Here is a 115,343-nt window from a genome sequence, read left to right as displayed (position 1 = left end):
ATGGAGCCATTGCGTTACCGTAGCTAGTTTCTTCTGAAATGTCGCTGATATTAGTTTTAATTGGGTTAGACATCATGTCCACATTTTTATCTCCAGATTTAGCTGCAGAAAGTTTATCTGCTCCACTAGAAAGTTTATCTGCTAATAATCCAGAACCATCTTTAGCTTTATCTAATCCTGCAATCAACTCAGGAGCTTTATTTTGCATGATTGTAAGAGCGCTGTAAAGTTTATCAGATCCAGCTCTAGCAGTATTAAGTCCGTTAAGTAGTTCCGGAGCTTTAGCCTGTATAGTAGAAAGTCCTCCATGAAGTTTGTTGGCTCCATCTTTTGCAGTGTTAACTCCATTAATTAATTCTGGAGCTTTAGCTTTCATAGCAGCTAGTCCATTAGAAAGTTTTTCAGATCCATCTTTTGCAGTGTTAACCCCACCTATTAACTCCGGAGCTTTAGCTTGCATGATTGTAAGAGCGCCAGAAAGTTTTTCAGATCCGACTTTAGCAGTGTAAAGTCCATTAAGTAGTTCCGGAGCTTTAGCTTGCATAGCAGAAAGCCCATTAGAAAGTTTTTCAGACCCTTCTTTCGCAGCGTTAACTCCGTTGATTAATTCTGGAGCTTTAGCTTGCATAACAGAAAGCCCATTAGAAAGTTTTTCAGACCCTTCTTTCGCGGCGTTAACTCCATTGATTAATTCCGGAGCTTTAGCTTTCATAGTAGCTAATCCGTTAGAAAGTTTTTCAGACCCTTCTTTCGCGGCGTTAACTCCATTGATTAACTCCGGAGCTTTAGCTTTCATAGCAGCTAGTCCATTAGAAAGTTTTTCAGATCCTTCTTTCGCGCTGTAAAGTCCGTTAAGTAGTTCCGGAGCTTTAGCTTTCATATTAGTTAGTCCTTGATATAATTTTTTACCGCCGTTATCAAGTTCTCTAATACCGATACTTAATTCTGGAAGTTTACCTTGAAGTTTGTTAAGTCCTTCATTAATTTTTGCATTTCCATTAACTAAAGCATCGATTCCACCAGCTAATTCAGGAAGTTTATCGTGCATTATGCTGATTCCGCCTCCTAGTTTATCAAATCCAGCTTGTAGTTCTGCTCCTTTATCTGCAAGAGTACCTACACCTTGTGCTAGTTCGCCTGTAGTCATTGATGTAGTAAGAGTATTTACACCATTAGTGTAGTTTGTTACTCCGTCTTTAAGTTTTGGAGTGGCATTAGCAAGTTGGTTAAGACCATTTGCTAAGTCTCCTGTTGTTAGAGAAGATACAGTTGCATCAACTCCACCTTTATATTGGTTAAATCCTGCCATAAGGGTAGGAGTTTTTTCATTCATTATTGTTAGTCCAGCTTTTAATTGACCACTACCAGCAGAAAGTTTACCGACAACATCTTTAATGCTAGAAAAACCATTAATTGTTTTTTCAAGTTCAGCAGAAAGTGTATTTACATCAAATTTATCAAGTTGAGTTTGGATATAATTTAATCTTCCTACACGATATTTCATACTTGAATATTTTGAATTTGCGCTAGATATTGCTGAAGAAAGTTCAGCTTTAACCTGGCTATTGTTGTTACTGCTACTATTTTGAACAGTAGTAGTTGGTTGAGCAGCAGGAGCTGGTGTAGCAGCAACATCGTTACGAGCAGCAGCAAGGATACTTGCTTTTTGCTCAGGTGTTAATTGCATTGTAGATAATGTTTGCTCCAACCCTGAAAAATTAGTAGCTGTAGGAGCTGCTGCAGTAGGTGCTGTAGTTGTAGTAGTTGTAGTAGATTGAGTTTCTATACGATCTACAAGAGCTTTTATAGATTCTAGTTGAGAACCTAATTCTGCAAAAGCACTGTTAAGTGGATTAAAATGAGTTCTATAAGTAAGTTTTAATCCTTTAAGTTTATCTAATGTTGAATTTAGATTAGATTTCTTAGCGGCTAAATCACTATCGCTAGGTAAGTTAGCGTTCAATGCGTTTAAACCTGTATTTAGCTTATCGGCCCCATCTACAAGTTTCGGAGTACTTTCAGAAAGTTTAGCGACTCCATCTCCTAACGCAGCTCCACCTGCAGTAAGTCTATTAAGATCATCTTTTTTAGCTGCAAGTCCAGAATTAATTTGTGAAATACCGTCTGATAATCTATCGATTCCATTATTTAATGCAGCACTTCCCGCGTTAAGTTTTTCTAAATCATCTTTTTTAGCTAATAATTTTTCGTTAAGTGTAAGAACACCGTTAGTGTATTTTAGAAGTCCAGCTTGGAATTCTTTGCTTCCGTTGTATAAAGAATTGAAACCAGAAGTAAGCATAATACTTTTAGTTTTGAAAGTATCAAAACCTATAGTAAGTTTATTAGATCCTTCAGTTAGTTCGTTTACACCAGAAATTAACGCATCTTTTTTATCATTTAATGAGCTTAGTCCATCTGATAATCTTCCAGCTCCACTTTGTAATTGAGATACTCCATCACCAAGTTTAGCGCCACCTTCACTAAGACGAGTTAGTCCATCAGTTAGACGTTTAGAACCGTTAGAAAGTTCGTTAACTCCATTATTAAGTCTTTGTCCACCTTCACTAAGACGAGTTAGTCCATCAGTTAGACGTTTAGAACCATCAGAAAGTTCGCTAACTCCATTATTAAGTCTTTGTCCACCTTCACTAAGACGAGTTAGTCCATCAGTTAGACGTTTAGAACCATTAGAAAGTTCATTAATTCCATTACCAAGTTTAGAACCGCCATTACTAAGACGAGAAAGCCCATCAGTTAGACGTTTAGAACCATTAGAAAGTTCATTAATTCCATTACCAAGTTTAGAACCACCATCATTAAGGCGAGTTAGTCCATCAGTTAGACGTTTAGAACCATTAGAAAGTTCATTAATTCCATTACCAAGTTTAGAACCACCATCGCTAAGGCGATAAAGTCCGGCAGTCAGACGCCATGATCCTTCAGATAGTTGATTGATACCATCGCTCAGTTTAGAACCACCATCGCTAAGGCGACCAAGTCCGGCAGAAAGGCGACCAGAACCATCGGTAAGTTGATTGATACCGCCGCTTAGTTTAGAACCACCTTCACTAAGACGACCAAGTCCGGCAGAAAGGCGACCAGAACCGTCAGTAAGTTGATTAATACCACTTCCAAGTTTTTGTCCACCTTCACTAAGACGACCAAGCCCGTTGTTCAGTTGGTTTGAAGCATCAGCTGCTTTGTGAAGAGATTCGCCAATCTCAGAAAACTTACTGTATAGAGTAGCTGTATAAGTTTTTACAACTTGATCTTTAACGGTATTTGTTAAGTTGCTCGCTACAGTTTCCATGATTTTCTCACCGTTTTTACTCTTAGTAAAGTTAGTAGTAAAGTCGATGTTCATTTTTTCTGGACTATCATTTGATAAAGACGTAGCATTCTTAGAGAAGTTCTGTGGTATTGTAACTACCATGTAGTAGTCTCCTTCTCGTAATTCTTTATCGGCTGTATCTTTATCGACGAATTGCCAATTTACTTTTTTGTTATCTTTTAGTTTTTCGACCATCGAATTCCCGACTTCTAGAGTTTTTCCATTAAAATCTACTTTTTGGTCTAGGTTAACAACTCCGACTTTCATGTTTCCAGTGTTGTCGTATGGATTCCAAACGGATTTTAGGAAGGTTCCTGAATATAGGACAGGAACTAGAAGAACGGTAGCCATGGTAGCTTTTAACCCTTTGCTCTTTAAAAGGCTACTAAATTCTTTTTTTATCATAATTCCTCCAAAGAAATTTCGTCGGCGAAATTCCATTATGTTAATTTAGTGTGATATAATAATATATCACTTAAGATATTCTACAACTTTATATACTAAAAGTCAAAATATTTTTTAGCAATAGTGAATTTTTAACATTTAATATTAAAGTATATTATATATAATGGAGATAAAAACTATAACTTTTAAAATTTATTGCTGGTGATTAATATATGGTAATAGTGGTGTTTTGATAAAAAGTGGATTATTGTTTAAACTTATAAAAAGATATATATTACTTAAAATAATTTCATTAAGTATTTATATAATTTATCCTAATTAAGGAAAAAATTAGTTTACTATTTATTTGTTAGATGGCAATTGATAAAAAAATTTAAAAATAGTATATTATATTTATTATGTAAAAAAGGTAGAAATCCTTAAAAATGGATAACTACCTTTGTTTGAAATTTGTAATTATAATGAAGTGTGAGCTATTTTATGTTCTAGTAGATTGCTAAAACATTTTTGAGCATCTTTTAAATCTTTTGGATCTGGGTGTTTTTTTGATTCTTTAACCATGTCGGCAAGATCTGGTGTAACTTTGTGGATAAAGTTAGGGTCACGCCAAGTAAGGATTTTGAAAACTATTATAACCTTTGGATCAACCTTGCCTTGGCAGACGAAAGTTTCGTGAATTCTATTGTTTCTTTCTTCCATAAAGGTGATATAATTATTAATTGAATCATCTGCGTGATAATGTTCACGAGGAACACCACAAGTTAGAAATAGAGCAACGTCTTTACTATGTATTTCTTGTTGATCGATAAAACGTTGCATGTTTTTGTTGGCGTTTGTCTTATCGGTCCAAGCACCTAGAATATAGAAATCATACTCTTTTTCTAGTTTTTTTCGTTGTTTTTTTATATCAAGTAGATCTACTTCTCCTTGATCTTTTATCTGTTCGTAAATAGCTTCGGCTACTTTTTTAGTATTTTTTGTTTTGCTAGAGTAAGCAAGTAAAATTTTCATAAATAAGCCTCCTACTTAGGATGTTGGAATAATATTTCTAAAAATTAACCCTATAATAATCAAATTCATATAACTATTATAACAAAAAAAAACTAGTTTTAAACTAATAACTGAAAATAATAATCAATTATAAAATTCGAGGAGAATAAAAATTAAAAAAATTGAAAAATTAACCTATTAGAATCTGATTTTAACTAAAAAATAGGAAATAATTCATGGTTTATGATAAAATACTAATTGATAATAAAGAAAACCAAGTAGTATAGTGATAGGAGAAGAGAATGGGAAGGTTGTTTGAGATAACGAGTCATGCATCGTCTATAGTATATCATGTAGAAGCGATGGATAAGATAAAGATTCCAAAAGCCATGATAAGAGAATATATTAACCTACAAAAAACAGTAGGGAGTTTCCCGGGAGAACTGAACTACGTGACTAGTTTTTATGATGCAAAAACAGGTAGTAGTGGGACGTTGTTTGAAAATACTAATGAAGGGAATTATATTTTATCTTATACGGGAACGAATTTTTATTTTGATAGACAGAAGGATATGTATGCTGATGTAGTGGGTATTTGCTTGGGACAAGCGGAACATATGACATCGTGTTATAGATTTTATACACGTATGAAGAAAAAATATGGTAATGATATTATTTTAACAGGTCATTCACTGGGAGGGAGTATTGCACAACGTGTTGCGATTGAGTATGATGTACAGCAAAGTGTCGTCTTTAATGCAGCTCCGATATATTTAATCGGTGGTATAGATATTTTTATGGATAAGGAAAAAGACGGTGAATTGTACGCTGCTCGCATGAAAAAATATCTTAGAAATGTAAAGAAAACGGCTATTAAAAAAGCAACTTTTACAGGGGATGTGAAAAGAGTCGTTTCTGAGTATGATATATTTACAAGGATTTCCGAATTGTTGTCGATTGGCTACTATGTAGGTGATGAAATTATTGTAAAAGAAGCAGGAATGCATGGCATAAAAAGTTTCTTAGACATATACCAAAAATCTTTTGGTAGTTCTTTTGAGAAAAAAGAAAATGATGATCTTTTATCGTTAGAATATAAAGATTTTAGCCTGGCCGAGGTAGGTATTCTTAGTAATTTTTCAGAAGAGCGTATAGAAGAATTAGAGAATCAGCTGAATACACTTTTAGTAAGTCGTACCGTGATAGATAACTTGAATAAAAATCCGTATAATGTTAATTTTGAGTTTTTTATCAAGGCTATATTGGATAATATTGCGAAGAAAAAAGAAGAACTGTAATAGCTTCCTTGTCTGACGTTTTTGTCAGATGAGGAGTCTTTTTTTATATTGCTTTATATAACATATACAATATATTTATTTGATTTTTTGAAACAAAAAATCAAAAGGCAACTAATCTAACGTAAGATATTTGCGTGAATCTTGCGGCTTACTCAATATCTCACTTCAATTGTTGCCTAAATCTATATTTTTTATTTTTTCATCATAACTATTGAAAAAAGTATTGCCAACCAAATATACTTTAAATTTGTATTATTATAATAATATAATATACCATAAACATATATACATAGATTAAATGCAATCACTAATTTTAAATTTCTTTTAGAAAAGAATTTAAATAAATAAAAAACTAATATCCAAATTAATAAACTAATAATTATTTTTAAAAATTCAAACATAAATTACTGTACCTTTTCAACTTTTTTGCTATCAATAATATCACCAGCTTTTACTGTAGAAAATTTATTATAATTATCCATAGCTTTAGCTATACTATTGCTTTTTTCTAAAATACTCCCCATAGGAGTCAAAGTTAAACTAGTTACTATCTTCATCTTTGTATTCATTGTCTTTTCCTCCTATATTTGTCATATATAATACATTTATCCAACAATAGCCAACTGGACTGCCCCAAAAGTCCTAAAATGTAATAAAGTTCACATGAAAACTCATAGACGCAGTAGTTTATTGATATCTAAATTCACTTTATAAAAGCTTTTTAGATATCTAATAAACCACTGCGGAAAGTGACTCGACAAAATCGATTTCTTTGAAATCACGATTTTTGAATCACTCCCACTTTAAAATATCACGAAAACCATATGTAATCAATATTTAAGTCTAAATAATTCATTTTCTAAAAATTAATCATTATATATGATATAATAAAAGGGTTAGATACTTTAGTTTCATCATATTTTTTATTTCAACGTATTAAAAATGCTTTAGAAACTTTGTAACGTCTATAGATAAAGTTAATAGAGTTTTTATTTCTATATGTTTTTACCGTGGCTAATCTTGTTTCTAAAATATGAGGTATATATCGTTGTGTTTTTTTGTAAGTTTTCAGTTATAATAGTTTTCATAAGAGTAAATTCCTATTTTTGATTTGTCATAATTTCATTATACAGGATTTACTCTTCTTTTTTATATTTTGTCTCACATCAATTGTAACACTACACTGATAGAGAGTTAATCGTTTGCTTAAAGTTGTAACTTCATAGAAAAAAATGATATAATATTGATAACTATGTATATACTCACGGTGATGAGAAGATACAGGTTAAAAAATAAAAAGTATACTCCAAAAAATGTTTTATAAAAAATATAATTAGGAATATATTAGTTAATACTTAGTATAAATCTAAGGAGGAAGAAAATGGCAGAATATAAAATACTAGTAGTCGATGATGAAGAACCGATTGCTAATATACTAGAATTTAATCTTAAAAAAGAAGGTTACGATGTAATCGTCGCTAATGATGGAGAAAAAGCGGTAGAACTTGCTTTTAATGATAATCCGGATTTAATCTTGTTAGATTTAATGTTACCTAAAAAAGATGGAATGGAAGTGTGTAGAGAAGTACGTGCTAAGAAAAATATTCCAATTATTATGTTAACAGCGAAAAATAGTGAGATTGATAAAGTTCTTGGACTTGAGTTTGGGGCGGATGACTATGTAACTAAACCTTTCTCAACGCGTGAACTTATGGCTAGGGTTAAGGTAAACTTACGTCGTGTTACTAAGCAACAAGAAGAAGTTGCTGAAGAGAAAAATGGTGGAGATCTTGTGATTAAGGATATCGTTATTTATCCTGAAGCTTATGTTATTAAGAAAAATGGTGAAGAAATCGACTTAACACGTAGAGAATTTGATCTTTTCTATTACCTTGCACAACACCGTGGACAAGTTTTAACACGTGAAAACTTACTGCAAACAGTGTGGGGTTATGACTACTTTGGAGATGTAAGGACTGTGGACGTTACTGTAAGAAGATTACGTGAAAAAGTAGAAGATGATTCATCGCAACCTGAATATATAATGACACGTCGTGGTGTTGGTTACTTTATAGGTGAAGAGTAATGAGTTTTTTCGAGAAGAGATTTAAGAAAAGATTCTTTTCATCAATTCGAACTAAGTTCGTAATAGTTTATGTTTTAGTTAACATAATATCATTGCAACTTATTGGATTGTTCTTTACAACGCAATTAAGAAACAGTAATATAAATACATTTGAACAAAATATTATTGAACAAGAAAAAATATTAAACTACCATGTTCGTGAGGAATTAGAAAAAGCTAGTGGTAGTGGAGGAGATACTTCGAAAGCTCTTGATGATACTGGTACTCAAGAGGAGTCTACAAAGAATAATAAAGATTCAAAAAGTGGGATAGCTAAACTAGTTAGTGAATTTAATATTCAAAAGTTATTATTAGTAAATGTCATAGATAATGATTCGAAAATCATAGCGACTTCTTCAAAAAATGGAAATGATGAATATCTTGCGAAAAGGTCGTTTGATCCGCTTGTAAGTCAGGTTATTAAGACTGGTGAGAGTACTAAACAGATTCAAAATAATACTGATAGTAATAAGCGTGTGTGGATCTATGTGAGTCCTGTTAAAAAGGATAATGAAGTTGTCGGTGTAATCTCGCTAATGGCTGATATAGAAAGTGTTTATCAAGAGGTAAATAGTATTTCTAAAATATTCATAGTGGGAACTATTCTATCGATATTAATTACCACAGTAATAGGATTCGTAGCTTCGAAAACGGTGACGAGCTCTATTGAGAAGATGAGTTCACAAGTTAAGAAGATGGCTCTGGGGAATTACGGTACAGTAGTTGGTATAGATACGGATGACGAAATCGGAGATTTGGCAAAAGTATTTAACCAAATTTCTAAAAGAATCGAAGAAGAGCAGGCTGTTACTGAGACTGAACGTAGGAAACTTGCGACGATTATCGAAAGTATGATGGATGGGATTATTACAACAGATAATAACGGTAGAATAATCCTTATAAATACAAGTGCTGAGGATATGCTAGGTGGTCGTAATGATGAAATTTTCATCGGAAAAGATGTGCTGAAAATTCTTAATATTACTGAGTATGAGAGTATAGAGGAAATATTAGAAGCGGAAGACAGTCTTCTGGTAAATGCTTCAAAAAGTGATGAAGAATTACTTTTACGTGCGGAAATTTCTAAGATAGAAAAAGAAGATAAAGAAGATTTAACTCAGATGTCAACTGAGCTAGAGGGATATATTATTGTTCTTTATGACGTAACAGATCAAGAACGTCAAGAAAAAGAACGTCGAGAATTCGTATCGACTGTATCTCATGAACTTCGTACACCTCTAACGACGATGAACAGTTATATCGAAGCGCTAGAAGAAGGTGTGCTTGAAGATAAGGAACTTGCTCCGCAGTTTATCGATACTATCCATAAAGAGACTACTCGTATGATAAGAATGGTAAATGAGTTGATGCAACTTGGTAAGATGGATATCAAAGAAGAGCATTATGAAAAAGAGTTTATTGATATAAATAAAATGCTTGAGCAGATTACCGATAGATTTGCTCTAACACATCCGGAGAAAAACTTTATAAAACATATTCCTAAGAGCCCGATATTCGTAGAAGGTGACCAGGATAAACTTACACAGGTATTTGATAATATTGTTAATAACGCTATAAAATATTCTCCGAATGGTAAGAATATTACAGTAAGGGTTAGACAAAATTATCACCATAATAGGGTGAGTATTTCTATTAAAGATGAAGGTGTAGGAATTCCATTAGTCCATATAGATAAGATCTTTAATAGATTCTATAGGGTTGATAAGAGTAGGCAGAGAAGTATGGGAGGAACAGGTTTAGGATTAGCATTAGCTAAGACTATTGTAGAGGCCCATAAAGGTCGTATTTGGGCGCAAAGTAGAGAAGGATACGGAAGTATAATATTTGTAACACTACCTTGTGAACAAATTGATGATGAATGGTTATAGAGGTAAATAATATGAGAAGTAAAAGGAAAGAAACTGTTAAATCAGTCGTATTAGGAATACTTGTTCTAATGAGTTTAACACTATCTTATCTTATTATTACTTATCAACCAGATTATGAGATTTTCACTAAGAGAACTACTCAAAAATCAGTAGAGTCAAATAAAAATAGTCTTTTGAATTTCTTGATTCCAGATAGTGTTGTGAAAAACTATGAAGGATCAAGAGAGGAAGCGATAGTTCAGAACTCTATAACAAAGGTAGCTAGTGTTGATGCTATTAAAAACAAAAAAGTGTTGAAAGACTTGCTATTGGTAATCTCAGATAGTGAGAGTACAGAATCTAGAGTTAGGAATAGAAATATCGAGGATATTACATCGAATAATGTTGAAAAAATACTGATAAATTATCAGGTGACCCTTGATTCAGCTTTAGTAAAACCGTTGTTCTTCTCTGAAGAAAATTCTAATATAAGTTTAGAATTTGATACGATAGTTTTACTAAAAGATAGACCTAATATGATTTATCTGTATAAAAAAGATGATAAAAACTATCTACAGATTACTTTAAAAGAAGAAATCTATGGTAAAGTAAACACTATGTTTAACGAGAAGAAACAGAGTTATGCTAAATATAGTTTGAATAATAGGTTTATCTATTTAAAAGAATCTGATGAAGACAATGTTATAGATGAATATAGTACTGAAGATGTTAACTTAAATAAACTGGCTAAGGATATATTTGAGAAAAAAGATAATCTTAGAATAAGTAATGAAGATGAAGTGACCGATGGTTATGGAATTTTAAGATCTATAAATAATAGTTTATTATATACAAATCCATCCAATGAAGGTGGAAAAGAAGTTGGAGCTACTGTAGCTATAAACAATACTATGAGCTTTTTAGAGTTAGGTTATGTAGGGGATACGAATTATCAACTTACTACTGCTTTAGAAGGGATTACTATTTTCCAGGAAGCTCATAAGGAGTCTATAGCCTTTAGTAAAGATGGTTTTGCTGATATTATTTCTGAGGACAATAGTAGTGGGATATATAAGCTAACATCACCGAAAAAACTTACAAAAACTTATCTTTCATCAAAAGAAGCGGAACTGTATTCTGTTGAAAAGACTGAATATGTGATTAATTATCTTTATGAAAGAGTCAATCTTAAAGAGATAGGTGATATAGTTTTAGGATATGATAAAGTTTATAATAAAGATAGAAACAGTTTTAGTTATGTACCAGCGTGGTATGTAAAATATAATGATAGATATGTGAGTTTTAAAAAGTTAAAAGAAATGATAGACAAGGGAGAGAGACTATGAACTGGGGTAAGATGAAGACGTTATTTATTTACCTATTCGTTGCGCTTAATGCTGTCTTGTTAACATTTTATGTATACACTGTTCAGAAAAATAAAACAGAAATAGTTCAAGAAAAAGAAATAATCGAGCGTGCTATGAAAAATGACAATATAACTGTAGAGGATAACGCCACAAAACGTGATAATCTTGGTTATGTGAATGTGACAATCTCGGATTTGAAAGAAGTTCGAAAAGAAGAGAATGGTCTAAAGTATGAAGTTGAAAATGTAGATAAAACATCTATGTTAAAAGTCAGTTCTGAAAATGTTATTACAAATGTAAATAAAGGTAGCTATAAAGCAGAATTAGAATCATTCTTGCTAGAAAAGATGAAGCTTAGTGCAAATTATATTTTTTCTAGTTATAATTCTTCAAAAAATGAAGTTATTTTTGAACAACAAATAGATAGTTTTAGGGTGTTTTCGAATAAAAATGCGAGAATAGTCTTTAGTGTTGAGAGTAATGGAGACATCAAGAACTTTACTCTAACGAGTGTTTCAAATATAAGAAAAGATAAAAATGAAGCGTTAGTACCATCTAATCAAGCGATAAATAGACTGTATCACGAAGACTTAATTCCTAAAAACTGTCGTGTTCGCACTACTTTAGGGTATTATACCTATATTTCACAAACGGAAAATCAAGTGTTGATACCGACTTGGAATGTAGAAATAAGTGATAAAGATGGTCAAATCAGCAACTACTATGTTGATGCAATAAATCTAAATGTACTGAACAGAAAAGGGCATAGCTCATAGATAGGTATTTAAAAATAAAGAAAAACTATTCGTTGTGATAAGTGCAACGAATAGTTTTTTTGTATTAATCAGCTAAGTAAGCTTTTAGCATCCAAACATTTTTTTCTAATTGAGTTTTTAATCCTAATGCTAAGTCAGAAGTGCCTTGATCTCCTTCGTCTTCAGCTACACCCATAAGGTGAGTTAAATCATTGATTAGTAATTCGAAGTCATGGAATATAGCTGCAACCATTTCAGAAGTTGTTTCTTGTTCAGTTGCTTCTTTAATAGTTGCGATTTCTAAAGCACCTTTAAGTGTAGAAACTGGACGACCTCCAATTGCTAATAATCTTTCAGCAACCTCATCTAAAGATTCAGTTGTGTAGTTATAGTAGTTTTCAAATACTTCGTGTAGTGTGTAAAAGCTACGTCCTTTTACATACCAGTGGAAGCTGTGTAATTTTGTGTATAATACTGTTAAGTTAGCAACAAGTTTGTTTAATTCTGTTGTACGTGTCATATTAATGTCTCTCCTTTATTTTTGAATTTATGCTTAAATTATAGCACCATGAATATCTTATGTAAAGTTAATAAGCTCATAAAAGTTATTGAGAATTATTCTCTAAAAAGAATGTTGATTTAGCAATGTTTCCTGAGGAGAAGAAATATAAATGATAATCGATATCATACATAGTGGGTATATTTTTTGATTTAAAAATTTGAAATAAACTTCATTAGTTGATAAAATAAAGAGCGAAAGGGGTAGAATCTATGGCAAGATTGTGCATATTTTTAATAAACTTGTATAGGAAATATATATCGCGTTATACAAGACCGACGTGTAGATTTTCTCCTACATGTTCAAGCTATGCTCTGGAAAGTTATAAGAGATTTGGTTTTTTCTTAGGTACATATTTAACTGTTAAGAGGTTATTAAAGTGTCATCCGCTATATAAAGGTGAGTACTTTGATAATGTGCCTTTATTTAAGAAAGATATATTCAAATTTGGAAGAAAAAAATAAAGAGGCCGCTAAGTTTAGCTGCCTCTTTATTTTGGGCGAAATTGTTATTTGGATAAAAATCAGGAATGTTTGATCATGTTTGCAGAACTAGAAGAAGTTCTCTTACAAAATAACTTTTCTAAAAATTTATCTAATTAAGGTATTTGTACGGTAAATCCTCATAACTACCTACAAATGTTAAATTATATTGCAAGTGCGCGGTAAATCCTCATAATTATCCACGAGTGCAAGTTTTTAATGTTATTTATCGATGCTATTTCCTGCATCTAACCATGCGGCAATTCCGCCCGGAAATCTATAGACATTTTTATAGCCAGCTTCTTTTGCTAAGACCGCTCCAACGTGGCTTCTTTCACAAGCTACAAAACCACAGTATATAACTATTTTTTTGTCTTTATTATCCCCTAGAGTTTTTAAAAATGCTTCTTTTTCTTCTGGTTTTAAATCCTTCATTTCTTTTGGAAGACCAGCGTTAACAGCACCTTTAATTTTTGTTTTTTCAAATCGATCCGCAGGAATTGTATCAACTAGAATCATATCCTCTTTATTATCTATAGATTTTTTCAATTCATCTGCGCTGATTAGATTGTAATCCCCTGTTTTTGTTGCTTTAACTAGTTTTATAGCTGCCTTTTCTACTTCATTTTCTTTTCCGTCTTTTGCAGAACGATTAAGCCCGTCTCCGCTACTACAACCTACTAAGGAAACTGAAAGTAATATGCTAGATAAAGCTAGTGTAATTTTATTTTTTTTCATAAAGTCAGCCCTCCTTTAACTTTCACTTTTATTATAACATAAAAAATTATATATACAAACAAAATATATAATAAAATTTATTAATCTTAAAAACTATAATAATGCCAATTAACACTGATTTTAATATGTAAACTAAAAATTATATGATGTATTATATTATTTATGATAAAAAATTAATAAGTTTATTAATTATAATCTCATTTAAATATCAAAGTAATTTTTTATATTTTTTGTGTAAAAAAATAAGACTCTAATGATTAATGCATTAGAGTCGGTTACTTATTGATATTTATTTTTTGTTAAGGATTGTTGAGATTGATTTAAGTACTTTTAAAACAATTTTATCTTTTTTGTTAGCTAATGATTTTATAATTGAATTAGACGATTTAGTATTTTCTTCATTTTCTTTGTTAGCTAACATTTTCTTAACGAAGTCCGGCATCTCCGGCTTTTCTCCATCCTTTTTATTAGCTAACATTTTCTTAACAAAGTCCGGCATTTCAGGTTTTTCACCATCTTTTTTATTGGCTAACATTGCTTTAACGAAGTCTGGCATTTCTCCTTTTGGTTTATCCATTTCATTAAATGTTGTTTTCTCTGGATTATGCGAAATAAAAGGATTGTTTTTGTTAGCTTCAATCGTTGACACAAGAGCATCGATTAAACGAGAATCGTAGTTTGGCATAGGTGGTCTATGATAAGCTACTCCAAACTCCTCACAAAGTTCTCGACATTCAACATCGTTATCGAAAAGAACTTCGATATGCTCACTTATAAAGCTAAGTGGAACAAATATATAATGCTTAGGATGTTCTTTTTGCTCTCTTAAGTACTCAAGAACATCAGGCTTAATCCATGGCATCCCAATATCACTTTCACTTTGCCAAGTATTCGTATAGTTTCCTTTTTCAAGACCTATTTTTTCGGCTATAAGTTTTGTCATATCAAAGATTTGATTTACGTATGGATCATTATATTTTAATGCTATTTCAGGTACGCTGTGCGCAGAGAAAACTACTTTGTAGCTGTCTTCTTTTATTTCTTCAGTAATAATTTTTTTAATTTCATCTGCCCAGAATTCAATTAACTTTTCTTCTTTGTACCAAGATTTTATTATATTGAACTTAATTGTATCACTCTTAATAAATCTTTCGTAACCCATAATAGAATAGAATGAATAATGTGGTTCAAGAATTAAACAAATACATTCCTCTATACCATCATCTTCCATTTTTGAAATTATATCAGGGATATAAGGTGAAGAAAATTTATTGGCAAAGTATACTTTATATTCATCTTTTACAGATTCCCTTAAAAGTTCAACTTCTTTAAGTGTTATCTCTTGAAGGGGAGAGCCATCAATGCGAAGATAATTTTTTAAAAGTAGATTGATCTCTTCGTCATTAGGACGCACTCCTCTTCTAATATTTGTGAAAAATTTTGCTATACCTTCGAATGTATATTCTTCAGGTGTTCCATATGTCATTACTAAAATAGCTTTACTCATTTTATAACCTCTCAAAATAGTGTAGTCAAATATATTATAACACTTTTTGTACTAAAACACACTAGTAATTATTCTATTACAGAAAAATATTGTAGATTACGAATACATTCCTTATAAATTAAGGTTTAAATCGATGTTTTATTTTATTATAACTGTGTCAAAAATATGATATTACTATAATATTAAACTAGAATTGAAAAAAACTATTGAAAAAATAGCTAAAAAGTTATAATATAAAAGTTAACTAAAAAGTTTACTAATAAGGGAGTTTAAGAATCTCCAATTGGTTGAAAAAAAGGAGGAAGAGTTAAATGAGAAAGAAAATATTCGGAGCGATAACTTTTATTGCGGCGATTGGTGGCGTTATTTATATGAAAAATAATCCTAAATATAAGGAGATTGTTAGAGTCGTGAAAACTGCAGATGCACGTGGTTTTTACGAAAAAATAATTTTAGAAAAAGATAAGCTTGCATTCACAGCAAAAGCGAAAATTAGAGATTATAAGATTGATTATGAGAGTATTAGAAATGTCGGAGAGAAAATTTACGCACGTCTAATAGTGAATAATGACGAGAAGTTAAATATCGATACAGTTCTTAATGAAAAAAATACTAATGTAGAAGAAGTATCACATTCAGAAAAATTGGATGAGTTGTTGAATAAATAGCGGTTAAGAGGGGAGAAAATGATTTTTTAAAATTTTCCGCTCCCTTAACTTGGATTTTTTTGATAAGTTTGCTAGATATTTCCTAGGAAATCTATAAAAAAGGAATCCTCCATTACAGTAAGGTGATGTAATGGAGGATTTTTCATGGTCAAATTAATTAGTATCTAATATTATTATGCGAAACGGCTACGAATACTAGTTGGTATTGATTTGTAAACACTCTTAGTAACGAAGAATAAGAATGTTACTAAAGCACCTTTAAGTAGGTTGAATGGTATAATACCAGCCGTTACGATTGTTTTTACGTTAGTCACGATGTCTGCTAGATTCATAATATATCCGTATGCTGGAAGTAATACGAAGTAGTTAAGTAGTGTCATGAATACTGTTATTGCTAGTGTTCCTAAGATTCCACCGATAATAGTCTTAGCAGTACCTTTTTTATAGAAAAAAATTATGACACTGATAAAAGTGAATTCTACTACTATATTAGCAATTGATCCGATTGGTTCATGTGATAACAAAGCGAAGTGTAGGAAGTTTTTTAAGAATGACACTAAAAGTGCATCTTTATATCCTAATAATAACAACGCCATGAATAGCGGGATGAACGTAAAATCAAATTTTAGAAATGGTGGCAAGAATGGCACAGCAAAACTAAAAAAAGATAGAAGTAGAGCAATAACTGCAAGCATACCACTCAAAACTAGTGAGTGAACATTTTTTTTATACATTTAAAACCTCTTTCCTATCTTCATAGGCAATAAAATAACCGCAATACTATTCTTAAAAAGGTGTATTCTAAATCTACGTTAGATATAAAAAACACCACTTTAAAAATTTTAAAGCGGGACTGAAAGGTATGAAAAATAAGCGTTACACTTAAATGAAGTACAGCAAATATACATACGTACTATACTGTATGTGTAAGTTTATTTATTCTATATCTTCTATCATCCAGACTGTACTGTCGGTTTTGGAGTTTCACCAAATCTGCTTGCGCTCGCGGACTTTGACCGCCGGTCGGGAATTTCACCCTGCCCCGAAGATAATTAAATTTATTATTTATACGATTATTATAAACCGAACTAGCTAAGTTGTAAAGAGAAAAGGTTTAACTTTTAAAAAAAGATGAGAGTAACTCTGTTAAATTGAGCTACTCCCATTATTTATAATATTTAATTATTATTCTACTGTTACTGATTTAGCTAAGTTACGTGGTTTGTCCACATCTAATCCTTTAGTGTAAGCTGCGTAGTATGCGAATAATTGTGTAACTACGATACTTGCGATTGGAGCAAGATCTTCGTTTACGTTAGGAATTGCATAGTCACCTTTACGAGCTAATTTTTCTAATGTAATGATTAGAGTATTAGCACCACGGCTAGCTACTTCACTTACGTTACTACGTGTATTTAAGTCTAGTTTAGCGCTTGTAATAAGAGCTACAACAGGTGTTCTTTCTTCGATAAGAGCGATTGTACCGTGTTTTAGTTCTCCTCCGGCAAATCCTTCTGTTTGAATGTAAGAAACTTCTTTAAGTTTTAGAGCTGCTTCACATGCACTATAGTAGTCGATTCCACGTCCGATATAGAATGCATTGCGTTCTGTGAATAAGTTTTTAGCTAAATCTTTGATAGTTTTTGTATCATCTAAAATTGATTCGATTGCAGAAGTAATTACTGATAACTCTTGCTCGATATCAAATTTAGGTTGTTTAGAAAGTTGCTTAGCTACTTCATAAGCAAGTATGCTTAGTGTTGCGATTTGAGCAGTATATGCCTTAGTAGATGCAACCGCGATTTCAACACCTGCGTGAAGTAATAATGTATAGTCACATTCACGAGATAGAGTTGAAGCATCAACGTTAGTAAGTACTAAGAACTTATAATCTGCGTTTACGCTACGTAATTTTGTAAGTACGGCACGAAGGTCAGCTGTTTCTCCTGATTGAGAAAGGAAGATGAACATTGGTTTTTTAGATAATAATGGTACGTTGTAAGCAAATTCTGATGCTAAGTGTACCTCTGTAGGAATACCAGCCCATTTTTCAAAGTAGTTTCTTCCTACTAAACCAGCGTTGTAACTTGTACCACATCCGATAATGTATAATCTATCTGCATCTTTTACATTGTTAATAATTTCGCTGTTAATATTAACATCATGTCCATCGAAGTAGTGAGAGATGATGTTACGCATAGCTCCTACTTGCTCATGAATTTCTTTAATCATGTAATGTTCGTGGATACCTTTATCGATTTCTCCAGCGTTTAAGTTAGTTGAGAAACTTTCACGCTCTACAACATTACCTTCTTTATCTTCGATAGTTACGCTATCTTTTTTCACAATAACAAATTCACCATCGTTGATTTCTAAGAAGTTGTTAGTGTACTTAATCATTGCTAAAGCATCACTACCAACATAGTTTTTATTTTCTTCTCCTAGTCCAATAAGAAGTGGACTTTTATTTTTTGCTACATATAATGTGTCTTTATCTTCTGTATCGATTAAACAAAGTGCATAAGAACCTTGAAGTTTTGATACAGCTTTTTTGAAAGCTTCTTTAGTATCAAGACCACGATCGCTATAAACTTGTACTAATTGAACGATAACTTCAGTATCAGTTTCAGAAACAAGTTCTACACCTTTGAAAAATCTTTCTTTAAGTTCTTGGAAGTTTTCGATAACTCCATTGTGAACTAAAATAAAACGTTTGTTGAAGCTTTGGTGAGGGTGAGAGTTAGTTGTGTTAACTCCACCGTGAGTAGCCCAACGTGTATGACCAATACCTAATTCTAGGTGAAGTCCTTCAGGGATTAGGGATTCTAGATTTTTAATGCGACCTACAGACTTAGTAACGCTAGCTTCTCCGTTAACAACACCAGCGATACCAGCTGAGTCGTACCCACGGTACTCAAGGCTGCTAAGCCCATCAATTAAAAATTTAACTCCATTTGCTTCTCCAACAAATCCTACAATTCCACACATATTAAAAATTCCTCGCTTTTTCTTTTATTTATTTTTTATAGAAAGTACTATAAAGTTTTATATCTATGCTCAAATATATTGTACTTCATCAAGTTTATGTAAACCTTAAAAGAAGACATAATGAGCCTATAGAGAGGCGATAATGATTTTGAAGGGTGGGTATGTCACTATTGTTCCCAAAGATATCAAGTTGCTGTTGCATACGCTGTACCTAAGTATCTTGTCGTCACTACGTTCCTAAAGATACAAAGGTACACCCCAGCAGTGGCAACTAAAGTTTTTTACGTCATTCTTCCTTAAAAACCAAGTTGCTGTTGCATACGCTGCACCTAACTATTTCTTCGTCACTTTGTTCCTAGAAATAGTAAAGTGCACCCCATTGTACATTATCTAACGAAACTCTCTGGTTCCGAAAAAGCATCCGCCGAATTTTCGATAACTTTTTTCCTCGTCAACTAAATTCAATTTAACCTTTAGAACTTAGTTCGGGCGCTATAATTATAAATTGAAATTACCTCCTGATATTTTAATCGTACATATTATTATACTAGATGAAAAGCGCATTGTAAACTGAAAGGATATATTTACATAAACTCAGATATTCCAATAAAGCATTTGAAAATTTAACCTTAATTTTTAAATTGTAGAAATATAAAATTGATTAATAAAAAACCTACTTACTATTTGTGTAAGTAGGCAATATTATTATTCTGATTTTTGAGTATCAGCAGCTACCTCTTTAGCTTTTTTCACTTCATCAGGTAGATTGATTTCTTTAACATTGTTTACGTTAGAGTATTGAATGTTTTGTTTGATTTTCATTGTTGTTGGAGTTGGTGTGTTTTTAGTAGCAAGCTCCATGTTTACTTCGTTAGTTACAGGTGTGTAATCTTTAGTAACAACAAGTTTGATTGAAACATTTTTGAAATCAACGCCGGTAAATGCACTTGCAGTCACTTCGTTTCCAGAAGATGCGTTAGCAATAGCAACCATAAGTTCTTTAAATTGATCTCCATTACCAGTGTATGTTAGAACATAGTTTCCATTTTCTTCAGTTTTCTTGAAGTCTTTAGCAATTTTTTTGTAGAATTCTAAGATTTGCTCAGAGTTTGCGATTTTCTTAAGGTTTTCGAATTGGGCAGTAATGCTGTTACTTGAACTTTTAACCCACTCATTTTGTCCTGTTGATTTTGCATAAGCAGTTCCATCTTTAATGTATAATTCTAGTGTTTGGCTTTGACCTTGAGCTTTCACATCAGTAGTAGCTTTAATTGTTAGTGGATCGATAATTAATGATCCTGATACAGTATTTTCAACTGTTTGAGTTTGCTCACCAACTAAAATTTCAGAACTGTTAGTCGCTACGAAATCTGTACTTTTTATGTTTTTAGATGATTCTACTGATTTATTAACGATTTGTTCTGTAGAAGCCCCCATGCTACAAGCAGCAAGAGTAACTGAAAGAATAACCGTTGCAATAAGCAATAGATATTTTTTAAGTGATTTTGTCATGTGTTTCTCCTTAATGTTAATGAAAATAGATTATTTGAGTAAAAAAAATCTATTTTTATAAATTTATTTTTATAGCATTATTCTACCATATTATAGAGGATATTACTATATTATAAGTTTATTTTTAAAATATCTGTAATAAATAATATAGGTTACAAATAAGAATGATAACTTTATCTAATTTTTTTCTTAAAAACAATAAAAAATCTATTGACTTATATCAATGATGGATATATAATTATATCGAAGATAGATATATCAATAATGGATATAGATGAAGAATATCTCTAATTGGTTAGGAGGGATAAAATGGCAAAGTTAAGCCCTTATGAAACGGGCGAATTAACGGATAGTATATTTTTTACACTTCTAGTTTTAACAGAACCTATTCATGGATACTTGATAATGCAAAAGGTGGCAGAAATTACTGATAATAATATTATTATCGGACCTGCGACAATGTATACGACTTTAGGTAAGATGGTTTCTGTTGGCTGGATTGAAGATAAAGAAATCGATAATTCGAAAAAAGAATATCATATTACTCCAAAAGGTATGGAAGTTTTGGAGAAAAATTTAAAACTTCGACAGTTTTTACTAGATGTAGCTAAGAAGTTTATAGGTGGTGGAAGTGATGAGTAAATATAAGGTGATACACACATTCGCTTTAACAAATAAAAGACTCATGAGAAAGTTAGAAAGATATAGTGCAAAGGGTTGGCACTTTAAAAAATTTCTGGGGTTCTTAATTTTATTAGAAAAAGGAGAAAGAACCGATTATAAATACGAACTGGTATATGATAAAAAGTTCGATGCAGAACGTCAAGATTTCTATAAGTTTAACGGTTGGGAAGTAGTTAGAAATGGTATTTTTTGGCAGATATTACGTGGTGAACCTACGGCAACTACACTATATACAGATAATTTGAGTGAAGAGTACATGTGGCTATATAGAATAAGATTTAATGCGAAAATCATGTTAGGATGCTTTCTTATAGCTTTGATTACACATTTAATAAATAAATTTTTAATGGAATCTGAAGTAATTGATTTTATTACAGGAATGTCTTTTGGCTTTGGTTTAGGACTAGGTGCTGTAAATATAGCATTCTTTATAAAATATTTATTTTTAAAGAGAAGAAAGGATTGACTTTATGAAGTATAAATATGTTCCGGTATTTATAAGCTATGATAAAGTAGCGGATAAAATGAATCATCTTGCTGCTCAGGGATATGAATACGATAAAGAGGCTATAGTGGCGATTAGAATGAAGAAAGTCTCAGAGACTGGCGATAAGCAATATAAGTTTATCTTTGATAAAAACTTTACACCAGAGATAGAAGAGTATTATAAAGTAAGTGGCTGGAAGCTTTATAAGTTTCAAGTTTATAATTTGTTTAGACTTGCTGAAGGGACTTCGAGTTCTTATCCGATATATACTGATACCGAGACGGAATTAGAAATCGTTAAATATAGATTGTTAAGATTTATAGTTTTATTTATTTTAATAAATATAATAGGGGTATTGTATTTTACTAATATTAAATGGGTAATTAATAGTGGAATACCTGATGTGTTAGCCATGTTAATAGGTGGATTAATAGGTGGTATATTTGGTTACTGTATAAGTGGACTTGGAATGTTTTTACCGAAATATTTCAAGTTAACAAAAGAAATAAAAAATAATGACGAATAAAAAAGGGATTTAACTTTTAATAAGTTAGGAAATGAGGTAAGGGCTATGATTTTAGAATTTAAAAATGTAGAGAAAAGTTTTGGTAATAAAAAGGTTCTTAAAGGGGTTAGTTTCACAGCGAAAAGTGGTGTGGCTAATGGATATTTAGGACGAAATGGTAGTGGTAAAACTACAAGTTTTAGGATTCTGTTGGATATATTCAAGCCGGATAAAGGGGAGATTCTACTAGATGGAAAACCTTTAGATCACAGTAAGGTGAAGATTGGATACCTTCCAGAAGAACGAGGAATGTACGATGGTGTTGGACTTGTAGATCAGCTTACGTACTTCGGAATGTTAAAAGGTATGAAGAAGAAAGCAGCACAAACAGAAGCGAAAAAATGGTTAGAGTACTTCGAACTAGAGGATAATAAACAAGCATTAAAAACATTATCTAAAGGTAATGCCCAAAAAATTCAAATTATCCAAAGTGTTATGAATGATCCAGATATTCTTGTTTTCGATGAACCGTTTAGTGGGCTTGACCCGGTGAACGTATCAAAATTAAAAGAAATAATTACAGATTTTATTAAAAAAGATAAACTTGTTATTTTCTCATCTCACCAAATGCCAGTTGTAGAAACATTCTGTGAGGATATTAATATATTAGAAAAAGGGAAAATTACTCTAAGTGGTAATCTAGATTATATTAAAAAACAATTAGGACATGGAAAAATGATCTTGAGTGTTAGTGGTTTTGAGAAAGATGAACTACTTGCTAATCTTAAATCTATACCATTAGGTATTGAGTATTCATTAGTTCCAGAGGGAGTGCTTCTTGATTTCAAAGAAGAGGGTGCTAAAAAAGAATTATTGGCAAAACTTGCGGGAAGCAGTTTTAATATAGAAGAATTCAAACTTTATAAACCTTCGTTAGAAGATATTTTCAAAGAACAGGTAGGTAAGTAATTATGAAAAATTTTAGTACAGTATTTAATTTTGAGTTTAAACAATTTTTTGCGAAAAAAGCGACAAAAGTTATTATGGCATTGTATTTCATTATAGCTATAGGTATAACATTTGTACCATCAATCGCTAATAGTAACATTTTTAAAGGTGAGAGCAATGATAATTTCAATCGTAGTGCATATGTTGTAAAAGATGTAAATATTAAGTTAGATGATCTAAAAGAAGCTAAAAAATACGATAGTAAAGATGCTTTGGAAAATGATATTAAAGCTAAAAAATTAGATGAAGGTATCGTCTTAACTAAAGATAGTTATGAATATTTATCTAGACAATCTATCTTTAGTAAAGGTAGCAGTGAATTTAAAGAAGCTTTTGGAAAAAATGTAGAAAAATTAGTCTATAAACAAAATGGTTTAGATTATGATAAAGTAACTAATGTGAAATCACATCTACCTCAACCTGTACCAGTGAACGTAAGTGGAGATTCTGATGCTCAAACTCAAGTAGTAAATGTTGTAGTAGTTTATGCTCTTACATTTATTGTTTATATGACGGTAATTCAATTCGGTAGTGTAGTTGCAACAAATGTTGTTAAAGAAAAAAGTAATAGAGCTATGGAACTATTAGTAGTCACTGTAAATCCTAGAACGTTAATTTTAGGGAAAGTATTAGCTTTATCTGTTGCAGTACTTGTTCAAATGGGCTTAATTATCGGTGGTTTATTTGCAGGTCTAAAAATCAATGGTTCTAGATATAGCGATAATATTAAGCATATTATAGAAAATGTAGACTTAAAAGTTCTTGGTGTAGGATTAGCATTTGCGTTAACTGGATTCGTAATGTTTATGTTTATGTACGCGGCATTCGCTTCATTAGTTAGTAAGATTGAGGATGTCAACGGAGCGATAACTTTACCGATGTTAACATTTATGGGTGCATTCTTCGTAAACTACTACATTATGGGTTCAACTGGAGATACTAAACTTGCAGAGATTTTATCATATGTTCCATTTACATCATATTTTGTAATGTTTACACGTTATGCAATAAGTCACGTTTCTATTCAAGAATTAGGATTATCTTATGGTATATTAGTTGTAACTACATTACTTGTGGCATTTGCGAGTGTTAGAGTATATAGATTAGCGACATTAAGATACGGTCAAAAATTAAACTTCTTCAAGTTGTTATTTGGAAAATAGGAGAATATACTAGAGAAAAGACTTAAAAAAAATTCAAATTTTGAGTCTTTTCTTTTTTATTTTTAGTGTATAAAAGGTTATAATTAGGTATAAAAAAATCTGTAAAATAAGGAGATTATTTAATGAGTGAACTAAAAAGGACGATAGGCTTTATGCCGGCTTTTATGACGGTTATAGGCTCAGTAATAGGAGCAGGTGTATTTTTTAAAGCAGCTGTAATTTATAAGACTACAGGAACGATGAGTTTAGGGTTATTTGCTTGGGTGCTTGCCGGTGTTATTACTATTTGTGCCGGTCTTACCGTTGCAGAACTTGCGGCATCTATTCCTGAAGTTGGAGGAATGGTCGTTTGGATAGAGAGGACTTATGGAAAAACTGCAGCATTCTTATTAGGATGGGCACAGTCGGTGATTTATTTCCCTGCGATGATAGCGGCTCTTGCGGTTATCTTCTCGACACAAGTTTTAAATTTATTAAATTTAGATAAGACTTGGCATCTTCCTATAGCTTTTGCAGCTGCAGCTTTATTAATGTTTTTAAACTTTTTAGGTGGAAAGATTGGAGGAATGATTCAGACGGTAGCTACTATTTGTAAATTGATACCATTAATAGTAATTATTGTATTTGGATTATTTCAAACTGACTCTCAGCCGTTGCAATTATTCCCTATAGAAGCGGGGAAAGATATTTCATTCGCTAGTGGACTAGGTGGAGCTTTACTTGCTGCGATGTTTGCCTATGAAGGGTGGACGAACGTAGGAAGTATGGCAGGTGAGATGAAAAATCCTAAAAAAGACTTACCAAGAGCAATTTTCCTAGGACTTGCAGTTGTTATGGTTGTATATGTACTTATAAATGTTGCTTACCTTATGACTTTACCATTAGATCATGTTGCAGGTAATCAAACTGTAGCCAGTGAAGTAGCTGCTAAGTTGTTTGGTGGTATTGGTGGTAAAATTATCACAATTGGTATACTGATTAGTGTATATGGAGCGATTAACGGATTCTCAATGGCAGGAATTCGAGTACCTTATGCAATGGCTAAAAGTGAACAAATTCCATTTAAAAATGTATGGACGAAATTAAATAAAGGAGCAGTTCCTGTTAATGCAGGATTATTACTTCTAGTAATAGCATTCTTAATGATGTTAACTGGTAGTTTTGATATGTTAACAGACCTATTAGTATTCGTAATGTGGTTCTTCTACACAGCAACATTCCTTGCGGTAATTATACTACGTAAAAAAGAACCAAAATTAGAAAGACCATATAGAGTTCCGTTATATCCGATTGTTCCTATAATAGCTATTCTTGGTGGAGTTTATACTTTAGTAAGTACTTTAATCTCACAAACATCATTAGCTATGGGAGGAATAGCCTTAACGTTAATAGGATTATTATTCTATACAGAATTACATAAGAAATTTAAAAAATAATAAAAGAAACATCGCATATTAGAAAAGCTAGTATGCGATGTTTTTATATTATTTATTGTGTTTCATATATATTTATGTTAAAATAAAGTTATAAAAGAGAGAGCCGTTTTAAAGACGGCAGCTCAATTAGTTAGTTATAAAAATAACCATCTAACCCGCTAAAGTTAAAGATGGTTATTTTTTATTGTCATTTTTGAACGCTGTTAAGCACACTCCAACTATTGTTACAATCAATAGATTTATACCGATAATAGTTTGTACCACTTCGTAAGGTGACAACTTGCTACTCCTTTCTTCCAGATTTTAGTGTATGCGGACATAGCACCATCCCCTTTCAAATTAAAGTAGCCACCATCTTTATCAGAAGTTATTATACTCCCTAACTTCTCTCTCCGACTTTGATTATATCAAATTAAATATAGACAATCAACTATTTACAGGGCTGATATATCAGTGTTTTTAACTTGTTAATTATAGTAATTTTTACTCATAAATTTAATGATATAAAGGTGTAATTTTTGAAAAAAACATCGCATATTAGAAAACCTAGTATGCGATGTTTTTATATTATTTATTTCTATTTTCTAAGTAGTCTGCAATTGCGGCTACATCCTTGTCTCCACGTCCAGATACGTTAACGATAATTACTTTATCTTTATCTAGTTTTGGAGCACGTTTAATCACTTCTGCAAGGGCGTGTGAACTTTCGATTGCTGGGATAATTCCTTCTGTTCTAGTTAATAGAAGTAAAGCATCAACAGCTTCATCATCAGTTGCACTTACGTATTCAGCACGTTTTGCATCTTTTAGGAATGAGTGCTCAGGCCCGATTCCTGGATAGTCTAATCCTGGAGAGATTGAGTAAACAGGTTTTACTGAACCATCTTCGTTGAATAATGCGTAAGTTTTCATACCATCAACAACCCCCACAGTACCAAGTGTTAGTGTTGCTGCGTGACGATCTGTATCTAGACCACGACCAGCAGCTTCAACACCTAGTAATGCTACTTCTTCATGAGGGATGAACTCAGCAAAAGCACCGATTGCATTAGATCCTCCTCCTACACAGGCTACTACTAAGTCAGGTAGACGTCCTTCTTTTTCTAGGATTTGACGTTTTGCTTCTTGACTGATAACTTTTTGGAAGTCTTTTACAATAGTTGGGTATGGGTGAGGTCCTACTGCTGATCCTAGTACGTAGAAAGTATCGTCGATGTTTTCAATCCATGCTTTGAATGCAGCGTCAACAGCTTCTTTAAGAGTTTTTTCTCCTTCTTGAGCTGCGTGAACTTTTGCTCCAAGCATTTCCATTCTAAATACATTTAATCTTTGTCTTTCTACATCAAGAGCCCCCATGTAGATTTCACATTCCATACCAAATTTTGCAGCGGCAGCAGCCGTAGCTACACCGTGCTGACCTGCTCCAGTTTCAGCGATAACTTTCTTTTTACCCATACGTTTTGCAAGTAAAATCTGTCCAATAACGTTGTTAAGTTTGTGCGCCCCAAGGTGATTTAAATCTTCACGTTTAAGGTAGATTTTTGCTCCTCCAAGGTGGTTTGTTAAAGTTTCAGCGTAGTATAGTGGAGTTTCACGTCCCGAGTAATCTTTTAAGTAATGAGCATACTCTGCTAAAAATTCTTCATCATCTTTATATTTATCATAAGCTGCTTCCAGTTCGTCAAGAGCTTTTTGAACAACTTCAGGTACGAAGCTTCCCCCAAATTCTCCAAAGTATCCTTTTAAGTTGTTTAAGTTATTTTCTAAGTTTGTCATAATTGTTTATTTCCTTTCGAATTGTTTATAAGATTTGTATAATTTTTTTATTTTACCCTAAAAAGAAAAGACCGTATAGAATTCTATACGGCCCTTTTGCGAAATTTAAAACGATCTTTCTACAGCCGACATAGACACTTTTTAGAGTACACTAAAGTTGCGTCTACGTCATAAAAACATACACACAACATTATCTACGCCAGTTTTGCCAAGAGTTTAAAGTTGTTGTTTGTTTCATTTGTAGTTCCTCCTTCTCGTTTTGTTGTTTTTATTATACACATTATTATCAGGAAAATCAATAGTTATTTTTTTAAAAAGATAAAAAATTATCAGAAAATTCTTTTAAAATAATGATAATTCTATAATAGGGTGTAGTTTCTTGAATGAAATCTATATTATTGCAACAGATGTTTCAGCAAGTTTGATACAATATATATTTTCAAAAAAATTTGTCTAGAGAATAGCATTTTCATTATTTTTTCTTATTAAAACAGTGATATTGTGAATTTTAAAACAGATTGAATTAGTTAAATTTATTACTTTTTTAATGATATATTTATTGATATTTCTTATTATTTATTATAAAATATTGATAGTGATAATTATTGTCATAAAATAAAGAAAAGAGGTATGAACAAATGAGTAAAATTGTAGTAGTTGGAGCAAACCATGCAGGAACAGCATGTGTTAATAAAATTTTAGCAACATATGGTGATAAAAATGAAGTGGTAGTTTTTGACCAAAACTCAAATATTTCATTTTTAGGATGCGGAATGGCTTTATGGATTGGAAAGCAAATTTCAGGTCCAGAAGGATTATTTTATGCTAGTAAAGAGTCTTTAGAAGAAGCAGGAGCCAAAGTATATATGAATTCTCCTGTTGAGTCTGTTGACTATGATAAAAAAGAAGTACACGTACTATTGGACGGAAAAACAAAACACGTTGAAAGTTATGATAAACTAATATTTGCGACTGGATCGACACCTATCTTACCTCCAATTAAAGGAGCAGAAATTGTGCCAGGGAACAGAGAGTTTAAAGCTACACTAGAGAATTTACAATTTGTTAAGTTATACCAAAACTCTGAAGAGGTAATTAATAAACTTAATGCTAATCCAGATATCAAACGTGTAGCAGTGGTAGGTGCAGGATATATTGGTGTAGAACTTGCAGAAGCATTTGAACGTTTAGGAAAAGAAGTAACTTTAGTAGATATAGTAGATACATGTCTTGCTGGATATTATGACACTGAATTTTCTAATTTAATGAAGAAAAATCTAGAAGATCATGGTATTAAATTAGCGTTTGGACAAAAAGTAGAAGCCATTGAAGGTAATGAAAAAGTTGAAAGATTAATTACTGATAAGGAAACATTTGATGTAGATATGGTTGTATTAGCTGTAGGTTTCCGTCCAAATACTGCATTAGGTGATGGCAAAATTGAATTATTCCGTAATGGAGCATTCTTAGTTAATAAAAAACAAGAAACAAGCATAAAAGATGTATATGCTATTGGAGATTGTGCAACTGTATATGACAATGCAGTTGGTGATACAAACTATATTGCCTTAGCATCTAATGCAGTTCGTACTGGATTAGTTGCAGCTTTAAATGCTGGAGGTGATGGAGATGTAGTCGAATCAGCTGGTGTTCAAGGTTCGAATGGTATTTGTATCTATGACCTGAAAATGGTATCTACTGGTTTAACGTTAGAAAAAGCAAAACGATTTGGTTATAATGCAGCTGTGACAGAATATACAGACTTGCAAAAACCAGAATTTATAGAACATGATAACCATGAAGTAAAAATTAAAATAGTATACGATAAAGATAGTCGTGTAATTTTAGGGGCTCAGATTGCATCTAAAGAAGATATTTCAATGGGAATTCATTTATTCTCATTAGCCATCCAGGAGAAAGTAACTATTGAAAAACTTGCTCTTACAGATATTTTCTTCTTACCGCATTTTAACAAGCCGTATAACTATATAACTATGGCTGCTTTATCAGCAAAAGAATAGTAGATAAAAATTTTTTAAAAATAGAACCGGCTTAGAATCCTAAATTATAAAAAATTTATATAGGAATTCACAGATGTAGTGGTTTGTTGATATTTAAATTTGTTTTATAAAAACTTTATAGATATCTAATAAACTTTGAAGGGAGTGACTCGATAAAATCGATTTCTTTGAAATTGTAATTTTCGAGTTACTCCCATTTTTTTAGATAGTAGGAATGATTTTTTCCATGAACTAGAGTCTTTATAGAAAAATATATATAGTAACTATAGAAAACAAACTTTATACATGCTAAAGTATTTTTATCTTAAAAATTTTTTAAAAAAGTGATATAATGTAGCAGTACATAGTTAGATATGGAGGTGCAATTTGAAATTATCGGTATTAGCCAGCAGTAGTAGTGGGAATAGTATCTATATCGAGCATAATAATTTTAGATGTTTGGTAGATGCTGGACTGACTGGGAAAAAAGTAGTAGAGAACTTAGCGCAAATTGAGCGAGATATTAAAGATATAAATGCGATTTTTGTAACGCATGAGCATATTGACCATATTAAAGGAGTAGGGGTACTGGCAAGAAAGTACAATATTCCTGTATATGCCAACGCTCTTACTTGGCAAAATATGACGAAATGTGGTGAAATCAGTTCGGATCTTAAGTTTAATTTTGAAAAAGAGGAAAGCAAAATTTTTGGTGATGTAGTTGTTAATAGTTTTGGAGTTAGTCATGATGCGATTAATCCACAGTTTTATACTTTTGAGTGTGAAGGGAAAAGGGTTAGTATTCTTACAGATACGGGCTATGTATCTGATAAGATGATTGATTATGTGAAGGACTCTCATACGATTGTTTATGAAAGTAATCATGAGGAGAATGTTCTGCTTAGTGGACCTTATCCGTGGTCAACTAAACAACGTATACTATCAGATATGGGTCACCTATCTAATACAGACTCTGCAAATTATTTAACGAAAATAGTAGGAGACAATACGAAAAATGTCTTTTTAGCCCACCTAAGTGAGCAAAATAATACGAAGGAGCTAGCCCGTATGGCAGCGGACATGACTCTTAAACACAAGGATATAGATTGTGTTTTAGAAGTTGATAAAACTATTGATTGTAATGATAAAATAGTTATAATGGATACTGATCCAGTAATTCCGACTAAGATAATAGAAATATAATAAAAACTGAGGATAACTTGTAAAAAATTTATCTACGTGATAGATTTTTAAGTTGACCTTAGTTTTTTCTTCTATAAAAATAGTGGAAAAATAAAACGAGTTTTACATGTGAAAACGAAAGCCTTTTCTGTAAATATTCAGAAAATTCTAGTTTTTTTACGCTAAATTTTTGTTTTTTTATTGCTTTTTTTCTAAAAATTTTATAATATAGTATTATGTAGTTTTTTAAAAAGTTATGACTTATGAAAAAAATTATTATTCACAAAATAAGTTGTAATGTTTAATAAAACAAGATAAAAATGAAAATAAATGAAATAAAGTTTAAAATTGTATTAATTTATTGACGAATGTTATTGGAAGGAGATAGGCGAATGGAAAAACTATTAGAGATTAAAAATCTAGAGACAGCATTTAGAATCAAAGATGATTACTTTAACGCTGTTGATAAAGTTAGTTTGGACCTATATAAAAACGAAGTATTAGCTATCGTAGGAGAGAGTGGTTGTGGTAAGTCTACATTAGCGACAACTATTATGCGTCTTCATAATGAAAATCTAACGAAGTCTACTGGAGAAATTATTTTTAACGGAAAAAATATACTAGATTTAACAGAAGATGAAATGAATAAAATTAGAACAAAAGATATTGGGATGATCTTCCAAGATCCGCTTTCTTCATTAAACCCGCTACACAGAATTGGGAAACAAATCGAAGAGGCACTAATTTATCATACAGAACTAAGTGCAGAAGAAAGACAAAAACGTGTTATTGAATTATTAACACAAGTTGGTATTCCAAATCCTGAGCGTTGTGCAAAACAATATCCACACGAATTATCTGGTGGTATGCGTCAACGTGTAATGATAGCTATGGCGATGAGTTGTAAACCAAGTGTACTTATCGCAGATGAACCAACAACAGCTCTAGATGTGACGATCCAAGCGCAAATCTTAGACCTTATTAAAGGGCTTCAAGCAGAGATGCAAGCTGGTATTATCCTAATTACGCACGACCTTGGGGTAGTTGCTGAGATGGCTGATAGAGTAGCTGTATTGTATGCCGGTGAAGTAGTAGAAATCGGAACTTCAGAGCAAATCTTTAAAAACCCTCAACACCCTTACACTCGTAGTTTATTACGTAGTATTCCTCAACTTGATGATGAAGATGCTAGTGATGATCTTTACGTTATTCAAGGGATGGTTCCATCTTTAAAAACTCTAGACAGACAAGGATGTCGTTTTGCAAATCGTATTCCTTGGGTTAAAGATGAACATCATGAACATAATCCGACTCTACATGAAGTAGAAGAAGGACACCATGTACGTTGTACATGTCATAGAAACTTTGAATTTGAAGGGGAGGAGAACAATGCTTAAAGTTGAAAATCTAAAAGTGCATTATCCTATTCGTGGTGGATTTTTCAATACAATTAAAGATCATGTTTACGCAGTAGATGGTGTTGATATTGAGATAGAATCTGGGAAAACGTATGGGCTAATCGGAGAAAGTGGTAGTGGAAAAACTACTGTAGGTAAGGTTGTTCTAGGTTTAGAAAAAGCAACTGATGGACAAATTATCTATAAAGAAGAAGATGTTACTAAAAAAGCAGCTCGTAAAAAATTAAAATATAATCGCGATGTTCAAATGATTTTCCAAGATGCAATGTCTAGTCTAAATCCTAAGAAACGTATTATAGATATTATCGCAGAGCCTATTAGTAACTTTGAAAACCTATCTGAAGAAGATACAAGAAAACGAGTTTTAGAACTTTTAAACATCGTTGGTATGGGTGAAGAAGCTATGTACAAATATCCATTTGAATTCTCAGGTGGACAACGTCAACGTATCGGGGTTGCGCGTGCGATTGCATGTAATCCTCGTTTAATCGTAGCTGACGAACCAGTATCAGCTCTTGACCTTTCGGTTCAAGCACAGGTTCTAAACTTCATGAAGAAAATTCAAAAAGACTTTAATATAAGTTATCTATTCATTTCTCATGACCTTGGTGTTGTTAAGCACATGTGTGATTATATTTATATCATGTACCGTGGTCGTATCGTAGAACGTGGAACACGTGAAGATATTTACAATAATCCACAACACATTTATACAAAACGTCTTATTGCGGCTATTCCAAGTACTAACTTAGATAAAGCTAAAGAAGTAAAAGAAATAAGACAAGCTGTAGAAGAAGAATATCAAAAACATTATAATGATTATTTTGATAAAGATGGAAGAGTGTATCCACTTAAGAAATTAACAGAAACACACTATGTAGCAATGAAAGGAGGAGAAGTGTAATGTGGAAAGTAGTTTTAAAACGATTTTTAGTAATGATACCACAGTTATTCATCCTTAGTGTACTAGTGTTTGGTCTAGCTAAACTTATGCCTGGGGATCCATTCAGTGGTTTGGCAGAAAATCCAAAAATTTCTCAAGAGCAAATTGAAGCGATTCGTCAAGCGAGTGGATTCTATGAGCCTTGGTATCAACAATACCTATATTGGTTGAATAACTTTATCCATGGGGATTTCGGATTAAGTTATACTACTGGTAAATCAGTAGGAACTCTTCTTGGAGAAAGAATTTTCAATACATTCAACCTGTCATTATTTACAGCGGTAATCATGTATGCGATCGCTATTCCTATGGGGATGTATGCAGGACGTTATAACGGTTCTAAATTCGACAAATTCGTAAACTTTTATAATTTCTTCTTCCTAGCGATTCCATCATTTGTACTATACTTATTCATGATCGCATTATTTGGTTTTGGTTTAGGATGGTTCCCAACAAGTGGATCTGTAGATGTTAACCTTGATCCAGGAACATTCACGTACTATATTGACAAACTACAACACTTAGTGTTACCAGGTATCTGTTTAGCGTTATTATCAACAGTATCAACTGTTCAATATTTACGTAATGAAGTTATCGATGCGAAACAAAGTGATTATGTAAAAACAGCTCGTTCTAAAGGTGTACCAGTTAAAAAAGTTTACTCAGGACACATCTTCAGAAACTCTATTTTACCAATCGCAGCATTCTTCGGATTCTCTATTACTGGATTATTCAGTGGTGGTATCTTCGTAGAAACAATCTTCGGTTACCCAGGAATGGGACAACTATTCTACCAAAGTATTCAAGATAGAGACTATAGTGTTGTTACAACATTAATGTTATTCTCTGGATTCTTAACACTGCTTGGTAGTACATTAAGTGATATTATCATGGCGATTGTAGACCCACGTATTAAATTGGACTAGGAGGAAGTTGAACAATGACAAAAGCAAAAGAAGAAAAAGTTATAACTAAAACTCCTTCTGGGTTTTCAGTTGTAGCTCGTGAATTTAAAAAAGATAAAGGTGCACTTGCAGCTTTAATTACATTAAGTGCTATCCTAATTTTCGTAGTACTTTTCAATATTTACATTCGTGTAAGTGGCGTATATAGTACTTACTTCGATGTAGATTTATTAAATATTTTCTTAAAACCTGGTGAGGATGGATTCTTATTAGGTACAGACGTAGGTGGTCACTCAGTTTTTGGATGGCTAATGATGGGAATGCTTAACTCTATTCTTATCGCAGTAGCAGTAACAGCGATTACTATTGGTTTTGGTACTGCAGTAGGATTAGTTATTGCTTATTACGGTGGACGTGTTGATAATATTGTGATGCGTTTTGTAGACTTTATGGTAATCATCCCAACGCTGATGGTAATCATCGTATTTGTAAGTATTAAACGTGATTACGGTCTAGTATTGTTCATCTTGATCTTATCAGCATTCGCATGGATGGGATCAACTCGTTTAGTGCGTAGTAAAGCTTTATCAGAATCACGTCGTGATTATGTACTTGCTTCAAAAACTATGGGAACACCTGATTGGAAAATTATGTTACAGGGAATCTTACCTAACATTAGTTCTATCATCATTGTAGAAGCTACGTTATCATTAGCTGCTAATATGGGTATCGAGGTAGGTTTAACATACCTTGGATTCGGTCTTCCAGCAGGAACACCAAGTATTGGTACTATGTTATCTTATGCAAAAGATGCAGACGTACTTATCAATAAAATGTACATTTGGCTGCCAGCAGCCCTTGCAATCTTAATTATCGTACTATGTATCAACTCTATCGGTGGAGCATTAAGACGTAGTTTAGATGCTAGACAAAGACTATAATTTTAAAAGTCATGTAGAGATTTTCTACATGGCTTTTTTATTTGTAAATTATGTGTGAATAATGTATAAATTATGATTTACAAATAATATCCAATTCTACTGTTATAGAAGTATAATTTAATAGATACTAAATAAATAATTTTAAAATAGTAAAATCTTAATTATCAGTGTAAAATCAACTTAAATTTTATGTTTTATTACAGAAATTCTAAGTGTTTGATTTATATTGATAAAAAATATAAAATCTTATTTCAGTGAAAATTTAAAAAACATTGTAAAATTTTCTGACAATTACTTGACTACTATAAGATTTTTTGTTATAATTGCTAAAAATAAATATTTAAGAAAGGCTGTATACAATACAGCATGGAGGATAAGATAATGGAAAAGAAAAAAATGTTAAAGGTAGTTAGTTCAGCTATGGCTCTCACAATGTTACTTGCAGGATGCTCAAGCGCAAGTAACAATTCTAAAGGAAGCAAAGCTGCTGTCGAGTTCAAGACAGCTGTAGACAATGGTGGAAATGCACTTAGTGGTCAACAATTAAAAATCGGTATCACTTCTGCAGATCCACTAACAGGGATGTTTAACCCAGTATTCTTCTTACAAACAACTGATAATGATGTAATGAAGTACACAATGACAGGAGCGTTCCCGACTGATGATGCAAATCGTCTAAAACAAGATGACAAAGACGCACCAGTTATGCTCCATGTAGATCGTGAGAAAAAAGAAGTTACATTAACTATTCACAAAGATCTTAAATGGAGCAATGGTGAAGATGTTAAGGCAGATGATATCGTTGCAACTTACGAACTTATGGGGAATCCTAAGTATACAGAAAACGTTCGTTACAGTGATGAATATGAAGTAATCGAAGGTATGAAAGATTACCACGATGGAAAAGCAAAAAACATCTCTGGTGTAGTTAAAAAAGATGATAAAACTGTAGTGCTTAAGTATACAGAAATCAAACCAGCATTATTATGGGGTAATGGATTTATTGGAGAATTCTTAAACAAAGCCCAAGTAGAAGCAGCATCAAAAGACTTCACTAAATTTGCTGAAGCAGACTTAAATAAAAAACCATTATCTTATGGACCATATTACTTAGATAAAGTAGTAAATGGGGAAAGTGTATTAGCGAAAGCTAACCCTTATTTCTACAAAAAAGACGAAGTAAAAATTCCAGAAATTCAATTCAAAACTGTATCACCAGCTCAAGCGAGTGCAGTTCTTAAAAATGGTGATGTAGACTTAATGGATAGTTTAACTACTGGTATCTGGGATGGTACTAAAGACGCTAAAAACGGAACAATCTTAGGAGAATCTGATTACTATGTATCATATGTAGGATTTAAACTAGGTAAGTTCAACAAAGAAAAAGGTGAAGTTGAAGTAGATCCAAATGCTAAAGCAGCTGATAAACGTGTTCGTCAAGCATTCGGTTATGCAGTAGACTGGGATCAAATCAATGAAAAAGTTTATAAAGGATTACGTTTCACACCAACAGGATCTGGATTCTATCCACCAATCGTTAAAATGTTCTACAGTCAAGAAGGTGAAAAATATACTAAGAATGTAGAAAAAGCGAAGAAACTTCTTGATGAAGCAGGACTTAAAGATACAGATGGAGATGGATTAAGAGAAGATAAAAACGGTAAAAAACTTACATTCAACTTCGCTATCCGTAACACAGGTCAAGACTTCGATCAAACATTAGCAGATACATTTGTTAAATCTTGGAAAGACGTAGGATTAGATGTTAAACTTACAGATGGAAAACTTATGTCACCTAAAGACTGGTCACAACGTACTCAAGCAGATGATCCAGGAATCGATATCTTCCAAGGAGCTTGGGGCTTAGGAAGTGATCCAAACCCAGGTGGATTAGTAAGTAAAACTTCACCGCTTAACTTACAACGTTACACAACAGAAGAATTAGAAAAATCATTAACTGCAATGGGAAGTAGTGACATGTTCGATGATGCTAAACTTAAAGAAGCATATCAAAAATTTGATAAACAGTTCAGAGAAGAAGCTGCATGGTTACCATTCAGCTGGCAACAATCAATGACATGGGTTAACAAACGTGTTAAAACATTTGATTTAGCGAAACTTAAAACTGGTGAACAAAGAATCTACAAATTAGAATTAACTGCAGATGCACCAGCTAAAAATTAATTTAGTTTAGGAATGAGATTCAGCTAAGGAGACTTAGTTGAATTTCCCCCTAATAAACTTATATTTCATTTTATTTTCAATTAATTTTAGGGGCGCAAGTCGCCCCTGCATTTGAAATATGAAATCTAAGAAATATTAGATATAATAAAGTTAGAAACAATAATAAGGGAAAAAGTCAGAGGGCAATGTAGTTCTCAACATAGGGAATTTACAAAATCACAATATATAAATTTTAGTAACTTGAACAGAGTATAATGCTATTTAAATAGTAATTATTCTCTGTTTTTTTACTGGTTAGCATATAGGAGTAATATAGAGTTTTTGAGAGGGAGAGACTGGAAAATCGTGATTTTAGAGAAAGTGTAATCTTCGAGGCTCTCCCAACTGATAATATTAATCGATTAAATCAAAATTGTATATAAAAAATATATTTATTAGATAACTTAAATAGTTGAAATATATTAGTGTTTAATAATGGTGTTAATTAGGTGGAAAATGAATTAATTATTAATAAATAAGGGATAACATAAGAAATGTTAATAGATAATTATATTAAAAAATTACTATAATGTTAATATCTTAAAAATAAGGAACTGAAATTTAATTATAGAATTTTGTAATTTTTATATTATTTTCTGAAAATTTAATTGACTTATCGTAGAAATAATGATAAAATAATTTCATACAATAAATGAAAAATAAGTTTTTATATATTATGGAGGAAATAAAATGAAAAAGAATAAGTTTCTAAAAGTATTTAGTTCAGCGATGGCTCTTTCAGTAATTTTAGCTGGATGTTCAACTTCAAGCAATTCTGGAAGCAAAAACGCTCCTAAAGCAAAAGTAGAATTTAAAACAAGTTTTGATAACGGTGGATCAGCTGTAGATGGTGCTACATTAAAATATGGTATCTTATCAGCTCAACCATTAACAGGTCTTTGGAACCCAGTATTCTCTGATAAAGCAGAAGATCAATACGTAAACCAAGCTGTAATGGGTGGAACATTCTCTGCTGACGAAGAAGGACGTGTTATTCAAGATAATGCAAATGATGCAGTTAAATTCCACTTAGATCGTGACAAAAAAGAGGTTACATTAACTATCCACGACGGTGCTAAATGGAGCAACGGTGAAGCATTTACAACAAAAGATATCGTAGCAACATACGAACTTATGGGTAACCCTAAATTCACTACAAACACTCGTTACAATGAGTCATACGAATTTATTGAAGGTATGAAAGAATACCACGCAGGAAAAGCGAAAAACATCTCAGGAATACAAGTTAAAGATGACAAAACAGTAGTACTTAAATATACTGAAGTACGTCCAGCATTACTATGGGGTGAAGGTTTAGTTACTGACTTCTTAAACGCTAAACAAGTAGAAGAAGCTTCTAAGGACTTCGCTAAATTTGCTGAAGCAGACTTAAACAAAAAACCATTATCATATGGTCCTTACTACATCACTAAAGTAGTAAACGGAGAAAGTGTTCTTGCAGAACAAAACCCTCACTACTTCAATAAAGATAAAATGAAACTTAAAAAAATCGAGTTCAAAACAGTAGCTCCAGCTCAAGCTAGCCAAGTAATCAAAAATGGAGAAGTTGACTATATCGATAGCGTTACTCCAAGTGTTTACGAAGGAGCAAAAGACATCAAAAACGGAACATTCTTAGGTGATACTTCTCGTTACATGTCATATGTAGGATTCAAATTAGGTAAATTTGACAAAGAAAAAGGTGAAAACGTAGTTGATCCGAACTCTAAACTAGCTGACAAAAACTTACGTCAAGCATTCTTATATGCAGTTGACCGTGACCAAATCAATGAAAAAATCTTCAAAGGATTACGTTTCACTCCAACTGGATCTGGTATGTACCCAGCAGCTGTAGGTAAATTAGTAAACGAAAATGCAACTGCAGCTAAAAAAGATGTAGAAAAAGCTAAAAAATTATTAGACGATGCAGGATACAAAGATAAAGATGGAGACGGACTACGTGAAGACAAAAACGGAAACAAACTTTCATTTAACTTCGCAATCCGTAACACAGGTGCTGAATATGACCAAGCATTAGCAGACGTATTCGTTAAATCTTGGAAAGAAGTAGGATTAGATGTTAAATTAGTAGATGGAAAACTTATGTCTCCAAAAGACTTCTCTCAACGTGTACAAGCAGATGATCCATCAATCGACATCTTCCAAGCTGCATGGCAATATGGAACAAACCCTAACCGTCAAGAGTTACTAGGTAAAAAAGCTCCATTAAACTTATATCGTTACACTACTGAAGCATTCGAAAACAGCTTCAAAGCTCAAGGATCAGCAGATATGTTCGATGAAGCTAAATTAAAAGCAGCTTACAACAAATTTGACACAGAAGTAGCTGAAGAATTACCATTCTACCCATTAAGCTGGGATACAAGTATCACATTCTTCAACAAACGTGTTAAAGCTTATGACTTAAATAAAGTTAAGAAAAATCAATTCAAACTTTATGAACTTGAGTTAACAGCTAACGAAGGTGCTAAATAATAAAAATTAAAATGCGACATAGATAACTTCGGTTGTCTATGTCGTTTTTTAGGATATTAGTATTTCCTTGGAAATATTCAAAATTGGAAATTGATAGATATCGTGCGCGGTAGCTAACAGTTGAATTTTTTGTTAATAACGTATAAAATTATAAAAGTATAATGTATTTATTGCTATGATAGTGAATACTTTTAGAATTTTAAAATTCATAGAAAATTTATAGGAAAGGTGTATTAATGAGAAAATTTATTTCAGAGTTATTGTTAATAATTGTTACGATTATTTGGGGATTAGCTTTTATCTGGCAAAATATTGCGAGTAAGGTTCTAGGGCCTCTTACAGTTGTAGGTATAAGATCAGTAATCGCAGTAGTATTTCTTGGTGCTGTAGCACTTCTGATTCCAAGTTTGTATAGAAGTCAAGATCCTAAGATTTTGGCGGAGCCAATAACAAAAAATAAAAGTTGGATACTTGGTGGTATCTGTGGAATAGTATTATTTTTTGCAATGTATATTTCGCAAATAGGTATTGGGATGACAACAGCAGGTAAAGCTGGATTTATTACAGTGTTATATATTTGTATAGTACCATTTATCGGGGTATTCTTAGGTAATAAGCTTAATAAATTCTTTATTATAGGATTAATTTTATCGGTAATTGGTTTCTATTTCTTATCGGTAAAAGAAGAATTTGCTTTAGAGTTGGGAGATATTATCGTCTTAATCAGTGCAGTTCTATTCGGGATTCATATAATAGTTATTGATTATTCAGCAGCTAGAGTTAATTCAATGTTCTTATCTATCGTTCAATTAGTCGTAGTATCTATATTAAGCTTAGTATTAGCTGTTTTCAAGGAAACAATCGTCTTTGCGGACATAATGAGTGTTATTTGGCCGTTACTTGCTATAGGGGTACTTTCTAGTGGAGTAGGTTATACTTTACAGATTGTAGGACAAAAAGATGTTCCACCGCACACAGCGTCATTAATATTAAGTTTAGAGTCTGTTGTAGCTGCAATAGGTGGAGTTCTTATTCTTGGTGAACATATAGGCCTAAGAGAAGGAATAGGTATGCTTATCGTCTTCGTAGGTATTATAGTTTCACAACTACGAGATAAAAAGAGTAATTAAATAATTTACAATGAAATTTAATGGAGGGCAGCTTGAAAATCATGATTTATAAATAGATTTCCTTGCTCCTTCTATTTTTTATGAGGTTAAAGATGAAAAAAATATTAAAGATAGTATTAGGGTTATTACTTATCGGGATTTTAGGGTTTGCAGGATTAGTTGGATATTTATGGGCTACAGAATATAGTCCAAACGGAGTTGAGAGTTTGAAGGTAACTAAACAAGGTACGTCAGAAAGTGCTAAGGTAGGAACAGAGTACACAGCTCTTAACTGGAACATAGGTTATGCTGGTCTTGATAAAGATGAAGACTTCTTTATGGATGGTGGAAAGATGGTTCTACCACTTGATAAGGCTCATGTCGAAGAAAATCTAAAAAACATTACAGAGATTGTTAAAAACGAAAAAGCTAATGTTAATTTTATTCAAGAAATAGATGAAGATTCAAAACGTAGTTACAATATAAACCAGGTTACTAAATTTGATGAAATACTTGGTTTAAATAGTATTTTAGCATATAATTTCAAGGTTAGATATGTACCTTATCCAGTGCCACCGTTAGGGAAGGTTAAGAGTGGTATCTATACTGCAACTAGTTTTAACGTGGAGAATGCAAGAAGATTCCAAATGGCGATTCCATTCACATTCCCAGAGAGACTTGCTAATTTAAAACGAGGATTTTCTGTTATTTATACAAAAGTAGAAAATAGTGATAAACATTTAGTATTGATTAATGCTCACTTGGATGCTTACGATAAAGGTAATTCTGGTAAAAAAGCTCAGATGAAACAACTTCTTGAATTTATTGATTATGAGTATAAAAAAGGTAATTATGTCCTTGTTGGAGCGGATTTTAATCAGTCGTTAAAAACTTTAACACAAGATGAAATTAACGTTGTTCCAAAAGAATTATGGCGTGCTGAGAATTTAGATAAGAGTATGTTACCTGCAGGATTTAACCTATTGTATGATGAGAGTAAAAATTCTGCAAGACTTAATAATAAACCTTATGTGAAGGATAGTGAAGGTACTTATGGCTTTATTATAGATGGATATATTGCTAGTGATAATATTGAAGTGTTAGAAGTAGAGACACTAAATCAAGAGTATAGATATAGTGATCATAACCCAGTAAAACTAAGATATAAATTGAAATAAAATAAAAGAAGCGGCTCTGAGATTAAGTTCAAAGAGTCGCTCTTTTCAAAGAATTAGCTATTATAGATACTTGTTCTTTGATTGTGATAAGAGGCGTTTTTAATTATTTATACATGAAAAATCCCACAAACATATGTTTGTGGGATAGTTTATTATGCGTTTTGTTCTACATCTTTTTTGAAGAATAGTTTGTTTAGTTTATCAACGATTGCTGATAAAGCTCCGTCTCCAGAAATGTTACATGCAGTTCCAAAGCTATCTTGAGTGATGTATAATGCAATCATTAGAGATAACATGATTTCGTTGAAACCAAGAACTGATTGTAATAATCCAAGAGCTGCCATAACTCCTCCACCAGGGACACCAGGAGCAGCTACCATTGTTACTCCAAGTAATAAGATGAATTTAATCATTACTGCAGCTGATGGGAATGCAGCACCGTTTTGTAACCAGAATACTGCAGATGCACATGTAGTTAATGTGATTGTACTTCCTGATAAGTGGATAGTCGCAAATAGTGGAATAGTGAAGTTTGCTATATTTTTATCAACACCCATTTTTTTAGTACTTCTTAGTGTTACTGGGATAGTAGCAGCCGAAGATTGAGTACCAATTGCAGTCATGTATGCTGGTAAGATATTTACAAGCATCTTGAATGGGTTTCTAGCGTTAAGCGTTCCAGCTACGAAGTATTGGATAATAATGATAATTACGTGCATAATAATGATAATTACGAATACCATAGCGAAGATTTTTAAAATCTTGAATACTTCACCAGAAGCTGTGATGTTCATGAATACACCTAGGATGTAGAATGGAAGAAGTGGAATAATTACTGTAGCAAGTAATTTTTCAATAATTTCTCCGAAATCTGCGAATCCTTGTTTAAGTCCTTCTGATTGAGTTGCTGAAATCCCGATTCCTAAGATGAATGAGATAATAAGCGCTGTAGTAACATCAAAAATCGGAGCCATTTTAAACTCGATGAAAGGTTTTAATAATAAATCCTCTGGATTTTTGAATGATTGTAGTGTAGCGTTAGCTAGTATACTTGGTAATACTGCTTGAGCTGATAGGAATGCGAATGTTCCTGCGATAATTGTAGAAATATAAGCAACCCCTGTTGATAATCCAAGTAATTTTCCAGCGTTGTTTGATACTTGGCTGATACCTGGTACGATAAATCCTACGATAATAAGTGGAATTGTGAATCCTAAGAACGCGCTGAAAATAGATGAGAATGTTACGAAAACTCTAATGATTGATGTTGGTAGAGTACTTCCTAAAACTATCCCTAATGTTACAGCGATAATAAGTTTTGCTATTAATGGAATTCTTTTATATAAACTCATTGTTCGATCTCCTTTTTTATTTTATTGTATTTTTTAAAAAGACATGTGTACATTATACAAGAAAAGCCATAATTTGTAAAGGGGAATAGACATATTTTTTAATTATTTGAAAATTTCATAAATTTATTATAGTAGAAATATAGTAGAAATTCGGTTAAATTAAACAAAAAAAGCTTAAAACCTCAAATTATTATTGAGATTTTAAGCTTTTAGCAGTTATTAGATTAATTTGAATACATCATTTAAGTTTTCAGCCATTGTTGGGTGAGTGAAGATTTGATCTCTGATGTAAGTGTAAGGAATTTTGTTATCAATTGCCATTTTAATTAGGTTGATAATTTCTTCTGAGTTTTTACCGAATAGAGTAGCTCCAAGAATTAAGTTAGTGTCTTTGTCTACAGTTACACGGAATAATCCACGTGGATCTTGGTTAACAGCTCCTCTTGGCATGTTAGCTACTGGTAATGATGCTACTGCAACGTTAGGGTAAGCAGCTTCAGCTTCTTCTTTGTGTAATCCAACGTGAGATAATGCTGGAGAGATGAATGTTGAGTAAGGTACGTTTTTGCGGTCAGCAGTTGTGTACTCTTTGTTACCGTGTAAGTATCCGTTAACTACTCTGAAGTCATCTAATGATACATAAGTGAATTGTAATCCACCGTTAACATCACCAACTGCGAATACATTTTCTACAGCTGTTTGACAGAATTCGTCAACTACGATTGTTCCGTTTGGACGTAATTCGATATCAGTGTTTTCTAATCCTAACCCTTCAGTGTTAGCGCGACGTCCAGTTGCGTGTAATACTGCTTCGAATTCTAACTCACCGTATTTTTCTGTATCAACAACTACAAGTTCTCCGTTGTTGCGGATTTCTTTTGTTGCAGTTCCTAGTTTAAACTCGATTCCTGCTTCTTCTAAGTATCCTTGAGCAAGTTCAGCGATATCTTTATCTTCTCTTCCTAAAATTCCAGGAGCGAAGTCGATTACTGTAACTTTAACTCCAAGACGAGCGTATAGGTTAGCGAATTCTAATCCGATGTTACCTCCACCGATAATTCCTAGAGTTTTAGGAGCTTTTTCTAATTTTTGGAACTCAGTGCTATCGTATACATTTTTAGATGTTGTTAATCCTGGAATTGGTAATACATTGTTTTTAGCTCCAGTGTTAATTACTACGATTTCACCTTCAAGTTGTTTAGTTTCTCCGTTAGCAGAAATTTCTACTACTTTGTTTGAAACGAATTTAGCGTGAGCTGTGTAAACATCAATGTTTGGACTACTGTCTAACATAGCGAAGTTTTTAGCGTTAAGTTTAGATACAACAGCATCTCTTGTAGCTTTAGCTTCTGTGAAGTCTTTTTTGTTGTCAGCAGCTACGATTAAAGTTTTAGTTGGGATACATCCGATATTGATACAAGTACCACCGTACATTGCACTGCTTTCTTCAACTACTGCTACTTTTTTTCCTTCTTTAGCAAATGTTGCTGCTAAAGTTTTTCCGGCTTTACCGAATCCTACTACTAATAAATCATATTTAACCATAATTTGATTCCTCTTTTGTTATAAATTTTATTGTTTATATTTTATATTTTAATAATAAATATAAGATGAAAACTATTTAATTCATATTTTACTCCTACTCTTTTAAAATTTCAAGTATTTTGCCTACAAAAGTAGACGATTTTTTTGATTTTTTTTGATATAAGATTATTTTATTGGTGGAATCGTTATAATATCAACGTTTCAAAGAAAAAATTTACGGATATTATTTTGATATTGCTTTTCATTATGGTATAATATCCTTTGTACAAATTTGAAAATTTATGGAGGAAAACAATGACATTACCTAATTGTCCAGAATGTAAAAGTGAATATACTTATGAAGATGGAAATATGCTAGTATGTCCAATGTGTGCTTATGAATGGTCACCAGAAGATGCTAGTGGAGCAGAAGAGGAAAAAGTTTACCGCGATGCTAACGGAAATGTACTTCAAGATGGAGATACAGTTTCTGTAATTAAAGATTTAAAAGTTAAAGGTAGTTCATCTACATTAAAACAAGGAACTCGCGTTAAAAATATCAGATTAGTTGATGGAGATCATAACATCGATTGTAAAATTGATGGTTTCGGGGCTATGAAACTAAAATCTGAATTCGTTAAAAAAATATAATACAAAAGAGCTGACTCAATAGTTATGATTTCATTGAAATCACAAAGGAGTTCAGCTCTTTTAATTTTTATATAGGGATTTACAGATTTGTTTTTTTATCTTTTTATTAGTTTTAATATTTTTCTTCTTAGTGGTAATCCGTAGTTGTACATTAAATTGAATACATGAGAGATTACTAAATCGAACTCCCCGTAGTATTCTACGATATTTGGAGCGAATTTTGATTTAAAACCAAGTAGACTGTCGTTTAAATCTCCTTCGATTCCACCCATAGAAACTTCTTTAACACCCATTTCCTGAGCTTTTTTCATCGTATCAGAAAAGACTTTATACTGTGCAGGAAGTTTTGCGAAATCCTCATTCATACCAGCATAAATAATTTCTGCGTGGTTACCATAAGCGATAGTAATCGCAGCACTTATAACTTGATCTTTGCTCTTATCTTCGATCTCTAAGCTATCGAATAAAACGATTAGCTTTTCAATTCCGGCTACTTGCTCAAGAAGAGTGCGTTTTTTCTTCGGTGATTTTTCTCCAAGAGCTTCAATTTCATCTTCAATAGCTTCTTTTCTAGAATGACATTCTTTTACAGCTTTTTCTACATTTATATATGAAATATATAATAAAGCATTGTCTCCAAAAGTATCTAGTAAGTTTTCGAAATACTCACGCCCACGAAGAGAGATATTTTTTCTTTTTTCAGTACAAGCTAGGGCGAAAAGAAAGTCATCAAGATTCTGTTTACCACAACGTCTAACTTCAACGAATTTTTTCTCTGCATCACGAATTAAGCGACGTGTATCTTTTGGGAAAAGATCAGGAACTTCTTGTTCAAGCTTCGTAACTGTGTTAAAACGTGGTTGGATAGTGCTGCTCATATCAAGGCTGAAACCTTTGTGTTTATAACCGTTATCCTTGAATGCTTTAATAAGACTATTGTTCTCTCTATCTACCTCGATATCTTTAAACACTGCTAACTTCTCATCTTTTACCGCAGTAGGGATATCTAATTTAACCATTTTAGCACCTTTTTCTTTGGCGAATTTCTTTAGGTTAGTTAAAAAGAAATTAAGTAGCTCAGTATTATCATAATCAAGAATTGGTCCACGTGGAGCATACCATAATCCTTGGCGAGTTAGAATCTGTACAGCAGCTAAAATATTGTCATTTTCATCTGCAACAGCTACTCTTACAGCACCCCAAGTATTTTTTATGTGAGACCACTCGATAGCTTGCATCATATTACCATGCTTGTGATTCTTTATAAATTCAGTATATTTTTCATCGTTAATATTTGTTAAAAATTTCATTATTCAATAATCCTTTAACTAAAGTACACTTAATCATAACAAATTATAGTAGAAAAATCAATTTTTAGAAGGAATGAGCGATAAATAAGTTAATTAAAATGTTTACAAGCGCCTACAAAACTTATATAATATTTATAAAGAATAAAAAAAGGAAGTAATTGCGATGAACATGAATATATTGTACATTATGCTAGGATTTGTATTTGTCTATGCGATGATTTCTAACGCAAGAGATAAGATAAAAAAGCGTGATGAAAAGAGTAAAGAAGCATTTGAAAGACTACAAAGTCCAGCATATAAAAAAGAATTAGAAAAGGTTATAAACTTAAGTCAAGATGATGCATTTAACATTGCAGCACTAAGAAAAGCATACTTTTTAAATGGAAAAGATGCGAAAAAATTAATAGAAATTGTAAAAAGAAGTAAAGGAATTTAATTATGAAGATAGCATTAATTATTATTTTAGCAATAGCAATTTTTATGTTCTTTTCAACTAGAAACGGTAAGTCAAAAGAAGAATGGGCAGAAAAACAAAAAGTGAGTAAAGAAAAATTTAATGAACTTGTGAAAGATAGTAATAGAGAAGAAGTACTTTCAGTAGTTGATGCTACTAAAGGAGATATTCACAATGTCAAAATGATAAGAGATAGATATACAGATCTAGTACTTTATGATGCAAAAGCACTATGGGAAGCTGTAAAAGAAGAAGCTTCAAACAGACGTGCATTAGAAGTTAAAGAATTAATTTCTAGTAAATATTCTGATATAAAAGCAGTTGTTAATCCAGATGTTGGTGATATTGCAAATATTAAAATTATCAGAGAGCGCTTTGATTTAGATATAGTACAAGCAAAAGAATTATGGGAAAGCATCAAAGATGAGGTTAAACAATAATATTCGAAGATGTGAATAAAATTCAACCCCAAGAGTTAGAATATACTAACTTTTGGGGTATTTTTTATATTTTATTTTCCTTCAATAGTAATCATCCAAACTTCACTACGGGCTGAAGTTTTGAAAGGTGGTCCCCAGAAACCATAACCCGCAGAAGTGAAGAAATGTTTACCATTAATCTTCGCGTAGCCATGATCTAGGGTATAAACTACATCTGTGATAAAGTTTAGTGGCCATAGTTGTCCGCGGTGAGTATGCCCAGAGAGTTGAACATCTATAAGTAAGGTAGAGTGATAATCAACAGCATCAGGCTGATGATCCACAAGAACGATAGTCTTACTTAAATCAACACTCTTAAGCAGTTCAGCTGTATCAAGTCTATCGCGACTGACACTTTTATCTTTACGCCCAACCAAGGTAACATCATTATTAATAGCAATACTTTCATCAAATAGTGGGATTATTCCTGTTTTTTTAACTTCGTTTACTATTTCTAGTGCGTCACGGTCGTGATTTCCCATAGTCGTATAAACTCCTAGAGGAGCTTTTAACTTGCTAAGATTTTCTTGCATATTACGCTTTTTGTACATAACCATATCATCGTCCATAAGGTCTCCTGCGATAACTACAGCATCTGGCTTCTCTTCATTAACAATCTTGTTAAGTTTTTCAAGTTGTGGATTTGAGAAAAATGTTCCAAGATGAAGATCAGAGACCATAGCAATTTTAACAGGAATATTAAGATGTTTATCTACTTTGATAGTTTTATTAATCACAGTAGGTGAGTATGCCCAAAATAGTCCCAAAGCAGTCATACCTAATAAATATAGAGCTGTTATACTTAAACTAGTTCCTTGAGAAAGATTTAATTTAAAGATTTTCAGTAATAACTTAGCGACCAATAAAATAACACCTATGACAGCACCATTTAGGAAGTAGAAGTACCAAACGTTTCCGTAGTTTACCCAAGGTGCATCTAATCTTAGCATATAAGCTACGATAGAAAAGTTAGCAACGATAAATAGCGCTATACAAATAGCTAATTTAACCTTAGGTGGAACAAAAGGTGAGATCATCCATTTTAAACCTAGCCACATCAGAAATACGAGTATTTCATATACTGCGAATACTCCGATAAAACCAGCGATAAATTTCCAATTATTCAATATTAATTCTCCTCCAAACTATTTAATAACAAATGTAGGAATATGTTATATATTCAAACAGAGTGCTTTTCATTATACAATATGTAGTTTAAATTGTCATTAAATTAGGTTGGATAGGGTGATTCTTTTAAGTGTTGTAACTTCTTAATCTTAAAAGTTATTGGTGTCATTGCTGCTGGAATGATGTTGAGCGTAACCTTATCTATCTGTGGTATCTTTGTTCTTAGAATAAGGAAACTGGAATTTTGTCAGTTTTCTATCTTTGAAAGGATATAAAAATATTTTAAACTGATGGGTTTCCTTAGTGAAAGACTGTGAAATTTTTGATATAATATAAAGAATCAATTGATAGATGTTTTTTTTATTTATCTAGGAAAAAGAGATATTTTTTTAAAAGACTTACAGATGAGAACTAAGGAAATTAAAATACATATGTAATATTTGATAGAAAATCACTCTATCCTCATCAATAGATAAATAGAAATAAATTAAATAAAAGGAGAAACAGATGTCTGGAAATTATTCAACACGTGAATACCGTGAAAAATTATACGATGATCTTCATGTTAGATCGAGAGATACAGTGATTTTGATGTGTGCAATTTTTATTGCCTCTATCGGACTAAATATGAATTCAACAGCTGTTATTATAGGAGCCATGTTAATTTCACCTCTCATGACGCCGATTGTTGGACTAGGGTTAGGTTTAGCCATTTTTGACACTCGTTTAGTCAAGCAAGCTCTATGGGTTTTACTTACTCAAGTATTGGTCAGTTTACTTGTATCGACTCTATATTTCCGGATTACTCCCTTATCTTATGCAAGTAGCGAGTTGATTGCACGAACTTCTCCAACGATTTGGGATGTCCTAATTGCTATTGCCGGTGGGATTGCTGGTGTGATCGGTTCAAGGGAAAAAGAAGCAAACAATATTGTGCCAGGAGTAGCCATTGCTACAGCTCTAATGCCGCCTATTTGCACTGCCGGCTATGGTTTAGCTAATGGAAATGTACGATTTTTATTTGGAGCTCTCTATCTTTTCTTGATTAACTGTGTCTTTATAATGCTAGCCAACATTATTGGGGCAAAAATTTTAATGAGAAAATCTCCCTTAACTTCATTCAAAGAGCTAAACATTAAAATGAAAATTGGTTTGATATCTTTGATTGTATTATTGGTTGTTCCAGCCAGCTATTCGGCAGTTACTCTAACGATAGAACAAGCGCGAAAAGAAGGTGTCAAACAGTTTGTAGGAAAAGAGTTTGCCAATCATACGATTATCAATCAAGTCTACAAGTCAAGGGACAATGAATTGATCTTGACAATTGTTGGTGACCCGATTTCAGAAGAAGAATTAGAAAAAATTCACCAAAAACAAGCCTCTTACGGTATTCAATCTGTTCAATTGAAAGTTAATCAAGTTCAGAATTCGACAAAATTAGATAGTCAAGCGACCAAGGAGTTTTATGAAACTATTAATAAATATATCGATCAAAAACTATCTGAAAAAGATTCACAAAAAGATATTGTAAAAGAAAATGAAGCAGACAAGGATTGAGGATATTCTATATCCTCAATCCTTGTCTTTTTAATTTGATTTTTTTAGAAACAGTAGTTAGGTCTTTTAGTATAGCTCGCCCAATAACTTTGAAGGTTTCATCGAGTTTTAAGCCTAATTGGATATTATTACGATATAAAAGAGTGAGATATTTATACTTTATCATAGTTGGTCTTATTTCTAATTTAAACGTTTCATACTTAAATTACAACGTAAAAAATCATTTCAGGGTAGTTTTCACTTTGATTAAGTAGGTGGAAGTTACTTTGAGAAGTTACTTAGATAATAAGCTGTTTATAATGAGTTTCCAAAGAATATAAAGAAAACAAGAAAATCTGTAGATAATACAGACCTTATGATTAGAATAAATAAAGTTATAAGTGATTATGTTGAAATTGAATATTTGCTTTAGAAACTGCTGAATAAAAGCATCTAGGAAATTAGATTTCCTAGATGCTATTTTATCTATGTAATTATTTACCTAATTTTTCTAAGTGTTTAGCTAGGCGTTCGTTAACGAAATCCCAGTTTACAACACGGAAGAATTCTTTAATGTAGTCTGGACGACGGTTTTGGTAGTTTAGGTAGTAAGCGTGCTCCCAAACGTCTAATCCAAGAATTGGAGTAAGACCTGTTAAGTATGGAGAGTCTTGGTTAGCTGTAGAAGTAACAACTAATTTACCTTCTTTATCTAAAGCAAGCCATGCCCAACCACTACCGAATCTAGTAGCAGCTGCAGCTGAGAAGCTCTTAACGAATTCTTCGTATCCACCAAGTTCAGCTTCAACTTTTTCTTTAACTAATCCAGCGAATTCAGAAGAATCTGCTTTAGTTAGTGATTGCCAGAATAGGCTGTGGTTGTGGTGTCCACCACCGTTGTTGATAACAGCTTGACGGATGTCAGCAGGTACGCTATCAATGTTTTTTAATAGACCACAGATGCAGTTAGCTTCGAATTCTGGGTGTTTTTCTAAAGCTGCGTTTAAGTTGTTAACGTAAGCAGCGTGGTGTTTGTCGTGGTGAATTTCCATAGTTTTAGCGTCGATAACTGGTTCTAAGAAATCGAATCCATAAGGTAATTCAGGTAATTTAAATGTCATAGTAATTGTCCTCCCGGAGTTTTTTGTAAATATATTATTATTATATGAAAAATATTAAAAATAAACAACAAAAATGCTTACAAAAAATTTTTTAATTCAAAAGAGAATATTTTTTAATGGAGAGAAAGAAAATATTTTAGAGAGAAAAAAGTGGTATTTTCTTAGTGATTTACTTAAAAAATTATTATATGTAAAATTTAGAATATTTATAACTAAAATATGGACTTTGATATACTTGTAATTTCAATTTTATTTTATAATAGATTTCTTTAAGTTTTATAGTTTTTTAATGGCTATCTATGGACTAATTTGGAAAAATTTTATACAATAGTATTGCATGAAAATTTTAATCATGAAAGTAAGTTTATGGCTATTAGACTTTAATTTTTAAGTGTTTAATAGTATAATAAAATTGGAAAATTTGTATAGATAAATAATTCGAAATTAATCGAAAGGAATTAGATAATGAAAATAGGAATTGATAAGATTGGTTTTGCAATGCCGAATTACTATTTAGATATTCGTGATTTAGCAACGGCTCGAGGAATTGAACCTGATAAATTCACAAAAGGTTTATTACAACTAGAAATGAGTATTCCTCCTGTGTCTCAAGATATAGTAACTCTTGGAGCACAAGCTGCATATGATATACTAGACAAAGATGATTTAGAAAGAATTGATATGATTATCGTAGGAACTGAGTCTGGAGTTGACCAAAGTAAGGCTTCTTCAGTATTTATTCACGGGCTATTAGATATTCAACCATTTGTACGTGCTATCGAAGTTAAAGAAGCATGTTACGGAGCAACTGCGGCATTAGATTTTGCTAAAAATCATGTTATGAATAACCCAGAGTCGAAAGTACTGGTTATCGCTAGTGATATTGCGAAATACGGTGTTAAATCTTCTGGAGAATCTACACAAGGCGCAGGAAGTTGTGCTATGTTAGTAAGTAGTAATCCAAGAATTTTAGAATTCAACAATGATAATGTTTGTTTAACTCGTGATGTTATGGACTTCTGGCGTCCGAACTATTCACAATATGCTTTTGTAGAAGGAAGATTTTCTACTGAACAATACCTTGATTGTTTAACAACTACTTGGAATAGATATATTGAAAAAACTAAACAAAGCCTTAATGACTTCTCAGCGGTATGTCTACACCTTCCATATCCTAAATTAGGATTAAAAGGTTTAACTCTATTATTAGAACAAGCTGAAGAAGAGAAGAAAGAAGAATTACTTACTCGTTTTAATGAGTCTATATTATATAGCCAGCGTGTAGGTAATATATACACAGGATCTCTATTCTTAGGTTTATTATCATTACTTGAGAATAATAACACATTAGAAGCAGGGAACAAGATTGGTTTATACAGTTATGGAAGTGGAGCTGTTGCGGAAGTATTCAGTTTAACTCTAGTAGAAGGTTATAAGAATCAATTAAGAAATAATCGTTTTGACGATTTCGGTAAGAGAACACGTATTTCAATAGATGAATACGAAAAAATGTTCTTCAGAGATACTGCAGTGGACGAAGAAGGAAACTTAGATATTTCGGATATTAAAGATGAAAGCAGATTTGTCTTAGAAAAAATAGAAAATCACAAGCGAGTATATAAAAAACAATTTTAACAGGGGAAATCATGGGAAAAATTTGGAGTGGATTTTATAAAAAAAATATTAATGAACGCTTAGAGGTTATTGAACAAGCTGATATTTTAAGTGAAGAATATCTTTCTGTTTTAAAAAATAATGAAGTTTTAGACTTTGATATGGCTAATAACATGGTTGAGAATGTAATAGGAACTTTCTCGCTACCTTTTAGCGTTGTGCCAAATTTTGTCGTTGATGATAAAGAGTATGTGGTGCCATTCGTTACGGAAGAACCATCGGTAGTTGCAGCTTGTAGTAATGCTGGGAAAATCGTAGCGAAGTCTGGCGGTTTCAAAACAGAAGTACTAGATAGGAAGATGGTAGGGCATGTAGCTTTATATAATATAGCTGACACCGATGAAGCGGTAGAACGTATTTTACAAAGTAAAGATTTGCTTTTAAAAACGGCGGATGAAGCTTATCCGTCTATCGTGGCTCGTGGTGGAGGTGCTCGTGATATTGAAGTTAAAGTTCTATCAGAAGATGGAACGGATTTTGTAGTTGTTTACCTTATCGTTGACACTTTAGAGGCGATGGGAGCAAATATGTTAAATACTATGCTAGAGGCACTTAAAGTTTCCTTAGAATCACTAACTGAGGGTGTAGTTTTAATGGCGATTTTATCGAATTATGCGACACGTTCACTAGTTACAGCGAAATGTGCTATTCCGTTTGAAAATTTAGGAGAAAATGGAGAGTATCTTGCGCAAAGAATCGAGCTAGCTAGTAAATTTGCTAAAGCTGATGTTTATCGAGCAGCAACTCACAACAAGGGTATCTTCAATGGTATTGATAGTGTTGTAATAGCGAGTGGAAATGATTGGCGAGCTATAGAAGCGGCATGTCAAAGCTACGCAGCTAAAGATGGTAAGTACCAAGGACTTTCTACTTGGCGTTGTGATGAAGAGGCTAAGATGCTTATAGGGGAAATCACGTCACCTATGCCGGTTGCTAGTGTAGGTGGATCTATTGGAATCAATCCCACTGTAAAAGTTTCCAGAGGATTATTGAACAATCCAGATGCGAAAACATTAGCGAGTATACTTGTTTCTGTTGGATTAGCTCAGAATCTAGCGGCGCTAAAAGCGTTGGTAGGAGATGGAATTCAAAAAGGTCATATGAAATTACACGCGAAATCTTTAGCGATTTTAGCTGGTGCTACTAATGATAATATTGAATTAATCGTAGAAGAACTTAGAAAAGAAAAACACATGAACTTAGCTAGTGCTAAGAAAATAGTAGAGAGATGCAATAAATAAAATTAAAGAGAGATTAGTATTCCTAGTCTCTCTTATTTGATAAATTGAGTAAAATCTATGTTCTTTATGAATAAATCTAAAAAAGATTAATAAATTTAATTCCGAAAAACTGTTTAACAAGAATAGAAGCATCTGTTTAAGATAGAAATATTCAAAGAATAAATCGAAATTACTATTAAAACAAGATCTTTTATCGTCGTAAAAATGTGCTTAAAATACTATTCTTGTTATCTTTTTGTACTGTTTTATGATAAATAATAAAACTTTTGTGAGCAGTTTCATTGATTAATAGTTTTAAATGATATATTATATAAAGTATAGAAATTAACAAATTAATATCTATAAAAAATATTTAAAGAAAAAGTATATTTAATTTCAATTAATAGAAAATTGATGTGTAGTATACAGGAGGCAAAATTATGTCATTAGAAAACAAATTCGACGAAATCAAAGGATCGGTTAAAGAAGGTTTAGGAAAATTAACTGGAGATAAATCATTAGAAGGTGAAGGATTAGCAGAACAAGTTGTTTCTAAAGTAAAAGAAGCAGCAGAAGATGCTAAAGAAGCAGTAGAAGGCGTTATCGATAACGTTAAAGATAAATTAAAATAAGACGAATATTTATTGAATTCTTTTGTTAGGACATCGGTGAATTGAAGTTAACGAAGGAAGAGATTCAATATTTTTGTACTATAGGTGATTGGCGGAAGTAAAGAAAACTTGGCCAATCACCTATTTTTTTATAACAAATTTTAAAGAGTAATAAATAATTACTTTAATTACGATTGTTTCTAAAAAATACTTATAAATTAAAATCAGTAAAACTGTTATACAAAGAGTTTTATAATTTGTTTCTAATTAAAATATTAAAAATAATAATTTAAAATTTATGTAAACCTTATTTTTATAGTAACTTTCGATTTATTTTTTAAAATATATATTTATGATAGAAGCTGTTTTAATCATCAGTTAATTAATGTTTCAACATAAATTATAAAACTTTTTTAAATTCTGTGAGCAGTAATTTTGATTTAAGATTAAAAGTGATGTATTATATCTATATAAATATTTGTTATTAGTACGTAAATATTTATAGGAAATAAGTAAGGAAAGGGGAAATAAATATGATTTGGTCAATTATAGTAGGTGGTTTCATAGGGTTTGTAGCTGGCGGAATCACAAAAAAAGGCGGAGCCATGGGTATCATTTCTAATGTTATCGCAGGTTTAGTAGGTTCATCAGTAGGACAATCATTATTTGGAGCTTGGGGTCCAAGCCTAGGTGGGATGGCGTTAATTCCTTCTATCTTAGGTGCGGTAATTGTAGTAACTATAGTATCAATATTCTTTGGGAAAAAATCTTAAAACATTTTTTCTATAAATGAATAGTCAATTTTTGAAAGGAGGTTTAAAATGACTAAAGCAAAAAAAATAATTTCTATTATTGTTTGTCTATTAGCTTTAACAGTTATGGTTCCCATTATGATAGAGTATCATAATGTTAGCGGATTAGATCCACAATTTTTAGATTTACAATTATTTGATTGGAAACAAATTTCTTTCTTAGAATTTTATCTTTCTAGATATATTTTCTGGGGAGCATTAGTATTATCAACATTGATAATTCTTTCAATATTAGTAATAGCATTTTATCCTAAACAACATTTAGAAGTAAAACTATCTGATAAAGGTGGTAAATTATCACTAACAAATTCAGCTATTGAAGGATTTGTTAAAAATTTAGTGATTGAACAAGGATTAATTAATAATCCATCGGTAAAAATAAATAGTAGAAGAAATAAATGCCTTATTAATGTAAAAGGGGAATCAGCTTCTTCAGAGAATATTATTCAGAAGAGTGATCAGATTCGAGATGGAATAAAAAATGGATTGGTTGAGTTTTTTGGTATAGATAAAGCTGTAAAACTTAAGATTTCTGTTTCAGATATTCAGAAAAAAGTAACTAAAAAGAGTACAAGTCGTGTAAAGTGAGGACATAAATTATGGAATGGCTAAAAAAACATCAATACACTGTTGTATCAGGATTATTGGGAGCATTTCTAGCTTGTTTAATTCTGTTCTTAGGATTTTTCAAAACTATTTTTGTTTTGATTTTCGCTGCACTAGGAATTGTAACAGGATATTATATAAAAAACAAAATATAAAAATTTGTAATTAGGAGAAAAGATATATGTCTAATCCAAATGAAAATAATGTAGAAACAAAAGAATTAACTACAAGTAATAGTGAAGCAAGAGGAGAATTGACATTTGATAATGATGTAATTAAAAAAATTATCGGTCAAGCTTTAGAAAATATTTCAGGATTACTAGCAGTTGATGGAGGTTTTTTCTCAAATTTAACAGATAAATTAATTAATACTGATAATGTTACATCAGGTGTTAATATTGAAGTCGGTAAGGAACAAGTAGCTGTTGATTTAAATATCATAGTTGAGTATAAAAAAAGTGTTCCTGAAATTTTTGAGGAAATTAAACGAGTGATTACAACTGATATAAACAAAATGACTGGATTAGAAGTTGTAGAAGTTAATGTCAATGTAATCGATATTAAAACTAAGGAACAACATGAAGCAGATTCAGTAAGTTTACAAGATCGTGTGTCTAATGTTGTTGAATCAACAGGAGAATTTGCATCTGATACCTTTACATCAGCTAAAGCAGGTATAAGTGATGGATTTTCAACAGTTAAAGAGAAAGTCGGAGATGCAACTGAAGTAGTTGTAGATAAGGCTGTAGATGTAAAAGATGCAGTGGTAAACAAAGCTGTAGATGTAAAAGACGCAGTAGTAGAAAAAGCATCAGATGTAAAAGAAGCAACTGCAGAAAAAGTAGAAGAAGCGAAAGAAGTAGCATCGGAAGCTAAGGAAGCAGTAGTAGAAAAAGCATCAGATATAAAAGAAGCAACAGCAGACAAAGTGGAAGAAGCGAAAGAAGTAGCATCGGAAGCTAAGGAAGCAGTAGTAGAAAAAGCAGAAGAAGCAAAAGACGCAGCAGCAGACAAAGTAGAAGAAGCGAAAGAAGTAGCATCGGAAGCTAAGGAAGCGGTAGTAGAAAAAGCAGAAGATGTAAAAGAAGCAACTGCAGACAAAGTAAAAGAAGCAAAAGAAGTAGCATCGGACAAAGCAGATGAAGGATTCGCGGGGAAACTATTTTCAAAAGTGAAAGAGGCTGCAGAGGATGCTAAAGATGCCGTAGAAGATGCTTATGACGGCGTAAAAAACATGGTAAAAAAAGATAAATAAAGATATAAAGAATAATATTTAGGAGGCACTATTATGTCATTAGAAAACAAATTTAATCAATTAAAAGGTTCAGTAAAAGAAGGATTAGGAAAATTAACAGGTAATGAGAAATTACAAGCTGAAGGATTCACAGAAAAAGTAGTTTCAAAAGTAAAAGAAGCAGCAGAAGATGCATTTGACGGTGTAAAAAATGTAGCTAGTGTAGTAGCGGATAAAGCAGCAGACGTTAAGATGCAGTAGTAGAAAAAGCAGTAGAATTAAAAGATACGGCAGCAGATAAAGCGGAGGACGTGAAAGACGTAGCAGCAGACAAAGCAGAAGATGTAAAAGATGCTATAGAAGATAAAGTAGAAGATGACAAAAGAAGTAGCGGAAGACGTAAAAGACGTAGCAGCAGACAAAGCAGAAGATGTAAAAGATGCTGTAGAAGATAAAGTAGAAGATGCAAAAGAAGTAGCGGAAGACGTAAAAGACGCAGCAGCAGACAAAGCAGAAGATGTAAAAGATGCTGTAGAAGATAAAGTAGAAGATGCAAAAGAAGTAGCGGAAGACGTGAAAGATGAAGCAGCAGACAAAGCAGAAGATGTAAAAGATGCGGCAGAAGATAAAGTAGAAGACGCAAAAGAAGTAGCGGAAGACGTGAAAGACGCAGCAGCAGACAAAGTGGAAGATGCAAAAGAAGTAGCGGAAGACGTGAAAGATGAAGCAGCAGATAAAGTAGAAGATGCTAAAGAAGCTGTTGAAGAAGAAGGGTTCGCTGGAAAACTATTTTCTAAAGTAAAAGAAGTGGCAGAAGATGTAAAAGAAGCTGCTGAAGATGCTATTGAAGATGTAAAGAAAATGGTTAAATAATAAGACTATTATTTATCAAATTCTTTTATTAGAAAACTAGTAAATCTCAGTAATATTAAATAGGAATCTATATAGGTAACTGGCAAAAGTAGAACTTAAGTCGGTTACCTATTTTTATATTATTTCAGTAAAGATGTTCCCAGGATATCGATTTTAACTTAACGTAAAAAAACATCGCCATGTAAAATGACGATGCCCTTTATTTTTTTTAATATAATTCGAATTTTTCTACGTAATACATTGTTCTATTTGCTCCGCTTTCGTAGTTTTTATTGTTTAAGCGAAGTGTCATCATACCTACAGGTTTTCTAGTAGCGATATTTTCGTATGGAATAAGAACTCTGTCTCCTTTAACTTCCCATTTTTCCACCGGCATGAAGATTGCGTCAGTGGCCCCACCGTAACCAATATCACTTTTAACTAAGAAGACTTGATCTTTTGCGAAGTATACAACTTTATTTTTATGATTCATCAATTTTTCTAAGTTTTGTTTGCTAAAATCAGTAACTCTATTATTTAATTGAACAAATTCAATTTTTTTATCATTTTGTAATCTTTGTAGTACGTCTTGTTTATGGAATGTTTGTGCATTGTATGTGTTTAGTAAGTCCAATACTTTAGTCAAGTTTATTAGTTTTACCACATTATCGCTACCATCATTACTAGCGATAAATCGAACTACATTAGCAGTACTGCTACCTTTTAAGTTTAACATTCCGTATGCCATAGGTTGTAAAATCTCTCCGGCTTTAGTTAAGTCATGTTTTCCAGTCTGAGTAGTTTGTTGTATTGTAGTGTTTTTTCTAGCAGGAGTTGCTACCTGAGTTGTAGGTTTGTTATTAATAATATTTGAACTAACGTTACTATCTGTTTGTTTAATATGTTCAACTTCTTTTTGTAGGTTAGCTAAAGAAGTTGTTGTTTCTTCAGTAGTTGCTACTTCGCTAGCTATATTATTATTGTTACTATCAATTTTTTGTGCTACCTTATCTGTACAACTAGTTATAAGCCCTATTCCTAAAATAAATATACCTGTTGTTTTTAGAAGTTTGTTCATATTATCCACCTTCTTTTATATAACTTCTTTATATTTATATTATACATCCTTAAATTACAAAAAACAATGTTTTATTACAAATATATTACATTTATGTTACGAAAATATTTAACGAATGTTACATTAGTGTGATTTTTAGGATTAACATAGTTTTGTTACATTATTTGATGAAGTGTGATTTTTATAGTAAAATATACTAGTAAACTAAATTTAGGAGAAAAAAAACATGAATAGAGTTGCTATTGTAAGTGCGAAAAGAACTGCTATAGGAAGTTTTGGAGGAAGTTTAAAAGATATCTCTGCAGCGAAAATCGGTGGGGATCTTGTAAAACAAGCATTAGAAAGTGTAAATCTTGATCCAAATCTTGTTGATGAAATTATATTCGGTAATGTATTGCAGACTGGTCTTGGGCAGAATGTAGCAAGACAAATTGCTGTTAATGCAGGTATTCCAAAAGAGAAAAGCGCCTTTGTTGTCAATAAAGTTTGTGGATCAGGACTAAAGAGCGTTGTTCTTGGGGTTCAATCTATTATGGTAGGAGACAATGATATCGTAGTTTGTGGTGGAGTAGAGAATATGAGTGCGGCGCCACATTATACGAAAAATGCTCGTTTTGGTCAAAAACTTGGTAGCTTTGAATTAGAAGATACTATAATTAATGACGGTTTGACAGATGCTTTTGAGAATTATCACATGGGTATTACTGCCGAAAATATCGCAGAGCAATACGGTATTACAAGAGAAGAACAAGATGAATTTGCTCTAGCGAGTCAAAAAAAGGCGGCTTCAGCGATTGAGAATAATCTATTTATTGATGAAATTGTACCTATAACTATTAAAACTAGACGTGAGGAGATTATATTTAATACAGATGAATACGTTCGTGCTAATAGTAGCTTAGAAAGTCTAGCTAAACTGAGACCATCTTTCAAAAAAGATGGAACTGTGACAGCGGGGAATGCCTCGGGAATTAATGATGGAGCTGCTTGTGTTATTCTAATGAGTGAAAAACGTGCCAAAGAACTAGGTTTAGATGTTATTTGTTACATTGAAGGTTATGCTTCAACAGGTTTAGATAATAAGGTAATGGGACTAGGGCCAGTACCTGCAACACAAAAAGTACTAGAAAAATTAAGTTTAAATATAGAAGATATTGATTTATTTGAAATGAACGAAGCTTTTGCGGCACAATCTATAGCTGTAACACGTCTATTAAACCTAGATTCGACTAAGGTTAATACGCGTGGTGGTGCAATAGCGTTAGGACATCCAATAGGAGCGAGTGGTTGTCGTGTCTTAGTTACACTAGTACATGCACTAATTAAAGACAACAAAGAAAAAGGACTATGCTCACTTTGCATAGGTGGAGGTCAAGGTATCTCTATGGTTGTTTCTAGAAAATAATTACAGTAAGTGATTCAAAAATCATGATATCGGATCAATCAATTTTGTTGACTCACCCTCTACTAAGATTATTATATATCTAAAAACTTTTTAAAGTGAATTTAGATATTGATAAATCACTGTTAAGACTATGAATTCATATATAAACTTTTTTAAAAGAATAGAATATAAGGGATAATTTCATTTGAAAAGGTTTAAATTTCATGAAAGTTAAAGTTATTTATAAAAATAATTGTCTATTAGCTAAGAAAGTGTTAAAATAGATAAGTGATTATTTTTAAGGAGAAATATTGTGAATAAATTCATGAAAGAACATGGACAAGTTATTTTGTGGTTTATCTTTTTAGTATTTATGATAATATCACTTAGCATGGTGTTTACTCATGGTATTAGATACGCTATTGTCGTATTTGTATTAAGTTTTATACTATTATGTCCACCTATTGTGAAACTTATTCAACGAAAAACGCGTTTGAAAAAAGTTGTCTTAGGTGCTGTAAGTGCACTTGTTATGATGTTAACAATGCTAATGACAAATCATTTTAGTGAAGCTAGAAAAGAAGAACAAAGAAAAACTTTCCAAGAGAAAAAAGAAGAGCGTGATAAAAAAGTAGAAGAACAATCTTCTGAAGAGAAAAAAGAAGAAAATTCAACAGAACATAAAGAACAACAAATAGCTCCGCCATCCCCATCTAAAAAAAGAATAGATGAAAGTGATAGTGAGAAAAAAGAAGTTGTTCAAGTAGCTCAAAATGAACAACCACAACAACAGGGGCAACAACCTAGAAAGGTTATTGTTAGAGCTAGTAAAAAGAGTGGTTATTACTATACACCAACACATCCTTCTTACAATAATATTGCAGCTAAAAACCTATTAGTCTTCAATTCAGAAGAGGCAGCCCAAAAATCAGGGTATAGAAGAGCTGCATAATAAATGATGAAAAACCTCAGACATATGTCTGAGGTTTTTTTGTTTTAAAATATAATAAAAAAACGTGTTTGGGGAACACGTTTTTCGGGTGAACTAAATTAAGTTCTAAGCAATTTCTTGCTTGTTTATATCTAATCTTATATACAAATAACAAAAGAGTCTTTCAACTCTTTAAAAGGGAGAATGGCTTGCCTAGGGAGCGACAAGCCACATTATGAAAAAAATTAAAAAGTTTTATTATCTGTTAATATCATAAAGAATTAACCGAAATATTGGTTTAAACAAAAATAATTTCAAACTTAAAAGGGAGAAACGACAAGTGTCGTTAAGAATGAAATTTCATTACTTTTGTTTAGGTACTCATTATATATCTCTTACTTAAAATATACTTAAAATTTTTTAAAAATATTTTAAAAAATGAAATTTGCTCATTTGTTTTCATTTTCAATTCAAAGTCTATATTTCCTCTGCCGTGAGAGTCTAAATAATCATTAATTTGAGAGAAAACTTTGCTTCCGAAAAAGCCACGGTATGCGGATAATGGACTTGGATGTGCCGATTCAATAATCAAATGTTTTGAAGGATCAATTAGTTTATTTTTACTTCTTGCGTAAGCTCCCCATAAAACAAAGACTACATTTTCATTTTTTTCAGAAATAGTTTCAATTATATAATCTGTAAAATTTTCCCATCCCATCTTGCTGTGACTCGCAGGAGAATTCTTTTCAACAGTAAGAACCGCATTAAGAAGAAATACCCCCTGATTAAACCAAGATTCAAGATTTCCTGTTTTTGCCGGATTTATCCCTAAATCATCATGAAGCTCTTTATAAATATTTATAAGACTTTTAGGAAGAGGTACGCCATCATTTACAGAGAAGCTTAATCCGCATGCCTGTTCAGGATTATGATAAGGATCTTGCCCTAATATTACGACTTTAATATCTTCTAATGCTAAGTCAAAAACTCTAAAAACTTGCTCTTTTGGAGGGTAGATTGTTGTAGTAAGACGTTTTTCATCTATTTTTTTTATCAATTCATTAAGTTCATCTATTTTTGGATAATTTTTTATTACTTCATTCCAACTGTTATGCATATAAAACTCCTTCAAATTACTACTTTGTTAAAGTATATCATAGTTATATATAATAGAATAGGAGTGATTCGACGAAATTAATTTTTTACAATCAATATTATCGAGTCACTCCTCATAGACGCAGTGGTTTATTGATATCTAAATTTGCTTTATAGAATCTTTTTAGATATCTAATAAACTGTGCAAGGGTGACTCGACAAAATCGATTTCTACGAAATAACGATTTTTGAGTCACTCCTTATTTATTTAATTCATCTGTTAAGTTGTAAAGTTCATCTACTAGGTGACCAACATAAGCAATTGCTTCTTTAAGTGGTTCATCAGTACTTACATCACAACCTGCAAGTTTAGAAAGATCTAGTGCTGACATGCTACTTCCTTTAGAAAGAACATTTAACCAAGTGTCAGCATAAGAACTGTCATTATCGATTTTATTAGCGATAGCTGTACCAATTGTTAATCCTGCAGAGTAAGTGTATGGATATAATCCCATGTAGTAGTGAGGTTGTCTCATCCAAGTAAGCTCTGCACCTTCATTAACTACTAAACTATCTCCAAAGAACTCTTCCATAACGTTGCGTTTTACTTCAGAAAGAACATCAGCAGTTAACATTTCATTGTTATCTACCATTTTGTAGATTCTATCTTGATAAACAGCTTCTAAGTAGTGTGTTACCATATTGTGAAAGTATGTTCTACTAATCATGTTGCTGATAACCCAACGTTTGAAACGAGCATCAGTATTAGTTTTTAGTAGATAGTTAGATACGATAACCTCATTACAAGTTGATGGAGCTTCAACGAAGTAAAGTGGACAATCGTTGTTTAACATTGTTTGGTGTTTTCCTGTACTCATGAAGTGATATGCATGTCCAAGCTCGTGAGCAAGAACGAAAACTTCATTCATTTTTCCAGTCCAAGAAAGTAGGATAAATCCAGCTACATTAGGAACTGTTGCACAGAATCCACCAGTACTTTTCCCGATGTTTTGAGGGAAGTCAGTCCAACGTTTGTCATAGCTTTCATCAATCATTTTAACATAGTCCTCACCAAGAACACCAAGTGCTTTTTTAAGGTAAGAACGAGATTCGTCGATAGTCATATCAACTTCGAAATCTGGATCAAGGTTAATTTTACAGTCTGCAAACTGCATATCTTCAATTTTGTGTTCACGAGCTAGAAGTTTAATGTAACGTCGAATATGAGGTGCTAAATCTGTCATAAGAGTACGGATTTGACGATCATATAGTTCGCGGTTACCATCTTGAGCGGCTAATAGGTAGTCGATAACACTATCATAACCACGCATTGTAGCAAGCATTTTTTCTTTTTTGATTTGTGAAATATACTCATTTGCTGAAGTATTCTTATAAGCATTTAATGTTTTATAAAAACTTTTCGCAGCATTACGGCGCACTTCAGTATCATTATCCATTTCGTGTAAGTTTTCGTATAGTACGAAGCTATTTTCGAAAGTTTTTCCATTTGCTTCGAAGCTGTCGAATTGCATATCTTCGTGTTTAGTTACCTCGTATAGATTGAAATAACCAGGAAGGCTCTCGTAGTTTGCGATTACTTGTTCAGCTTCTTTTGATAATGTATGTTTTTTCTCCTGAACGATTTTTTCGAAGTAGTATTCTAAATCAGGGCGATAGTTTTTCACGAAATCTTTAATGAATTGTTCATCTAGTTCTACAAGTTCAGTATCGAAGAAACTTAAATTTCCTGCCCATAAAGTAGAAACATCTTCAAATAGTGTTACATTTTGCACTACATTGTCATTAAATCTATCTACCGCCATTGGTAACTCAGCGTAGTGAGATAGTTTATAGTATTCTTCATAAAGTTCTTCGTATTTTTTAATGGCAGTATCTAAAGTAGCGTGATCTGTTAATTTTCCTTCGTAAGTAGCCTTGAAATCTAAGATTTCTTTTTTAATATTCTCAAGGCTCGCTTTAAAATCTTCATCAGTTTTGTATAGAAGAGTCATATCCCAAGTATATTTCTCTTCAACTTCTTTTCTTGGTATTAATTTCATTTCAGTCATAGTTTACCTCCTGCGTAAATAAGTCGAATTATATCGATTGATAGTTGCCTATAAGCAACTTAATAATAATTATAATACATAATAGTAGATAGGTAAAGCTAATTATTTATTTTAGGGTAGAATGAAAGAAGTGTTGAAAAATAGTGCAGGAGAAGTAGACATAAGAGGAATAGGAGTATCGTAAAGTAGAACATCAATTTCAATTAATAAGTGAGATTTGGTGTTCTATTTTTTATGGTGAGAAATATGATATAATAGAAAAAGAATAATATATAGAAATACAAAACATATTTCCATGCAATAATAATAAAGGGCGACTATGGTTAGAAAAGTTAGTAGAAAAGGAAGGATAGGAAAATGAAGAAAGTATTGATAAGTATAGTATTGGTAATAGCAATAATAGCGTATTAATAACAGGTAAAAAATATTGGAATGAATATCAAGAGAAAAAAGATGCAGACCAAGTAGAAAAGATGGTACATGGAGAAGAGGCGAAAACAGGGCTAGAACATATACTAAAATTATTGGATAGAAAAGCTCTGACACCAGAAGGGAAAATAAAAAGTTATAAAATAGATGGTAGTTATACTATGAAAGGTATAACGGAAGGTAACAGGATAAAGAAAATAAGAGTAAATAGAAAAAATATTCCTCAATAGATGAGGGTAGAGAGGGTAATATCTGTATTTACTCTATAAATTTTTTGAGTTATAATTTTAATTAGTAGATTTATTAAAAAAAGCGAGGTATCTTATGAAAATAGCAGTAGTAGGTGGGGGAATAGTAGGAGCTACATGTGCTTATTATTTGTCAAAAGAACAAAAAAATGAAATAGTAGTTTTTGATCATGGTTTGGGTCAAGCGACTAAAGCATCTGCTGGGATTATAAGTCCGTGGTTTTCTAAGAGACGTAATAAACCTTGGTATAAGATGGCGAGACTTGGTGCGGATTTTTATTTGAAATTAGTTAAAGATTTAGAGATTGATGGCTATAATACTGACTTTTATTCACAATGTGGAGTATATTTATTGAAAAAAAATGAAGATAAACTACCTGAGTTAAAAGAACTTGCTGAAAGTCGTAAAGAATTATCACCGATGATAGGGAATTTAGAGATAATCTCAAAAGAAGAGGTTCAAAAAATCATTCCTAGCTTTGATAATAATGGAGATGTATTGTACGCGAGTGGTGGTGGACGTGTAGAAGGAGAGAGATTCGTTAATACTTTACTTACTGCCTCGAAAGCTAATGTCGTTAGGGAAAAAGTTAGTCTAAAGGTTGTGGAGGATAAATACGAGATTAATGGACAGGTTTTTGATACTGTTGTTCTTGCGACTGGTGCGTGGTTAAAAGATATGCTAGCGCCTCTTGGTTTTGATGTTGATGTTCGTCCGCAAAAAGGTCAACTAAGAGATTATAAAGTTTCTGATGAAAATACAGGATCTTATCCTGTTATTATGCCTGAGGGTGAATTGGATATTATTCCATTTGAAAAAGGTGTTGTTAGTGTTGGAGCGACACACGAAAATGATATGGGCTTTGATTTAACTGTTGATAAACAGCAACTTGATGCTTTTGGTGAAGAAGCGGAGAACTTCTTAGGTGAATTGAGAACTGCACAGATAATAAATGAACGTGTTGGAATTAGGGCTTATACTAGTGATTATTCTCCGTTCTTTGGTGAGGTTCCGACATTAGAAAATGTTTATGCGATTAGTGGTCTTGGTTCTTCTGGTTTAACTACAGGTCCGATAATTGGCTATAGTGTAGCGAATATAATTTTAGGAAATGATATAGAATTAGATCCACGAGATTACAATATCGAAAACTATATAACACGAAAGTAAGAGGGAGTGACTCAAAAATCGTGATTTCGGAGAAACAAGGTTTTGTCGAGTCACCTCCGCACAGTTTATTAGATATCTAAAAAGCTTTTATAAAGCGAATTTAGATGTCAATAAACCACTGCGCCTATGAGTTCTTATATACACTTTGTTAAAATTTAGGACTTTTGGGTCAGCCCCTAATAATAAGAAAGCACTGAACGATTTTGTTCAGTGCTTTTTGATGTTTTAAATTTTTAATTATTTATGTGCTAATTCTTTAGCTCCGCGGTGACTTAATACTGCGAATACGATACAAAGAACTGCAGATGATAGAAGTACGTAAAGTCCTCCAGACCATCCTACACGGTCAACAACGAATCCGATGAACCAAGTACCGAATGAAGCACCCACGATGTAACTCATGAATCCTCTTAGACCAACTGCGTTACCAACAGCAAATGATGGAACAACTTCCATAGTTTGAACTGATGCTAAGAATTGTGGTACGTAGATTAGACATCCAGAAAGGCTGGCAAATACGATTACCCATACTAGAGAAGTACTTTCCCAATATCCGATTAGACAGAAGAAAATGATAACCATTGCACCGATTGCTGGAGGCATACGGTAACCTTTGAATACTTTATCAGATAGGTATCCAGCAAGAAGTGTTGATGGAATAGCAGCCCACTCGAATAATGTGAAGGCGATACCCATTTGTCCTTTTGTGAACCCTTTAGTTTCTAATAAGTAAATTGGAAGCCAAGAAATTAATCCGAAACGGATTAAGTATACGAATGTATCAACTAGAGATACATACCAAGCGTGTTTATTTTTTAATACGTAGTTTATGAAGATTTGCCCTGCGCTTAAGTTTGCAGCTTCTTCTGGTACGTGTTTTACTTCTACTTTTTGTGTTTCACCAGTGATTTCTTCCATAGTTGGTAGACCTTCGTTTTCTGGTTTTCCTTTAACTAATACAAGGATAATAACAACGAAGATAATAGCGATAATCGCTGGGAATACGTAGTATGCTAATTTCCAGTGTTCTTTACCAAAGATGAAGAATCCTAATGTAACGATACTTGCTACGATTCCTCCACCGATGTTGTGGGAAATATTCCAAAGAGCAGTCATACGACCACGTTCTTTTTTAGGGTACCAGCTTGCAAGTGTGATGAATGCTGGTCCAACCCCCATACCTTGGAAAAGTCCTAGTAAAATTACTAAGATTGATACTAAGAATACAGTGTGACTAACTCCAAGTGCTAAGTTTACAGATGCGCAAAGGAAAAGTCCAAGAGCCATATATTTTTTCGGATCTGCTTTATCCGATAAACTACTCATGAATCCTTTACTTAATCCGTATGCAAGTAACATGTAACTCATGATTGCACCCATTTGAGTTTTAGAAATTCCTAAAGATGCTTTAAGGTCACTACTCGATAAACTGATGTTATTTCTAACAATATAGAATGCCATGTATCCAAGGAACACTCCAAGGAAAGAAATAAATCTTAATTTCTTATATGTTGGCATAACTTTATCGGCAGGAACTGTATGTGATTTAGCTTTAGGTTTTAAAAATGATAACATAAAAATGTTCCTCCTAAATATAGTATATATAAATTTTAATAACTGAAAACTATGTGTTATATCAGTATGTAAAATTATATACTACAGAGTGGATGTTGTCAATAGTTTTTAAAATATTAGGTAATATTATTTTTTTTATAGTCTCGATTTTTAGAGAAGCTACTATATCCTTTAAATAAAACTTATAGGTAAATAAACTTTATAAATATTTTGCATAATTATCGCTAAAAAACAACTACAAATGTAAGCTATTTTGTAAGAAAAAACCTTACAAACAAGGTAAGATTTTTTCTTTTATTTAATAAAATATAACTCTTTTTGAAAACGATATATATAGTTATATTTTTTTAATTTATAATAATTTGAAATGGGATTTGAAAATGATATTATTGTAATTATAGAATTTTAATATAATTAAACTATAGCTTTTTAGTAAAAATATTTATTATATTAATAAATGCGGTAGAAATCTGTTATAATCTTTAGTATATGGTATGTTATATTTTGCTGTGCTATAATAAAATATGAAATAATGATATGGATAGGTGAAGAATTATGATTAGAAATTCTAAAATAATAGCTACTATAGGTGATGCTACAGATAAAGTATTACGAAAAATAGTGGAAGGTGCAGCGGATGCTGTATTGATAGATTCTTACTATGGGAGTAATGAACAAAATGTAGAAAGAATAGAGAAGGTTAAAGCACTAAGAGAAGAAGTGGGGAGAGATTTAGCTATAATATATGATGTGGATCATATTTATGCGAAAAATAAATATAAACTTATAAGAATAGATGAGGAGAATGTAGACTTTGCCTGCGTAAATGATGTAGACTTCGTTGCGTGTCCTTTTGTTGGGAACTTAGAAGAGATTACAAAGGTAAAAGAGCTTATTAAGTCACATGGAAAAAATATAGGGATTATTGTTAAGATAGATTGTAAAGATGGTTATGACAATCTTGATGATATACTGGAAATTGCAGATGCGATTATGATTAATCGTGATGAACTTGGGGTGGATATTTCGTATGAAGATTTACCTGGAATTCAAAAGGAAATAGTAAGAAGAGCTAATGAAGCTGCGAAAGTAGTAATTTTAACTACTCAAATGTTGTATTCTATGGTTTACAATCCAAGACCGACTAGAGCTGAAGTGTCTGATGTTGCGAATGCAATTTTCGACGGTGTTGATGCGGTAATGTTAACAGAGGAGACTGCGATTGGTGATTATCCATGTGAAGCCCTAGAAACAGTAGATAGAATTATAAGAACTGTTGAAAAAAATAATGCTGTTGATGCAGAAAGATTTGAAGTGGCTGAATATAAAATGAGTATCTCTCATGCTGTTTCTATGACGACAAAACATCTTTTAGAAGCAGTTGATGTAAAAAATATTGTAACTTATACAAAATCAGGAACAACAGCCCGTTTCATCGCTAGGTATCGTCCAAATATACCTGTGCTAGCGGTTTTACCTGATAGGGAAAGTGCTAGAAAATTAATTATTACTAGAGGAATAGTACCATATATTGAACCTAAAATGTTGAGTATGGAAGAGATGCTAAGTAATGCTTCTGCATATTCTAAAGAAGTTGGACTAGCTGAAGTTGGAGATTCTATCCTAATAACTGCTGGTCAACCAGATACTGGAAAAGGTACTGTGCCACCTACGGATTTCGTATACATAAGTAAGGTTGATTAGTGAACTAATGATAGTTTACAGGGATAAACTCAATGCTACAAGGGATATAAGCTACTATTTAGTGAGGAATAACTAAAAGCTAAAATTATAAAAAGTATATTGAAGATATTTTGCATATGTTAATTGTAAAATATCTTCTTTTTTCTTCTATAAAAAATAGCACAACGCTTGCATTTTATGATATAATTGAAAGTGGACTGCTATACGCATAAGAATAAGGGTTATATGCGTAGCGAGATATTATTAATTAAAGGAAGGAGATTATTTATGATAGCTGAATACTTATCAGGAGTAAGTACGCTAACACTAATTATTCATCTATTAGATATATTATTAGTTTGGTTTTTAGTTTATAAGCTATTGAGTTTATTAAAAGGTACTCGTGGTATGCAACTTGTTAAAGGTATTTTAATTGTTATTGGACTAAAAATATTCTTTAACTTCATCGGATTTAGAACGATGACATACATTTTTGAACAAGTAGTAACTTGGGGAGTATTAGGTATAATGATTATATTCCAACCGGAATTACGACGAGCTCTTGAATACATAGGAAGGGTACAGCTGTCTAATATCTTCAATATTAACTATAAAGATGTTCAGAAAAATTCGACTGAACAGATTATAAAGGCTGTTGTTGATTCATCTAGACATATGGCACGTCGAAGAATAGGTGCATTAATCGTACTAGAAAATAATACAGGTCTTGATGAATACGTTGAAAGTGGTATTACGGTCAATGCCGAGGTGACAAATGAACTTATAATTAATATTTTTATTCCAAATACACCTTTGCATGACGGTGCTATGATAATCGATGAGAATAAGATTCGTGCTGCAAGCTGTGTGCTTCCTTTATCGGATAATAGATCGATAGCTAGTAGCTATGGTACAAGACACCGTGCTGCATTAGGATTATCTGAAGTTACAGATGCTATAATAATCGCCGTATCAGAGGAAACAGGGAAGATTAGTGTTTGTCAAAATGGAATCTTAACATCAGATTACTCAACAGACGATTTAGCTGATTACTTGGCGAAAAATTGGAAACAGCAAGAAAAAATAATTAAATAAGAGGTGATATTATGCAACTAAAAGAAAATAATAAGTTAAAGTTAATATCATTTTTAATAGCGATATTATTGTTCCTATCGGTTAATGAGAATTTTAAAAACTTTTCGGTTCTTGGAGATAGTAGCAGTGATAATGCAACAGCTTGGGTAAGTGATGTGCTATTGGATGTTGATTATGATAGAGATAAGCTTTATGTAGTAGGTATTCCTAATACAGTATCTGTGAAATTATCTGGAACGAAAACAAAAGTTCAAAAAGAAAGTGTTGCTAAAAACTTCAAGGCGAAGTTAAATCTTAGAAATGCTCAAATAGGTGATGATCAAAAGGTTAGAATTGAGATTGATGGGTTAGAAAAAGGTGTTGATGGTACCGCAGAACCGTCTGTTATAACTATATCTATTAGAGAAAAAGCAACAAAAGAGTTTAGAGTTACACCGGTAGTTAAGAAAGAACGTTTACTGATTGGATATGAAGTAGATAATCTTAGTGTGACAAATGAAACAGTCAAGATTTCTGGTGCGATAGAAAGTCTTAATAGAATAAATGAGGTTCGTGCTGAGAGCGATACTCGTACGAAGCTTAATAGAAATACTAGAGAAGAAGCTAAGTTAGTAGCATACGATAGTGACTATAACAAAATCGAGGATATTCAAATAGAACCAAGTTCAACAGTTATGAATATAGAGTTGAAGAATATCGAAAAAGAAGTTCCACTAGAAGTAAACACTATAGGTAGTCTTCCTCCAGAATTCGAGCTTATTAGTGCGACTGCTGATGTTTCTAAAGTAGCTATTAGGGCGGAAGATGAAGCTACGTTGGCTAGAGTGTCAGAGATGTTCGTTGATGTCGATTTAAGTGATGTTAAAGAAGAAACAGAAGAACGAAGTAATTTGAAGATTTATCCTAAAGAAAATATTCGAATTGCGACGGATACACCGATTGTTAAAGTAACAATCAAGATAAGGAAAAAATAATTATGGCGGATAAAAAATTAATATTTATGGCTGTTAATATGCTTATTACAGTTTTTAGTTTAGCTATAATAATTGCGACAATGTTTATAGAAAATCAAAGGATTAAGACTACAGCGATTTTCGTAGCTATAACTATATTAATAGTTCAAAAAATAGTAGAGATAAAAGTAATCAAGGAAACTAGAAAAATTAGCATTTTGATATTATGTATTATAATTGCTGCGACATGTTACTTTGGTTATAGATTGTTTTAAAATATGTAGAAGAGCTGAGGGGCGGGGGTTGATCCAAAAGACCTAAATTTTAACAACGTGTATATGAAAACTCATAGACGCAGTGGTTTATTGATATCTAAATTCGCTTTATAAAAGCTTTTTAGATATCTAATAAACTTTGCGGGGGTGACTCGACAAAATCGATTTCTTTGAAATCACGATTTTTGAGTCACTCCCTGTTCCCCGCATAGTTTATTGATTATCATAAGTATCTTTTTCGATATTTAGATATAGATAAACTATTGTGATTACTTAGGATTTGGGTTTAGTCAATCTTAAAGCTCTTTGGTAAATTTGTAGGAGATGTTATGAATAGACTATTTTCATCAAAAATATATATAAATCATAGATTTAAACTTATTATGTTACTGGACTTATTGACGGTTGCATTAGGTGTAGTAGCATCGATATTTTTAGGTAAAGCATCCGATCCATTTGCGATGCTAAATGGCCATTATGTTGAGATATTAGAATTTCTAGTGATTTCACTCGTTATATATACAATTAGTTTTTATTTATTTGGTACTAATAAATCATTATGGTCATACTTAGGTGTTAATGAGATAGTAAATATTTGTATTTCAGTAGTTCTAGGGGACTTGATTACGAGTATCCTTTATCAGTACATGTTACCTGATACATTCTCAAATGTTAGATTTGCTATCTTCTCACCTTTATTAATAATAGCGGGTATGATGTTTACAAGAATGTTATATCGTGCCTTACGTGAAAGAGAAGCTGGTAAGTATGGATCTAGTACTTATAAAAATACATTTATAATCGGTGCAGGAGATGCTGGATACATATTATTAAAAGAGTTATCTAAAAATAATATTTTCCGTGCTAATGTAGTTGGACTTATAGATGATAATCGAAAAAATTCTGTAATCAGTGGTGTTACAGTGGTTGGGACAACTTATGAAATACTAAAACTTATTCCAAAATACGAAGTAGAACAAGTATTTTTAGCTATTCCTTCGATTAGTGCCTATAATAAAAATAGAATATTAAATGTTCTGAAAGAAGCCAATGTTAGTGTTAAGGTAATGAGCTCTGGTGTTGCTGTAGAAGATGGAGAGAGTATTTCTAAACACTTAAAAGATGTATCTATCGAGGACTTATTAGGGCGTGGAGAAGTGAAGCTTTCTCAAGGAGAGATTCGTTCTTATATTAAAGGAAAGAGTATCCTTGTTACGGGTGCTGGTGGTTCGATTGGAAGCCAGATTGTAAGAGAAATATTCAAATTCAAACCTAGTCAACTTGTCTTAGTTGATGTTAACGAGAATGCATTATATATGTTAGAACGTGATTTAGATTTTGAAAAATCACATAGTAAGGAATACGAGAATATAAACTATATTTCTGAAATAGTAAGTATTCGTGAAAAAGAGGCTTTAGCTGAGGTATTCGATAAGTATAAACCGAGTGTAGTGTTCCACGCGGCAGCACATAAACACGTACCTTTAATGGAACGTCGTCCACAAGAAGCAATTAAAAATAATGTCTTTGGGACAAAAAATGTTATGGATGTAGCCATCGAAAAAGAAGTAGAAAGATTTATTATGATTTCTACTGACAAGGCGGTAAATCCTACGAATGCTATGGGCGCTTCGAAACGTTTAACAGAGATTATTTTACAATCAAAAGGTAATAAGTATAAAACGAAATTCGCTGCGGTTAGATTCGGTAATGTATTAGGTTCAAATGGTTCTGTTATTCCTATCTTTAAAGAACAGATTAAAAAAGGTGGACCTATCACAATTACACATAGAAATATTATTCGTTATTTCATGACGATTCCAGAAGCGGCGCAGTTGGTACTACAAGCTGGATATTACGCAAGTGAAGGGGAAATATTCCTATTAGACATGGGAGAACCTGTAAAAATTATAGATCTTGCGACAAACTTAATTAAACTATCAGGATTAGAACCATATAAAGATATAGACATCGAAGAGATTGGTCTAAGACCCGGTGAGAAAATGTATGAAGAGTTATCGCTTGATTACGAAAGCAGTGAAAAGACAGATAACCAAATGATCTATAAAAATACAACCTTAGATATTGACGTTGAGGAATTAGATAAAAAACTAGTAGAGTTAAAATCAATGCTAGGACATTCAACAAATGAAGAAATATGTAGCAAGTTATTTGAAATAATAAATTGTTATAATGGATAAAAAAAGAAGGGCGACTCAAAAGTAATTTTGAGTCGCTCTTCTAGCTATGGGAATGATGTGAAAATCTTGAGTTCTAAGAAACAAGATTTTTTCAAATCACTCGCTAGCTAGTTTTAGAGAGTGTTATTTTTCTACGTTTTTAGTTTTTTTATCTATATAGTTATTTATAATCAAAGCTAACACTATAGGTAAACTACTACAAAGGAAATTAATCACAAATATTGTGATTTTGTGTTTTTGTCTAAAATCTGGACCAAATACTCCATCAAATCCATCAAACAAGAAATAAAATACAGCACCAAATAATAAATAGAATACTAGAAATATGTAATATCTTTTTTTTATTTTTTCTGCGTTTAACATAGTGACCTCCCTGAAATGCGTATTGCATATTTACTATGAAATAAGTATATATGATATGAAACATATACCTTTGGTATCTTTAACATAGCACAAAAATTTTAAAAATTAAAGACTGATAAAATCTTTATTTTTATGGTATAATAAAGTTTAGTAGTGTTTTTTACTAGAGATAGTTAACATAACATTATTTAGAAGAAGATTTAATAATTGAGCGCTGATTTCAGAAGAATAACTTTTTTGAAGTTGGTGTTTTTTAGTTGCGAAGGAATAAAGTATAGTGGGTTATATTACTCTCCCGGATTATCTTTGATATTTCAATAGATGAATATAGTGTGGTATAATATTTAAGTAAAATAAATAGGAAAGATTTAAGATGTAGGGGCTGACCCGAAAGACCTAAATTTTAACAAAGTGTATATGAGAGTTCATAGACGCAGTGGTTTATTGATATCTAAATTCGCTTTATAAAAGCTTTTTAGATATCTAATAAACTGTGTGGGGGTGACTCTGAAAGATCGATTTCTACGAAATCACGATTTTTGAGTTGCTCCCTTTCTAATTGATAGTGAGGTGATTAAATGAGTAAAGTTGCAGGTAAGGTAACGAAAGTTGAAAGCAAAGGATTATATATAAAACTAGAAAATGGCAAAGATGCATTTTTACCAAAGGAAAATATGTTTATAGGTAAAAAGAAAAAGCTAGAAGAGATTTTTTCTGTTGGTTTTGTTATTAAAGCCGAGGAGAAAAGTACAAAGGATTCTTTAGTGATTTTGACACAAAAAGAGTTGAAACAAGCAGAAGGTGAGAAGAAAAAAGTAGAGAAAAACTCTAAGGAAAAACAGAACAAAAAGAAAAATAAACCAAAATCACCGATTAAAAAGGAAGTTAAAGAACAACCTGAAGTTCAGAAAAAACAAGAAGTACAGGAAGAAAATCAGGAGCCTAAACAGGAGACAAAAACTCTAAAAGATTTGAAAAAACTTCAATTTATAGGGAATATGAAAATTTCTGTAGGAAAAGGTAAGAAGAGTAATATTACTGAGCTATCTGAGGAGAAAGAAGAGAAAAAAGAAATTCCTCCAGCGCCAGAAGGATTATTAGAAGATATAATTGCGACAACAAAGCAAGCTGAAACTAAGTTCGAAAAAATTAAGAAAGGTCTTCAGGAAAGAGGTTATCTAGATGGACATTAATATTTTATGGCAAAAAACTGATAAAATAGCACTAGGTCTGTCAGGAGGAGTGGATTCTATAGCTTTATTTCATCTGCTTGTTACAGAGTACAAAGAGAGTTATAAAGAATTAGTGGCGTTCCATATCAACCATGGTCTAAGAGAGCAGTCTTATGAAGAAGCCGAGTTCGTAGAGAATTTTGTCAAAAACTACAATGTTAAGTTCTACAAGAAAGAGCTAAATATGAAAGACCAGATAAGAGATAGTCACACATCAGAGGAAATGCTCGCAAGAAAACTACGTTACGGTGCTTTTGAGGAGATGTCTTCATTAGAAGGCGGCGTGAAGTTAATAACTGCTCATCACAAAAATGATCAGGTAGAAAATATCCTTATGAGACTACTTAGTGGACGTAGTATGGATTATAACTTGATGATAGAAGAGAAGACGACTATTGGTAAGTTAGCAGTTTATCGTCCATTATTAAATGTATTAAAAGCAGACCTTGAGCAATATGCTGATAAAAATGATTTGAAATACTATGTAGATTCAACAAACTTCGATACTGATTATACGAGGAATAATATAAGGCATAACATTGTACCATTGTTAAACGATGTAAATGCTGCGAGTTTTGATAATTTGATTAATTTTTCTAGTTATTATCAAAATATTAATACTGAGTTAAAACATAAAGTATTAGAGGCTAAAAATGACTATGTGATTTCACTAGAAGAAGATAAAGTCGAATTAGATAAAGAAAAATTATTAAAAAATACCAAAGAAGAGATTTATTTCTTGCTAAGAGATATATTAGCAAATAATTTTGGTATTTTTGATATAAAACAAAGGGCTTTTTTTACAATAATAGAAGACTTAAAAAGTAAAAATAACAATAAAAGTTATGATTTGAAAAATAATTTAAAAATTATTAGTGAATATAATAGTATTTATATTCATAAAATCGAAAAAAAATGTTATAATGATAAGATAGAATTAATAATAGATGAGGTGGATATTAATAAAGTTTATACATTTCATCAGAGTAATTTTCTAATAACAACAACTAACAACTCATCTGAGGTTGGATTCAATAAAGGAGATTTGCCTTTAATAGTTACGACTAAGAGGGATGGCGATCGAGTTCAAAGAGGTAAGGTTAGCAAAAAACTTTCACGTCTTTTTATCGATGAAAAGATTCCTAAGGAACTTAGAGACAAACTTCCAGTAATTCGCAATAAAGATGGGGTTTTAGGAGTTTTAGGAATAAATACTAAAGTCAACAAAAATAAAAAATATGATTATTATATAAACACGAAAGGATAAAACAGTGGAAAATTTATTAAAAGATATCGAGAAAGTTCTATTTACACACGAGGACATCGTTGTTGCTAGTAAAAGAATCGCTAAACAAATTGAAGAGGATTATAAAGATAAATGTCCTGTTCTAATTTGTACATTAAAAGGAGCATTACCTTTTATGGCAGAACTTTTAAAACACATTGACATTCACGTAGTTACTGACTTTATGGATGTATCTAGTTATCACGGAGGAACTGAATCTTCTGGTGTAATCAAAATCAAAAAAGATTGCGGAATGGATATTGAAGGACGTCACGTAATTATCGTTGAAGATATCGTAGATACAGGAAGAACGCTTAAAGCGCTTATCGAAAACTTAAAAGAAAGAAATGTTGCTTCAGTAGCATGTGCTTCACTAGTAGATAAACCAGAAACTCGTGTAGTAGATGTTGAAGCAGATTACATCGGTATAGTTTCACCAAATGAATTCCTTGTAGGATTTGGTTTAGACTATGATGAAAGATATAGAAACTTACCTTATATCGGTGTTCTAAAAGAAGAAATTTATTCATAATAATATTTTAATCAAAAAAGGTCAAAATATTAGTCAAACTTTAGTTATATATGGTAAAATAAATTATGTTTAGAAAAATGATAGGAGGAAGATTGTCTATATGAATAATAGAAAAAGGCAAAACCCTATCCTTGGTATGCTTGCATTAATCGTAATCGCGATTGGATTATTTGCATATTGGCAGCAAGACTTACCTGGGACAACTGAAAAAATAGACTATGCTAAACTTGTTCAGACTATTAAAGACGACAAGGTTAAAGAAATAAGTCTACAAAGAAAAGATGAGAACTACAATGTTAAAGGTACTTATACAGATGGTAATAAGAACTTCGAGAGTGTAGTTGCAGCATCTGATTCTGAAGTACAAAAACAAATTAATGAAAAAGCTAAAGATGGAAAATTAAGTGTAGTAGAATATAAACCAGCTGAAAAAACTGGAGCAATTCTATCATTCTTAGGTAACATTATTCCGCTTATCTTGTTTATGGGTGTTTTAGTTTTCTTTATGACACAAATGCAAGGTGGCGGTGGAGGCAAAGTAATGAGCTTCCAAAAATCTAAAGCTAAAAAAATCGATGGTGGAGAAGCGAAAGTTACATTTGATGATGTAGCTGGAGCTGATGAAGAAAAACAAGAACTTGCTGAAATGGTTGAGTTCTTAAAAGATCACCGTAAATTCACTAAGATGGGTGCTAGAATCCCTAAAGGTGTCCTACTTGAGGGGCCTCCAGGGACTGGTAAAACTTTACTAGCTCGTGCTGTAGCTGGTGAGGCGAAAGTACCATTCTTCTCAATCTCAGGATCTGACTTCGTTGAGATGTTCGTAGGGGTTGGGGCAAGTCGTGTTCGTGACCTATTCAAAGAAGCTGAAAAAAATGCGCCATGTATCATTTTCATCGATGAGATTGATGCTGTAGGGCGTAAACGTGGAAGCGGAGTAGGTGGAGGAAATGACGAACGTGAACAAACTCTTAACCAACTTCTTGTTGAAATGGATGGATTCGATGGTGAAAAAGGTATTATCGTAATTGCGGCTACTAACCGTGCTGACGTACTAGATAACGCCCTTAGAAGACCGGGTCGTTTCGATAGACAAATTAAAGTTTCTACACCTGATGTAAAAGGTCGTGAAGCTATTCTTAAAGTACATGCTAAAAACAAACCACTTGCTAAAGGTGTTGACCTTCGTTCATTAGCAGAAAAAACTCCAGGATTCTCTGGTGCGGATCTTGCTAACATCCTTAACGAAGCGGCATTATTAGCAGCTCGTGAAAACAAATCTAGTATTGATAAAGAAGATCTAGATGAAGCAATGGACAGAGTAATTGGTGGTCCAGCTAAACGTAGTAGAGTATACACTCCAAAAGAAAAACGTTTAGTAGCTTACCACGAAGCAGGTCACGCAATCGTAGGTATGGTACTTGATAGTGCTGATAAAGTGCAAAAAGTTACTATTATCCCACGTGGTGATGCTGGTGGATATAACTTAATGATTCCGGAAGAAGAAAAATACTTCCAAACTCGTACAGATTTAATCGACAAAATCTGTGGATTACTTGGTGGACGTGCTGCAGAGCAAATCTTCTTTAACGAAGTATCTACAGGAGCTCATAATGACTTCGAACGAGTAACAGCTATTGCTCGTGCGATGGTTACAGAATATGGTATGAGTGATGCTGTAGGACCAATGCAAGCTCCATTCCACGATCCATATGGTGGACGTCAACTTTCAAGTATCGGTAACTACTCAGAAGAAATGCTGAAAGAAATCGATATCGAAGTTCGTAAAATTATTAATGAATGTTACGCTAAAGTTCTTCACATTATTGAAACTCACAGAGAACAATTAGAACTTATTGCACAAACACTTATCGAAGTTGAAACAATCGATAGAAAAGAAATCGTTGCTCTTTACCAATTTGGAAAAATGCCAAAAGACTTAGATGAAAGAGAAGCAGATCAACTAGATAAAGTAGTTAATAAGAAATACTACGAAGAAGAAGCTCGTAAAGCCAAAGAAGAAGCTGAGAAAAAAGCTCAAGAAGAGGCTCAAAACGAAGAAGATAAAGTTGAAAAGGTTGAAGAAAAAGACCTAGAAGACGAAAAATCAAAAGAAAAACCTTCTGACGAAGAATAAAAAATAAACCCTAGATTTGGAACTAACCAAGTCTAGGGTTTTGTTATATTCTTTTGAAGTGTTATTATAGTAATGTTTAGACGATGTTCATATTCGAAAGTGAGCGATAAACGAGCGATAAATGAGCGATAAAAAATTTTTTATGGTATAATAATTAAAAGAAGTTGATAGGAGAAAGCTATGAAACCACCATTTACCATTACGAGTACTATTCTTAATTATCTTATAGAGATTTCTAAAGTATTAGGAAATCTTGAAATAGAAACAAAGAAAAACTTACATTTAAGAAAAGAAAATAGAATAAAATCTATTCACTCATCTTTAGCGATAGAGAATAATAGTTTATCAATAGAGCAAATTACAGCGATTATCGATGGGAAGAGAGTTCTAGGAGATCCAAAAGAAATAAAAGAAGTAAAGAATGCATATGAGGCTTATGAAAAAATATTGAATTTAGACCCCTATAGTGAGAAAGATTTTTTACTTACTCATAAATTATTAACTACAGAAATAGTAGGACAATCAGGGAAGTATAGAAATTCAGATGTAGGAATTTTTGATGAGCAGGGAAATATGGTTCATTTAGGTGTGAGACCTCAGTTTATTGGTGATTTAATGGGGGAATTATTTGAATGGGGACGCAGAGATGACACTCCAGCACTTGTGAAGAGTTGCGTATTTCATTATGAAATAGAGATGATTCACCCATTTGAAGATGGAAATGGAAGAATGGGAAGGTTATGGCAAAATGTTATATTAGCTAATTGGAATCCATTGTTTAGTTGGATACCGATTGAAACGATAATATATGAAAATCAACAACAGTATTATAAGGCTTTAGCACAGGCAGATAGAGACAATAATTCAACAGTGTTTATTGAATTTATGTTAGGTGTCATATTAGAGACTCTACTGGCGTACAAGGAGCCTGATGATAAGACAAAAGAATTGTCTAAAGCAGAACAAGATGTTTTTGAAAAGATAAGAGAATACTTGAAAAATGAGAAATATATTACTGTAGCAATAGCTTGTGAACTGGTCGAAAAATCTAAGCCAACAGTTAGAAGATATATTGCGAAATTTGTTGAGTATAAGTTACTGGAATCTCATGGAGAAAATAGAGATAGAAGGTACTCGATAAGAAAATAAATAAAAAGATATCAGAGAGAAACATGAAAATCGAAGCTAGATTCGAGTAACTTTCTGATATCTTTTATTTTTTATTTGTTCTTTCTTCTCGTAAAGAAGTGGACTGTCGAAATTACTAATCCAAGAATAATTATATAAATCACTTGAGAAAATACTAATGGTGCAAAGTGATTTTTCAGGATAAATATATTAACTCCCACACCTATAATTGCAGCTATACTTAACATAGAAAGTAGTGCAAGTTTGTATTTATTCAGAGGTAGGCTGACTTTGGCAACCATACATAATCCATTTATTAACGCAAGAAGGAAACAGATGAATTTCGCTTGTGAACTATCTGTGATAGCAAAGCTTGTCAGTAGTACTGTAGCTACTAAAATACCACCACCGATCGCAGCGTTTGTCAGTATGTCCTTCATGAAGTTATTGCTTACTTTTTCTTTATTCGCTTCAAAAGTTAGGAAGAAGGATGGAATACCAATTGTTATCGCTGAAATTATCGTAAATTGAATTGGGATAAACGCAAACTCCAAGGCGAAGATTACACTAAGTATTGAGAAGACAATCGAGAAGAATGTCTTTGTTAGGAATAGTGAAGCTACCTTTTGGATGTTATTAATAACACGACGACCTTCCATAAGTATATCGTAAAATACTCCGAAGTCATCTGTTAAGAATACGATATTTGATACGCTTTTTGCAGCACTAGTAGCACCATTCATAGCAAAACTAATATCAGCTTTTTTCAAGGCAAGAACATCGTTAACACCGTCACCACTCATAGCGACAGTCTTTCCAGCTTTTTGTAATACAGCTACCATTTTCTGTTTTTGTTCAGGGGTAACACGTCCGAAAATATCATTCTCAAGAACAGTTTTTTCAAAGTCCTCTTCAGTTACTTTAGTCATATCAATAGCCTTAGCATCTTCTTTGAAACCAGCTTTCTTAGCGACACCATACACGGCTATATGATTATCTCCACTGATTATTTTCACTTCAACACCTTGTGATTCGAAGTATTTGAATGTTTCTTTTGTGTTTTCTTTTATTTCATCTGATAGAACTACATGTCCTACAAGTTTCATATTAGTAGGGATGTTTGTACTGTCTTCAGTATAGGCTAGCGATAAAATTCGATAACCTTCTTTTTTCAGATTCTCGTAATATTCATCCATTTCAGATGCGAAGCCTAAAAATTCATATGCTCCGAAGAAATACGTTCCACCGTTTTTTAACTTTATAAATGAATATTTATTTTTACTAGAAAAAGCTCCTAATTCTTCTACATCCCATTGTTTTTTGCATGTTAGATGATTCTTTAAAGCTCTAGATGTTGCATTTTCATCATCAAAATATGCAAGGTAACTTGATAATTTTTCTGCAACTTCATCATCAATTTCTACAACATTCATATTACCCGTAGTGATAGTTCCTGTTTTATCGAAACAAAGAACATCTACTCTGGCAAGAGTTTCCACGCAGTATAATTCTTGAACTAGAACTTTCTTTTTAGCAAGCTTCATCGCAGCAACTGCAAGAGAAACACTGACAAGAAGGATTAAACCTTCTGGAATCATACCCACTAAAGCTCCAGCACTTCGCAAGACTATTTCTACATAACCACGTCCCAAACTAGCACCACGCATGTATAGCATAATTGCGACAGGAACTAATAGAATAGATATAACTTTTAAGATTTTATCCATATAGTCACGCAGTTTAGATGGGTATTTTTTAAATTCTTTAGTACTTTTAGCAAGCTTATTAATATAGCTATCCTCTCCGACAGCAATAGCTCTTACTAAACAACTACCACTAACCACGTTACTACCACTCATTACTTTATCGTTAATAGTCTTAAAGATATTATCACTTTCACCAGTTAATAGCGATTCATCGACCTCGATACTACCTTCAATAATTTCGGCATCAACAGGAACCTGATCACCAAGATTTAGGTGTAGATATTCTCCAAGGACGATTTCTTCAGAATCTATATTTATTATTTCATTATCACGGTTTACTCGGTATTTACTTCTACCCAGTAAACTTAATTTCTCGAGGGCATTTTTTGAACGAACTTCTTGAAAGATACCGATGGCAGTATTTATAGTAATTACACCTAAAAACAACATATTTTCAAATCTAAGTGTTGTAGCTATAAATGCTGCTAAGAATAAGTTCATAGCATTGAAAAAAGTAAAAATATTAGAAAAGATAATCTCTTTTGTAGTCTTATAAGGTTTTATTTCACTAATATTTTTTTTCGCTTTAGTTACTTCTTCACTAGTTAAATATTTCATTCTACCTCCGCCATAACTATATTTTTTAATTAGTTTCTATTTTATCACACTTTAGTATAGTTTGGAAAATTAAAAGATGGAGGGTAGGATTTCAAAACTTTTAATTGCTAGTTTATTTATAAAGTAGTATTATAGTATTGACTAAATAATATAATAAGCGAGAACAACATGGAAAAACTAGATTATTTAATAAAAACACTAAATTCAGAAATAGAAATACCAGAAACGGAACAAGAAAAGAAAGATTTGTTCAGATCATTGATGAACACATGGAAAGTATCGGAGTTACCGAGTGAATTTTATGAAGTTCAAGATGAGTATCTACAAGAGATTCTAGATGCTAAAGGAATAACAAGATTAGAAGATTTAACTGAAATTGATGAGAATATTTACCTATGGCAAGGTGATATTACAACACTACGAGTAGATGCTATAGTTAATGCGGCAAACAAGGCTCTATTAGGATGTTTAATTCCTCTACACCGATGCATCGATAATGCCATTCACACGCAAGCAGGACTACAACTTAGAAAAGAGTGCGATGATGTTATGAAAGCACAAGGAAGTTTTGAAAAAACAGGGCAAGCTAAGATAACAGCTGGCTATAATTTACCAGCTAAACATGTTATTCATACGGTTGGGCCAATAATATATCGTATTGTTGAAGATGATGATAAGGAACTTCTTGCATCATGTTATAGAAATTCTTTAAAAATTGCTTTAGAGAATAATCTTAAGAGCATTGCTTTTTGCTGTATAAGCACGGGGGAATTTAGATTTCCAAATGATCTTGCTGCTGAAATAGCGGTAGCTGAAGTCAGGAAATTTCTTAGAGAAAATCCTACTGCTGACCTAAAAGTAGTTTTTAATGTGTTTAAAGATTTAGATAAAAAATTATACGAAGAGTTATTGGGATAAGAAAATTAAAAGAAGATTATAAGAATGAAATTCATCAAAGGCGAGGAGGCTATCTTATAATCTTCTTTTCTGATACTGAGTAAATAAGTAAAAAAGAATTATTGATTATTTTTTCGTTTTAAAATTGCAAGTCCAATAATTGATAAAGCTAAAGTTCCGATGATAGCTAAACTTGAATTTGTTTCTAAACCTGTATTTGGGAGAACTTTATTGTTATTTTGTGGGTTGTTCTCTTTTGGATTTGGTTTAGGTATGTTGTTAGGAGTATCTGTTTTTGGTTTTTCCGGAGTATTTGGAACTTTTAATTCTGGCTTTTCCAAAATAGGTGGATCAATAGGGTTAACCCCACCGTTATATTCTGGTTTTTCAAATACAGGTGGTTCGATAAGTTTATATTCAAAATTTAATTCTGGTTTTTCCAAAATAGGTGGATCAATAGGGTTAGCCCCACCGTTATATTCTGGTTTTTCCAAAATAGGTGGGTCAATAGGATTAGCGCCACCATTGTATTCTGGTACATCATTAACTGGAGAGTCTTTTGGAACCTCGTGTACAGGTGCGCCGTAGAATCTAACATATTGATAAATTCTGTTAATTACAGTCCCAGCTGCTCCTTGTTTGTAGTTGATGACCCTAACAACTTCTTTAGAATAACCCTTTTCTTTGTTAACTAAAGGTACGTCGGGACTCTTCATTCTTACGGCTGTAATTCCATCTTTATCTGTGAATTTTTCAGCGAAAGGAAACTGCTCGATAAAACTTTTGTTTATCTTGTTACTTGCTGGAGTTTCTACATTGTTATCTGCTGCTTGTGTAACAGTAAGGGAGTTAAGCCCAAAGCCCAATGCAACAGCTAGTGTACATTTTGTAAAATTATTTATCTTCATAAAATCACCTCTTCTATAAAAATTGCAACTTTGATAGTTTAACAATTTAAGGCAAACGTTTTCACCTATAACTCCAATTATATCACTGTGAAAATTTTATTTCAAGAAAGTATAACTTACTATTACGTGTCTTTTTTTATGTACAGAAAATATGATATAATAGTAAACGTAATAGATATTGTAAAAGTATCGAAAGAAGGGGAATAATTAAAATAAATTAACTAGAATCAAATAGTTAGTTGAAAGATTATTTAGAGATAAGAGATGAATAGAATAAGAAAAAAGTATAATAGAATATTTAAGGAAAGTTTTATTGAGTACAAATTAGAGAGTTTTGAAATTAGTAAAGAGGAACTGTCGGAGAAAAAAGCGAAGATACAAGATTTTATTAATTTCATTAAATCGGGAAAAATAAAAGATTACAATGAAGAACAATTACAAGCTAGATTTGCTACTGAGGTTTTTGAGAAAACTCTAGGATATAAAAACAGCTTTAATGAAACTTGGGAATATGAATTAGAAAGAAAAACCGATATGGATGGACAAAAACCTGATATAGTGTTAGGAGAATTCAATTCTAATGAATCAAAAGTTATGGCTGTAGTTGAGTTAAAAGATTTTAAATATTATGATTTAGATAAAAAACAAAACCGCGTAGGTGATAAGAGAACACCCGTAGAACAAGGATTTGGATATGCTCCTAAATTTGGAGGGAATTGTCGTTGGGTTTTAATAAGTAATTTCAATGAGATTCGTTTATATGATAAGAATGATGAAAATCAATACGAGAGATTTTATATTGAAGATCTCGAAGATGATTTTGAGTTAAAAAGGTTCTTGTATTTATTATCAAAAGAAAATATTCTTGATAGAAAACTAGAAAACTTAATAAATTTAAAAATTAAAGAAGAAGAAAAAATTGAGCGTGAATTTTATACTAGGTATAAGACGATACGAAGTAAAATAGTTTCACAGGTCATAGAAGATAATAGAACATATAATGCTGATGTTCTTATTGAAAAATCACAGAAACTTTTAGATAGATTTTTATTCATAGCCTTTTGTGAAGATAAAAACATAATACCAGCGAATAGTTATAAAACTATGGTGCTTAGTTCTAATGAGAATGTAACAAAACATGAATTATTTACTATGTTGTGTAGGAATATTGATAAAGGGAATAAGCAAAAAGGAATTAATAAATTCAACGGTGGATTGTTCAAATATGATGAGATATTAGATGATTTAGTGTTAGACGATATCATATTCACAGAATTAATAACACTTGCAGACTATGATTTTAATACTGATGTCGATGAGAATATTCTTGGACGTATCTTTGAACAGAGTATTAGTGATTTAGAAGAGTTAAAAAATGATGCTTTAGGTATCGAGACTGATAAGAAAAAAGGTAAGAGAAAGAAAGACGGTGTGTTCTATACACCTAGTCGTATAACTAGAGGAATAGTTGAAAAATCTATCGGAGAATATCTTAATGATAAAAAGTTAGAATTAGGTTTTGAAAAATTACCAGAGTTAACTGATGAAAGTATTGAAACACAACGAGGTTTAAGTGCTAAAGCTGAAAAACACCTGACTTTTTGGCGTGAATATCGTAGTAAAGTATTGAATATTAAAGTTATAGATCCTGCATGTGGATCTGGAGCATTTTTAATTGCAGCATATGATTACTTGAAAAAAGAACTTGATGAAATTAATGATCGTATAGCCGATCTTAAAGGGCGTACGCAAGAACTTTTCGATGGTGATGAGATGTATGATGCCAGTCTTGAGAATGAATATTTAATCAAATGTTTATATGGTGTTGATTTAAATCCAGAGAGTGTCGAGATAAGCAAATTGTCACTATGGCTTAGAACATTAACTAATGATAAACCTTTAACAAATCTAGATGATAATATTAAGAGTGGGAACTCTATTACAGAATTTGATTTTCAAGAAGAGTTTTTGGAAGTCTTCGTAAAAGGTGGTTTCGATGTAGTCATCGGGAATCCACCGTATGTAAAACAAGAACGATTAAAAGATGTAAAACATGTATTAGAAGAAAAGTATTTAACTTTCATGGGAACTGCAGACTTGTATTGTTATTTTTATGAGTTAGGAATCAATATTCTAAGAAGTGGTGGAATTTTAGGTTATATTACTTCTAATAAATGGCTTCGAGCGAAGTATGGCACTAATGTACGGCAATTATTAAATAAGTATTTTATAATTGAAATTGAAGACCATGGAAGTATGAAACAATTTTCTGATGCGGAGGTTAACACTAATATAATAATAACCAAAAAAGTAAATCGTCAAAATACCCAAGTTAGAATAGTCTTAACTGAAGAAGATAATAAAATATTTGAAACTAGTCAAAGTAATTTTAGTAAAGATGGATATCTCTTCTTGGATAATAGGCTATTAAAAGTAAAAGAAAAAATAGATACTATTGGTAAACCACTTGGAGATTGGAATATAGAAATCAATTATGGAATAAAAACTGGTTTAAATGATGCATTTATAATCGATAAAGAAAAATATGATGAACTAGTAAAAAAAGATCGTAAAAATAAAGAAATATTAGTACCTTTACTAAGAGGTCGTGACATAAATAGATATAGTAAAAATTATGCAGATTTATACTTAATTAATGTTCATAATGGCTATAAAATTGGTATAGAAAAAATATCAGAGATAAATATAGATGATTATATTTTTGTAAAAGAGCATTTAAATTCATTTGAACCAAAATTAAGTAAAAGAAGTGATAAAGGGAAAACACCATATAATTTAAGAAATTGTGCATATTTAAATGATTTTAAAAATCAAAAAATTATTTATGGTGAAACAGTAACTGGCGCTAGTTTTTTTCTCGATAATGATGGTTTTATTATAGATAAGACAGCATTTATGTTGTTAGGAGAAAGTATAAAGTATATTTTAGCACTATTAAATTCAAGATTTATTGAGTTCGCATACAAAACATTTTATGCTGGAATAATTTTAAGTAGCTCAGGATTTCAATATAATAAAGAGTACTTGAAAAAACTCCCTATCATAGTCCCAACCCAAGAACAAGAAGAATACCTTACTAATCTAGCTGATAAAATGTTAGAGAGTAAGGAAAAATTATTTAAGCTAAATAAATTGTTAGAATTAGCAATTAATGATAAAAATTATGAAATGCAATTAGAATTAAGAGAAAAGATAGAAGATTTAAACGAAGAAATTCTAGATACAGATTATGCTATTGATAGTTATGTCTACGATATCTATGGTATAACTGTAGAAGAACGAGCGTTGATAGAAGGATAAAATTTTAGATAAGGTAAGGAGTATTTATGCCGAAAAATAATAGTTCACAGATTTCTATTTTTATTGACAAATATGTTAAGTTTAAGATTTCAAATGAGAATTACAGTATAGATTACAAGGATGAAGAGATAACATTCTCTGAACTTGAAAGTATAATTGAATCTAATCTAAAGTACTGGGAAGAAAAAAGTTTAGAATCAGAAATGTGTATAGAAATACGCAATATTTGGAATGTATGGCATGAAAGTATAAAAGATCTTAAAAATTATTTGGAAGAGGAAGATGAACTTACAAAGGAAAAACTTTATACTTTTATATACAATAATATTACAAGTAGCTATAAGTTACTATCAGAAGAGTTAAGGTTATATACATTGAATATAGATAGTCCTACAGATAAAGATAGTGGAATAGCTATGATTCGAATGTTTATTGATTATTATCTAAATAGTTGGGCAGAAGACGACTTATCTGATGCAATTTTAAATTATGTATCTATAGAAAAAGATAAGAGTCAACTGGGGAGTTATTTGAATAGTAGGTATAATTATAACTTTATTCCAGCATTATTTGTCTTGAATAAAGAGATAAGAAAAGAAGACTTACCTTTTAAAGATTTCCAAAAAGAGGTTGTGAAACCAGTAAGTGAAAAAGTAGAGAAAATAGATTCACAAATTAATGACAAATTTAAAGAAACAACTAATCTTATTGAAGAAAAAGATAAAGATATTATTAATTTATTCGATGAACATAAAAATGAAATAGATGAATTTAAGACAAAAATTAATGAGTGGAGAGATGATAAAGAAAAACAAATAGAGACATTAGAAGAGACTTACAAAAGTAAATTGCAGTTAGAGGCTCCTGAAACGTTATGGGAGAGTAGAGCAGCAAAATATAGGATAAAATCAAGATGGTGGATGGGTGGCTTATTGTTTTTTATAATAGGGTTGTTAGTATCGAGTGGTTATTTTGTTATCAGTATTCACGATTATTTGCAAGGAACAGTAAAGGAAATACCATTTATTTCAAAATCTTTTATCTATGTTGCATTAATATCCTTCTTAATATATATTATAAGAATTATTATTAAAATTATAGTTTCAAGTCAACATATGTCTATGGAATATGAACAAAAGGCAGCTTTAACAAGATTTTATCAAGCATTAATTCAAGATGGAAAAGAAGTAGATAAGGAAGAAAAATTAATAATTTTTAATGCTTTATTTAGAAAAACAGATACAGGATTAATTAAGAGTGACAACTCTAATGATGCTGATGCATTATTAAGCCAATTTTCTAAATTAGGGAAGTAGTTGAAGTTATATTTATAAGTAATAGACCTCAAAAATCACTTGAATCTTGAGGTCTGTTGTTTTTCTAAAGTTATTGAATTCTGAAAATAAGATGTTGTATATATTATCTAACAAAACTTTTGATTTATATTTAGATTTATGTTAGAATAAAATTATCAAAGAGAGAGCCGTTTTAAAGACGGTGACTCTAATTAAGTGTTATTAAAAAATAATCATCTTAACCTGTCAAAGTATATAAAAGATGGTTATTTTTTATTGTCTTTTTTTAATGCTGAGATGCATACACCAACTATTGTAACAATCAAAAGGTTAATTCCAATAATCGTTTGTATGATTTCATATGCAGACAACTTGCTACTCCTTTCGTCCAGATTTTGTTACTTATGAGCATAAGCACCATCTCCTTCCATAGAAAAGTAGCCACCATCTTTATCGGGAGTATTATACCCCCTAACTTCTCTCTCCATCTTTGATTATAGCAGAAGACAGACTAGGTTTCAAAGAAAATAAGGTGATTTTAAAGTATTATTTTAAGACTATTTCTAAGCAATCTTTTCGTATTTTGATATTCTATTCTTCCGCAAAAATCTGTGTAGCTTTTACTGCACGTTTCCAACCTTTGTAAAGTTTTTCGCGTTCTTCTTTTTCCATCGTAGGAACAAATAGTTTTCCTGCAGTGTTTAGATTCTTAAGCTCATCTAAGCTTTCCCAATATCCAGTGGCTAGTCCTGCTAGGAATGCCGCCCCCAAAGCCGTAGTTTCTAAGTTTTCAGCTCGTGCAACTTTAACACCTAGGATGTTAGCTTGGAATTCTAATAGATAATCATTGTTTGCAGCACCTCCATCAACTTTAAGAAGGGGGATTTCTACCTTAGCATCGATTTTCATAGTATCGATTATATCACGTACTTGGTAGGCAATTGACTGCAATGTAGCCTTCACTAGATCTTCTTTAGTAGTAGCACGTGTTAAGCCGAAGATAGTTCCACGAGCATCTGGATTCCAATATGGAGCACCTAATCCTGTAAAGGCAGGTACTAGATATACTTCGTTATTATTTTTAGAGTTGTAAGCTAACACTTGTGTTTCAGATGACTTTTTAATTAGACGTAATCCATCTCTTAACCATTGAACTGCACTGCCGGCGATGAAGATTGAACCCTCTAGAGCATAATAAACTTTTCCATTAATTCCAAAACTTATAGTAGTTAATAGATTATTTTTTGAAAGTTCCATAGTTTCACCTGTATTCATTATGATGAACGAACCTGTGCCGTATGTGTTTTTTATCATTCCTTTATCGAAGGCAAGTTGCCCGAAAAGTGCTGCTTGTTGGTCACCTGCTAGTCCGCTTATTGTAACTTCGCCCCCGTAGAAATGATAATCTATAGTTTTTCCGTATACTTCTGAGTTGGATTTAACGTCTGGTAATAAGGATTTTGGTATATTTAGAATTTCTAAAATTTCTTTATCCCAAGTTAAGTCTTTAATATTAAATAGCATTGTTCTAGCTGCATTTGTGTAGTCTGTAACGTGAGTTTTTCCACCTGTAAGTTTCCAAATTAGCCATGTATCGATAGTTCCAAATAGTAATTCTCCATTTTCGGCACGTTGTTGTGCACCAGGTACATTATCTAATATCCAACGTATTTTAGTCGCAGAGAAATAGGCATCGACGACTAAACCAGTTTTCTGATGAATCATATCTTTATAACCATCGTTTACTAATTTATTAGCTATATCAGCACTTTGTCTACTTTGCCAAACTATTGCATTATAAATAGGTAGTCCAGTCTTTTTGTCCCAAATGACAGTAGTTTCGCGTTGGTTTGTAATTCCAATGCTATCTATTTGATTTGGTTTTATACCACTTTCGATAAATGCTTCTGCAATAACCGATTGTACTGAATTCCAAATTGTATTAGCATCATGTTCAACCCAACCTGATTGAGGGAAAATCTGAGGGAATTCTTTTTGGCTACTTGTTATTATTTCTGCTTTTTTATTGAATATTATAGCTCTAGAACTAGTAGTGCCTTGATCTATTGCCATTACATATTTTTTCATACTTCACCTCGAATAATTATTTCATTTATATTATACCATACAATAAAATCGGGGTTGACTCGACAAAATCTTGTTACTCTACAATCACGATTTTTGAGTCGCTCCCGATTTTAAGTGCTTTAAAGACATACTTTATCCTACAATTCTTACTAGACTTGGAGAGTGTTGTACTAAGTCTAGTTTTTCAATTATAGTTATTGTACAAAAAATTATTGTCATAATAAGTATTATTAATAATACTATTATAATTTTTAATCTATCTTCGTTACTCATATAATGACCTCCCTCTTAAAAATTCCCGAAATTAAATCTTTATATTTTAAATCCCCATAATCAATTTCATAATTTTTTAAATCATTTTTCTTTATATTATTAATTATAAATTTTTTTTATAGCAAAACTATCTTATAATAATGTTAAATGTATAGTAAAATATATACTATATCTTACTTATATTATAGCATTTATAGAAAACGCTGTCAAAACAATATAGAGAGAGAACTGTATTTATTTATGTTGTAATTTTCATTAGTAGTATTTAGTTCTAGTCAGTTCTACTACACTAATAAAATAACAGTACATAATATAGATTTCTTTGGAATCTAGCGTAGTTATGTATGTAGCGTATTATTAGCGTTTTTCATGTTTTTCTTATAAAATATATAGAGGAAGTTTTAAAAAATTTATTGTAAATATAGGAGAAAATTAAATGAATACATTACACCAATCTTTAACAGTATTATTAGCAAAATTAGAAGAGAAAGACGTACTAAAAAAAGAAAATATTAATACAGAAGACCTTAAAGCTGAGGAACTTGCAAAACACATTCGTGATCGTTTTGCTAAAGAGCACGCAGACTTAGAAATCCGCAGACTTTTAGAAACAGTTCACTACGCTAACACTTATGAAGACAAAGTGCTTAAAGAAACAGCGTTTTTAGTAGATGAAATCAGTGAATATATGTTTAAACTAGAAATCGCTAACCGTGATTTCGTAGTAGGTTACTTTAATACATTAATTATTGATCCAGCTGTAGAAGCAACAGAGTACAACTTTGTATTAATGGAAGTTGAAAGTTTAATAGAAAATAGTTTCTTAGAATTACCTGAAGAAGAGGAATAATGATGAAAATCTTAATACCAACAGCCAAAGAATTAAACAAGAAGGCTATTCCTCATAAAAAGATAAGTCTGAGCGACAAAAGTACTGAAATAGTAAGTGAAATAGCTAAATTAAGTGTGGAAGACTTGGCGAAGGTCTACAAAATCAAAGATGAGAAGGCTGTGGAAGAATTTTCTCGTTGGGAAAAAATAAATAACAAAACAGCAAAAAGTTTTGAGGCATTGGAGCTATTTAATGGTCTAATGTATAGAAATATAGATCGTGCTGGTTTTGATGAGACTGATAAGAAATATATAAAAGAAAATGTTTTTATTACAACATCTTTATATGGTGTAATAGGTGCTTATGATTTAATTCAAGAGCATAGATTAGACTTTTTACAAAATATCAAAATATCAAGTCAGTCATTGAAAAACTTCTGGCGTGAAGATTATGATAAGAGTATCAAGGGTGAAAAATTAGTCGTGTCATTACTTTCTAGTGAATTTGAAGAAGTATTTTCAAAAAAACAGAGGGATGGATTTATTAGACTTAGCTTTATGGAAGAAAAAGAAGGGGTGCTAAAAGTGCACTCTACAATATCGAAAAAAGCTAGAGGTAAGTTTTTAACTGAGCTTGTAAAAAATAAAGTTTCTTCGGTAGATGAAATGAAACAGATCAAATTTGATGGTTTCGAATATAACGAAGAGAATTCAGATGAAAAGACATTAGCTTTTATAGCGAAAAGATAAAAAAATAGGGAAGGTTAAATATAAAAGGAAAATAAGAAAAAGGACAGACGAAGATGAAATTAGAAACTAAAACCAGTAAGTTATATTACGGATTTCCTGTAATATTAATTGGCTATAAGGATAAAAAATGGAAGTACAATGTGACAGCTTGTAGCTCATCGTATTCATTAGGAGATATGATTACAGTTGGTCTCACAACAGATAGTAACGCTGTAGATAATATTAAAGAATATGGTGAGTTTACTGTTAACGTACCTTGTCAACAAATACTTAGTAAGGTGGAGATTGCTGGATTCCATTCAGGTCAGAATAAAATTGGCATGGCTGATATGACATATGATCCGGCAAAATATATCGATGCTCCGGTTATGGATGAATGTATATTATCGCTTGAGTGTAAAGTTGAAAGTACTTCTGAATATGGAAAATACACGAATTTTGTAGCATCTATAAAACGAAGAGTTGTTTGTGAAAATCTTCTAGATGAAGAAGGAAATATGAAATATATTCAATTCAATCCAATTTATTTTATGGGTGATGACAATAAGAGAGTATATCGTTACTTCAATGAAGCGAGCAAAAACCATGGAGAAAACATGGGTTGTTCATCAGATGAGGATGAGTATAATCCACTTTGCGGATAATATCTTATAGGTAATATAAAATAACGAAGAAAGGAGGATATTAGTATGTATTACAATATGCAAGTACATAGTGCATATGACTTATTGAATAGTACAATTAAGTATGAGAGTCTGTTTTCAAAATTAGCTAAAGATAATCAGAAATCAGTAGTTATCGTAGATCCGAATATGTACGGTGCTATTAAAGCTTATAAAGCTTCTAAAAAGGTAGGAATAAATTTAATTCAAGGTTTAGAAGTTAACTTAGGCTATGGAATAGGGCTTTTAAAATTTAATTTACTGTGTAAAACGGAGAAGATGTTTTATAAATTATTAGAAATTTCGACGAAGTTTATGAATGGAGAAGAGTGGACTGTAGAAGATTTTGCTAATGATATGATTGATTACAGAGAAGACTTTGTCTTGACTGTTGTAGATGAACTTAGGGATAGTATGGAATTCTCCTATTTAAAAAATTTACTAAGTAAGTATGATTTTTATTTTGGTTTTAATGAGAGTTTCCAGGTAGGTCTTTATAGTGATTATGATAATATTGTTTATACTAAACCAAGTTTCTACCTAAATAAAGAGCACTATCAGCAAGTTATTGTTAGTCGTGCTATTCGCGATAACAAAAAGCTTAATATACAGGGACTTACGACTATCTCAGGAGATGACTTTGTCAGAGAAAAAAAGGATTTTGAAGAAATCTTAGCTCTAGGGGATGAAGAGTTATATGCTATTTTCGAAAAATCATTTGCTAATCAAAAATTAATAATAGATAGCTGTGAATATGAATTGAATTTTTCGGGATATCATTTGCCTAAGTATATCTACGGAGAAAAAGAAGAGATATTCGAAAAGTTGTCTTCTAAAGAGTACTTGCATTACTTAGTTCAAAAAGGTGTTAAGGAAAAGTTAATAGGTAAAGATTTATATCAGTATCAAAAGCGATATAGTTATGAACTTAAGATTATCGATGAGATGGGCTTCAACGACTATTTCTTAATTGTTTATGATTTTGTAAAGTATGCCAAAGATAATGGTATATTAGTAGGTGCAGGACGTGGTAGTGCTGCTGGGAGTTTAGTATGTTATTTACTAGATATAACAGAAGCGGATCCATTGGAATACAATCTTCTGTTTGAAAGATTTTTAAACAAAGAGCGTATTTCTATGCCTGATATAGATATAGACTTCCAAGACACCAGACGTGATGAAGTCATAAAATATGTGGAAGAAAAATATGGTTCTGATAAGGTAGCGCAGATTATTACTTTTACAACATTTCAATCGAAAAGTGCAGCTAGAGAATCGGCGAGAATATTGCAGTTTGACGAACAAACTCTGAAGTTTATTAGTAGTAATATTAGCTCTACAAGAACATTAAAAGAATGTTATGAAATATCAGAAGAATTAAGAACGTTTATTAATACAAGTAATATTAATAAGCGTTGGTTTAGTATAGCGCTAAGTTTAGAGCATTTACCGAAAAATCCATCGGTACACGCAGCCGGTATAGTAATAAGTGATGACAAACCATTGGTTAACTATACACCTTTAGCTGAATCGAATATGACGAAGTACTTAACTCAGTGGACGATGGATGATGTAGAGAGTGTTGGTTTATTAAAAATAGATTTCTTAGGTATTAGATATCTGACTATGGTATCGAGTATTGTCGAAGAAATTAGAAAAGAGAATCCGGCATTTGATATAACAAAGATAAATTATCAAGATCCTAAGGTCTATGAATTATTTGCAAAAGGTAAGACAGAAGGTATCTTCCAGTTTGAATCAAGTGGAATGAAGGAGAAATTGAATCTACTAAAACCTACTGAATTTAATGATATTGTCGCTATGAATGCTCTTTATAGACCGGGACCAATGGCTCAAATAGAAGTCTATGTACGTAGGAAAAATAAAGAAGAGCAAGTGATATATCCACATCCGCATTTAGAGAAAATATTAAAGGATACTTATGGGGTAATTGTTTATCAAGAACAGATTATGTTGATTGCGGTGAACTTCGCCCATATGAGCCTCAATGAAGCGGATAATATGAGAAGGGCGGTAAGTAAGAAGAAAAAAGAAGACCTAGAGTATTATGGACGAATCTTCGTAGAGAAAAGTGTTGCAGCTGGCTACGATATAAAAGTCGCCGAGAAACTTTTTGATCTTATTGTTACCTTTGCGAATTATGGTTTTAATAAGAGTCACGCGGTAGTATACAGTATGCTAGCTTACCGTTTAGCATATTTAAAAGTCTACTATACTAAGCATTTTATGACAGCTTTATTAAATAACGTAATAAGCAGTGAGAAGAAAATAAATGAATACAAGCAAGAGCTTATGAATCTAGGTATTAATTTAGTAAAACCTGATGTTAATAGAAGTTTAGCTAATTTTAGAGTTTTTAAAAATGATATTGTTTTTGCATTGACTGCGATAAAAAATGTTGGTTATAGAAGTGGTTATGAAATAGTTCAAGACAGAATTAATTTTGGACCTTATCTAGACATAGATGATTTCTTGAAACGTATGAATAAGAAGGTTGATTATCAAGCTGCAGTTTCACTGGTTAAGGCTGGCGCGTTAGATACTTTTGGTTATAACCGAGCTACTTTGATGAAAAAGGTAAATGATTATTATTCAGATAACAGGCAGTTTATAAATAATGTACGTGTTGCGTTGTCTGCAGAAAGTGGTCTAACATTAAAGGTAGAAGAGATAGAAGACTATTCAATCACAGAAAAAATCCAAATGGAAAAAGAAGTCACAGGGACATACTTCTTAAAACATCCAGTCCAAGTAGAAAAAGAGAAGTATTCTTATTTACCACTACAATACATTGGTGGTGAAGTTAGCGATAGTTATGTAGAAATCATAACGAGAAAAGAGATACGAACTAAAAATGGCGATTATATGGCATTTTTAACAGTTAACGATGGAAAAAATGATTATGATGTTACTGTTTTTCCAAGTGTATTCAAGTATGCTAATGTATTTATAAAAGCAGGAAGTTTCGCTGTTATGACTTTGAAAAAACAACTTCGTAATGGTAGAGAACAGTACATTTTAGAAAAAATTGCTAGTTTAAGAAATTATAGAGAATACTGCCTAACTAATATAAAAACTATCTATACAATTATTGATAAAGAAATATTAGAGCTTTTAAGTGAATATAAGGTTGATGCTGGAAGAGTTAAGGTGATAGCCTTGCTTGATAATGATTCTACAAAAGGAAAAACGATTACAATAAATAACGAACATGAGTTTGTTCAGAAATTTTTGGAAAAATTCCCTGGAAAACGCATCAAAATCACATATAAGTAAAAAAACAAAAATAATCGAACAAAAATAAAACAAAATTCTGTTTTTACTAGAAAAAATTTCAAAAATATGATATTGTTGATAGGTAAATTTAAAAATAATTAATAAAATTATGAGGAAGGTAAGACTACATGAAAAAAATCGCAGTTTTAACAAGTGGTGGGGATGCACCAGGAATGAACGCAGCTGTGCGTGCCGTTGTAAGAACAGCAATCTATAATGGATTAGAAGTTTATGGAGTATATCAAGGATATAAAGGATTAGTTGAAAACAACATTAAAAAACTTGAAGTAGGAGATGTTGGTAACATCATTAACCGTGGTGGTACGATGCTTTATTCAGCACGTCTACCAGAATTTGCTAACCCAGAAGTTAGAAAAGGTGCTATTAAAAACTTAGAAGCTTTAGGAATTGATGGATTAGTAGTAATCGGTGGAGACGGTTCTTACCGTGGAGCTATGGCTTTAAGTAATGAAATGAACATTAAAACTATAGGTGTACCAGGAACAATCGATAACGATATCTGCTGTACTGACTTCACAATTGGGTTTGATACTGCACTTAACACTATCGTAGACGCAATTGATAAAGTTCGTGATACTGCATCAAGTCACGAGCGTGCATTTATTATTGAAGTTATGGGACGTAACGCAGGAGACTTAGCATTATTTGCTGGTATCGCTGGAGGAAGTGAAAGTCTTCTAATCCCTGAAAAAAAAGAAGATATAGATGAAGTAGTTGCTCGTATTAAAGCAGGGGAAGATCGTGGTAAAAAACACTCAATCATCGTTTTAGCAGAAGGTGTTATGAGTGGTCAAGACTTAGCTAAAGAATTAAAAGAACGTACTGGTGAAGAAGTAAGAGCTACTATCTTAGGGCACATTCAACGTGGTGGAACTCCATCGGCTCAAGATAGAGTACTAGCTTCAAGACTAGGTAACTACGCTGTTCAATTATTATTAGCTGGTGAATCAGGGCGTGCTGTAGGTATCCAAAATAATAAACTTGTAAGTACTAAATTTGAAGATGTATTTGGTGATGTTCACAATGTCGACTTATCTATCTATGATGTGTCTAAACAACTTTCAATCTAATTGTTAATTATGAAAATGTTTTCTTTCTTAAAATCAACTATTTTTTAGGGAAATGTTTGAAAATAAATTGAAAATAAGTTAAAATAATAAAAGATTAAAATTTAAGAGGTATATTATGATACAGAAAAAAACAAAAATTATTTGTACTATTGGACCTAAGTCTGAAGCTAAAGAAACATTAACACAAATGGTAGAGTTAGGGATGAACGTTTGTCGTCTTAACTTCTCACACGGTGACTACTCAGAGCACGGTGCAAGAATTCAAACAATCAAAGAAGTTAGAGAAGCAACAGGAACTAACTTAGCTATCCTTTTAGATACTAAAGGTCCTGAAATCAGAACTCACAACATGGAAAATGATGCAATCATGTTAGAAACTGGAAAAGATGTTATCGTTTCTATGACAGAAGTTCTTGGAACAACAGAAAAATTCTCAATCACTTATGGTGAATTAGTACATGACGTTAAAGCTGGAGATACAATCTTACTTGACGACGGATTAATCGGATTAACAGTAAACAAAGTTGATGCTGAAGGTGGATTAATCTACACTACTATTCAAAATGGTGGAGTACTTAAAAACAAAAAAGGAGTTAACGTACCAGGTGTATCTACAAAATTACCAGGTATCACTCCAAAAGATGAAGAGGATATTCGTTTCGGATGTAAACAAGATATTGACTTCGTTGCTGCTTCATTCGTTCGTACAAAAGAAAACGTACTAGAAGTTAGACGTATCCTTAAAGAAGAAGGATGTGAACACGTTCAAATCATCCCTAAAATCGAATGTCAAGAAGCTATCGATAACATTGATGAAATCATCGCAGTATCTGATGGTATTATGATCGCTCGTGGAGACCTTGGTGTTGAAGTGCCAGCAGAAGAAGTACCAATTATGCAAAAAGATATCATTGCTAAATGTAATGAAGCTGGTAAATTTGTAATCACAGCTACTCAAATGTTAGACTCAATGCAAAAAAACCCACGTCCAACACGTGCCGAAGTATCTGACGTAGCTAATGCAATTTACGACGGAACTGATGCAATCATGTTATCAGGAGAATCAGCAGCGGGTTCTTACCCAATCGAATCAGTTCGTACAATGGCTACAATCGCTAAACGTACTGAAGAAATGCAAGATTACTCTCGTATCTTAAAAGAACGTTCTAAAAAAGTTGTAACTAAAGATATTACAAACGCAATTGGAGTATCTGTAGGATACACAGCTCTAAACTTAGACTTACACACAATCGTAACTTATACTGAATTAGGGAAAACAGCTAGATTAATTTCTAAATACCGTCCAAATGCGTCTATTTTAGCTGTGACTCCAAGTGCAAAAGTTGCTCGTGGATTAAGCTTAGTATGGGGAGTTGATGCTCAAATCTCTGAACAAGCTAAATCTACAGACGAAATGTTACTAACTGCTGCAAGAATCGCTAAATCTTCAGGATATGCTAAAGTAGGAGATGCTATCGTAATCACTGGTGGTATCAACACTTCAGTAAGTAACGCTGGAACAACAAACTTCTTAAAAGTTTCTGTAATCGACTAATATAAAAATTAAAGAAGAAGTAGGAGGTAATCCTATTTCTTCTTTTTTGTATTATTTAGAAAATGATTAGTAGAATGTTGAGGATCATAAAAACAAAAAGTGGCCCGTAATGGACCGCTTTTCGTTATATGAACACAAAATAAAAATTTAGGGTAAATTGTTATTTTGTAGTATTAATCGGAATGGCTTCCGATATTAAATTAAAAGTTTATTGTTAAATAAATTTAACAACCGAAAGGAAATATATGACTATAGTATTATAGTCGTTAAAATGGAAGTTGAAAGAGTCTTCCACAGTTTTAAGAACAATCAAATAGATTGCATGAGATATATAGATATATCTCCTTACCTATTAACTCATGTAACAATACCATATATTATTTGGGAAAATAGTCAACTCTTGAAATATTGGCTAATTTATTTAATTTGAATTATTCTCACAATATAGATATTTCAGTAATAATTAATATCAAATGCAACAAATAGTATAATTGAAAAGAAATAAAATAATATTAATTATACCAAAATATTTTAATGATAAAATTATCTTACTAACTGTTTACAATTTTATTTTAGCAAATTATAGCTATTTGTCAAATATAAGGGGACGTATTAACCTTAAATAGAAGAAATATTATCTCATAATTATTTTTGTATATACAATTAGAAAAGTTGAGATTTAAAGGATAAGTAAAAATATTTAGAATATGCAAACTTACAGATAATGGCATTTATAAAATATAAGATTATAAAAAAACTATTGATAACTTTCTAAAGTAAGTCTCAGGAAGGAATCATAGTGAAAGTTAATTTTTTAAAAAGGCAGATAATAATTAGAAGAACTATTTAGAAATTTTTCTAAATAGTTCTTGACTTTAATATAAGGTAGAGTTATAATCTATTTAGAAAGATATCTAAATAGAACTGTAGTTCGCGATATGCAATAAAAAGAGGTGATATAAATGGGATGAGTGAAACTTTAAAAGCAATATCTGATCCAGTAAGAAGAAATATACTAGAAATGTTGAAAGAAGAGAAGAAAAGTGCTGGAGAACTAGCTTCGGAATTTCATTTAACAGGAGCTACTGTCTCTTATCATTTAACTCAGTTGAAAAAAGCGGGTTTGATATTAGAAACTAGGCATAAAAATTTTATATATTATGAGTTGAATGCCAGTGTATTCGAAGAAGTACTGGTATGGATTTATGGTTTGGGAGGAAAAGACGATGAGAGTAGATAAAAAGAGTTTGTTTTTAGGAGTTGCTATATGCTTATTACCGATATTAATAGGGATGTACTACTATAATGTGTTGCCTGAACAAATAGCTGTACATTTCAATGCTAAAGGAGAGTCTGATAATTTTGTGAGTAAAACTCGTGCGATTGTCGAACTTCCTATATTCTTTGCTATAGTTCAGGTTATAATTTCATTAGTTGTAGACTTTGATAAAACTCCTAAAAAGGGTGCGTTAATTATTAAGGGAATTGTACCTTTGATAAGTGTTCTAGTTCAAGGTGGATTAATAGCATATGCTTTAGATAATAATTTTAATGTTACACAATTAACAGCGTTTGTTATAGGTATAGTGTTTATTATTCTTGGTAACTATCTGCCTAAAAAAGAATTTTGGGGGAAATACAATTTTAATCTTTTTGGTTTAGAAAAAGGTGTCAATGAGCAAAAAGTGATTAGAGCCTATGCATTGCTTATGACCTTTAGTGGAGTTGCTATATTTATTAGTGGATTCTTTAGTTCAACAGTAGCGTTAGTTTTAATAGTTATTTCGGCAATTGCCTCTACGGTTTTACCTTTTTACTTGGTTAAAAAATATAAAGCTTAGTAATTTATTATAATAAGTAGCATACATGTATTGCCAGAAGAGAGTATTCTTTTAATGGGAATATATTGTATGCTATAATTACATACAAGAGAAGTTTTATGTAGTGAGAAGTTTAAGTTTGTCTAATAATAAATTAGGAGGGCATAGAGTGTTAGAACTTAAAAATATAGTTAAGAAGTATAATACTGGTGGTAGTCAAGTAGCAGTACTAAAGTCTGTAAATATTCATTTTAGAGAAAATGAGTTTGTATCGATTTTAGGTGCGAGTGGAAGTGGAAAAACGACGCTATTAAACATTATAGGTGGTTTAGATAAATATACATCTGGTGATATGGCTCTTATGGGGCGTTCTACTAAAGAGTTTAAAGATAGAGATTGGGATAGTTATAGAAATGGGACTATAGGCTTTGTCTTTCAAAGCTATAATTTAATAGCTCACTTAAGTGTTATTGAAAATGTAAAATTAGCTTTGTCTATCTCGGGGCATTCTAATTCAGAAAACCATGAAAAGGCCAAGAAAGTATTAGAAGATGTTGGATTAGCGGAGCATCTGTATAAAAAACCTAATCAACTTTCTGGAGGACAGATGCAGAGGGTGGCGATTGCTCGTGCATTAGTAACTGATCCAAAGATTATTCTTGCTGATGAGCCTACAGGAGCTTTAGATAGTAAGACTAGTGTTCAGATTATGGAACTTATAAAAGAGATAAGTAAGACGAAGTTGGTTATAATGGTAACGCATAATCCAGAAATAGCGAAAAAATATAGTGATAGAATAGTAAGGGTTAAAGATGGAGAGATTCAAGAAGATACAAATCCGTATGTGACTAACGATATTACTGACAATGGATTTTCTTTGAAGAAAACTGCAATGGCATTTAGTAGTGCAATTAAATCTAGTTTTAAGAACCTTCTTACGAAGAAATTTCGTACGTTTATGACGGTTGCCGCTAGCAGTATAGGGATTATTAGTATAGGTCTAGTATTATCTATTTCATCGGGAATGGATAAATATATTCAAACGATGCAAAACGAAAATTTATCATCGATGCCGATTATGATTAGTGCAAATCAGGTAAATTTCGGACTTAGTGTTGATGATGACAATTCAGAAAAAGACTCTAATGGCTCAGAATTAGTACCGAAGTCTAGTCGTGATGTACATAGAAACTTGTATTCGGTGGATGCATTAGGGAATGGAGAAACATTTATAAACTATATTCAAAATAATGCGAAGGATTATTATTCTGCGATTGAATTTACTCAAGGATATACAATACAGGCATTAACTAAAAATGCAAAAGGTGATGTAATTGCTGTAAAACAAGATCAAGATGCATTAGGTGATAGTATTTTTGGGGTATTGCCAGAAGATAAGAATATGATTATGAATCAATATGAAGTGGTAAAATCATCTAAAGATAATTTTGAATATCCTAGTGATAATGAAGTTGTATTATTTACTGCGAAAAATAACGAAATCGATAAAGCTACGTTGAAAGCATTAGGTTTTGATGAAAATTCAAAAGTTAAGTATGAAGATATTATTGGAAAAGAATTTAGCGTTATAGATAATAATAACTATTATAGAAAAATTGGTGATGGTTTTGTTCCACGTGATGTTGATACTAAGATGTATGATGTAGGAACTAAGGTTAAAGTAGTGGCTATATTAAAAGCTAAAGATAGTTTCACTAGACCTCAGATGACAATCGGATATACAAAATCATTGCAAAATAAGATGCTGGAAAAAGAGGCTAAATCTGATATTGTAGTTGCACAAGAAAAGGATAAAACTGTAAATGTGGCGACGCGTCAGAAGATTGATGCGGATATGGCAGATCAGATTCTTGCGACAATAGGTGGAAAATCTACACCAAGCGCAATTATGCTTTATCCAAAATCTTTCAATGATCGTGATAAAATAGCTGAGGTTATTAATAATTTCAATAAGAAAGTGGCTGAGAAATATGGTTCAGACAGCTCAGATTATCATAAATATAGTATCACATATGCGGATATGGCGAAGCAGATGACAACAATTATGTCACAGATGATTAATACAATTTCGTTAATCTTATCGGCATTTGCGGGAATTTCATTAATTGTATCATCTATTATGATAGGTATACTAACGTATGTATCTGTAGTGGAAAGAACGAAAGAAATAGGTATTCTCCGTGCAATCGGTGCTCGAAAAAAAGATATTACAAGAATCTTTATCGCGGAAGCAGGATTAATCGGATTTATTTCCGGTGCTGTAGGTGTAGTGGTGACTATGCTTCTATCTATTCCTATTAGTAGAGCTGTTGCTAAGGGATTAGAAGTGGAGAGTTTTACAGCATCATTAAACGCTAAAGCCTCAATAGGATTAATAGCTCTTAGTTTAGTACTAACACTTATAGCTAGTATCATTCCATCGAGAATAGCTGCGAAGAAAGACCCAGTAGAAGCGCTAAGAACTGAATAATAAATAATATGAGGAATAGTAGATCGTGTTATAATCGAGAGGTTACTAAAAATGTAACATTCGGAGATTAAATCGGATCTAATATTCCTCGTTTTTTATATTTATTGCGAGTTGAACAGAAGAGAAAACTGTAGTTGTAATTGACACGTATCTAGGCTTACAATATAATTTATACTATACATATATTAGGTTAGGAGGTTTTTATGGTAATAGGTTTGTTTATAGTTTTTGCAGTATTTCTGTTACTATTTTTATTTGTTTTGTATTTAGATAGAAGAAATTTATTTCTAGGAATATTTTTTATAGCGACAGGTTTGAGTTTTATTTTTTATGTAATGGCATTTATCACTAATAATGCAGCAGGTAATAAGTTTATTTATACTTTGGGTGTAGTATTACTTGTTATAGCGGTGGTAATATTCACTTTACTGCCAATTGTAGTAGTAATTATGTTTTTATACAATTCATTTATGCTTATTAGAAGAGAAGGATTAAGGGTTGGGAACCTATTGAGTCTAGCTACGTTTTTCTTTCTAGTAGGTTATTTTATATATTGGCCACGCGTTGCTGACTATACTTATGGTAATCTAATATTGAGTGCACTTTATTCTTATGTTGGATTAGTAGTATTGTATTTCTTGTGTATAGCAATGTCTTACTTAGTATCTAGTGTTCTAAATATCATTAATATTCTACCGAGAAGGATTGATTATGTGGTAGTCTTGGGTGCAGGATTGATTGGTGAGAGGGTAACACCACTTCTTGCTAGTAGAATAAGAAAAGGGATAAATGTTTATAAAGCTAATCCTGGAAGTAAACTAATCATGTCGGGAGGACAAGGTCCTGATGAAGTAGTATCTGAAGCCTTTGCAATGAAAAACTATGCTTTTGAGCAGGGGGTTGATGAGAATGATATAATCTTAGAAGATAAATCAACTTCTACCGAAGAAAATATTATTTTTTCAAAGAAATTTATTCCTGCTGATAAAAGTTTCGCTGTGGTGACGAATTATTATCATGTATACCGAGCGTTAGTCCAAGCAAGAACTTTAGGTTTTAGATGTATTGGTTATGGAGCACCGACAAAATTCTATTTTACGCTAAATGCCTTCATTAGAGAATTTATTGGATATCTATATTTCAAAAGGAAAATACACGCTATAGTTCTAGGGATGCTGACATTCTTGTTTATAGCCATAATTATATTTTTAAATGTATATTATTGGCTTAATAATCACTAGGGATTAAGAGGATCGACTTAATAAAATTAGTTTTGAAATTAATTTTGTTAAGTCTTTTTCTATCTAATTGTTATATATAATTTTAGAACTTGCTAGCCTATTGATTTCTAAATATGATATAATAAAATGAAAAAAGCATTTGTGGAAGGATGTAGTGGTGTGAAAGATCATTCTTATTATATGGAGATGGCGTTAGAAGAAGCGCGGAGAGCTTACGCTAAAGGGGAAGTTCCGATTGGGGCCGTGCTGGTTATTGGCGATAAGGTCGTTGCGAAGGCTCATAATACTCGAGAAGAAAATCAACAGGCGTTGAACCACGCAGAGATATTAGTTATTAAAGAAAGTTGTGAGAAACAAGGTTTTTGGAGACTTGATAATAGTTATTTATATACTACTGTAGAGCCTTGTGTTATGTGCAGTGGAGCCATTGTTCAAGCTAGAATTGAAAATGTTATTTATGGTGCGAGTGATCCTAAATATGGTTGCTGTGGTAGTTGCATTGATTTAGTGGGTGAGAATAAATTCAATCATCAGGCTAAGATTATCTCTGGGGTGCTTGAAGAAGAGTGCTCTATACTGATGAAGAATTTTTTTAAAGAGTTAAGAGAGCGAAAAAAGAAATAAGGTTTTAATATATTAGAGCTAATACAAAGATCTTAAATTTTTTAAAAGTTTATATAGAAAGTAGTGGTTTACTGATATCTAAATTCGCTTTATGAAGGGTTTTTAGATATCTAATGAACTGTACGCGGTTGACTTGACGAAATCAATTTTTCAGAAATCATGATTTCTGAGCCTCTTCCGTATAAAATAATAAAAAATATTAATATATAAATATAATGACGATAAAAATATTCTAAAGGATTGTGTCGTCATTTTTTGTTTTAAAATAGTGGAATGAAATCGGTAATTAGTTAATAAAAATAAAGTTTTGAAGAAAACTGAAAAAAATGAAATTTTCTAATATTTTAGCCGTTTTTTGCTATCAATATTGAAGGAAATTTGATACAATAAACTTAGAAAGTATAGAGGCGTTTTAATGAAAATAGAGAATGTAATAAAGAAGTTTAATCAAGAAGAAATATACCTTTGTCCAAAGTGTTTATCGGAGTCTTGTATAGGGAATATTAGTTTGGTTTGTAGTAATAATCATCGTTATGATTTTTCTAAAAAAGGTTATATCCATTTAATAAATAATTATAAACCTACAAAATATAGTGAAGAGCTGTTTAAAGCTCGTAGCGAAGTTTTTGGTAATGATTTTTATGCGAATGTTTTAAAAAATATCCAAAATTTAGTAGAAAAGTATGCTGAAGGTATCGTACTGGATATCGGTTGTGGAGAAGGTTATTACATCAAGAAGTTAAAGATGGTATTTCCTGAGAAATATTTTTATGGTCTAGATAACAGTAAGGATGCGATAGAACTAGCTGTTAAAGAGGATAAATTAAATCCATATATGGTTGCTAACTTAGCTAATCTTCCGTTCAAAGATGGCAGTGTTTCGTGTATCTTGAATATATTAACACCGGCGAATTATGAAGAGTTTTTCAGAGTGCTTGGAGATGAAGGATATTTGATTAAGGTTATTCCGAATGCTAATTATCTAAGAGAGATTAGAGAGTTGATTGGTGGTAAGGAATATACGAATAGTGATACTGTAAGTCTAATCGAGGAGAATTGTACTATCGTGGAGAGGATAACGGTAAGCGATACATTTGGATTAACACAGACGCAGGCGGCAAGTTTTCTAAAGATGACACCTTTAACGTTTTCTAAAGTTATCACAGATGCTGATATAGAAAAACTAAAAGAAATTACGATAGATTTGGAGCTTTTAGTTTGTAAAAGGTAATATAAGTTTGATAAAGGGAAAAATTATGAAGGAGGAGATATTATGAACGCAAGTAAATACGATCATGTAGTAGAGGTGAAAAAACATGCAAAGGTACCTTGGTATAAAAGATGTCTTGACTTTTCTTTAGAAGAGGATATGGACTTTATGCAAGGGATGTATGACAGACAGAAAAACTTTTATCTATGTGAGAAGGGTAGTAAGATTTACTTAGTAGACAGTGATAATCATGAAAATGAGATTACGTGGATGGATCTTACGAATTTTATAGAAGTAGAAGTTGATGATTCTGTTTATCGAAAATACAGGTATCTAAAATAAATTGACAATTGAATAAGAGGCGTTAGAAGTAGTTTGTGGGTGTAGTACAGAAAAAAGAGGAGAAACATTATGTACGTGGCATACGATAGTAAAGACGAAGTTTTTAATGCATTGGATAAGGATATAGAAAAGAATAGAGAGTATCACTGTCCAATATGCGGGGGAAAAGTAATTTTCAAAAAAGGAGTAAAGATTCAATCGCATTTTGCTCATGCTAAAAATTGCTCTTGTGAGTTTGAAACTTATAAGAAGGAGAGTAGTGAGCATCTAGAAGCGAAGAAAGATCTTTATGAGCATTTTAGAAAGAAATATCGTAATGTAGAAGTCGAACATATTTTTAAAACAGGGGAAAATAATGATATTCAAATAGCAGATGTGTTTATTAAAGATAACGGCATTGCTTTTGAGTATCAAAGATCAGTTATCCCTTTTGATCTTATTAAAGCTAGAACAAAAGGTTATATGAGGGCTGGCTTGAAGCTGATTTGGTTAATTGATACAAACAAATTTATAAAAGAATTAAAAAGTTACGATGGTATAAGTTATATTAGATATTCGCCGTTTGTGGATAATTTCTTGAATTATTATCAAGGGAAAGTGTTTTTCTATGGTTGGGATAATATAAACAAAAAATTTGAATTCTATCAAATCTGGGCTCATAATCTAAAAAAACGAAATGCTGTTTGTATAAAAACTTCATTAGGTATTGATGAGTTTGATGTACCACTTGATTTGAAACTACTGGACAAAGATTTAACGTCGAAATTATATCCATCGGATGTTGAAAATTATGTCTACGAACAAATTAAGTTCGATAAGACTGTGAAAAATAAAGTTTTAAGCATGTTTTATAATCAACATATAGGGTTGAATAATATTCCTGAAGTAATTGGTGTTAACATGTTAGAACAGGTGCTTATTAGAACACCGCTTGTCTATTGGCAAGGATTAATGTATAGATTTTATAAAGAAGATAAGAGTTATTCTGAGCTTATAAGAATAATGAGTAATATTATAGAATTTAAAGATAGTATTTATATTAATAATATTCAACAAGGGGAGATTTTCTTAAAAGTATTTAAAGCATATTATGCTTTGTTAGTAGAAAATGACAAGTAAGAGGATAAAGCTATGTGGGAGTATAGTGGGAATTTTACAGAAGAACAGAAAAGAGTACTACTTTCATTAGTGGCAATTGAGAAGGTTACTACGCTTAAATTACATAGGGTATTTAATGATTTAAATAGTATAGAGAAGATTTTGGATTTATCTGTACCAGAGTTAGCTGTATATTTTGGAAGTAATGCTGAGGAAATCTATACTAAACTTCATAATAATATGGAGTTTGATTTCGAGAGTTATTTTGAATTTTATAAAGTGAAATATATGTTTTGTGATGATGTTTATTATCCTAAGGAATTTTTTAGGGTTTATGATTATCCATACGTCATCTTTTATAGAGGTAATAAAGATCTACTGTTGTTTAGGAGGAAAATTTCTATAGTAGGTAGTAGAAACAATACCTCGTATTCGAAAGATGCTCTCGATTGTATAGTACCCTATTTATCGATGAATAATTTTGTGATAGTAAGTGGTCTTGCTACAGGTGTTGATAGTCTTGCTCATGAGGGGGCTTTAAAAAGTAAAGGATACACTATTGGTGTAATAGCTCATGGGCACAACATTATTTATCCGGAACAAAGTTACAAGCTCTATAAGGAGCTAGAACGAAACCATCTTATTATATCTGAGTATTTTCCAACTTCGCCTATAAGGAAATATAAGTTTTTAGAACGAAATAGGCTTGTTGCTGGTCTTTCTAGTGCTCTTTTGGTAACTGAGGCAGCGAAAAGGAGTGGTACACAGAGGACGGTGGATTTCGCCTTAGATGTAGGTTCTGATGTATTCTGCCTACCGGGGAAATTTGGCGATAAGATGAGTTATGCAATGAACGAATACATTAAAGAGGGGGCGATACTTGTAAATAAATTAGAGGATTTTGGTGATGAGTTAGGATTTTAGTATAGATATTTGAAAGGATGATTACTATGACAGATATCTTGTTTATTAATCCACTAGGTTGGGACAGATGCATTTGGACGAGAGTCTTAGAAAATATGCCAGACCAAACCTTTGATTTTATTGAATTTACCGAAGAGAGTTTTAAATCTATATCAAAAAAAGAAATTGAGCAGGTGCTATTAAATAAAATGACACAAGTAAAAAGAGGAGGTTACATCGTAACTGCTTCTTATGGTACTGTCGTTTTACTTAACGGTTTAGAGATTTTTAGTGAATACCTTGATGGAGTTAATTTAATCATCATCGAGGGCTTAGAACCTATACCTCCTGAATCGGTGTTAAAAACATATTTTGAACCAGAGATAAAGTTCACTAGTAAAGAAGAATATCTATCAAAGACACTTAGTGTAGAAGAGATGAGGGATGAGTTTTTAGTGGAGTTAGTTCTTAAGAAACTCATAAAAGAAGGTAGTGAATATATGGTAAGGCCGAACTCGCAAACAGAGTATGATTATTTATCTTTGTATGCGGGGGTAGATAATTTAGAACTATTAAAAAGAAGTAGGGCTGTGTTTAATAAAGTTTCAGTTTTTTCTTATTTCAAGTTAATAGGAATGAATTATACGCAAATAGAGGAGTCGGATCATCTTCTTATGGTAACTAAACCAAAGATGATCTTGGATATATTATTAGGGAAATAGAAAATTATGATAAATTTTATAATGGAAAATTCGATAATGTGTAAGAGGAGCACATTATTGTTGCGATATAAAATAATTATATAAAACAAGTAGTTAATTGAATTATTATTAACTACTTGTTATTATATCTATATATAATATTTAATAAGGAGGAAATAAGGTATTGAGAAAAATATTAGTTTATATGCTGGGATTACTAAGTATTAGCGGTATTATTTTTTCATGTATTTATTTTTTAACAGCATCTGATAAAGAAGGAGGAATATTAAAGAAAGATAGTGACTCAAGTGTAAAAACTGCACGAGTAGTAGCTAATGGAGATATTCTTATTCACGATGCTTTGTATTATACTGCTAAAAAGGAAGATGGAAGTTATGATTTTAATCCGTTTTTTGAATATGTTAAATCGTGGATAGAAGGAGCTGACCTGGCGATAGGTGATTTCGAAGGTACTATTAGCGATCGTTCTCCGTTAGGAGGGTATCCGTTGTTTAATGCTCCTGTGCAAATTGCAGACACTATGAAAGATGTAGGGTATGATGTTGTCGATTTAGCTCATAATCATATACTAGATACAGGTTTATATGGATTGAAATATACGGATAAGGTCTTTAAAGAAAGAGGCTTAGAAACTGTTGGAGTTCATACAGATAAAAATCGTTCAGAAGATAAAATTCTTATAAAAGAAGTTAATGGAATCAAAATAGCAATACTAGCCTATGCGTATGGCTATAATGGAATGGATGCAAACCTTACAATGCAGGAAAGAAACAATCATTTATCGGATCTTGATGAGGAGAAGATGAAAGAAGAGATAGAGAGGGCTGAGAAGGAAGCTGATGTTACAGTAGTAATGCCTCAAATGGGGGTAGAGTATAAGATGGAACCTACAGAAGAACAGAAAGTCCTTTATCACAAAATGATTGAATGGGGTGCTGATGTAGTATTTGGAGGACATCCTCATGTTATAGAACCTGCTGAGACTGTGGAAAAAGATGGAGATAAGAAATTTATTATATATTCTATGGGTAATTTTGTTTCTAATCAACGTATGGAAAGAATGGAGAATAAGTGGCCTGAGAGAGGTTTACTGATGGATGTTACATTTGAAAAAACAAACGATAAAACAACTGTTAAAACTGTAAAAGCTCATCCAACACTAGTTTATTCTAAACTTAACGGTAGAGATATAAATGGAATTCCATTATATGACTATAAAATTATGGTGTTAGAGGATTTTATCGAAGGTGGAAAATATCGAAATAAGCTAGATGGGGATATGAAAGATAAAGTGGATACTTCATATAAAGAAATAATGGAACTTGTTGATTTAAAATGGTAATTAATAGTAATTTGAATGTATAATAAAACTCTAAAGTTTTAATGAGCTCTTTTATTTGATAATAATTCTCAAGTGTAGTAAAATAATCAAGTTAATTACGTATAGAAGGAGAAGATAAGTGAGAAACTTTTTTAATGCACTATTAGGTAAGAAAAGTCTAGATTTTTTTGAAGTGATAAAAGGAAGAAAATCAGTTAAGTATTTCGATACTGATGTTAAAATTAAACGTGAAGAAATTATAGAGATGTTAGATGAAGCGAATATTGCTCCTTCATCTTGTAACCTTCAACCTTGGAGGTATATCGTTGTGGATACTCCTGAAGGAAAAGAGAAGTTAGGCAGTGCTAACTACAATAAAATTCAAAATGAAACTTCTGCTGCGATGATTATCGTACTAGGTGATTTAAACTACTATAATAAGTTTGATGAGATATATGGTGAGGCTGTAGAAAAAGGTTATATGACTCAAGAAGTTAAAGATGGCTTTGAAAAAGGTATGGTTCCTCAATTAGAAAAAATCCCGGTTGATAAAAATAGAGAAGGTGTTTATTTTGACTGTGGATTATGGACGATGCAATTTACTAATATAGCTTATGCTAAAGGGTATGACACTAATATTATTGGTGGATTTATGAGAGATAAAGTTGCTGAATTATTTGAGTTAGAGGAAAACTTAGTGCCTGTGATGTTAATTGCACTAGGTAAAAAAGAAAAAGATGGAAGACCGTCTGTAAGAGTTAAAGCTGAAAAACTAGTAAGATTTGAATAATATAATGGTACTTTTGCTATAATATCGAAAATATAAATAGGAGCAACTAGGTGGAATTGAAGTTTCAGTTTCAAAGTTGCTCTTTATTTCGTCCAAATAATTTTGAATTTTAGTAAATGCATTATAAAATAGTAAATATATGTTTAAAATAGAAAAAAGGAGAAATAAAGTGAAAAAATTAGAGGCGGTAATATTTGATTTTGATGGAACGATAGTAGATACAGAAAAAGTTTACTATGAAAACATGCGCGACTTAACTGAAGAAGTATTGGGTCAAAAATTAGATAAGATGGACTACATAAAAAATGTTTCAGGAACAAATGAAGAAACAAGTAAGAGATACTATAATGAAAGATATGGAATGTCTAGTGAGGATTATGACAAGTTTGAAGCGGAAATTACTAAGCGTATTCTAGATAATTATCATAATGCGTCTGTATTGCCAGGCATTGCGGAACTTATGGAATATCTGCATACTCATGGGATAAAAATGGCAGTAGCTTCAAATGGAAAAAGAGAACATATAGAAACTGGGCTACAAAGAAAAGGTTTTGAGAAATATATTTCTGTTATTGCAACAAAAGCGGAAGTAAGTAATCCAAAACCTGCTCCAGATATTTATTTGTTAGCTGCTGAGAAGTTAGGTGTGGATATAAATAATTCTATAGCTATAGAGGATTCACGCCCAGGTGCCTTAGGAGCAGTAGCATCGGGAGCAACACTAATTTTACAAACAAATGATATTACGAAACATATGGATTTTTCTGGTGTAAACTATAGATTTAAAGATGTAGATTTAGTTAAAACAGTTAAAGAAATTGTCGAGAATAAATAGTGTACAAAAATTATTCAGAAGAGTATAATAAACTTATTAAGAGAAATCTTAAAATCAAATGTACAAAGGGAGACTGTTATGTATACGTCTAATTTAAAAATTAAAGAAGGTTTTACTTCATATGCAACAACACCGCTTGGTGGAGAATATAAAATGTTTATAGAAGAAAGTAAAGATGGTCCAATGGATCTATTTGCTACAGCATACAATGGATGCGTTAGTATGTGTGCAAAAGGATATTTCTTCAGAGCATACGAATTAGTAGATTTAGTAATTGAAACTGAATTGGTGGTAGATTATGATAATAGAAAAATTGTAGTTAATGTTCATGTGGATAGAACAGAGGAACAACTAGCAGCAGGAGATAGACAAGGTGTTCTAGACAATATTAAACTACGTTGTAAAGTATCTCATTTATTATCATCTGATTTAGATATTCAATACAATATTTTACCGTTAAAATAAAATAAGATTTTAAAAGAACTTAGTGTTTGAAAACTCTAAGTTCTTTTAAATTTTAAGATGAAAATAAAATTTCTCTTCTATATAATATAGTCTATATTGGTTAAAAATAAAAGCATAAAAATATAGAAAACATATTCATAAAATTTTTTGAAATTTTTTCTTCAAAACTCTTGCATTATATGCTTTAACCATGTATAATAATAAATGTTGGTCTTGAAAAAGACTTGCGTTGAAGCGAAAGGTTACTGACACGCCCGGCCGCTTTGCCATGGCATGGCGTGCTGGAGAACTTTCGTGGAGAAGTCGCTACTAGATAGCGGCGAATAAATGTATAGGAGGAGAAATGATGGCAAAACAAAAAATTCGTATTCGTCTTAAAGGATATGATCACAGATTAGTAGATCAAAGTGCAGAGAAAATTGTTGAAACTGCAAAACGTTCTGGAGCAAAAGTTTCTGGACCAATTCCATTGCCAACGGAAAAAGCAGTATACACAATCTTACGTTCAGTTCACATTTACAAAGATAGCCGTGAACAATTCGAACAACGTACACACAAACGCCTAATCGATATTATTGAACCAACACAAAAAACAGTTGACGCTTTAATCAGCTTAAACTTACCATCAGGTGTTGACATCGAATTAAAATTATAATTATAGGAGGTGACTTTCGATGACCAAAGGTATCTTAGGAAGAAAAGTAGGTATGA

The 115,343-nt window shown here is 31.9% G+C and carries 101 protein-coding genes and 1 riboswitch (2 of these 102 running past the window's edge); of the genes, 75 read left to right on the top strand and 26 right to left on the bottom strand.

Annotated features, from left to right (window positions below; genetic code table 11):
- Both GEMHA0001_RS03490 and GEMHA0001_RS03485 read right to left on the bottom strand, forming a co-directional pair.
- A protein-coding gene (locus GEMHA0001_RS03490) for a YhgE/Pip domain-containing protein (protein WP_003144264.1) crosses the window boundary here: on the bottom strand, window positions 1-3,739 show its 5' portion. Its footprint begins 560 nt before the window's first position; only the first 3,739 of its 4,299 coding nucleotides appear in the window; the start codon lies at window positions 3,737-3,739; its stop codon lies off the left edge, out of view.
- A 456-nt stretch (window positions 3,740-4,195) separates the two neighbouring features.
- Window positions 4,196-4,750 (bottom strand): flavodoxin family protein, encoded by a 555-nt coding sequence (locus GEMHA0001_RS03485; protein ID WP_003144411.1) that lies wholly within the window; start codon window positions 4,748-4,750, stop codon window positions 4,196-4,198.
- A 281-nt stretch (window positions 4,751-5,031) separates the two neighbouring features.
- On the opposite strand from GEMHA0001_RS03485, the gene GEMHA0001_RS03480 reads away from it, so the two are divergent.
- Window positions 5,032-6,027: a Tle-like phospholipase domain-containing protein gene (locus GEMHA0001_RS03480; RefSeq protein ID WP_003144374.1), complete on the top strand. Its 996-nt coding sequence runs from the start codon at window positions 5,032-5,034 to the stop codon at window positions 6,025-6,027.
- Window positions 6,028-6,431: 404 nt separating this feature from the next.
- On the opposite strand, the gene GEMHA0001_RS08945 is transcribed toward GEMHA0001_RS03480, so the two are convergent.
- On the bottom strand, window positions 6,432-6,596 hold the full coding sequence (locus GEMHA0001_RS08945; RefSeq protein ID WP_003144269.1) for a hypothetical protein: 165 nt from the start codon (window positions 6,594-6,596) through the stop codon (window positions 6,432-6,434).
- A gap of 812 nt (window positions 6,597-7,408) precedes the next feature.
- On the opposite strand from GEMHA0001_RS08945, the gene yycF reads away from it, so the two are divergent.
- The 4 genes from yycF to yycI are packed head-to-tail and all read left to right on the top strand — an operon-like array spanning window position 7,409 to window position 12,163.
- On the top strand, window positions 7,409-8,113 hold the full coding sequence (gene yycF / locus GEMHA0001_RS03475; protein ID WP_003144322.1) for a response regulator YycF: 705 nt from the start codon (window positions 7,409-7,411) through the stop codon (window positions 8,111-8,113).
- Window positions 8,113-10,041 carry an ATP-binding protein gene (locus GEMHA0001_RS03470; protein ID WP_003144167.1) on the top strand — a complete coding sequence of 643 codons (1,929 nt, stop codon included), beginning with the start codon at window positions 8,113-8,115 and terminating at the stop codon, window positions 10,039-10,041. Before yycF ends, GEMHA0001_RS03470 begins: the two co-directional genes overlap by 1 nt.
- 11 nt (window positions 10,042-10,052) lie before the next feature.
- Window positions 10,053-11,366 carry a two-component system activity regulator YycH gene (gene yycH / locus GEMHA0001_RS03465; protein WP_003144360.1) on the top strand — a complete coding sequence of 438 codons (1,314 nt, stop codon included), beginning with the start codon at window positions 10,053-10,055 and terminating at the stop codon, window positions 11,364-11,366.
- Window positions 11,363-12,163: a two-component system regulatory protein YycI gene (yycI, locus tag GEMHA0001_RS03460; protein WP_003144375.1), complete on the top strand. Its 801-nt coding sequence runs from the start codon at window positions 11,363-11,365 to the stop codon at window positions 12,161-12,163. The genes yycH and yycI overlap by 4 nt, the downstream gene beginning before the upstream one ends.
- Window positions 12,164-12,227: 64 nt before the next feature.
- On the opposite strand, the gene GEMHA0001_RS03455 is transcribed toward yycI, so the two are convergent.
- A complete protein-coding gene (locus GEMHA0001_RS03455; RefSeq protein WP_003144184.1) occupies window positions 12,228-12,662 on the bottom strand; it encodes a Dps family protein in 435 nt (144 codons plus the stop codon).
- Between the two features lie 251 nt (window positions 12,663-12,913).
- Here GEMHA0001_RS03455 and yidD point away from each other — a divergent pair, with 251 nt between their 5' ends.
- Window positions 12,914-13,165, top strand: coding sequence for a membrane protein insertion efficiency factor YidD (gene yidD, locus GEMHA0001_RS08780; protein WP_081450712.1), 252 nt, complete (start codon window positions 12,914-12,916; stop codon window positions 13,163-13,165).
- A 240-nt stretch (window positions 13,166-13,405) separates the two neighbouring features.
- Here the strand turns inward: yidD and GEMHA0001_RS03450 are convergent, their stop codons facing one another.
- Entirely contained in the window at window positions 13,406-13,921 is a 516-nt protein-coding gene (locus GEMHA0001_RS03450; protein WP_003144362.1) for a rhodanese-like domain-containing protein, read from the bottom strand.
- Between the two features lie 289 nt (window positions 13,922-14,210).
- Window positions 14,211-15,428 (bottom strand): ferrochelatase, encoded by a 1,218-nt coding sequence (gene hemH / locus GEMHA0001_RS03445; protein WP_003144421.1) that lies wholly within the window; start codon window positions 15,426-15,428, stop codon window positions 14,211-14,213.
- 311 nt (window positions 15,429-15,739) lie between these two features.
- On the opposite strand from hemH, the gene GEMHA0001_RS03440 reads away from it, so the two are divergent.
- A complete protein-coding gene (locus GEMHA0001_RS03440) occupies window positions 15,740-16,096 on the top strand; it encodes a DUF1310 family protein (RefSeq protein WP_003144231.1) in 357 nt (118 codons plus the stop codon).
- Window positions 16,097-16,269: 173 nt separating this feature from the next.
- Here the strand turns inward: GEMHA0001_RS03440 and GEMHA0001_RS03435 are convergent, their stop codons facing one another.
- From GEMHA0001_RS03435 to GEMHA0001_RS03425, 3 genes are all read right to left on the bottom strand, one after another.
- Window positions 16,270-16,830 carry an ECF transporter S component gene (locus tag GEMHA0001_RS03435; RefSeq protein ID WP_003144089.1) on the bottom strand — a complete coding sequence of 187 codons (561 nt, stop codon included), beginning with the start codon at window positions 16,828-16,830 and terminating at the stop codon, window positions 16,270-16,272.
- Between the two features lie 207 nt (window positions 16,831-17,037).
- A riboswitch (FMN riboswitch) is annotated at window positions 17,038-17,150 on the bottom strand.
- Between the two features lie 131 nt (window positions 17,151-17,281).
- Window positions 17,282-19,084, bottom strand: coding sequence for a glutamine--fructose-6-phosphate transaminase (isomerizing) (gene glmS / locus GEMHA0001_RS03430; protein ID WP_003144225.1), 1,803 nt, complete (start codon window positions 19,082-19,084; stop codon window positions 17,282-17,284).
- 705 nt (window positions 19,085-19,789) lie between these two features.
- Window positions 19,790-20,596, bottom strand: a complete 807-nt coding sequence (locus GEMHA0001_RS03425; RefSeq protein WP_003144359.1) for a DUF6612 family protein — start codon at window positions 20,594-20,596, stop codon at window positions 19,790-19,792.
- A gap of 309 nt (window positions 20,597-20,905) precedes the next feature.
- On the opposite strand from GEMHA0001_RS03425, the gene GEMHA0001_RS03420 reads away from it, so the two are divergent.
- From GEMHA0001_RS03420 to GEMHA0001_RS03395, 6 genes are all read left to right on the top strand, one after another.
- Entirely contained in the window at window positions 20,906-21,238 is a 333-nt protein-coding gene (locus tag GEMHA0001_RS03420; protein ID WP_003144244.1) for a PadR family transcriptional regulator, read from the top strand.
- Window positions 21,231-21,746 (top strand): DUF2812 domain-containing protein, encoded by a 516-nt coding sequence (locus GEMHA0001_RS03415; RefSeq protein WP_003144094.1) that lies wholly within the window; start codon window positions 21,231-21,233, stop codon window positions 21,744-21,746. Before GEMHA0001_RS03420 ends, GEMHA0001_RS03415 begins: the two co-directional genes overlap by 8 nt.
- Window positions 21,747-21,750: 4 nt before the next feature.
- Entirely contained in the window at window positions 21,751-22,293 is a 543-nt protein-coding gene (locus GEMHA0001_RS03410; protein WP_003144283.1) for a DUF2812 domain-containing protein, read from the top strand.
- Window positions 22,294-22,338: 45 nt separating this feature from the next.
- Entirely contained in the window at window positions 22,339-23,241 is a 903-nt protein-coding gene (locus GEMHA0001_RS03405) for an ABC transporter ATP-binding protein (protein ID WP_003144141.1), read from the top strand.
- A 2-nt stretch (window positions 23,242-23,243) separates the two neighbouring features.
- Window positions 23,244-24,443: an ABC transporter permease gene (locus tag GEMHA0001_RS03400; protein WP_003144169.1), complete on the top strand. Its 1,200-nt coding sequence runs from the start codon at window positions 23,244-23,246 to the stop codon at window positions 24,441-24,443.
- A gap of 122 nt (window positions 24,444-24,565) precedes the next feature.
- Window positions 24,566-25,879, top strand: a complete 1,314-nt coding sequence (locus GEMHA0001_RS03395; RefSeq protein WP_003144123.1) for an APC family permease — start codon at window positions 24,566-24,568, stop codon at window positions 25,877-25,879.
- A gap of 174 nt (window positions 25,880-26,053) precedes the next feature.
- Here GEMHA0001_RS03395 and GEMHA0001_RS09165 read toward each other — a convergent pair whose 3' ends face one another.
- Window positions 26,054-26,158, bottom strand: a complete 105-nt coding sequence (locus tag GEMHA0001_RS09165; protein WP_224207463.1) for a putative holin-like toxin — start codon at window positions 26,156-26,158, stop codon at window positions 26,054-26,056.
- A 288-nt stretch (window positions 26,159-26,446) separates the two neighbouring features.
- Window positions 26,447-27,655 carry a tryptophan synthase subunit beta gene (trpB, locus tag GEMHA0001_RS03390; RefSeq protein ID WP_003144340.1) on the bottom strand — a complete coding sequence of 403 codons (1,209 nt, stop codon included), beginning with the start codon at window positions 27,653-27,655 and terminating at the stop codon, window positions 26,447-26,449.
- 638 nt (window positions 27,656-28,293) lie between these two features.
- Between trpB and nox the strand changes: the two genes are divergently transcribed.
- The 10 genes from nox to GEMHA0001_RS03340 all read left to right on the top strand — a co-directional run bounded on the left by nox (window position 28,294) and on the right by GEMHA0001_RS03340 (window position 42,050).
- On the top strand, window positions 28,294-29,676 hold the full coding sequence (gene nox / locus GEMHA0001_RS03385) for a H2O-forming NADH oxidase (protein WP_003144117.1): 1,383 nt from the start codon (window positions 28,294-28,296) through the stop codon (window positions 29,674-29,676).
- 366 nt (window positions 29,677-30,042) lie between these two features.
- Complete coding sequence (locus GEMHA0001_RS03380; protein WP_003144260.1) at window positions 30,043-30,858, top strand: MBL fold metallo-hydrolase; 816 nt, start codon at window positions 30,043-30,045, stop codon at window positions 30,856-30,858.
- 371 nt (window positions 30,859-31,229) lie between these two features.
- A complete protein-coding gene (locus tag GEMHA0001_RS03375; RefSeq protein ID WP_003144423.1) occupies window positions 31,230-32,234 on the top strand; it encodes an ABC transporter ATP-binding protein in 1,005 nt (334 codons plus the stop codon).
- Complete coding sequence (locus tag GEMHA0001_RS03370; protein WP_040464336.1) at window positions 32,227-33,159, top strand: ATP-binding cassette domain-containing protein; 933 nt, start codon at window positions 32,227-32,229, stop codon at window positions 33,157-33,159. Before GEMHA0001_RS03375 ends, GEMHA0001_RS03370 begins: the two co-directional genes overlap by 8 nt.
- Complete coding sequence (gene opp4B / locus GEMHA0001_RS03365; protein WP_003144127.1) at window positions 33,159-34,124, top strand: oligopeptide ABC transporter permease; 966 nt, start codon at window positions 33,159-33,161, stop codon at window positions 34,122-34,124. Before GEMHA0001_RS03370 ends, opp4B begins: the two co-directional genes overlap by 1 nt.
- Window positions 34,125-34,138: 14 nt before the next feature.
- Window positions 34,139-35,044: an ABC transporter permease gene (locus tag GEMHA0001_RS03360; RefSeq protein ID WP_003144294.1), complete on the top strand. Its 906-nt coding sequence runs from the start codon at window positions 34,139-34,141 to the stop codon at window positions 35,042-35,044.
- 381 nt (window positions 35,045-35,425) lie between these two features.
- Window positions 35,426-37,228, top strand: a complete 1,803-nt coding sequence (locus GEMHA0001_RS03355) for an ABC transporter substrate-binding protein (protein WP_003144413.1) — start codon at window positions 35,426-35,428, stop codon at window positions 37,226-37,228.
- 729 nt (window positions 37,229-37,957) lie between these two features.
- Window positions 37,958-39,763, top strand: coding sequence for an ABC transporter substrate-binding protein (locus GEMHA0001_RS03350; protein ID WP_003144251.1), 1,806 nt, complete (start codon window positions 37,958-37,960; stop codon window positions 39,761-39,763).
- 236 nt (window positions 39,764-39,999) lie between these two features.
- Window positions 40,000-40,893, top strand: coding sequence for a DMT family transporter (locus GEMHA0001_RS03345; protein ID WP_003144350.1), 894 nt, complete (start codon window positions 40,000-40,002; stop codon window positions 40,891-40,893).
- A 92-nt stretch (window positions 40,894-40,985) separates the two neighbouring features.
- Window positions 40,986-42,050 carry an exonuclease/endonuclease/phosphatase family protein gene (locus GEMHA0001_RS03340; protein ID WP_003144179.1) on the top strand — a complete coding sequence of 355 codons (1,065 nt, stop codon included), beginning with the start codon at window positions 40,986-40,988 and terminating at the stop codon, window positions 42,048-42,050.
- A gap of 152 nt (window positions 42,051-42,202) precedes the next feature.
- Here the strand turns inward: GEMHA0001_RS03340 and GEMHA0001_RS03335 are convergent, their stop codons facing one another.
- Together GEMHA0001_RS03335 and GEMHA0001_RS03330 are read right to left on the bottom strand one after the other, a co-directional pair.
- Window positions 42,203-43,402 (bottom strand): dicarboxylate/amino acid:cation symporter, encoded by a 1,200-nt coding sequence (locus GEMHA0001_RS03335; protein ID WP_003144286.1) that lies wholly within the window; start codon window positions 43,400-43,402, stop codon window positions 42,203-42,205.
- A 219-nt stretch (window positions 43,403-43,621) separates the two neighbouring features.
- Window positions 43,622-44,947 (bottom strand): FAD-containing oxidoreductase, encoded by a 1,326-nt coding sequence (locus GEMHA0001_RS03330; RefSeq protein ID WP_003144128.1) that lies wholly within the window; start codon window positions 44,945-44,947, stop codon window positions 43,622-43,624.
- 294 nt (window positions 44,948-45,241) lie between these two features.
- Between GEMHA0001_RS03330 and GEMHA0001_RS03325 the strand changes: the two genes are divergently transcribed.
- Window positions 45,242-45,577 (top strand): zinc ribbon domain-containing protein YjdM, encoded by a 336-nt coding sequence (locus tag GEMHA0001_RS03325; RefSeq protein ID WP_003144072.1) that lies wholly within the window; start codon window positions 45,242-45,244, stop codon window positions 45,575-45,577.
- 95 nt (window positions 45,578-45,672) lie between these two features.
- Here GEMHA0001_RS03325 and GEMHA0001_RS03320 read toward each other — a convergent pair whose 3' ends face one another.
- Window positions 45,673-46,887, bottom strand: a complete 1,215-nt coding sequence (locus GEMHA0001_RS03320) for a lipid II:glycine glycyltransferase FemX (RefSeq protein ID WP_003144287.1) — start codon at window positions 46,885-46,887, stop codon at window positions 45,673-45,675.
- A 163-nt stretch (window positions 46,888-47,050) separates the two neighbouring features.
- Between GEMHA0001_RS03320 and GEMHA0001_RS03315 the strand changes: the two genes are divergently transcribed.
- Both GEMHA0001_RS03315 and GEMHA0001_RS03310 read left to right on the top strand, forming a co-directional pair.
- Window positions 47,051-47,323 carry a hypothetical protein gene (locus GEMHA0001_RS03315; RefSeq protein ID WP_003144143.1) on the top strand — a complete coding sequence of 91 codons (273 nt, stop codon included), beginning with the start codon at window positions 47,051-47,053 and terminating at the stop codon, window positions 47,321-47,323.
- A 2-nt stretch (window positions 47,324-47,325) separates the two neighbouring features.
- A complete protein-coding gene (locus GEMHA0001_RS03310) occupies window positions 47,326-47,781 on the top strand; it encodes a hypothetical protein (RefSeq protein ID WP_003144354.1) in 456 nt (151 codons plus the stop codon).
- Window positions 47,782-47,852: 71 nt separating this feature from the next.
- Here the strand turns inward: GEMHA0001_RS03310 and GEMHA0001_RS03305 are convergent, their stop codons facing one another.
- On the bottom strand, window positions 47,853-48,947 hold the full coding sequence (locus tag GEMHA0001_RS03305) for a metallophosphoesterase (protein ID WP_003144391.1): 1,095 nt from the start codon (window positions 48,945-48,947) through the stop codon (window positions 47,853-47,855).
- Window positions 48,948-49,455: 508 nt separating this feature from the next.
- Between GEMHA0001_RS03305 and GEMHA0001_RS03300 the strand changes: the two genes are divergently transcribed.
- Complete coding sequence (locus tag GEMHA0001_RS03300; protein ID WP_003144171.1) at window positions 49,456-50,505, top strand: DUF389 domain-containing protein; 1,050 nt, start codon at window positions 49,456-49,458, stop codon at window positions 50,503-50,505.
- A 473-nt stretch (window positions 50,506-50,978) separates the two neighbouring features.
- Here GEMHA0001_RS03300 and GEMHA0001_RS03295 read toward each other — a convergent pair whose 3' ends face one another.
- Complete coding sequence (locus GEMHA0001_RS03295) at window positions 50,979-51,605, bottom strand: superoxide dismutase (RefSeq protein WP_003144226.1); 627 nt, start codon at window positions 51,603-51,605, stop codon at window positions 50,979-50,981.
- Between the two features lie 465 nt (window positions 51,606-52,070).
- Here GEMHA0001_RS03295 and GEMHA0001_RS03290 point away from each other — a divergent pair, with 465 nt between their 5' ends.
- The 9 genes from GEMHA0001_RS03290 (at window position 52,071) to GEMHA0001_RS08935 (ending at window position 58,635) form a co-directional block, all read left to right on the top strand.
- Window positions 52,071-53,240, top strand: a complete 1,170-nt coding sequence (locus GEMHA0001_RS03290) for a hydroxymethylglutaryl-CoA synthase (RefSeq protein ID WP_003144381.1) — start codon at window positions 52,071-52,073, stop codon at window positions 53,238-53,240.
- A gap of 11 nt (window positions 53,241-53,251) precedes the next feature.
- Complete coding sequence (locus tag GEMHA0001_RS03285; RefSeq protein WP_003144378.1) at window positions 53,252-54,520, top strand: hydroxymethylglutaryl-CoA reductase, degradative; 1,269 nt, start codon at window positions 53,252-53,254, stop codon at window positions 54,518-54,520.
- Between the two features lie 419 nt (window positions 54,521-54,939).
- Window positions 54,940-55,131: a CsbD family protein gene (locus GEMHA0001_RS03280; RefSeq protein ID WP_003144152.1), complete on the top strand. Its 192-nt coding sequence runs from the start codon at window positions 54,940-54,942 to the stop codon at window positions 55,129-55,131.
- A gap of 512 nt (window positions 55,132-55,643) precedes the next feature.
- The gene (locus GEMHA0001_RS03275) at window positions 55,644-55,883 is read left to right on the top strand and encodes a GlsB/YeaQ/YmgE family stress response membrane protein (protein WP_003144395.1); all 240 of its coding nucleotides are present in this window, start codon (window positions 55,644-55,646) and stop codon (window positions 55,881-55,883) included.
- A gap of 48 nt (window positions 55,884-55,931) precedes the next feature.
- Complete coding sequence (gene amaP / locus GEMHA0001_RS03270) at window positions 55,932-56,510, top strand: alkaline shock response membrane anchor protein AmaP (RefSeq protein WP_003144100.1); 579 nt, start codon at window positions 55,932-55,934, stop codon at window positions 56,508-56,510.
- Window positions 56,511-56,521: 11 nt separating this feature from the next.
- Window positions 56,522-56,683, top strand: coding sequence for a DUF2273 domain-containing protein (locus GEMHA0001_RS08775; RefSeq protein WP_003144288.1), 162 nt, complete (start codon window positions 56,522-56,524; stop codon window positions 56,681-56,683).
- Between the two features lie 26 nt (window positions 56,684-56,709).
- Window positions 56,710-57,783 carry an Asp23/Gls24 family envelope stress response protein gene (locus GEMHA0001_RS08940; protein ID WP_003144087.1) on the top strand — a complete coding sequence of 358 codons (1,074 nt, stop codon included), beginning with the start codon at window positions 56,710-56,712 and terminating at the stop codon, window positions 57,781-57,783.
- Window positions 57,784-57,816: 33 nt separating this feature from the next.
- Window positions 57,817-58,023 (top strand): CsbD family protein, encoded by a 207-nt coding sequence (locus tag GEMHA0001_RS03250; protein WP_003144275.1) that lies wholly within the window; start codon window positions 57,817-57,819, stop codon window positions 58,021-58,023.
- Window positions 58,024-58,137: 114 nt separating this feature from the next.
- The gene (locus GEMHA0001_RS08935; RefSeq protein ID WP_003144352.1) at window positions 58,138-58,635 is read left to right on the top strand and encodes a hypothetical protein; all 498 of its coding nucleotides are present in this window, start codon (window positions 58,138-58,140) and stop codon (window positions 58,633-58,635) included.
- A 208-nt stretch (window positions 58,636-58,843) separates the two neighbouring features.
- Here the strand turns inward: GEMHA0001_RS08935 and GEMHA0001_RS03240 are convergent, their stop codons facing one another.
- Window positions 58,844-59,692 (bottom strand): hypothetical protein, encoded by an 849-nt coding sequence (locus GEMHA0001_RS03240; protein WP_003144076.1) that lies wholly within the window; start codon window positions 59,690-59,692, stop codon window positions 58,844-58,846.
- Window positions 59,693-59,918: 226 nt separating this feature from the next.
- Between GEMHA0001_RS03240 and GEMHA0001_RS03235 the strand changes: the two genes are divergently transcribed.
- Window positions 59,919-61,097: an acetyl-CoA C-acetyltransferase gene (locus GEMHA0001_RS03235; protein ID WP_003144101.1), complete on the top strand. Its 1,179-nt coding sequence runs from the start codon at window positions 59,919-59,921 to the stop codon at window positions 61,095-61,097.
- 292 nt (window positions 61,098-61,389) lie between these two features.
- Window positions 61,390-62,028, top strand: a complete 639-nt coding sequence (locus GEMHA0001_RS03230; RefSeq protein ID WP_003144341.1) for a sunset domain-containing protein — start codon at window positions 61,390-61,392, stop codon at window positions 62,026-62,028.
- 352 nt (window positions 62,029-62,380) lie between these two features.
- Here GEMHA0001_RS03230 and ung read toward each other — a convergent pair whose 3' ends face one another.
- Both ung and pepF read right to left on the bottom strand, forming a co-directional pair.
- Window positions 62,381-63,124 (bottom strand): uracil-DNA glycosylase, encoded by a 744-nt coding sequence (ung, locus tag GEMHA0001_RS03225; RefSeq protein WP_003144154.1) that lies wholly within the window; start codon window positions 63,122-63,124, stop codon window positions 62,381-62,383.
- Window positions 63,125-63,362: 238 nt separating this feature from the next.
- Window positions 63,363-65,171 carry an oligoendopeptidase F gene (gene pepF / locus GEMHA0001_RS03220; RefSeq protein WP_003144390.1) on the bottom strand — a complete coding sequence of 603 codons (1,809 nt, stop codon included), beginning with the start codon at window positions 65,169-65,171 and terminating at the stop codon, window positions 63,363-63,365.
- A gap of 473 nt (window positions 65,172-65,644) precedes the next feature.
- On the opposite strand from pepF, the gene GEMHA0001_RS03215 reads away from it, so the two are divergent.
- Both GEMHA0001_RS03215 and GEMHA0001_RS03210 read left to right on the top strand, forming a co-directional pair.
- On the top strand, window positions 65,645-65,830 hold the full coding sequence (locus tag GEMHA0001_RS03215; protein WP_003144205.1) for a DUF1310 family protein: 186 nt from the start codon (window positions 65,645-65,647) through the stop codon (window positions 65,828-65,830).
- Between the two features lie 94 nt (window positions 65,831-65,924).
- Entirely contained in the window at window positions 65,925-67,019 is a 1,095-nt protein-coding gene (locus tag GEMHA0001_RS03210; protein ID WP_003144222.1) for an NAD(P)/FAD-dependent oxidoreductase, read from the top strand.
- A 237-nt stretch (window positions 67,020-67,256) separates the two neighbouring features.
- On the opposite strand, the gene GEMHA0001_RS03205 is transcribed toward GEMHA0001_RS03210, so the two are convergent.
- Window positions 67,257-68,594 carry an MFS transporter gene (locus GEMHA0001_RS03205; RefSeq protein ID WP_003144418.1) on the bottom strand — a complete coding sequence of 446 codons (1,338 nt, stop codon included), beginning with the start codon at window positions 68,592-68,594 and terminating at the stop codon, window positions 67,257-67,259.
- 555 nt (window positions 68,595-69,149) lie between these two features.
- Here GEMHA0001_RS03205 and GEMHA0001_RS03200 point away from each other — a divergent pair.
- From GEMHA0001_RS03200 to GEMHA0001_RS03180, 5 genes are all read left to right on the top strand, one after another.
- Window positions 69,150-70,298 (top strand): pyruvate kinase, encoded by a 1,149-nt coding sequence (locus tag GEMHA0001_RS03200; RefSeq protein WP_003144323.1) that lies wholly within the window; start codon window positions 69,150-69,152, stop codon window positions 70,296-70,298.
- Between the two features lie 267 nt (window positions 70,299-70,565).
- Entirely contained in the window at window positions 70,566-71,372 is an 807-nt protein-coding gene (gene cdaA, locus GEMHA0001_RS03195; RefSeq protein WP_003144133.1) for a diadenylate cyclase CdaA, read from the top strand.
- Window positions 71,373-71,383: 11 nt separating this feature from the next.
- Window positions 71,384-72,346, top strand: a complete 963-nt coding sequence (locus tag GEMHA0001_RS03190) for a CdaR family protein (RefSeq protein ID WP_003144279.1) — start codon at window positions 71,384-71,386, stop codon at window positions 72,344-72,346.
- Window positions 72,347-72,348: 2 nt separating this feature from the next.
- Window positions 72,349-72,600 (top strand): hypothetical protein, encoded by a 252-nt coding sequence (locus GEMHA0001_RS03185; protein ID WP_003144102.1) that lies wholly within the window; start codon window positions 72,349-72,351, stop codon window positions 72,598-72,600.
- Window positions 72,601-72,929: 329 nt separating this feature from the next.
- Entirely contained in the window at window positions 72,930-74,801 is a 1,872-nt protein-coding gene (locus GEMHA0001_RS03180) for a polysaccharide biosynthesis protein (protein ID WP_003144240.1), read from the top strand.
- A 123-nt stretch (window positions 74,802-74,924) separates the two neighbouring features.
- Here GEMHA0001_RS03180 and GEMHA0001_RS03175 read toward each other — a convergent pair whose 3' ends face one another.
- A complete protein-coding gene (locus GEMHA0001_RS03175) occupies window positions 74,925-75,164 on the bottom strand; it encodes a hypothetical protein (protein WP_003144401.1) in 240 nt (79 codons plus the stop codon).
- A 578-nt stretch (window positions 75,165-75,742) separates the two neighbouring features.
- On the opposite strand from GEMHA0001_RS03175, the gene GEMHA0001_RS03170 reads away from it, so the two are divergent.
- The 5 genes from GEMHA0001_RS03170 to GEMHA0001_RS03150 all read left to right on the top strand — a co-directional run bounded on the left by GEMHA0001_RS03170 (window position 75,743) and on the right by GEMHA0001_RS03150 (window position 81,499).
- Window positions 75,743-76,357, top strand: coding sequence for a S1 RNA-binding domain-containing protein (locus GEMHA0001_RS03170; protein WP_003144129.1), 615 nt, complete (start codon window positions 75,743-75,745; stop codon window positions 76,355-76,357).
- A complete protein-coding gene (gene tilS / locus GEMHA0001_RS03165) occupies window positions 76,347-77,663 on the top strand; it encodes a tRNA lysidine(34) synthetase TilS (RefSeq protein WP_003144088.1) in 1,317 nt (438 codons plus the stop codon). The genes GEMHA0001_RS03170 and tilS overlap by 11 nt, the downstream gene beginning before the upstream one ends.
- 4 nt (window positions 77,664-77,667) lie before the next feature.
- Complete coding sequence (gene hpt, locus GEMHA0001_RS03160) at window positions 77,668-78,213, top strand: hypoxanthine phosphoribosyltransferase (RefSeq protein ID WP_003144217.1); 546 nt, start codon at window positions 77,668-77,670, stop codon at window positions 78,211-78,213.
- Window positions 78,214-78,313: 100 nt separating this feature from the next.
- On the top strand, window positions 78,314-80,350 hold the full coding sequence (gene ftsH / locus GEMHA0001_RS03155) for an ATP-dependent zinc metalloprotease FtsH (protein WP_003144379.1): 2,037 nt from the start codon (window positions 78,314-78,316) through the stop codon (window positions 80,348-80,350).
- A gap of 180 nt (window positions 80,351-80,530) precedes the next feature.
- Entirely contained in the window at window positions 80,531-81,499 is a 969-nt protein-coding gene (locus tag GEMHA0001_RS03150) for a Fic family protein (RefSeq protein ID WP_003144266.1), read from the top strand.
- Between the two features lie 71 nt (window positions 81,500-81,570).
- Here the strand turns inward: GEMHA0001_RS03150 and GEMHA0001_RS03145 are convergent, their stop codons facing one another.
- Window positions 81,571-83,802, bottom strand: a complete 2,232-nt coding sequence (locus GEMHA0001_RS03145; protein WP_003144198.1) for an HAD-IC family P-type ATPase — start codon at window positions 83,800-83,802, stop codon at window positions 81,571-81,573.
- Between the two features lie 168 nt (window positions 83,803-83,970).
- Between GEMHA0001_RS03145 and GEMHA0001_RS03140 the strand changes: the two genes are divergently transcribed.
- Entirely contained in the window at window positions 83,971-84,720 is a 750-nt protein-coding gene (locus GEMHA0001_RS03140; RefSeq protein WP_003144215.1) for a protein-ADP-ribose hydrolase, read from the top strand.
- A gap of 98 nt (window positions 84,721-84,818) precedes the next feature.
- Here GEMHA0001_RS03140 and GEMHA0001_RS03135 read toward each other — a convergent pair whose 3' ends face one another.
- Window positions 84,819-85,607 (bottom strand): SIALI-17 repeat-containing surface protein, encoded by a 789-nt coding sequence (locus GEMHA0001_RS03135; protein ID WP_003144077.1) that lies wholly within the window; start codon window positions 85,605-85,607, stop codon window positions 84,819-84,821.
- A gap of 264 nt (window positions 85,608-85,871) precedes the next feature.
- Here GEMHA0001_RS03135 and GEMHA0001_RS03130 point away from each other — a divergent pair, with 264 nt between their 5' ends.
- The gene (locus tag GEMHA0001_RS03130) at window positions 85,872-88,928 is read left to right on the top strand and encodes an Eco57I restriction-modification methylase domain-containing protein (RefSeq protein WP_003144145.1); all 3,057 of its coding nucleotides are present in this window, start codon (window positions 85,872-85,874) and stop codon (window positions 88,926-88,928) included.
- A gap of 26 nt (window positions 88,929-88,954) precedes the next feature.
- Window positions 88,955-90,244: a DUF6161 domain-containing protein gene (locus tag GEMHA0001_RS03125; protein ID WP_003144333.1), complete on the top strand. Its 1,290-nt coding sequence runs from the start codon at window positions 88,955-88,957 to the stop codon at window positions 90,242-90,244.
- 245 nt (window positions 90,245-90,489) lie between these two features.
- Here the strand turns inward: GEMHA0001_RS03125 and GEMHA0001_RS09375 are convergent, their stop codons facing one another.
- The 3 genes from GEMHA0001_RS09375 to GEMHA0001_RS08925 form a co-directional block, all read right to left on the bottom strand.
- Entirely contained in the window at window positions 90,490-90,594 is a 105-nt protein-coding gene (locus GEMHA0001_RS09375) for a putative holin-like toxin (RefSeq protein WP_271987493.1), read from the bottom strand.
- A 220-nt stretch (window positions 90,595-90,814) separates the two neighbouring features.
- On the bottom strand, window positions 90,815-92,311 hold the full coding sequence (glpK, locus tag GEMHA0001_RS03120; RefSeq protein WP_003144108.1) for a glycerol kinase GlpK: 1,497 nt from the start codon (window positions 92,309-92,311) through the stop codon (window positions 90,815-90,817).
- A 132-nt stretch (window positions 92,312-92,443) separates the two neighbouring features.
- A complete protein-coding gene (locus GEMHA0001_RS08925) occupies window positions 92,444-92,584 on the bottom strand; it encodes a hypothetical protein (protein WP_003144104.1) in 141 nt (46 codons plus the stop codon).
- A gap of 436 nt (window positions 92,585-93,020) precedes the next feature.
- On the opposite strand from GEMHA0001_RS08925, the gene GEMHA0001_RS03115 reads away from it, so the two are divergent.
- The 22 genes from GEMHA0001_RS03115 to rplC form a co-directional block, all read left to right on the top strand.
- On the top strand, window positions 93,021-93,434 hold the full coding sequence (locus GEMHA0001_RS03115) for a hypothetical protein (RefSeq protein ID WP_003144338.1): 414 nt from the start codon (window positions 93,021-93,023) through the stop codon (window positions 93,432-93,434).
- Between the two features lie 2 nt (window positions 93,435-93,436).
- Window positions 93,437-94,165 (top strand): peroxide stress protein YaaA, encoded by a 729-nt coding sequence (gene yaaA / locus GEMHA0001_RS03110; RefSeq protein ID WP_040464334.1) that lies wholly within the window; start codon window positions 93,437-93,439, stop codon window positions 94,163-94,165.
- Window positions 94,166-94,218: 53 nt separating this feature from the next.
- The gene (locus tag GEMHA0001_RS03105; RefSeq protein WP_003144392.1) at window positions 94,219-94,809 is read left to right on the top strand and encodes a flavin reductase family protein; all 591 of its coding nucleotides are present in this window, start codon (window positions 94,219-94,221) and stop codon (window positions 94,807-94,809) included.
- 45 nt (window positions 94,810-94,854) lie between these two features.
- On the top strand, window positions 94,855-98,124 hold the full coding sequence (locus GEMHA0001_RS03100) for a DNA polymerase III subunit alpha (protein ID WP_003144344.1): 3,270 nt from the start codon (window positions 94,855-94,857) through the stop codon (window positions 98,122-98,124).
- 128 nt (window positions 98,125-98,252) lie between these two features.
- A complete protein-coding gene (gene pfkA, locus GEMHA0001_RS03095; protein WP_003144125.1) occupies window positions 98,253-99,215 on the top strand; it encodes a 6-phosphofructokinase in 963 nt (320 codons plus the stop codon).
- 115 nt (window positions 99,216-99,330) lie between these two features.
- Complete coding sequence (gene pyk, locus GEMHA0001_RS03090; RefSeq protein ID WP_003144262.1) at window positions 99,331-100,770, top strand: pyruvate kinase; 1,440 nt, start codon at window positions 99,331-99,333, stop codon at window positions 100,768-100,770.
- Between the two features lie 967 nt (window positions 100,771-101,737).
- Window positions 101,738-102,010 carry an autorepressor SdpR family transcription factor gene (locus GEMHA0001_RS03085; protein WP_003144186.1) on the top strand — a complete coding sequence of 91 codons (273 nt, stop codon included), beginning with the start codon at window positions 101,738-101,740 and terminating at the stop codon, window positions 102,008-102,010.
- Window positions 101,997-102,611, top strand: a complete 615-nt coding sequence (locus GEMHA0001_RS03080; RefSeq protein WP_003144078.1) for a DUF1648 domain-containing protein — start codon at window positions 101,997-101,999, stop codon at window positions 102,609-102,611. Before GEMHA0001_RS03085 ends, GEMHA0001_RS03080 begins: the two co-directional genes overlap by 14 nt.
- Window positions 102,612-102,759: 148 nt before the next feature.
- A complete protein-coding gene (locus GEMHA0001_RS03075) occupies window positions 102,760-105,081 on the top strand; it encodes an ABC transporter ATP-binding protein/permease (RefSeq protein ID WP_003144173.1) in 2,322 nt (773 codons plus the stop codon).
- 203 nt (window positions 105,082-105,284) lie between these two features.
- Window positions 105,285-106,322 (top strand): YdcF family protein, encoded by a 1,038-nt coding sequence (locus tag GEMHA0001_RS03070; protein WP_003144121.1) that lies wholly within the window; start codon window positions 105,285-105,287, stop codon window positions 106,320-106,322.
- Between the two features lie 159 nt (window positions 106,323-106,481).
- The gene (gene tadA, locus GEMHA0001_RS03065) at window positions 106,482-106,946 is read left to right on the top strand and encodes a tRNA adenosine(34) deaminase TadA (protein ID WP_040464345.1); all 465 of its coding nucleotides are present in this window, start codon (window positions 106,482-106,484) and stop codon (window positions 106,944-106,946) included.
- 415 nt (window positions 106,947-107,361) lie between these two features.
- Window positions 107,362-108,177 (top strand): methyltransferase domain-containing protein, encoded by an 816-nt coding sequence (locus tag GEMHA0001_RS03060; RefSeq protein WP_003144320.1) that lies wholly within the window; start codon window positions 107,362-107,364, stop codon window positions 108,175-108,177.
- A 42-nt stretch (window positions 108,178-108,219) separates the two neighbouring features.
- Complete coding sequence (locus GEMHA0001_RS03055) at window positions 108,220-108,498, top strand: hypothetical protein (protein WP_003144200.1); 279 nt, start codon at window positions 108,220-108,222, stop codon at window positions 108,496-108,498.
- Between the two features lie 69 nt (window positions 108,499-108,567).
- Window positions 108,568-109,617, top strand: a complete 1,050-nt coding sequence (locus GEMHA0001_RS03050; protein ID WP_003144138.1) for a competence protein CoiA — start codon at window positions 108,568-108,570, stop codon at window positions 109,615-109,617.
- A 12-nt stretch (window positions 109,618-109,629) separates the two neighbouring features.
- Window positions 109,630-110,520 carry a DNA-processing protein DprA gene (dprA, locus tag GEMHA0001_RS03045; RefSeq protein WP_003144385.1) on the top strand — a complete coding sequence of 297 codons (891 nt, stop codon included), beginning with the start codon at window positions 109,630-109,632 and terminating at the stop codon, window positions 110,518-110,520.
- A 26-nt stretch (window positions 110,521-110,546) separates the two neighbouring features.
- The gene (locus tag GEMHA0001_RS03040) at window positions 110,547-111,221 is read left to right on the top strand and encodes a hypothetical protein (protein WP_003144227.1); all 675 of its coding nucleotides are present in this window, start codon (window positions 110,547-110,549) and stop codon (window positions 111,219-111,221) included.
- 163 nt (window positions 111,222-111,384) lie between these two features.
- Window positions 111,385-112,563: a CapA family protein gene (locus GEMHA0001_RS03035; RefSeq protein WP_003144135.1), complete on the top strand. Its 1,179-nt coding sequence runs from the start codon at window positions 111,385-111,387 to the stop codon at window positions 112,561-112,563.
- 118 nt (window positions 112,564-112,681) lie between these two features.
- The gene (locus GEMHA0001_RS03030) at window positions 112,682-113,332 is read left to right on the top strand and encodes a nitroreductase family protein (protein WP_003144296.1); all 651 of its coding nucleotides are present in this window, start codon (window positions 112,682-112,684) and stop codon (window positions 113,330-113,332) included.
- A gap of 169 nt (window positions 113,333-113,501) precedes the next feature.
- Complete coding sequence (locus tag GEMHA0001_RS03025) at window positions 113,502-114,167, top strand: HAD family hydrolase (protein WP_003144148.1); 666 nt, start codon at window positions 113,502-113,504, stop codon at window positions 114,165-114,167.
- A gap of 78 nt (window positions 114,168-114,245) precedes the next feature.
- The gene (locus GEMHA0001_RS03020; RefSeq protein WP_003144409.1) at window positions 114,246-114,632 is read left to right on the top strand and encodes an OsmC family protein; all 387 of its coding nucleotides are present in this window, start codon (window positions 114,246-114,248) and stop codon (window positions 114,630-114,632) included.
- A gap of 346 nt (window positions 114,633-114,978) precedes the next feature.
- The gene (gene rpsJ / locus GEMHA0001_RS03015) at window positions 114,979-115,287 is read left to right on the top strand and encodes a 30S ribosomal protein S10 (protein WP_003147624.1); all 309 of its coding nucleotides are present in this window, start codon (window positions 114,979-114,981) and stop codon (window positions 115,285-115,287) included.
- A 19-nt stretch (window positions 115,288-115,306) separates the two neighbouring features.
- Window positions 115,307-115,343, top strand: the start of a protein-coding gene (rplC, locus tag GEMHA0001_RS03010) for a 50S ribosomal protein L3 (RefSeq protein WP_003144195.1). Its footprint extends 626 nt past the window's final position; only the first 37 of its 663 coding nucleotides appear in the window; the start codon lies at window positions 115,307-115,309; its stop codon lies off the right edge, out of view.

This window comes from Gemella haemolysans ATCC 10379, from assembly GCF_000173915.1.
GTDB classification, from domain to species: Bacteria; Bacillota; Bacilli; order Staphylococcales; family Gemellaceae; genus Gemella; species Gemella haemolysans.
Note: the sequence above shows the minus strand (reverse complement) of the source record. Positions and strands in the feature narration are given on the sequence as shown.

Excerpts from the sequence above, each read along its gene's own strand:
- opp4B (WP_003144127.1), top strand. The coding sequence starts at position 33,159 with ATGTGGAAAGTAGTTTTAAAACGATTTTTAGTAATGATACCACAGTTA.
- GEMHA0001_RS03250 (WP_003144275.1), top strand. The coding sequence starts at position 57,817 with ATGTCATTAGAAAACAAATTTAATCAATTAAAAGGTTCAGTAAAAGAA.
- GEMHA0001_RS03325 (WP_003144072.1), top strand. The coding sequence starts at position 45,242 with ATGACATTACCTAATTGTCCAGAATGTAAAAGTGAATATACTTATGAA.
- GEMHA0001_RS03455 (WP_003144184.1), bottom strand. The coding sequence starts at position 12,662 with ATGACACGTACAACAGAATTAAACAAACTTGTTGCTAACTTAACAGTA.
- GEMHA0001_RS03470 (WP_003144167.1), top strand. The coding sequence starts at position 8,113 with ATGAGTTTTTTCGAGAAGAGATTTAAGAAAAGATTCTTTTCATCAATT.
- GEMHA0001_RS03070 (WP_003144121.1), top strand. The coding sequence starts at position 105,285 with ATGGTAATAGGTTTGTTTATAGTTTTTGCAGTATTTCTGTTACTATTT.
- GEMHA0001_RS03285 (WP_003144378.1), top strand. The coding sequence starts at position 53,252 with ATGGGAAAAATTTGGAGTGGATTTTATAAAAAAAATATTAATGAACGC.
- GEMHA0001_RS03105 (WP_003144392.1), top strand. The coding sequence starts at position 94,219 with ATGAAATTAGAAACTAAAACCAGTAAGTTATATTACGGATTTCCTGTA.
- GEMHA0001_RS03150 (WP_003144266.1), top strand. The coding sequence starts at position 80,531 with ATGAAACCACCATTTACCATTACGAGTACTATTCTTAATTATCTTATA.
- GEMHA0001_RS03315 (WP_003144143.1), top strand. The coding sequence starts at position 47,051 with ATGAACATGAATATATTGTACATTATGCTAGGATTTGTATTTGTCTAT.
- GEMHA0001_RS03080 (WP_003144078.1), top strand. The coding sequence starts at position 101,997 with ATGAGAGTAGATAAAAAGAGTTTGTTTTTAGGAGTTGCTATATGCTTA.
- GEMHA0001_RS03335 (WP_003144286.1), bottom strand. The coding sequence starts at position 43,402 with ATGAGTTTATATAAAAGAATTCCATTAATAGCAAAACTTATTATCGCT.
- GEMHA0001_RS03290 (WP_003144381.1), top strand. The coding sequence starts at position 52,071 with ATGAAAATAGGAATTGATAAGATTGGTTTTGCAATGCCGAATTACTAT.
- GEMHA0001_RS03350 (WP_003144251.1), top strand. The coding sequence starts at position 37,958 with ATGAAAAAGAATAAGTTTCTAAAAGTATTTAGTTCAGCGATGGCTCTT.
- GEMHA0001_RS03310 (WP_003144354.1), top strand. The coding sequence starts at position 47,326 with ATGAAGATAGCATTAATTATTATTTTAGCAATAGCAATTTTTATGTTC.
- GEMHA0001_RS03300 (WP_003144171.1), top strand. The coding sequence starts at position 49,456 with ATGTCTGGAAATTATTCAACACGTGAATACCGTGAAAAATTATACGAT.
- amaP (WP_003144100.1), top strand. The coding sequence starts at position 55,932 with ATGACTAAAGCAAAAAAAATAATTTCTATTATTGTTTGTCTATTAGCT.
- GEMHA0001_RS03190 (WP_003144279.1), top strand. The coding sequence starts at position 71,384 with ATGCAACTAAAAGAAAATAATAAGTTAAAGTTAATATCATTTTTAATA.
- GEMHA0001_RS03205 (WP_003144418.1), bottom strand. The coding sequence starts at position 68,594 with ATGTTATCATTTTTAAAACCTAAAGCTAAATCACATACAGTTCCTGCC.
- tilS (WP_003144088.1), top strand. The coding sequence starts at position 76,347 with ATGGACATTAATATTTTATGGCAAAAAACTGATAAAATAGCACTAGGT.
- glmS (WP_003144225.1), bottom strand. The coding sequence starts at position 19,084 with ATGTGTGGAATTGTAGGATTTGTTGGAGAAGCAAATGGAGTTAAATTT.
- GEMHA0001_RS03175 (WP_003144401.1), bottom strand. The coding sequence starts at position 75,164 with ATGTTAAACGCAGAAAAAATAAAAAAAAGATATTACATATTTCTAGTA.
- GEMHA0001_RS03235 (WP_003144101.1), top strand. The coding sequence starts at position 59,919 with ATGAATAGAGTTGCTATTGTAAGTGCGAAAAGAACTGCTATAGGAAGT.
- GEMHA0001_RS03200 (WP_003144323.1), top strand. The coding sequence starts at position 69,150 with ATGATTAGAAATTCTAAAATAATAGCTACTATAGGTGATGCTACAGAT.
- GEMHA0001_RS03420 (WP_003144244.1), top strand. The coding sequence starts at position 20,906 with ATGGCAAAGTTAAGCCCTTATGAAACGGGCGAATTAACGGATAGTATA.
- GEMHA0001_RS03435 (WP_003144089.1), bottom strand. The coding sequence starts at position 16,830 with ATGTATAAAAAAAATGTTCACTCACTAGTTTTGAGTGGTATGCTTGCA.
- GEMHA0001_RS03415 (WP_003144094.1), top strand. The coding sequence starts at position 21,231 with ATGAGTAAATATAAGGTGATACACACATTCGCTTTAACAAATAAAAGA.
- GEMHA0001_RS03135 (WP_003144077.1), bottom strand. The coding sequence starts at position 85,607 with ATGAAGATAAATAATTTTACAAAATGTACACTAGCTGTTGCATTGGGC.
- GEMHA0001_RS03340 (WP_003144179.1), top strand. The coding sequence starts at position 40,986 with ATGAAAAAAATATTAAAGATAGTATTAGGGTTATTACTTATCGGGATT.
- rpsJ (WP_003147624.1), top strand. The coding sequence starts at position 114,979 with ATGGCAAAACAAAAAATTCGTATTCGTCTTAAAGGATATGATCACAGA.
- GEMHA0001_RS03170 (WP_003144129.1), top strand. The coding sequence starts at position 75,743 with ATGAGTAAAGTTGCAGGTAAGGTAACGAAAGTTGAAAGCAAAGGATTA.
- GEMHA0001_RS03405 (WP_003144141.1), top strand. The coding sequence starts at position 22,339 with ATGATTTTAGAATTTAAAAATGTAGAGAAAAGTTTTGGTAATAAAAAG.
- GEMHA0001_RS03355 (WP_003144413.1), top strand. The coding sequence starts at position 35,426 with ATGGAAAAGAAAAAAATGTTAAAGGTAGTTAGTTCAGCTATGGCTCTC.
- GEMHA0001_RS08940 (WP_003144087.1), top strand. The coding sequence starts at position 56,710 with ATGTCTAATCCAAATGAAAATAATGTAGAAACAAAAGAATTAACTACA.
- pyk (WP_003144262.1), top strand. The coding sequence starts at position 99,331 with ATGATACAGAAAAAAACAAAAATTATTTGTACTATTGGACCTAAGTCT.
- yaaA (WP_040464334.1), top strand. The coding sequence starts at position 93,437 with ATGAAAATCTTAATACCAACAGCCAAAGAATTAAACAAGAAGGCTATT.
- pepF (WP_003144390.1), bottom strand. The coding sequence starts at position 65,171 with ATGACTGAAATGAAATTAATACCAAGAAAAGAAGTTGAAGAGAAATAT.
- GEMHA0001_RS03185 (WP_003144102.1), top strand. The coding sequence starts at position 72,349 with ATGGCGGATAAAAAATTAATATTTATGGCTGTTAATATGCTTATTACA.
- GEMHA0001_RS03400 (WP_003144169.1), top strand. The coding sequence starts at position 23,244 with ATGAAAAATTTTAGTACAGTATTTAATTTTGAGTTTAAACAATTTTTT.
- GEMHA0001_RS03375 (WP_003144423.1), top strand. The coding sequence starts at position 31,230 with ATGGAAAAACTATTAGAGATTAAAAATCTAGAGACAGCATTTAGAATC.
- GEMHA0001_RS03050 (WP_003144138.1), top strand. The coding sequence starts at position 108,568 with ATGTACGTGGCATACGATAGTAAAGACGAAGTTTTTAATGCATTGGAT.
- yidD (WP_081450712.1), top strand. The coding sequence starts at position 12,914 with ATGGCAAGATTGTGCATATTTTTAATAAACTTGTATAGGAAATATATA.
- GEMHA0001_RS03280 (WP_003144152.1), top strand. The coding sequence starts at position 54,940 with ATGTCATTAGAAAACAAATTCGACGAAATCAAAGGATCGGTTAAAGAA.
- GEMHA0001_RS08935 (WP_003144352.1), top strand. The coding sequence starts at position 58,138 with ATGACAAAAGAAGTAGCGGAAGACGTAAAAGACGTAGCAGCAGACAAA.
- GEMHA0001_RS03215 (WP_003144205.1), top strand. The coding sequence starts at position 65,645 with ATGGTACATGGAGAAGAGGCGAAAACAGGGCTAGAACATATACTAAAA.
- GEMHA0001_RS08775 (WP_003144288.1), top strand. The coding sequence starts at position 56,522 with ATGGAATGGCTAAAAAAACATCAATACACTGTTGTATCAGGATTATTG.
- glpK (WP_003144108.1), bottom strand. The coding sequence starts at position 92,311 with ATGAAAAAATATGTAATGGCAATAGATCAAGGCACTACTAGTTCTAGA.
- GEMHA0001_RS03240 (WP_003144076.1), bottom strand. The coding sequence starts at position 59,692 with ATGAACAAACTTCTAAAAACAACAGGTATATTTATTTTAGGAATAGGG.
- GEMHA0001_RS03395 (WP_003144123.1), top strand. The coding sequence starts at position 24,566 with ATGAGTGAACTAAAAAGGACGATAGGCTTTATGCCGGCTTTTATGACG.
- GEMHA0001_RS03425 (WP_003144359.1), bottom strand. The coding sequence starts at position 20,596 with ATGACAAAATCACTTAAAAAATATCTATTGCTTATTGCAACGGTTATT.
- ung (WP_003144154.1), bottom strand. The coding sequence starts at position 63,124 with ATGCATAACAGTTGGAATGAAGTAATAAAAAATTATCCAAAAATAGAT.
- GEMHA0001_RS03060 (WP_003144320.1), top strand. The coding sequence starts at position 107,362 with ATGAAAATAGAGAATGTAATAAAGAAGTTTAATCAAGAAGAAATATAC.
- GEMHA0001_RS03085 (WP_003144186.1), top strand. The coding sequence starts at position 101,738 with ATGAGTGAAACTTTAAAAGCAATATCTGATCCAGTAAGAAGAAATATA.
- GEMHA0001_RS08945 (WP_003144269.1), bottom strand. The coding sequence starts at position 6,596 with ATGAATACAAAGATGAAGATAGTAACTAGTTTAACTTTGACTCCTATG.
- GEMHA0001_RS03485 (WP_003144411.1), bottom strand. The coding sequence starts at position 4,750 with ATGAAAATTTTACTTGCTTACTCTAGCAAAACAAAAAATACTAAAAAA.
- GEMHA0001_RS03295 (WP_003144226.1), bottom strand. The coding sequence starts at position 51,605 with ATGACATTTAAATTACCTGAATTACCTTATGGATTCGATTTCTTAGAA.
- trpB (WP_003144340.1), bottom strand. The coding sequence starts at position 27,655 with ATGACAAACTTAGAAAATAACTTAAACAACTTAAAAGGATACTTTGGA.
- dprA (WP_003144385.1), top strand. The coding sequence starts at position 109,630 with ATGTGGGAGTATAGTGGGAATTTTACAGAAGAACAGAAAAGAGTACTA.
- GEMHA0001_RS03020 (WP_003144409.1), top strand. The coding sequence starts at position 114,246 with ATGTATACGTCTAATTTAAAAATTAAAGAAGGTTTTACTTCATATGCA.
- GEMHA0001_RS03180 (WP_003144240.1), top strand. The coding sequence starts at position 72,930 with ATGAATAGACTATTTTCATCAAAAATATATATAAATCATAGATTTAAA.
- GEMHA0001_RS03130 (WP_003144145.1), top strand. The coding sequence starts at position 85,872 with ATGAATAGAATAAGAAAAAAGTATAATAGAATATTTAAGGAAAGTTTT.
- pfkA (WP_003144125.1), top strand. The coding sequence starts at position 98,253 with ATGAAAAAAATCGCAGTTTTAACAAGTGGTGGGGATGCACCAGGAATG.
- GEMHA0001_RS03480 (WP_003144374.1), top strand. The coding sequence starts at position 5,032 with ATGGGAAGGTTGTTTGAGATAACGAGTCATGCATCGTCTATAGTATAT.
- nox (WP_003144117.1), top strand. The coding sequence starts at position 28,294 with ATGAGTAAAATTGTAGTAGTTGGAGCAAACCATGCAGGAACAGCATGT.
- GEMHA0001_RS03370 (WP_040464336.1), top strand. The coding sequence starts at position 32,227 with ATGCTTAAAGTTGAAAATCTAAAAGTGCATTATCCTATTCGTGGTGGA.
- GEMHA0001_RS03345 (WP_003144350.1), top strand. The coding sequence starts at position 40,000 with ATGAGAAAATTTATTTCAGAGTTATTGTTAATAATTGTTACGATTATT.
- cdaA (WP_003144133.1), top strand. The coding sequence starts at position 70,566 with ATGATAGCTGAATACTTATCAGGAGTAAGTACGCTAACACTAATTATT.
- GEMHA0001_RS03410 (WP_003144283.1), top strand. The coding sequence starts at position 21,751 with ATGAAGTATAAATATGTTCCGGTATTTATAAGCTATGATAAAGTAGCG.
- GEMHA0001_RS03450 (WP_003144362.1), bottom strand. The coding sequence starts at position 13,921 with ATGAAAAAAAATAAAATTACACTAGCTTTATCTAGCATATTACTTTCA.
- GEMHA0001_RS08925 (WP_003144104.1), bottom strand. The coding sequence starts at position 92,584 with ATGAGTAACGAAGATAGATTAAAAATTATAATAGTATTATTAATAATA.
- yycF (WP_003144322.1), top strand. The coding sequence starts at position 7,409 with ATGGCAGAATATAAAATACTAGTAGTCGATGATGAAGAACCGATTGCT.
- hemH (WP_003144421.1), bottom strand. The coding sequence starts at position 15,428 with ATGAGTAAAGCTATTTTAGTAATGACATATGGAACACCTGAAGAATAT.
- GEMHA0001_RS03360 (WP_003144294.1), top strand. The coding sequence starts at position 34,139 with ATGACAAAAGCAAAAGAAGAAAAAGTTATAACTAAAACTCCTTCTGGG.
- ftsH (WP_003144379.1), top strand. The coding sequence starts at position 78,314 with ATGAATAATAGAAAAAGGCAAAACCCTATCCTTGGTATGCTTGCATTA.
- GEMHA0001_RS03055 (WP_003144200.1), top strand. The coding sequence starts at position 108,220 with ATGAACGCAAGTAAATACGATCATGTAGTAGAGGTGAAAAAACATGCA.
- GEMHA0001_RS03100 (WP_003144344.1), top strand. The coding sequence starts at position 94,855 with ATGTATTACAATATGCAAGTACATAGTGCATATGACTTATTGAATAGT.
- GEMHA0001_RS03210 (WP_003144222.1), top strand. The coding sequence starts at position 65,925 with ATGAAAATAGCAGTAGTAGGTGGGGGAATAGTAGGAGCTACATGTGCT.
- GEMHA0001_RS03145 (WP_003144198.1), bottom strand. The coding sequence starts at position 83,802 with ATGAAATATTTAACTAGTGAAGAAGTAACTAAAGCGAAAAAAAATATT.
- GEMHA0001_RS03125 (WP_003144333.1), top strand. The coding sequence starts at position 88,955 with ATGCCGAAAAATAATAGTTCACAGATTTCTATTTTTATTGACAAATAT.
- GEMHA0001_RS03140 (WP_003144215.1), top strand. The coding sequence starts at position 83,971 with ATGGAAAAACTAGATTATTTAATAAAAACACTAAATTCAGAAATAGAA.
- GEMHA0001_RS03330 (WP_003144128.1), bottom strand. The coding sequence starts at position 44,947 with ATGGTTAAATATGATTTATTAGTAGTAGGATTCGGTAAAGCCGGAAAA.
- GEMHA0001_RS03115 (WP_003144338.1), top strand. The coding sequence starts at position 93,021 with ATGAATACATTACACCAATCTTTAACAGTATTATTAGCAAAATTAGAA.
- GEMHA0001_RS03440 (WP_003144231.1), top strand. The coding sequence starts at position 15,740 with ATGAGAAAGAAAATATTCGGAGCGATAACTTTTATTGCGGCGATTGGT.
- yycI (WP_003144375.1), top strand. The coding sequence starts at position 11,363 with ATGAACTGGGGTAAGATGAAGACGTTATTTATTTACCTATTCGTTGCG.
- yycH (WP_003144360.1), top strand. The coding sequence starts at position 10,053 with ATGAGAAGTAAAAGGAAAGAAACTGTTAAATCAGTCGTATTAGGAATA.
- GEMHA0001_RS03275 (WP_003144395.1), top strand. The coding sequence starts at position 55,644 with ATGATTTGGTCAATTATAGTAGGTGGTTTCATAGGGTTTGTAGCTGGC.
- GEMHA0001_RS03040 (WP_003144227.1), top strand. The coding sequence starts at position 110,547 with ATGACAGATATCTTGTTTATTAATCCACTAGGTTGGGACAGATGCATT.
- GEMHA0001_RS03320 (WP_003144287.1), bottom strand. The coding sequence starts at position 46,887 with ATGAAATTTTTAACAAATATTAACGATGAAAAATATACTGAATTTATA.